Below are 115343 nucleotides of genomic sequence, written 5' to 3' on the forward strand. Positions count from 1 at the left end.
CTACAACCTGGCGCTGGCGCAGGGCCCCCTCTTGTCCGCACGGCGCCTCCGCCTGCGAGCCCAGGCGCCGGACCTGCTGCGCGTGCGCAAGGTGCTCCGGTGGCTCAAGTTCTGCCGCCTGGTGGCCGAGGTGTGGCGCGACGACGACAACTGGGCGCTCGACGTGGAGGGCCCCGGAGCCATGCTGGCGCTCCAGAAGAAGTACGGCCTGCAGCTGGCGACCTTCCTGTCCGTGGTGCCGGTGCTGGAGCGCTGGGAGCTGACCGCCACCGTGGAACCTTCCCGGCGGCAGGCCACGCTGATGCTCAGCCACAAGGACCCGCTGCGTTCGCCCCTACCCGCCGCACTGGGTCACATTCCTCCGGAAGTGGCCTCCCTCGCGGAGGGCTTCATGGATGACGCCTGGGAGCTGGACCTCACGCCCCTGCCCCGGCACGTGGGCGCCTCCGGACTGTGCGTGCCGGACCTCACCTTCCGCCACCGTGCGTCCAAGAGAGAAGTCGCGCTGGAGCTCTTCCACGCATGGCATGCGGCGCCCCTGGCCCGGAGGCTGACGGAGCTGCGCTCGCGGCCGGACGCGGGCCTGCTGCTGGGCGTGGACCGGGCGCTGGCCAAGGAGGCCGTCGAGCGAGAGACGCTGGAGGCCCACCCGCAGGTGGTGCTCTTCAACGGCTTTCCCTCCGCGCGCAAGCTGCGGGAGCGCCTGGCGAAACTGGAGCCCGGGCGGTGAGCGATGCGCTCGCCTGCCGCGGACGTGCGTCAGCCGCGCGACTTGAACTGCGCCGCGAGCACGCTGAGGATCCGGATGGACGTCCGGTCCAACTGCTTGGCCCGTCGCATGAGCCGCCGCAGCTCGGCGGACTCGCCGTAGTCACTGGGCGGCTCGGCGGCCCACTTCACCTCCTGCACCGGCTTGAGGCCCAACGCCTCGTCCGCGGAGATGGAGAGCACCGTGCACAGCCGGCGGAACGTCTGGATGCTCGGCAGCATGTGGCCGCGCTCGAGCCGGCCATAGACTTCGCTCGCGATGCCAATGCGCTCCGCCACGTCGGCCTGGGTCAGGTTCAGGCGGGTCCGAGCAAGGCGAGCCGCTCCGCCAAGGCGGGATGCGAGAGTCTTTTCCATGGGTCGTTAACCTAGCGGGTCCGCACATGTCGATATGACTTGAGAGGTTGGCATCCAAGAACTTCCTGAGTAGTCTTGTAGGTAGGCAACCTCGTGCGTTTGGCCAACCACACAGGTCTCACCCTGCTGGCGCGAAGAACATGCTGACCTTCTTGTTCGTGGACGAAGACCCACGTTCACTCGCGGCGCTGCGGCGTCTCGTGAGGGATTTGCCCGGCGGCAAGCGCTTCGCCCGTTGCGTGGAGGAGGCCCTCGCGCTCGTGAAGGAAGAAGCGCCGTCCGTGGTGGTGACGGGCGATCTGCTCCCGGACGGAGACGGGCTGGAGCTGCTGGAGCAGGTGCGCGCGCGCCACCCCCGCACCGCCTGCGCGCTGCATGCGGTGATGCCGCCCCTGGCGCGGGACATCACCTGGATGGACCGCGCCGCGCCGCCCTCGGAGGTGCATGCCCTGCTGCGGATGCTGGGCATCTGTGCGGCGTCAATGGGAAGCCCGCGTTAAGGTGCCCCCCTCGACGCGCCATGAAGCTCTACGCCATCAGCGACCTGCACTTGCGCCACAACGACAACCGCCTGGCGCTCCAGGCGCTTCCGGCCCATCCGGAGGACTGGCTCATCGTCGCGGGGGACGTGGGCGAGACGCTGGCGGAGATGGAGCTCATGCTGAGCACCCTCACCCAGCGCTTCCGCCAGGTCATCTGGGTGCCCGGCAACCATGAGCTGTGGACCATGCCGTCGGAGCAGCCGCAGCTGAAGGGGGAGGCGCGCTACCAGCGGCTGGTGAGCCTGTGCCGCAGCTACGGCGCCCTCACGCCGGAAGACCCCTACCCCCGCTGGCCCGGCCCTGGCCCCGAGCGCGTCATCGTCCCCATGTTCCTGGGCTACGACTACACGTTCCGCCCGGACCATGTGCCCGCGGACAAGGCGCTGGAGTGGGCCTGGGAGGATGACCTGCTGTGCACCGACGAGGTGCTGCTGCACCCCGAGCCCCACGCCAGCCGCTCCGCCTGGTGCGCCGCGCGCGTCGAGTCCACGCGGGCCCGGCTGGACGCCCTGCCCCCGGGCTGCGCCACCGTCCTCATCAACCACTACCCGCTGCGCTACGAGCACGTGCGGCTGCCGCGCATCCCCCGCTTCTCCATCTGGTGTGGGACGAAGCAGACGGAGGACTGGCACACCCGCTACCGCGCGGAGGTCGTCGTCACCGGCCACCTCCACATGCCCGCGACGCTGTGGCGTGACGGCGTGCGCTTCGAAGAGGTGTCGCTGGGCTACCCCGTGCAGTGGAAGTACCGGGGCGTGCACGCGTGGGAGAGCTGCCTGCGCGTCATCCTCCCCGGCCCCACGCCGTAGAAAACGCGAAGCCCCGGGCGCCGCGTGAAGCGGAGCACCCGGGGCCTCATCGGCGCGGACAAAGGCCGCGCCGTCACTTCAGACTAGCGAGGCAGCGGCTCGAGGAAGGAGCCGATGAGGACGATGCCCTCGAAGCCATCCTTCGCGCCGTAGACCTCGATGTAGTAGCGGCCGGCCGGAGCGTTGATGAGGTTGCACTTCTCCGACTGGTGGTCCTTCACGCTGCGGCAGTCGTAGTCCGCGTGCGTCGGGGCGCCACCACGCTTGACGTAGAGGTCGGGGTTGCCCTTGCCCTCGCCCGTCTGGATGTAGATGTTGTTCTTCCCCTGGCCCGGGCGACGCTCCGGCACGTCCAGGATGAACACCTGCGAGGAGCCCGCCGCGCCCGAGAGGTTCTCCACGGCGATGCCGCTCTCGATGGGGACGTAGCCACCCTCCCAGGTCACGGTCAGCGTGGCGTCGGAGTACGCACGGTAGCCGTTCAGCATCGCGTACCACTTGCCGTGCTGCGGAGCCGCGAAGGTGCAGACCTCGTTGTTGCCACCGGCGTACGGGCGGCAATCGTACAGCGCGGTGGTGGGCGCGCTGTTGTAGCGGACGTACAGGTCCGCGTCACCCGTGCCACCCGACAGGGTGAACCGCAGGTTGTAGGCACCTTCCGGCACCGTGACCTCGAAGTACTTCTTCTCGTTGGCGCCACCCGACACGACGACCGGCGTGTCCTTGCCGATGGGGTCCGTCGGCGGAGGCGGAACCGGGACGCTGACGCCAACGGCCTTCCACGCGTTCGACACCGACTCGATGGTGGCGGCGTCGTAGCCGAGCTGCGCCGCGGCCTGCTCCGAGATGGTCTTCGCGGCCTCGAAGTTGGACGTCGGCACCATCAACGTGTTGGCCTTGTAGAAGATCTGCGCGGCCTTCTCGATGCCGATGCCCGCCACCACGATGGTGCTCTTGCCACGCGGGTGCGTGCCACCCTGCGACAGGAGGTAGAACGCCAGGTTGGAGATACCGGAGCTGTAGTGCACGCCGGTACCGGGCACGTAGTTGTGGTAGTGGTCGAGCGAGTCGCCATCCAGCGCCGGGTCGTTCATGTAGCGCAGGGCGTCGTTCGGGATGGACGGGGTCCACACGTCGTCGCCAATCAGCCAGTGACGCGGGGAGACCTCGTCCGCGCCGTCGCCGTACCACTCGCACACCGCGCCGAACACGTCGGACATCGACTCGTTCAGGCCGCCGGACTCACCCGAGTAGATGAGGTCCGACTCGTTGTCCGTCACGGCGTGGGTCAGCTCGTGCGCCGTCACGTCCAGCGAGTTGGCCAGGTTGGTGGCCGTCACGCCGTCGCCATCGCCGTACACCATCTGGGTACCGTCCCAGAAGGCGTTCACGTAGTTGACGCGGTGGTGCACCGTGCTGATGAGCGTGCCACCCACGTTGTCGATGGAGTCACGGCCGAACAGGGTGTTGTAGCAGTCGTAGACGGTGCCCAGGTGGTCGTAGTTGGTGTTGACCACGGGGTCCGCCACCGGCACCGCGCCCTCGATGCGCACGACCGCGCCCGGCAGGATGCTGGTGTTGTTGCCGTTGTGGAGGCGGCGGTCGAGGGATTCCTTGATCTGCGGGATGCGCAGCATCACATCGGCGTTGCGCGCGTCCACCAGGACCCAGTCGCGAACAGGCGTGCCGTCCGCCTTGTTGCCGTGCTGGACGACCTTGTACATCAGGCGCAGCTCGTCATCGACGCGCCAGTACACCAGCTCCGGGTTCTTGTCGGTGACCCAGCCCTTGAGCGTCTCGCGGTCGGAGTCCACCGCGGACGTGGCAATCTCACCCGCGATGGTCGCCTTCAGTTCGGCGCGCAGGTCGCTGCGGACGTTGGTGTTCGCCGCGAACACCTTGCCGTTGCGCGCGTGCAGGATCAGCTCGCCGCCCAGCACCGGGAGGTTGTTGTGCTTCACCGCATAGCGGTAGTGGCTGTCACCCTGCTTGTCCGTGTGCGCCTTCTTGAAGACCAGGTTGCCCGGCTCCAGGCGGAACGTCGGCGCCACGGCGTCGACGACCGGGGCCAGCGCGGACGCGTTGAGCGCCTTGGGGCCAGCGGCCGGAATATCCGGCAGGGCAATCGACAGACCGGTGACGAACTGCGCCACCTTCTGGTCGTCCGTCAGGACGACCTTCGCGCCATTCTCCAGCGTCGCCGCCTTCGCGGCATCCGTAGGCTTGTCGGCCTCGGGGGCAGGGGTGGACTCGTTGCAACCGACAACGACAGACAGCGCCGCGATACCGAGCGCTCCGCGAACTCTCTTCTGCACCATGTAATCCTCCTAAGCGGAAAGATTAGGAAGCACGATGACACAGGGATGGCACGTATTTCAAGGTTGCGCGATTATTTCAGTTGTTATCCTCTTCTTAGATTTCAGGCTAATTACGATTAATCCTTTGCTTTCACGGACTTACGGAGTCCACTGCCAGTGCGGGCAACCTGTCACGTGACGTGACAGGTCGTCCAGGCGGGCCTCGGTTTTCCACAGGTTTTGTGAACTCCGTGCCGAACTCCGGGTCCGCCCGCGCGCGTGCGGCAACACTGGCATCGACGTGGCTGGCCATTACGCTTCCTGTCCGGGAGGCAACGATGCGCGCATTGCAGCTACAGCGGCTGGACGGCCCTGACGGGCTCCAACTGGTGGACGTGCCCGAGCCCGAGGCGGGGGACTCGGTGCTCATCGACGTGGTGGCGGCCGGGGTGAGCTTTCCGGACCTGCTGCTCACCCGGGGGCAGTACCAACTCAAGCCCGCCCTGCCCTTCATTCCAGGCGTGGAGGTGGCGGGCGTGGTGCGGCAGGCACCCGCGGGCGCGGCGGTGAAGCCCGGGCAGCGGGTGATGGCCTTCAGCTTCGGGTTGGGCGGCTTCGCCGAGGTGGCCGCGATTCAGCCGGAGATGGTGTTCCCCATTCCCGCGGACTGGAGCTTCGAGGCGGCCGCGGGCGTGGTGATGAACTACCACACGGCGCACTTCGCGCTGCACCGGCGAGGCCGGCTCAAGGCGGAGGAGCGTGTCGTGGTCCATGGCGCCGCGGGAGGCGTGGGCACGGCGGCGGTGCAGGTGGCGCGCGGCGCGAAGGCGCGCGTCATCGCCGTGGTGAGCGACGAGCGCAAGGCGGACGTCGCCCGGCGGGCCGGCGCGCATGAGGTGCTGCTGTCGACCGGAGACTGGGTCGCGCAGGTTCGGGAGAAGACGGGCGGCCTGGGTGCCAACGTGGTGGTGGACCCGGTGGGCGGCGACATCTTCGACAAGAGCCTCAAGTGCCTGGCGCCCGAAGGCCGGCTGCTGGTGGTGGGCTTCGCGAGCGGGCGCATCCCCGAGGTCCAGGTGAACCGGCTCCTGCTGCGCAACATCGACGTGGTCGGCGTGGCATGGGGCGGCTTCCTCCTGCACGAGCCATCCCTGACGCCCACCATCGCCAAGGACCTGGAGGCCATGGCGGACCGTGGTGTGCTCACGCCCGTCGTGGGCCCGGTGTTCCCGCTGGAGCAGGGCGCGCAGGCCCTGCGTGAGCTCGACGCCCGGCGCGCCACGGGCAAGGTGGTGCTGCGCATGCGCGAAGGCTGACATGGCCTGGAGGCACCGGCGCGGGAGTGCTCGCGCCCGGTGCCCGTTGATTGACCGCCGGGCATGCGACCTGCTGCGTGCGGCCACGCCCGGCGCTGCCTTCTTCGCGGGCGGACCCCACCTTGGTGCAGGAGGTGAAGGCACCATGGCGGATGACCCCTTGGAGCGGCAGCACCAGCGCGAGCGGGAACAGGAGCGCAAGCGCCTGCGCGAGGAGGAGCAGAAGGACCTGGACGTGGAGTCCCACCGGGGCCCCCGGCCCCTGGAAGGCTACGCGGGCGGCCACACCACATGGACGGGCCAGCAGGATGATGACTCCGCCCGCCGTGTCCATGCAGGCGATGCCCAGGCCTCCTGGGAAGCCAGCGAACGGCAGGCGCGACTGGAGCCGGAACCCGAGCCCGCCGGCAGTGAGGACGAACCGCCGCCGGGTGGCGAGCGCTCCCGATGAAGCGCGGCCCACAACGCGTGGGTCAACGAAGCTCGGGCACCTCGCGCTCCAGCGTCTCCGCCGCGCGCGCATCCTTGGGCAGGCCGAAGCGCTGGCGCGAGCACGCCAGCAACTGCCCCGCGTAGACGGTGTCCTCGAGCGCCTCCTGGAAGCGGCCCAGCTGCGCCAGCGTGCGTGCCCGCTCGTCCACCAGCCGGGCCAGGATGCGGGCCTGCTCCGCGTGTGAGAACAGGCGGACCACGGAGCGCGCGTCGAAGCACACCAGTGTGTCGAACTCCATGCCCAGCGTGGCCGTGCAGGCTTCGCGGATGTGCAGGAGGCTCGTGTCCAGGGCCGCCTCTGCCCGTGCCCGGGCGATGTCCGGAGCCAGGCGGCCGAGCTCACGCACGGCATTCAGGGTGAAGGCGTAACGCAGGACAGGCATGCGGATGGGAACTACACCCCAGCCGCGAGGATTCATCCACTCATTGCGTGTGTCGAGTGCCGCACCCAGGCCCGCCTCGGGGCGCTCCCGCGAAAGAACGCCACTGGCCGGGATGGAATGGCGCCGACTACAGTTTCTCGTCGCGTTCCAGTCACCCCCACCAAGGACGACGAGACATGAAGGACCTGGACGCCATCCTCCGCGCGCGGGCGCAAGCTCGCGGCCCCCTGGTCCTGGCCACGGTGGTCGAGGTATCGGGCTCCGCCTACCGGCGGCCGGGTGCGAGGATGTTGATGAGCGAGGACGGATGGCTCGCGGGCGGCATCAGCGGCGGATGTCTGGAGGCCGACGTCGTCCGCAAGGCCTTCTTCTGGACCACCACCGGGCCCCGCCTGCTGCGCTACGACTCCACCAGCGACACCTCGGAGGACGAAGGTGCCTTCTCCTTCGCGCTGGGCTGCAACGGCGTGGTGGACGTGCTGCTGGAGCGCTGGGAGGCGGGCGCGGGCGAGGCCCTCACCTTCGCCGCCGAGGCGCGGGAAGCGGGACGCCGGGCGGTGGTGGCGACGGTGTACCGGGGCCCCGCGAACGCCGTGGGTTCCCGGTTGAGGCTCCGCGATGACGGCACCGAAGCGAGCCAGCTGTCCGGCGCACTGGGAGACGCCGTGCGCGAAGCCGCACGCGAGGCGCTGGAGGCGGGCCGGACGTGGAGTGGCCCCTGCGGCGGCGCGGACGTGCTGGTGGAAGTCGTGGAGCCGCCCCATCCCCTGGTGCTCTTCGGCAGCGGCTTCGACGTGGCCCCGCTGGTGAACCAGGCCGCGGCCCTGGGCTGGCATGTCACGGTGGTGGCGGACCGGCCCGCGCAGGCCCTGCGGCGCCGCTTTCCCCAGGCCCATACGGTGGTGTCGGCGAAGGCCCCGGACGCGCCCGGTGCGGTGCCCCTGTCGCCCCGTACGCTGGCCGTGCTGATGACACACAGTCTGCCGCAGGACCGCGAGCTGCTGGCGCGGCTGCTCCCACGGCCCCTGCGCTATCTGGGCGTGTTGGGACCTCGCTCGCGCACGGACCGGTTGCTCGCGGAGCTGCCCTCCCCGCCCACCGACGCGCACCTGGAGAAGCTGCACGCGCCCGTGGGCCTGGACCTGGGCGCGGAAGGCGCGGAGGAAATCGCCCTGTCCATCATCGCCGAGCTTCAAGCGGTGGTCGCCGGACGCGCGGGCGGCAAGCTTCGCGAGCGGCGCGCGCCCATCCACACCGCCGCGCCCCCTCCGGTGCGGAGGCTCGCATGACGGTGGGCGTGGTGCTGCTGGCCGCGGGCGGCTCCTCGCGGCTGGGGCACCCCAAGCAGTTGGTGCGTTACCAGGGCACGACGCTGGTGCGGCGCGCCGCCGAGGCCGCGGCCTCCCTGCGGTGCGGCCCCGTGGTGGTGGTGCTGGGCGCGTCGCGGGATGCGGTTGCCGCGGAGCTCACGGGCCTCGCCGTGCGCACCGTGGACCATGCGGACTGGGCCACGGGCCCTGGAGGCTCACTGCGCGCGGGGCTCGGTGCGCTGCGGGAGACGGAGCCCCCGGCGCTGGACGCAGTGCTCGTGTTGCTGTGCGACCAGCTTCGCGTGGATGCCGCACACTTGCGGACGCTGCTGGATACGTTTGAACGGACTCGCGCGTCCGTGGTGGCCTCCGCCTACGAGGACACCCAGGGCGTGCCCGCCCTCTTCGCGCGTGACGTCTTCCCGGAGCTGGATGCGCTCAGCCCGGGCCAGGGCGCGCGCGGTGTGATTGCGCGCGTGGCCTCGCGCGTGGTGGGCGTCCCGCTGCCCGGCGGTGGCGACGACGTGGACACGCCCGAGGATGTCTCGCGGCTGACGTGAACCGAGCCCGCATCCGTCGCGCCGCGAATACGCGCATCGGCCCCGAGGCCGGCCCTCTGGTACGTCAGTGCGTATTGCCACCGCCGCGCACCGCTCCCCACCTTCTGCGCGCAGGACTTTCAGCAAAGGGGGGCTCATGTCCAGATTCAGGTTCCCGGCGGCGCTGGCCGCCTCGGCGGTGATGTGTTTCTCGGTCGGCTGCTCCAGGCACGCCAAGACAGCCCAGGGCGGGAGGCCACCCACGGCGCAGCAGATGCCACGGCAGGGCGAAGGCCTGCCGCCCAACGCGCAGGCGGAGATGAAGCGGGACTGCCCCATGGACGTGTCCGGCGCACAGGCACGCGCGGAGGACATCCCGGAGGGCGTGGCCCTCATCATCGTCACGCAGGAAACCGACAAGGTGGCGGACCTCCAGCAGCGCAGCCGGAGGATGATGCAGTTCCAGCAGCAGCACGGCACGGGCGGCAGCGGCATGGCCCAGCCACCGGGCGTCGACTACGACGAGATGGGCGGCCGCGAGGAGCCGGGCTCCGCGGGCGCACCGTCGGTGCCGTCCATCGCCAGCGTGCACGACTCTCCGGAGGGCGTCGTCATCGTCTACACCGCCGTCGACCCGGCCCGGCAGGACAAGCTGAGCTCCGAAATCCACCGGAACGCGAAGTACCTGGACACGGGGAAGTGCCCGGGGATGGCGGCGGACTGAGCCCGACATGAGGCCAGCGCCCGAGGCCCTGCCCCCCGCGTCGTCCAGGTGGGCCAGGCGCTGGCTTCATCCCCCGAAGACGCCAGCCGTCACGCCAGCGGCGGCAGGTGCGTCAGGAGCCGCTGCAGGTCCGGCTGCAGCTCATCCGGCGAGGCACTGGCGAGCACCTCCACCGGATGCGTGCCCCAGGTGACGGCGTAGGTCCGCAGCCCCGCCGCCTGTCCCGCGCGCAGGTCCAGCGCGGTGTCCCCCACCATCCACAACCCGCCCGTGCCCAGCGCCGCCAGCGCGTGGTGGATGACGTCGGGCGCGGGCTTGTGCGGAAAGCCATCCGTGCCCTGGACGTGGTGGAGCAACGGGCCCAGGCCCATGGCGTCCACGAACTTGCGCGCCATGTCGGGGCGCTTGGTGGTGGCCACCGCCAGCAGGTAGCCCCGCTCGCGCAGCGCGCGCAGCACCTCCACCACTCCCGGATAGGGCCGTGAGCGCCGGTGGAAGTTGAGCGGGTAGTGCTCACGGTAGGCCACGCACAACGCGGGGACGTGGTCCGGGGCGAACTGGCTGTACATCCAGTCCAGCGGATGGCCGATGAGCGCACGAACCTGCTCGTACGTCGGCGCCGGAAGCCCCAGGTGCCTGAAGGCATGGAGGAAGCTGTCGATGATGTCCGGCAGCGAGTCCACCAGCGTGCCGTCGAGGTCGAAGAGGATGCCGCGAGAAGTAGAAGCGCTCACGCACCTTCCATACCCCCTCTCGCGCCCCCTGTCCTCCCTCCGGACTCAGGGCGAGGCGTGCTCCGTCGGAGCAGCGGGCACCTGCTCCAGGACGCACATCCACAGCCGCTCCTCCGGCACACAGCGCGTACCGCGAATGGCGCGGAACTCATGGAGCCGCTGCGGAATGGAGAGGTAGAGGGTCTCCGGGTCGAGCTTGCCCGCCCGGATATCGTCGTCGAGTCCCAGGCAGTAGGGCTGCGCGCGCGAGTCGTCCAACCGCGCGACGTAGCCGCTGTTGAAGGTGAGCCCCAGCCGGTAGGCGCGGTAGGCCCAGCGGTGGAAGTCCATGGGCCCGGCGCGGCAGCCCCGCCCGGAGCCGTCATGCATCTGCGGCGGGTAGAGCACCAGGTGCTTGCGCCCCACGGCGGCCTCGCGCAGCGCCTCGGACGGCTGCGTGTTCCAGGCCGGCCCTTCCTTCGCCTGATGGCCTCGCCCCAGGTTCACATCGAAGGCCTGCAGCACCAGCGCCAGGGCCAGGAGCGACGGCGCCACCGTGGGCCGGGGCAGGCGGATGAGGGCGAGCGAGGAGCCCAGCGCCAGCAGGTAGTACAGCGGCCACACGAAGCGGCCGGAGGAACGGAAGGGCTCCACCCACCGCATCACCGGCGCGTAGAGGCCCGTCAGGTCCGCGATGAGTTCACCTTGCAGGGTGATGCGCGAGGACAGCGCGAAGAAGCCCAGGCCCAGCGTCACCAGCCCCACCGGCACCAGCCTGCGCCATTGCCGCGCGACGAGCGGCGCGTCCCGCACGAGCAGGATGAGCGCGGCCCAGAGCGCGAAGAGCACGCCCAGCCCCAGGTAGCCGAAGCCTTCGTACTGGGCGCCCTGCCTCGGCAGCGAACCCAGGAAGCGCGACCAGGAGTCCCGGTAGCCCATCGGATTGACGAACGCCAGGAGGTCCGCGGAGAACCCACCGAAGGCGCCGGCGCCCAGGGTGCGCACCGTGCCGAGGTAGCCCAGCACGTAGAACAGCACCAGCACCACGCCCACGTTCACCACGGCGCCCAGCAGGGGCCACCGCCAGGGCAGCTTGCGCTCCAACGCGGTCCGCACGCACAGCGCCAGCGCGAGCGGCAGCACCATGGCGGTAATCACGGGGTGCACGCCCGCGGCGAACACACACAGCGCCAGCGCGATGCCCAACGCCTGCTTCGCCTCGCGCGCGTCCCGCTGCGGAATCAGGTTCAGCCCCACCAGCAGCACGATGGTCCAGTGCGCGCACAACGCTTCGTGCGCCATGCTCATGCGCGCCAGCAGCGTGGGCGACAGCACGAGCAGCGCGCCCACCAGCCATTGCTGCGGCACCGTCGCGCCCATCCGCCGCGCCACCCACGCGGACGAAGCGCCCTGGAGCACCAGGCACATGCACATCCACGGGCCGATGTACTGGAAGTCGGCGGGCAGCAGGCTGGAGAACGGCCGCAGCAGCAACGCCACCCAGGGGATGGCGTCCATGTAGCCGAGCGTCGTCCCGAGCGGATGCAGGTAGCCGTCGATGGCGCCCAGCGGAAAGCGGAGCGGTTCGTTTCGGAAGAACAGCCAGCCCAGCAGGTGCTGGCTGAAGTCGTCACGGATGAGCCAGGCCAGGCGCGTGGGATTCAGCGCCGCCGGACCGTAGATGGCCAGGAACGCCAGCAGCCCCACCCCGGCGGCCCCCAGCGGGCCCGCGTTCGCCACGACGAACGATGCAACCGTGTCCAAGATGCGCCGCAGCCGCTCGGGCAGGGCGGGCCTCATGAGCGGCACTCACGCGGGGCGACAGAGACGAAGGTGACGCGCGCTTCGGGCATGGAAGCGCCGCTTGAAGCACAGCCGTTTCAGGGGCGTCAAGCAGCCCCGGCGCAGACAGGGGTGCCCCTGCCCTCCATCTCCACGGCCTCCACATCCTCGGGCTCCGAGGTGAGTCGCCACAGGGCGTCCTCCAGGAAGCCCAGCGCGCCACGCAGGTCCGACGAGGCGGCCTCGGGCGGAGCGCACCGGGCCCGCGCGATGCGCTGGCGCACCGACTCGAAAGCCCGCTGCGCCCGCGCGACGTCGTCCCGGGCCGCCCGTGCCTCCGCCAGGTCCACCGCCGCGCGGAGCAGCGCGGCCAGCTCGCGCAGCACCGGGTCGTCCCGCAGCTCCGACGCGCCCTCCAGCACGACGAAGCTCGCCTCCGCCGCCGCTGCGTCTCCCACGCACGCCTCCACCACGGCCCGGTACACCGCGAAGCGCAGCACCTGCCCGCGCGACACGCGCCCCAGGCCGGACACCGCCTCCGACAGCCGTGCCCAGGCTTCGCTCCACGCCCCCAGGGCCAGCTCCGCGCGCCCCAGCTCGCCCAGCGCGGTGCCCTCCAGCAGCCGCTGCCCCAGCTGCCGGCCAATGCGCACAGCGGCCAGCAGGTGCTCGCGCGCCTCCTGCGGGCGCCCTTCCTCCAGCAGGTAGCAGCCCAGGTTGAGGCGAGCCAGCGCATGCCCCGCCCGGTCTCCCACACTGGCCGAACGCGCCATCGCGTCCTCCAGCAGGCTCATCGCCTCGCGCGTGCGCCCCATCTCCCCGATGGCCACCGCGCAGTTGGACAGGAAGCCCACCTCGAACGTCACGTCGCCCACGCCGTGGAAGAGCGCCTGCGCCGCGCGCAGGTGGGGAATGGCCGCCTCCGCGCCGCAGCGCGCCTGCTCCACCAGCCCCAGGTTGCCCACTGTGTAGGCGTCCAGCCAGCGGTCGCCCTCCGACGACAGCAGCCGCGCCTCGCGCACCAGCTCCCAGGCTTGGGACAGCTCGCCTTCGTGACGGGCCACAATCGACAGGTCCACCAGCACGCGCTTCTCGCCCGCCACCGCGCCCAGCCTCCTCAGCGACGCGCGTGCGCACTCCAAATCCCTGCGGGCCGACACCAGGTCGCCCGCCTCCAGGAACACGCGGCCACGCACCGCCACGGCCTCGGCCACCAGCCTGGGCGCGCCCATCACCCGGTCCGTCAGCGCCAGCGCCGCGTCCAGCCGTTCGAGCAACAGGCGCACCGGGCCCCGCGTCACCACCTCCGGCTCCAGCGCCACCAACGCCTCCAACGCCCGCTCCACCGAGCGCGCCGTCGCGGGCGTCACTGCCAGGGCGTTGTCACACGCCGCCAGGAGGTTCTCCCGCTCCAGCGCCAGCCGCTGCAAGGCCTCCGCGCCGCCCTGGCTGCGCACCTGCGCGCGCAGGCCGTGGGCCAGCGACAGGTACCAATCCGCGTGCCGCTCCGCCAACGCGGCCGCATTGCCCACGCCCTCTTCGGCCAGCCGGGCCGCGGCGTACTGACGGATGCTCTCGTACTGGCCCAGCCGGGAGTCACCGCCGGGCAGCTCCGCCTCCAGCACGCGCAGCAACGACTTGGCGCGCAGCGACTGGAGCACGTCCAGCACGGCGGGCCCGTCCGGGGGCAGCCCCAACACCGCTTCCGCCGCCTCCAGCGTGAAGCCGCCACGGAACACCGAGCAGCGCGCCAGCGCGGCCCGCTCCTCCGGTTCCAGCAGGTTCCAGGACCAGTCGATGGCTCCTCGCAGCGTCGCCTGCCGCGCGCGGCCGTCACGCCGTCCCGTGCGCAGGAGTTCGAAGCGACGCGTGAGCCGCTCCCGAAGCTGGCTCACGCTCAACAGCGCCATGCGCGCGGCGGCCAGCTCGATGGCCAGGGCGATTCCATCCAGCTGCCGCACGATGTCCGCGACCTTCGGTGCCTCGCCGGCCGTCAGCTCGAAGTGGCCTCGGGCTTCGCGCGCCCGCTGCGCGAACAGCCGCACCGCGTCCGACCGGACCAACTCCTCCAGCCGTGACTCGCCCTCCTCCGGCACCGAGAGCGGCGCCAGGTCCAGCAGTCGCTCACCGGGAAGGCCCAGCGCCTCGCGCGACGTCGCCAGGAAGCGCGCGCGAGGCGCCAGTTGGAGCCAGCGCCCCAACGTGGCGGGCAGGTGCTGCACGGCCTGCTCCAGGTTGTCGAGGATGAGCAGCACGTCACCACAGTCGTTCAGCGCGCGCCCCAGCCGCTCCGCCGGCTCGGTCGGGTCGCCGTCCGCGCGCAGGGGGATTCCCAGCGCATGGCCCACCGACAGGCAGAGCGCCTCCGCTGTCTGGGCCTCGGCCAGCTCACACAGCCACACCCCGCCCTCCCATTCCCCCGACTCCAGCTCCAGCGCACCAAAGGACGTGGCCAGCCGGGTCTTGCCCATGCCGCCCGGCCCCAGCAGCGTGACGAGCCGCGTGCCGTCCACGAGCCAGCGGCGGAGCAACCCGAGTTCGATGCCTCGCCCCACCAGTCCTTCTTGGAGCACGGGCACGTTCCCCTGCCGATCTCTCGGCGCACGTGGAACTCCGAAGCGCCGCTCCGACAGGTGCGCGGGCAGCACCTCCACCAGGGCCACGGCATCATCGATGCCCTTCAATCGGAACGCGCCCAGGGGACGCACCGCGGGCCGGCCCAGCGGCTCCAACCCCTGCGCGGCCTGCGCCCAGGCGCCGCCACTCACCAGGACCTGACCTCCATGGCCCGCGGCCGCCACGCGCGCCGCCACGTTCACCATGCGGCCCAGGTAGTCCGTCCGGCCGGAGCGCGCGTCCACGCGGCACTCCGGCTCGCCCACGTGCACGCCCATGCGGACCCGCAGGCCCCGGAACAACAGGCCTCCGGGCCCCACCTCTTCGGCGGCCTCGGGCTGGGAGAGGATGTCCACCGGCCAGGGCGCGCGCAGCAGCACGTCCTGCGCCTCCAGGCACCACGTCAACGCCTCCAGCACCGAGGGGAACGCAATCATGAAGGAGTCCCCCTGCGTCTTCACCTCGTAGCCTGTGCTGCCGACCAGCAGGGAACGCAGGGCGCGGTCATGCACCTCCAGCGCGTCACGCATGCCCGCGCCACAACGCTCCCACAGCCGCGTGGAGCCCTGGACGTCGGTGAAGACCAGCGCCACGGAGCCCTCGGGAGGCGTCGCGGAGGCCGGCTGGGATTCCTGGCCGGGCAGTGCCCTCAGCATGCCCGCCGCGGAGCCTGCCAGCCTTCTGGAGGACACATCACCCATCGCACGCTCCTGCGATGCCAGTTCCCGATGAAGAGATGACACCACGCGGACCGAACACCGCCCATGCGCGACGGGCACATGCTCCGGGCCTCAACACAGACAGCATCCGGCACGAGACGCTCGCGCGCGGACGCGTCCACAACGCCACGGCCCACTCGTCCCGGGAGGCACCGCCGGTGTGAACCCCGTGCCCACCTTCAGCACGCCTCGACTGTCCGCGACTGCAAACATTGCCCGTGGGTACGGGTTGTCCGCATGCATCCCCGGTGCAAATTTTCGCGCCGGCCACCCTTCACCATGCCCGCACTCCTCGGGGTGGCCCCGCCCGGACACTTGCACCGCGAGCCGTCCGGCGACCTGGACCCACTGGGGAGTCGATGAAAAAGACACTGTTTCCGAAGACGTTTCCGATGCTCGCCCTGACGATGCTTGGCATTGCTGGCTGCGAGCCTCTGCCGCCAGACGCCGTGTCCCCGACCAGCGCGCGGACGCAGCCGCAGGAGTCGTTCAACGGGCTGTCCTTCAATGGCCTGTCCTTCAACGGGCTGTCTTTCAATGGCCTGTCGTTCAACGGGCTGTCCTTCAATGGCCTGTCGTCGGAAGCCTTCAACACCTGGTTCCAGGCCAATCCCTCACTGGCCGACATGGCGATGCGCTACGTGGTCCGCTGCGCCGTGCCCGCGGGGCAGACGCGCACCTACACGGCCCCCGCGACGGAGCAGTCGTACACCTGGGAAGGCGGCCTGGGGCTGGCGCCGGACTGGGCCAGGGGAAGCCCGGCCACGCTGGCCGAACAGCAGGTCGTCTCCGCGTGCCTGGCGGCCCACGCCAACCGGCTGGGGGAGGAGCTGCTCATCTCCGTCCTCGGCCTGGACGGCGCGGGCGCCGTCATTCCCTACACGGCGCAGGAGCTCGCCACGCACTCCCGGAAGGAGTCGTGTTTCTTCGGCAACCTCTTCAATTCAGAAGGCATCCACGTGGGGGCGGAGCGCGCTCCGCTGGGTCCCCAGGAGAGCACCTCGCGCGCCTGCGCGGGCCTGCTCCACGACGGCACGGAGACGCTCGTGCCCTGCGCACCCATGGTGTACGTGGGCGCCTGCACGTCCCACTGCACGCTGGACTCGAGCGGCCTCTACTACGAGACGTGCACGCTCGGCGGTGTCACCTACCGCCCCATCACCACGCGACTGTCCCCCACGAACGTGAATGTGTGCGGAGACACCCTATGTCAGGCCACGGAGCAATGTGGCACCTCCAACCGGTACGACAGCTGCGCACAGGATTGCGGCCCCTGCCCGTGAGGTGAGCCGCGCGAGCGTCTGCTGTTAGACGCTTTTCGCGTGCGCGCGGCGGAATGGATTGGAAGGCGCATGGGCGTGGCTACTTCCCTCTCTCATGCACCTCACCCCATCCCGCCCCATCCCCCTGGGCCTGCCCCGCGCGCTGCTCGTCGCGAGCGTGCTGCTGGCCTCGACGTCCCACGCCCAAACCACGCCGCTGGAAGACAACAACCGCATCACCGCGGGCTACATCGAACTGGCCTATGAAGTCGGCGGCCTGTTGGACCCCACCCTCACCCCGGGTGGCACCAGCGCCGTGCGGCCCAATTGGTTCGTCTTCGCGCCGCATGCCTCGCGCACCGGCGGCGAAGGCCTTCTCGGCGCGTCACTGGCCCGGAGCGTCATCCGCGCCGCCCGCGGTCAGCCGTCCCTGTCGCTTCAGCAGGCGCTGGGACGCGTGGGACTCACGGGCGCCCTGCATCTGTCCGTCCAGCAACTGGGCCTGCGGTTGGTGCTGTCGGGCCTGCCCTTCGACGTGGCGGCGTCCCTCGCCTCGCTCACCACGGCGCTGAATGGCGCGGCCCTGCTGGACCCGCGCACGCTGCTCACCACCACATCGCGCTTCGCCGCGCTCTACGCGAGCGCGCCCGGCGTGCTCCCGCTCGACAAGGCGGAGCGCATCGTGGACACGCTGGAGCGCACGCTCAACGAGAGCAACCTCGCCATCTTCACGGACATCGGCGGCTCGGGGCGCCTCTACATGGACTGGCGCGCGGGGGCCGGCGTGGTGACGCCCGAGCGCGTACTGACGGAGTTCACGCTGGTGGGCGCGGTGCCCGCCCAGTCCCGTCAGGCCTATGACTACGCGCTCGCGCACGCCTTCGACACGCCGCGCCCGTTCGAGTTCGACACCCTCTTCCACGGCATGCACTGGAAGAGCCTGCTGGTGGCGGCCTTCGCGCTGTACGAAGAGGCCCGTCTGGCGCCCACGCCGGCCGCGCGCGACGCGCTGATTGCCATGGGCAACAACTACATCGCCTGGCGCGAGCAGCACGACATGGCCCAGCCTGTCTTCTCCCCTGCCGTCCAGCGCCCGGACGAGGTGTCGCGCGTCGAGCTGCTGCGCGCCATCACCCCGCTGCTGTCCACGGACTTCGGGACGATGACGTGGACGTACGCGGACTTCGCCTACAGCCAGCCGGACCGCGACGGCAACCCGCTCACCTCGCCGCCCACTGAGTACAACTGGGCCATCTTCTGGGACCGCTGGACGGGCATTCTCTTCGCATTCGACGCGGCCTATCTTCAGCCCACGGCGCTCTGGGTCATGCCTGAACCCCTGGTGGACCCCACGGCGGCAGCGAACGGAGGCTGAGCGCGCATGGGCGAGTCGGGGCGGCCTGGGGGGGGCCGGAAACGGGGACGCAGGGACCGGCGCCGTGAGCCTCCTGACACACCAGGAGACCCTGCGAGCGCCGCGCCGGACGGCTTGACGCCTCCGGATGGCCGGGAGACCTTCCCGGCCCCCATGAGACTCGCTCCGTCTTCCGAGCCCAGTCGTCCCTCGGAGCCGCCCCCCGCAGTCACCACCACCGAGCTGCCTGCTCACGCCGCCGACGAGGTCAGCCTGTCCGCCGAGGCCCGGTTGTGTGTGCTGCAGGAGATGATGGGCGAGGCCTTCTTCACGCTCGACGCCCACGGCCGCGTCCGCGAGCTGAACACGCACGCCGCCGCCCTGCTGGGGGTGTCGGCCGAGCAGGTGCGCGGCCAGGAGCCCTGGCTTGCCCAGCCCGAGCTTTCGGGCACGGTGATGCACGAACGGCTGATGACGGCGCTGACCACACGCGAGGGCGGCCGCTTCCTGGCGGAGCTGCCGTCGCGGACCTGGCTGGAGGTGACGGTCCGCGTGGTGGGTGACGAGACGTGGGTGCTGGCCACGGACATCACCCAGCGCCAGCACGCGGAGAATGAAGTGGCGCGCACCGAGGAGCGCTTCCGCCAGCTGGGCGAGCGCTTCCAGGTGGCGCTCGACTCCGCGCAGATGGCCGTCTGGGAGACGAACCTCGTCACCGGCCAGGTGTTCCGCTCCGAGGCACATGACCGGCTCTACGGCTACGCACAGCCACAGGCGGAGTGGACGCACGAGAAGTTCCTCGCCTCCATCCACCCGGAGGACCGCGCGGAGGTGGAGGCCCAGGTCTCCGCGCTCTTCACCCGGCACGTGGACGCCTACACGTCCACCTTCCGCACCCGCTGGCCGGACGGGAGCTGGCACTGGCTCACCAGCCGGGCGTCGGTGATTCGCGACGCCACGGGCAACGTCGCGGTGGTGCGCGGGGCCATCCTGGACATCACCGCGCTGAAGGAGACGGAGGCCGCGCTGCAGGAGGCGGTGCGCACGCGGGACGACTTCCTCTCCATGGCCAGCCACGAGCTGCGCACGCCGCTGACGTCCCTGCGCCTCCAGTTGCAACTGCTGCGGCGCCTGGGCGCCTCCGCGCCGACCGCGACGCTCGGCTCGGACAAGGTCGCCGGGAAGCTGGACAACACGGAGCGCCAGCTGCGCAGGCTGGGCGCGCTGGTGGACAACCTGCTGGACGTCAGCCGCATCCAGACGGGGAAGCTGGACTTCCAGTTCGCTGACGGAGACCTGTCCGGCGTGGTGTCGGACGTCGTCTCCCGCTTCGCCGAGGAGGCCCGTCTGGCGGGCGTGCTCCTGGACTCGCACGTGGACGCGCCGGCCCCGTGCCGCTTCGACCGGCTGCGCATGGAGCAGGTGGTGAGCAACCTGCTCACCAACGCCTTCCGCTATGGCGCGGGCAAGCCGGTGAAGGTGTCGCTGACGCACGCTCCGGACAGGACGCGGCTGGTGGTGCAGGACAGCGGACCGGGCATCCCCGCCGCGGACAGGGATCGCGTCTTCGAGCGCTTCACCCAGGGCGACAACGCCCAGCGGCGCGGCGGCCTGGGGCTGGGGCTCCACATCGTCCGGCAAATCATCGAAGCGCACGGCGGCCGCGTTCACGTGGAGGAAGCGCCCGGAGGCGGCGCCGCCTTCGTGGTGGATTTGCCACGGTAGGGCAGGTGCCACCCAGTCCGGCGGGGCGAGTGTGGCATCCACTCCTGGACACATGTGGGGCGCCGCCCACGCGGTGACACCCGGCCCTTTCTCCGATTTCTTACACCCTGACGCCTTTCGAGAAGGACTTGGCGCCATCAGTGAATCGGGGTTCGCCGAACACGTGCATGATGCCGTCCCGGTTCGGCGTCAAGTGGGTGTGGGTTCGTTGCTCGTCATGGTCGCGACGGTCGTTTCGTCAGGAGGCGCTCCGATGTGGATTGAGAGCATCATCATGCCGCGCGAGGACGACTCGGAGCCCTACGTCCCGGCACCACAGCGGGACCGGCGCAGCGGGCTCGCGGCGGCGTTGGACGAGAGCCGCAAGCTGCGCGACAGGGTGCAACGCTTCGTGAGCGCCCACGACTTGTCGGACGGCGTGAGGTGGCTCAGCGAGCCTGGCCTCCTGCCCGTCATCACCATCCACTGCACGGACTTCGCGCTGGCGAAGCTGCGCGAAGCCGCGGATTTCGTGGTGGGCTGCGCGGCGCCCATCGACGTCTACCCCGCGCTGGTCGGCGCCCAGGGACAGGTGGCCCCCGAGGCCCTGCTCACCTCGGCGGTGTCACACCTGCAGCGCCGCGTGTAGGGCCGCCTCACGGCGTGGGGATGCGCCGGTAGCGCGAGGCGCAGAGCTGATAGACGGCGTAGGCCACCAGGCCCAACGCCACCAGGCCCAGCAGCCAGGGTCCGAAGGGCTGACGCGCCAACGAGCCCAGCGCTTCACCCAGGCCACCCGCCTCTCCCGGGTCCGCGCGCAGCGCCGCCTGGATGAAGAACCAACCCACCAGCAGGAACACCACGCCGCGCGCCGCGACACCGGCCCTGCAGATGCGCTCCACCCAGGTCCGCCGGCGCGCGGCCAGTCCGGACAGGGTCAGCTCCTCCAACATGCGTCCCTTCCAGGCCTGGTAGAGCTGGTACCCGGCGAACGCCATCACCGACAGGCCCACCATGACGACCAGCACCTGGCCAAAGGGCTGGGACAGCAGCCTGGCGGTGAGCCCCTGATTGCCGCCGCCACCACCACCACCCTGGCCGCGAAGAAGATTGAAGGCCGTGAGCGCGAGACTGGCGTGAATCACGCCGCTGCCCGCCATGCCCACGCGCGCCGCGATGCCCTTTCCGGAGCGGCCCTTGTCCTCCAGGTCCCAGGCGGCCTGGGCGAAGCGCCACAGCGCGAAGGCCACCAGTCCCACCCCCAGCATCACCAGCAACACCGAGCCGAAGGGCTGGCGGGCCACCTCCTCCACCGCGCCATGGGTGTCCGTCGCCTGACCTCCTTCGCCCGCGGCCAGCATCAACGCCAGCACCCCAATCACCGCGTAGACCGCCGCGCGCGCGGCGTAGCCCACGCGGGCCGCCCACTCCACGCCGCTCCGGCCCGCGCCCTGCCCCGCCCGAGCCATCCGCTGGAGGTCGGGCCGGCGCAATGTCCCCGTCGCCATGTGTCCTCGTTCCTTTCCAGTGCTCCCGCCACGTCCGCGAGGGAACGATGTACATGGACGCGTCGGAGCCCAACGACCGCTCGCCTGGCTGCCCGCCCAGGACACCGGCGCGCTTGTCTTGTCATTGGAGCGAGGACAGCTCAGCCGAAGCGCGCCTGGAACGCGCGCAGATTGGGTCCATCCCCACCGCGCTCGTAGACGGCGAAGACGACGTGGTCAAAGGCGCCCGGGAGCGAGGCCAACCCCAGCGCGAAGGCCTCCGCGACCTCCACGGGGTTGTTGCGGAACACGCCGCATCCCCAGGCGCCGAGCACCAGGGTGCGGTGCCCATGGTGCGCGGCGACACGGAGCACCTTCAGGGCCCGCGCCTCCAGCACCTTGCGGATGCGTCCTCCCATGTCCCGGTCACGCGACAGCGCCACGCCTGCGTTGGGCGCGGGCGCAGTGAGGATGGACACCTGGAAGGGCTGCTCCAGCAACGTCAGGCCCTCATCCCGGAAGAACGGCACGTCCGGCGAATAGATGAGGTGGTCCGTGTAAAGGGGCGACCGGTCCGCGCGGTTGACATCGTAGTACTCGCGCTGCGTGAGCAGGCACGGGTACAGCGCCGAGCAGCGCGCCAGGTCCTCTTCCTGTGCCTTCGCACCGCCCAGGAAACCACCTCCGGGGTTCTTCGCCGACGCGAAGTTGAGCGCGGCCACATGGGACGCGCCCGCCTCCACCAGCCGGCGCGCGGCGGCGCCTGTCTTCTCGGCGGTGACTTCGATTCGAGGCGCCGACGGGTTCGCCGCCGCGGGGAATGACAAGCGCGAGAAGTCACCCGGCCGGTACAGCTCCGTGCCGGAGACCGCGCGCTCCACGGCCTCACCCAATGGGACGCATCGGCCCGAGGGGGCCAGGTACTGACCCCGCTCGATGATGTCCACCGTCTCCTGTCCAATGCCCTTCAACGACATGTGCTGCGTCCTGTCTGTCCGCGCTCACGCGAAGGTGCGCGAGCATTAGTGTAAGAACAACACGAACAGGCCTCGGGCAACCTGACAGGAACCGCGCGCGATGCGGCTCAGTCGCAGCCGACGCGCTGCGTGCTCACCACGACGTTGTCAATCCACGTCTCGGAGCCGGACGCACCCAGCGGGTGGACGAAGCCGTAGCCCACGGAGAAGTTGTTGAAGGCGCGCATGCCGATGTTGGTGAAGTCGTGCGCCAGCGTGCCGTCCACGTAGACGCGGGTGTTGCCATGCGTGCTCGACGTGCTGTCGCGGCGGACCTCCCACTCCAGGCACACCCAACGCCCCGCCGACATGCCCAGTTGGACGGGCTCGGGCTGGCGGTTCCATCCCTGCCCTTCGCGGAAGGACCAGTCATCCAGCGCGAAGCCGCTGTCCTGCATGACCTGGAGCTCGAAGCCACCAAAGTCCGCGCCGAAGTTGGACAGCACGAAGAAGGTGCCCATCTGCCCGAACGCCCCTGGCAGCGAGCGCATGTAGACGTGCGCGCGCACGAAGAGCCGGGTCTCGAAAGCGGGGATGCGCTTCTCCCACTGCGCGATGGCCTTGCCGGCCCGCTGCCGCTCGTCGTGTCCATCCTCGGTGAGGACGTGCAGCGCGCCCGGGCCGTTGCGCGTCCGCGTGCTGTCCACCTGGACGGAGGCGTTCTCCGCGCTGGCCGTCCATCCGTTGGTGTCGTTGCCGCTGTCGAACAACTCGCAGAGAAGCGCGTTGGAAGGACAGGTGCCGGGCTCGGTGCTGGGCCCCGGGTTGTCGTCGCCCGCGTCGGTGCCGGAGTCCGTTCCCATATGGGTGCCCGCGTCGGTGCCCGCGTCATTGCCAGGAGGGTTCTCGTCACCATCATCCGAGCACGCCGGCAGCACACCCAGTGAAAGCACCGCGAGGGGAAGCAGGAAAGACTGCTTGAGACGCATAGGTTCAGGTATCCGGACAGGCCCGCGGGGCCGGGCATGCGCTGAGGGGACGCGGTCGGCCGGGCTCCCCGGACCGGTGCCGACCTTCACGAATCCCTATCACTCGCAGTGCCTGCGGGTCACCTGGGCAGGGCCGACCCAGGGGGCGGCTGGGGGAGCACGCCCGACCTTCTCCGACCTGCATCCGAATTCATGGCGAACGGCGCCGGAGTCGTGCAGGAATCCGCGCCATGAAACTCTTCTACTCCCCTGGCGCCTGTTCGCTGTCGCCCCACATCATCCTGCGTGAGGGCGGCTTCTCCTTCACCACCGAGAAGGTGGACATCCGCGCCAAGAAGACAGCGGCGGGCGAGGACTTCCTCGCCATCAACCCCAAGGGCTATGTCCCGGCGCTCCAGTTGGATGACGGCAGCCTGCTGACAGAGGGCCCCGCCATCGTCCAGTTCCTCGCCGACCAGGTCCCCGACAAGAAGCTGGCCCCGGCCAACGGCACGCTGGAGCGCTACCGCCTCCAGGAGATGCTCAACTTCATCTCCACCGAGATTCACAAGGGCTTCAGCCCCCTGTTCAACCCGGCGTTCCCGGATGAAGGCAAGCGACTGACGCGTGAGCGGCTCGCGCAGCGCCTGGGCGTGCTGGAGGCGGTGGTGGCCAAGCAGGCGTTCCTGCTGGGCGACCAGTTCACCGTGGCGGACGCGTACCTCTTCACGACGCTCAACTGGGCCGGGCACACGAAGGTGGACCTGGAGCCCTTCCCCGCGCTGCGCGCCTATCACGCCCGCGTGGCGGACCGGCCCTCCGTACAGGAGGCCCTGAAGGCGGAAGGCCTCGCGAAGTGACGGCGGCCTTCGTCAAGCTGCTCGTCACGGACAGCGCGCGCTCGGTAGCCTTCTATGAGGCGATGGGCTTCACGCGCGTGAGCGCCGAGCCCCCCTTCGTCCACCTCCGGTGGGCGGAGGCCCTGGACGTGTACCTGGTCACCCCGCCGCCGCAGCTGAAGCTGGAAGGCCGACGCGGCACGGGGGTGCTCGTCGGCCTCCGCGCCGAGGCGCCCCACAGCCTGGACGAGGTGCTCCTGCGGGCCCAGGCCCTGGGCGCCGCCGTGGACGGCCCCACGGTTCAGCCCTGGTACACCCGGGAGCTCATCGTCACCGACCCGGACGGCTACCGGCTGAACTTCATCGAGCCGGCGTAGCCGCGCTTCACCGCGGGCCAGGGCGCGCGGCCTTCACCCGAGGCCGCCGCCCTGTGTCCCAGCGCCACCGCTCGTCGAACCGCTTGCCCTCGAGAGGCGACGTCCGGCAGGCCCCCTCCCGAGCGGCTTCGACTCACAGGGGAGCCGGACAGGTCCGGGGCATGGAAGCGACGGCCCTCGCCAGTTACGGTGCGGGCCTCCGCTCCCGTCTCATGGAATCCCGCGTCGCCGCCCTCTTCGCCCACGTGCGCGAGCACGCCGAGAATCGCCCAGGCATCTACCGGATGCTGGGGCCTTCGGACGAAGTGCTCTACGTGGGCAAGTCCGTGCGGGTGCGCACGCGGCTCTTGTCGTACTTCCGCGCGCAAGCGCACGAGAAGGCGGCGGAAATCATCGCCCACGCGCACCGCATCGTCTGGGAGTACACGCCCAGCGAGTTCGCCGCGCTGTTGCGCGAGTTCCGCCTCATCAAGTCACAGCGCCCCCTCTACAACGTGGAGCACAAGCGAGACCGGGGCCACTGCTTCATCCACCTCACGCGTGAACCCGTCCCCCGGCTGCGCGTGGTGGGCCGCGCCAGCGGCGAGAGCGGCGACTACTACGGGCCGTTCCACGGCCGGAGCGCCGTGTCCGACGTGGTGCGCGCGGTGAGTGACTTGCTGGAGCTGCGCGACTGCGCGGCGGACACGCCCATGCGCCTGGCGGACCAGGGCCAGCTCTTCCCGCTGAAGCAGGAGCCGTTGTGCATGCGCGGGCAGCTCTCGCGCTGCCTGGCGCCCTGCGCCGGCGGCTGTACTCGCGCGGAGTACGACGCGCGCGTCGCCCAAGCCCGCGCCTTCCTCGAAGGGACGTCCGACACGCCGCTGACGCTGCTGCGTGAGCGCATGGCGCTGGCGGCCCGCAGGCTCCAGTTCGAATACGCCGCGGAGCTGCGGGACAGGGCGGAGCGGCTGGAACTGATGCGCGGCTGGGTGGTGGAGCTGAGCCGGATGCTCAAGCGCCTCTCTTTCGTCTACACGGTGCCCGGCCATGGCGGCGATGACCGCGTCTACGTGGTGCGCCGGGGCAGCGTGCGCGCGGAGCTGCCCGCGCCCGTCACGCTTGAGCAGCAGCAGGCGCTGGAGGCGAAGGCCCGTGAAATCCTCGAGCGGCCCGAGCCGGAGACGCTGGGCTTCCGTGCACACGAAGCGCAGGAGGTGATGCTCATCGCCCGCTGGTTCCGCCTGCACCCCGAGGAGCTGAACGAAGGGCCCTACCAACCGGTAGGGCCCTTTTTGTTTAACAAGGGCCTCGCGATGACATCGCGGGGCCTTCGTGCTTAAGCCGCTGAATCCCAAGGGATTCTGGCTCGCGGTGCTGAAGAGGGCGCTCTCGTCCCTCTACCCCGCAGAGCGAGATGCCCGCTCTTCTCCACCGCCGATTGGGCTCTCTGGACCGCTCTTTCACCCGTTTTGGGGAGAGAGAGGCCGAGAGCGGTTAACAGGTGCTGTTAACTTTTGGGGCGGCGGTTAACAACATTCCCCTGGAGCCCCGCTCTTTCCGTTCTGAGGTTTCTGGGAGGGCGTCTCTCTCTGGTTTTAGGTTGCGGCTCTCGCCTGCTTTGCTGGTCCCGGAGGGGGCAATGCAAGGCCAGCGGGGCCCCTCAAAACCAGCACTAGAAGTGAAGACGCCTTCAGCGGCCTCGGATCAGCCGTCTCCGCCACCGTTTCAGGGGCGCGCGCCCTCGCCACGCAAGGGCGGCTGGCGCTCCCGGCCAGAGCCTTCCGAGACTCCTCAAGAGCGCCAAGGCCCCGAAGAGTGCCCGTCCCCGCTCGATGTCGGGAAACGTGGCGGCCCACTGGCGCGTAGCGCCTCCAACGCCTCTCAGACCCAAGGAGCCCCGCGCCAGGCAGCCCCGGAGGAAGGGCCTCCACCGAGAAGCCTCGCGCCCACATGAGTGGGTAGACCGGCACGAGCCACCGTACCGTTTTCGAGCGAAGCACCAACTGCCACCTTCCTTGGACTCGCATTCTTCGGAGGGGAGGAACAGCTCGGACAGCAGCCTGCTGAACCTCATCACCCTCGGCTACGCCGGCCGGTATGAGGCAGCGGCCACCCGGGCGGAAGGCGCGGGCAGCGCGCTTCGTGCCCTTGAAGTCGAGACACAGGGCCAGGCCGATTACCTCTAGATGCTTCCGTCGCCAAACCTAGCCATCGCCATACCCTCCAACTTACCTTTCACCAAATCATACTTCGCATGCGTCAAATAGGCATGAACACCAACCCAAGGAATAACATTGAGGTGAATCACCTCCACGCCACTCTGCTCAATGAGACCGGCCAATACTCCAGCCATCGGCCGAGTAAGTTCGTCCGTCATATACAATCCAGTCAAACCAATCTCCTCAAGTACCACAGGCAGGAGTTCTCGCCGCATCCTCTCCTTGGCCTCGGCCTCTTCTCGCTCGAAATTTCTCACCGGGTTCCTCCGGAACAGAGCCTTGAGCGGCTCTGTTGATGGCCGCCCGGTAGACTCTAGCGCGACCCCAAATGCCGCCATCCAACCAGGCACGAAGGAGGGTGCAGCGAGGTATGCCCCACTGCTCCAGAGCCTTATCACCTACAACCTCTGGCCGCTTTCCCGTCTCTTTCCGTCAGGGCGGGTGTCGCTCCGCCTTGAAGTACTGCGTGAGCGAGTAGTTCGTAACAGCTCGCCGCGCCCCGTCTAGACGGGGCGAGGATAAGCCCGCCGGGCATTGAAGCACGGCGCGGTGGCGTCAGTCGGAGCTGGCCGGGAGCGCGACGGTACCGGGATTCTCGATGGCGGCAAGGGCGGCGCGCAGCAGGTAGCATCTCGGGTCTTCACCGCGCAGGCGAGCCGTTTCCCCCAAGCAGGGGCGAGGCCGGAGCCGGAGGAAGAGAGCCCGCCCTTTGCCGCGACGAGGCAGGAGCCGAAGAAGGAGCGCACACCACGATTGGACTCTCGCCAAGCTGCTACGCAGGACGGAAAGCGCTGGACGTGTTCGCTTGCTCGAAGTGTGGAAACAGGAGATGCGCTCATCCAGCGCGCCTTCGCCGCCCTTTCAAAATGTCTCGAGGAAGGTCTTCATCTCGCGCAGCACCTCGTCATGGCTGGTGAGCCAGACGTAGTGCCGCGCGTGCTTGAGCTTGATGCCCTTCCAGTTCGGCATGCTCATCACGCTCAGCATTTCGGCGTCCCGCTGGAGCGCCCTGGCGCTCAGGGTCCTCAACTTCTCCTGCACGGGAAGGTCCATTTGGGAGAAGCCTGGGAGGTCCTCCGCCCGCCCGGACCGAGGCTGATCCACGTAGAGGAAGAGCACGGCCGCCGTCACGGCCGCGAAGTCCACCTTCGAGAAACCCTTCATCACCCGCTCCTCCGCGTGCGGCCACTTGCGGTCGCGCAGGTAGTGCCCGGTCTTCGGATCGAACTCGTTCGACTCGTCGATCTCGTGCGCGGGGAACGCTCCTCCGACGTCACGCGCGACCGCGGCGGCGAGCGCGGCGCGTGAGGCCACGTCCTCGGGAGCGGGCTCGCTCGGAGGCGGCATGGGCAGGACCGAAAGGAACTCCGCCAGCAGGTCACCGTCGGTCCTCACGTCCAGGTAAACCACCTTCTCCACGCGCTCCGGGTGATGGGTTGCCACCCAGGTGAGCTCTGGCCCGGCGGCGGAGTGGCCCACGAGTGACGCCTTCGCGATTCCCAGCCCCTCCAGCACCCGGACGACGTCCTCGCCCAGGGTGGCGGTGTCGTAGCCCTGCTCGGGCCAGCTCGACGAGCCAAACCCCCGGCGGGTGACGGCGTAGACGTGATGGGCCGCGGTGAACTCCGGCGCGAAGGTGTCGAACACGTGGCCCGTGTTGCCCAGGCCCGACAGGAAGACGAGCGCGGGTCCCTGGCCTCCGAAGTCGATCAGCTCGAGCTCGACCCCCTCGGCCACCTTCACCCGCTTCACCTGATGCAACGCGCTGGAGTCGGCAGAAGCCGGGACCGGGACGGACTTCGTCGTCACACAGGCGAACAGCGGCAAGCAGAGGAGGAGGAGTTTTCGCATGGACTGACTCAACTACAGGAATGCGGAGACCACCAGGGAAGCCCATGGGTAACAGCTCGCCGCGCCCCATCTGGACGGGGCGTGGATGAGCCCCCGCCCGGCTTCGATGGGCGCGGTGGTGTCAGTCGGAGCTGGACGGGAGCGTGACGGTGCCGGGAGTCTCGATGGCGGCGAGCGCAGCGTGCAGCAGGTAGCGCCCCGGGTCCTCACCGCGCAGGCGGGCCGTCTCAATCAGCGAGTAGAAGAGGGCCGCCACCTCGGTGCCGCGCAGCGACTTGGAGCCGTAGTGATTCTTGCGGCCCACCACCATGTCGCGCAGCTGCCGCTCCACCAGGTTGTTGTCCAGCGGCACCCATGGGTTGGAGAGGAAGACGGTCAGCCCACTCCACAGCTCCAGCATGTACTCGAGCGCCTTGCGCAGAGCACTGCCTGGCAGCGAGCGCTGGGCCAGCGCCCACTCGCGGATGGCAGCCACCAGCGGAGCGGACTTCTCCTGTCGCACCGCGAGCCGTTGCGCGAGTGCCGCGGCCTGTTGCTCCCCCTGCAGTACGTGCGGTTGTGGTAGGTCGGCCTCAATGGCATACAGCTGGCCAATGAGCGACAGCACCTCGGCGCACACGGGGTGTGCCTACCCAAAACTCGGTCGCTGCGTCATGAGTGCGTCAAGGCTGCGTCAAAACGCGCGTCATGACGGTGAGCGAGGCGCGCAGGGTCATCGCGTGGCCTGGGCCAGCTGATGCAGCAGGTGGGGCTGCTGGCAAGGGGCCGAGCCCACGGGGGCCTTGGACCGCATCACCATGGCGGCACCATGCCCCCGGCTCCTCCGGCATCATGCAAGGCACCGACGCCCCCCGCTCCTGACGGCGCGAATCACCCCATGCACTCGAACTCCCAATGAAAGTGTGCCCGAAGCTTATCGACACACTCCTCCCATATAGCGGCTTCGCAGGAGGCTACAGTGCGTTCGAGCCAGCGCCAGAGGTCGTCAAGGTCGTACCGGTGCATGACCACCAGCTTCCGGCTGGACAGGAGGATGCCGTCCTTGGGCTCCAGCGTATTGAGCCCAGCTGGAGTCGCCACCATGATGGTGAACGTGTCCGACTTCTTGACCTGGTCCAGAGCCCCCTTCCCTCGGGTTCTGGGCCCGATTTCGATGAACATGAACGCGACAACCGCGTCGGGGTCGTCGGGCACCCAGTCCCGGATATTGGGACAGTTTGCAATCCCGACGGACTGGATTCCGGGCTTCACAGTGTCCCCTTGGCGAGTCGCGACATCGCGGACGATGGGATGCGCAGCGGGCTGACGGCCGCCGCGCCTCCACCATGCTGCTCAGAATGCGCCTTCGAGACTTCCTAAATCACGAGCGATGCCGCTCCGCCTCCCTGAAGAACTGGGTGAGCGAGTACTCCAACAGCGACTCGCGCGACTGCATGTACCGGCGCGCACGGAGGAAGGGCAGCCAGACGCGCTTCCCAACGCGCACCTGGGACTCCTCCATCTTCGCCCGCAGCACCCACGTTCCTCCCAACCGCCGCACCAGCACGTCCCCCAGGTAGACGCCCAACGCCGGTATCGTGTGTCCGTCGAGGACGTCGCGCGTGTAGCGCTCGGGGAAATTGGTCTTCCAGAAGTGGAAGTCGAGGTCCGTCAGAGACTCAGGCGTCTCCTTCATGATCGAGGGCACATCCGTGTGAAGCACAGCCACAAGCCCTTCGGACAAGTCTCCGTAGGATTCGAGGACGCGCTCCGGATTTGCCACGTCCGAGGGATGAGCGACAGGGAGCCACTCTTCCGGCACAGGAGGTTGGAAGGCGTTGAGTTCGGCAATCTTCCGCTGTCGAGTCGTGACACCGGACTCATCCGTAAGCCGAGTCAAGAGCGGCGCCACGTCCGGATGGAAGCGTGGCTCGACGGGAACGAATGCAGCACTGCGCTCCTTCAGCGTGCGCAGCACCGTGTCGAAGTCGAGGTCGGGCCGCAGGTGGACATGCGCGCGGGCCTGCACGACACGCGACTCCTCACTGTCAAAGTCGGCGGCAGTAGGCCGTAGCAACAAGAGGACGGAACCGTTGGGAAGTTCCTCCACGAGATGCGCAGGCGTCGAGAGCATCCGCTCTCGACCTACGGACGCCACCAGTTTTGGGCCGAAGATGTTCAACCAGAACAGCTCATAAATCTTGTCGAACCCATCCCGCATCCACGTGTCCCTCTCGCGACCGAATGAGGGGAACTTCGCGAGATGCATATCGGCATCGCTGTGTGCCACCGCATAGTCCATCGGATACTGGGAGGCCCATGCCCGAGCGGCCTGCACGAAGTTGCGACAGCGCTCCGCCTCACCGAAAAACGTGAGCGGCTGCACGCTAAGACTGGCCTTCAGCAGGGGCCGTTCCCGCGCAGGTCCGAGGTTGAGAACCAACGACACGGCGGGCTCCTCTGGGCGAACAAGCCCGATGATCGTCCCGTACTCCTGGCGCCGCTCTTCCAGCGCACGGACTACCGCCTCTCGGGAGTAATTGCGCGTCCGACTGGCCTTGACGAATGTCGGCATCCACCCGGCTGCATACGCCTCCAAGGATTCCAGAAATGGCACGACAGATTGTTCTAAGCCATTCCTTGGGTCATAGGTCCCGTCCATAGTGAATCGAAAATTGTTCTCCTTGTCCAAGTCATGCAAGGTCAGCGTTTTCATTGAAACAGTACCTCCACACCCTGAATCGAACTCTGCGCATCCATGGCCGCACTATCCAGCCCGCTTCGATTCTCGGGCAACAGCTCTCCGCCCTCATAGACAAGGCGCACTCGCTTCACATTCGCCTGCTGTCGCATACCGTCCCGAAGAATTTTCAGCGTTCCACCGTAGAACTTCATTGCGTTACTTGCGTCCGTATTTACCTGCACAGGCAGCGCATCTTCTCCGAGGGCGGCCAAGTTTCGACTCTTGAAGCTGAACGTCTCCACCCGGGGTGGCTGGCCCGGTGGGGGGCGCTCCTCGATGACGAGGACGTCGGCGTACCGGAAGTCCACCTTCGACACGCCCACGTGCGTCGCGATGCGCGGCTGCTCGAAGTCGCCGAGCCAGCGCCGCTGTGCGCGGGGCAACGCAGCGTCCGCCTCCAGGATGGCGATCATGGTCCTCTCGAAAGCCATGCCCCGAGCATAGTAGGCGCGCATCCCCCCGTAGCCCTCCCACTTCAGGGGGCCCTTGACGGCGTCACCGTTCCGAATCTCCTTCAGGCGCCTCTTACGGTAGGCAACGTACTCCCGCCAGAGCGGCGCCCCCTTCTCGACTCCCGGCGGCGGCTCATTCAGCTTGGGCGCCATCTCCTTCAGCAGCTTCACGTCCTTCGGGAGACGGGGCCCCGAGGACTCCAGCTCCGCCAGGAACAGCTTCGCCTTCGCGGCCTCCGCAGCACCTACCTTGGCGTCCTGTGCGAAGAGGTCCAGGTTGTCGAATTGCAGCCTTCTCGCCGAAGACCGGGCGGGCTCTGTTGATGGTCACCAGGAAGCGCGGATTTCTGGTCATGGACGGCGAGAAGTTCGAGAGCTCTGCTGCCAGGGGCAGCGCTGGGTGCCGCCGAAAAGTTGAGGAGAGGAGCGCGAGCCGGTGGAGTCCGGGGCTGCGCGCGTCCTGAAAAGTCAGAAGGCCCACCAGCGACACCTGGAGGGCCTTCCTGGGGGCGCGCCCTGGTGTGCGAGAGGGGCGAGCCGGTGAGGGAGGGGTAGCGCACTCCGCGGCGCGGCGCCAGAAGTCGGCGCGCACGGGAAGGTGTGCGTGGAGTCATTGCGTCTGGTGGTGTGCGGGCGGCCGGAGTGCCGGAGGCTGTTTCAGCTGTGCAGCCGGTGCGACAGGGGGCAGCGCTACTGCGAGCGCAGGTGCGGGGTGCTGGCGCGTGCGGAGTCGGTGCGCGCGGCCGGGCGGCGATACCAGCGCACCCGAGACGGACGGCATGCGCACGCCGAGCGCCAGGCCGCGTACCGAGGACGGCGGCGGAAAGTGACGCATCAGTCTCCCCCGCCAGGGGCCTTGGAGGTGACGGTGCCGCCCGCGCCGGCCCAGGCCACCACGCAGGTGTCCGCGGAGCCGAGCGCAGCGAGGCCACCTGCGTATGCACCACCGTCCATTCCGGCTTGCACGTCCTGCGGACGCGCCAATCCATTCCTCCGTCACACCACCCTGGCGCGCACCCGAATGGGCCCGCGCTGGCGGCGCTGCCCACCCTGAGGAGGTGGGAGGATGATTGGCCTCGAGGTACGCGCCCGGATTCGCCAGTTGCACTACGCGGAAGGCTGGCCGGTGGGCGCCATCGCCACGCAGTTGGGGCTGCACCACGACACCGTGGAGGCGGCCCTGGAGGACGTGCCGGTAGCCAGTGCTGACAGAACGGCGAAGCCCACGGTGCTGGGCCCGTACACGGACTTCATTGACGTCACCCTCAAGGCCCACCCGCGCCTGAGGGCCACGCGCCTCTTCCACATGGTGAAGGCCCGTGGCTACCTGGGCGGCTATGAGCAGGTGAAGCGCTACGTGCGGCGGGTGCGTCCGGGGCCCCAGGCCGAGGCCTTCTTGCGCCGCAATACCCTGCTGGGCGAAGAGGCCCAGGTGGACTGGGGCAGCTTCGGCAAGGTGCGGGTGGGGCGGGCCACCCGGACGCTCTCCTGCTTCGTCCTGGTGCTGGGCCACTCGCGCGCCATGTACGCGCGCTTCTTCCTGGGCCAAACCATGGAGTGCTTCCTCCAGGGCCACGTCCAAGCCTTCGAAGCGCTGGGCGGCGTGCCTCGCAACCTCCTCTACGACAACCTGAAGTCCGTCGTGCTGCAGAGGGCCGGAGACATCATTCACTTCCACCCGCGCATATTGGAAGCCGCCGGCCACTACCACTTCGTCCCCAAGCCCTGCGCCCCCTACCGCGGCAATGAGAAGGGAAAGGTGGAGCGCACCATCCGCTACCTGCGCGACTCCTTCTTCTCTGCGCGCACCTTCCACGGCCTCGACGACGTCAACCGCCAACTGCAGCGCTGGGTGGAGGAGGTGGCCCACCAGCGCCGGGTGCCCGGCGACGCCTCGGGCCGCACGGTGGCGCAGGCCTTGGAAGCCGAGCGCCCCCTGCTGCTGCCGCTGCCCGCGCACCCGCTGCCCACCGACGTGGTGCGCCCCGCCGCCTCCGGCAAGACGCCCTACGTGCGCTTCGACGGCAACGACTACTCCATTCCCGAGGGCCTGGTGCGCCGGCCCCTCACGCTGGTGGCCTCGTCCACCACGGTGCGCCTCCTCGACGGCGCCGTGGAAGTCGCCTCGCACGTGCGCAGCTGGGACAAGGGCGCCGTCGTCGAGGATGCCAGCCACCTGGCTGCCCTGGCCAGGCGCAAGGCCCACGCCCACGAGCTGCGTGGCAGGGACTTGCTGCGCGCACGCTGCCCGCACGCCGAGCAACTCCTCCAGGCGCTCACCAGCCGCGGCGACAACCTCGGCAACCACACCGTGAAGCTGCTGGCGCTGGCCGACAGGTACGGCTCCGCCGAAACCGACGCCGCCATCGCCGAGACGCTCGCTCGCGGCGCACTCGGCCCCGCCGCCGTTGCCCACGTCCTCGACCAACGCAGCCGCAAAAGGGGCGCCCCTCCGCCGCTGCCCCTGGTGCTGCCGGATGACCCGCGCGTGCGCGAGCAACGCGTCCCCCAGCACTCCCTCAACCCCTACGACGCCCTCCTCGGGCGCGACACGGAGCAAGTGTCATGAGCCCCTTGAAGGAACGCCTCAACACCCTGGGCCTGCATCACACCAGTGCCGCGCTCGATGACCTCATTGCCCTGGCCACCAAACGCAGGTGGGGCCCCACCGAGTTGCTGGAAGCCATCACCGAGGAAGAGACGAAGGACAGAGCCCGGCGCAGCGTGGAGCGGCGCCTGTCGCGCAGCAAGCTCGGCGCGCTCAGGACGATGGCCGACTTCGACTGGGGCTGGCCCAAGCGCATCGACAGGACGGCCGTCGAGGGCGCCCTGGCGCTGGACTTCATGGCCCGCCCCGCCAACGTCGTCCTCGTCGCGCCCCAGGGACTGGGCAAGACGATGATTGCTCAGAATATCGCCTACAACGCCGTGCAGGCTGGGCACTCCGTCCTCTTCACCACCGCCTCCCAGTTGCTGCTCGACTTGGGAAGCCAGGACTCCGCTCGCGCTCTCGACAGGCGCCTGAAGCACTACTGCACTCAGGCGGGGTTGCTCGTCATCGACGAGATTGGCTACCTCTCCTACGACGCCAGGAACGCCGACCTCCTCTTCCAGGTGGTGTCGCGCAGGTATGAGAAGAAGCCGATTGTCCTGACGACCAACCTCCCATTCTCCGAGTGGACCACCATCTTCCCCAACGCCGCATGCGCCATCGCCCTCATTGACCGCGTCATCCACCACGCGAGCATCATCAGCATCGAGGGCGACAGCTACCGCAGGCGTATGGCCGAGGAATCACGCGCGGAGCGCAAGGCAAGGAAGAGCTGAGCGTCCCCGCGACTCACCGATGCCCACCGGCCTCGCTCTGCGCCCCGCAATCGGAGCGCAGCGCGGGGCCGTCTTGCGTTGCCTCGACTCGATACCTGCGCTCGCCGATGACCCGATTTCCGCGCTCCGCGATGACCGCGTCGATGACCAGAATCCCGCGCTCTTTGATGACCGCCAACAACCCCAAGGATGCGCGCATCGCGGAATTGGAAGCGCAGGTGGCCGCGCGCGACGCGCTCATCGTCGAGTTGATTGCGAAGGTGGAAGCTCTCACGGCGCGCGTGGCGGAGTTGGAGGCGCGGCTGAGCCAGAATTCAAGCAACTCCTCGAAGCCGCCCTCCTCGGACGCCCTCGGCACGCCGCGCCCGCCGAAGAAGCCGACGGGGCGCCGACCCGGCGGCCAGCCCGGGCATAAGAAGCATGAGCGACGGTTGCTGCCGCCCGAGGCGGTGCAGCACTTCGTCGAGCTGGTACCCAAGGAGTGCAAGGGCTGCCGAGGTCGGCTGGTCGGCAGAGATTCCGAGCCGCGCCGCCATCAGGTGGTGGAAGTGCCGCCGCTTTCGGCCATTGTCACCGAGTACCGCAGCCACGCGTTGGAGTGCCGCGCGTGTGGCACGGTGACGCGGCAGCCGGTGCCCGCGTATGCCAGCAGCGCCTTCGGCGACCGGCTGGGCGCACTGGCCAGCCTCCTGGTGGGCAAGTACCGGCTGTCCAAGCGGCTGGTGAAGGACGCGCTCTCGGACATGGTGGGCGTGGAGGTGTCCGTGGGCAGCGTCGTGAATCTCGAAGGGGAGATGGCAGGCGCGCTCGCCCCCGCGGTGACCGAGGCCACCGAGTACGTGCAGGCTGCCGACAGGGCTCACGCGGACGAGACGGGCTGGGTGGAAGGGCGTGAGGACGGGCGAGGCAAGCGCGCCTGGCTGTGGATGGTGGCCACGGCGCTGGTGGCCATCTTTCGCATCGCCCAGAGTCGCGGTGGCAAGGTGGCGCGTGCCCTGCTGGGGGAGGACTTCGCCGGCTTCCTCGTGAGCGACAGGTGGAGCGGATACGAGTGGTGCGACGCGGGCCTGCGGCAGGTGTGTTGGGCCCACCTCACCCGGGACTTCCAGGGCTTCATCGACCGGGGTGGCAAAGGCGGCCGCCTCGGCAGGAAGTTGATGCGCCAGAGAAACCGCTTCTTCCACTGGTACCACTGGGTGCGCGACGGAACCATGACGCGCGAGGAGTTCGAGCAAAGGATGCCCGCTGTGGAGCGCGAGGTGGGCCGCCTGTTGCGCCGTGCCGAGATGCACGCCGAGAAGAAGACGGCCGGGATGGCCCGGGAGATTCTGCGCTTTGAAAAGTGTCTATGGACGTTTGTCGACGTGCCAGGCTTGGAGCCGACGAACAACTTCGGCGAGCGGTGCCTGCGTCACGCCGTCATGTACAGGAAGACATCCTTCGGCACGCAAGGCCCCGAGGGCAGTCGTTTCGTGGAGCGAATCCTCACGGCCGTCACCACGCTCAAGCTTCAACGGCGCGGCGCTCTGGACTTCCTGACGAACACCCTGCACGCGCATCGGAACGGCCTTCCAGCACCCTCGCTGCTGCCCACTCCGGAAACGCTTCAGCTCGCGAACGCGGCCTGAGCCGGTGAACGGTTACGGCGATTTTAGGGCTCATCTCTCCTCCAGCGCACAGTAGGCTTCCTGCCACCGCAGTCAGACACCCAATTCTACTACGTGTGTGCCCCCTGTCTATGATGCACTCGGCAGCACATATGAGATTCAGAGGGCCTTTGGCGGGGTGCGGCACAGGGAGTGGAGGAGAACCGTGCCAAGCCACACTCAAGCTGTTGGCCAGGCCAGTATTCCTTCAAAGTAGTTCCCGCACGCGCACCTCTCCCTGAAGCAGGAGACAGTCACCGGAGGGGATGCCTTGGCGCGGGTGACTGTGAACTCATCCCCCCGCGCGTTGGGGCGGCCTCCGAGCCAGGGCCCACCATCCGCTTCACCACCTGCGCCTTGAATGCATCCGTGCACGACACTGCGCCCTGCCTGCCCTCGCCCCCAAGACGTCGTCAGCTCGGCACGTCAGCCGAGGCGACTTCTTCCCTGACACAGGGGGGGGGGGCGGACATGCCGACTCGAGGGGCCGCGGTCCGTCCAGCTCTTCGCCATGAAGCGCACGTCGATGCCGCCGCGCTCCTCATCCACGAAGGCCCTTGCACTGCCCTCGAACTCCACCATGTGCGCCAACCCAGGGCGCCAAGTGCAATCGTCCGGGAGCACCACCCAGACGCGCTTGTCGAAGCCACGGGTGTCGGCCAGACACACCCTGCGCCCGCGCACCTCCACGACCTCACCCACCAGAATCATCTCCTGCGGCGGCAAGGCCATTCGCGCCATGGGCTGGACGTCGTCGGAGATGAGCTGGATGACCGACCGGATGGAGAAGTACTGCGGATTCTGCTTTCCAAGTCCCCGCTGCATGCGCCCTCCCTCGCATCGGGCACCATACCCGACCTGTGGGCAGAGGTGTGCCAAACAGGACTGACGCCACAGACCGGGTCAATACACACCCAGCCCAATCGGAGTCTTGGCGAGTCATGAAAACCGAAGCCCCTCCAATCGGATTAACCATATAGAATACTCACGGCAACAACATGGCACCTTAAGCATCACTGAAGCGAGAAAACTCCAACAGAGAAACAAGGGAGTTCATCAGCATGAAGAAGAACCTAGGATTTACTTCATACCTCTCCACCCAGAGCATCATAGGCAGCCCTATTCAAGCCTACAAACTTCGAGAATTCATAGGACAATTCTCCTGGGAAGAAACATTCACAAGACTCGCCATGCTCGCGGGCTCACTCGCCAACTTTCGCACCAACAACAAAAAACACTATCCCCAACACATCCACGAAGAACTAGCAAAACTGCGCTTCTCCCCAAGAGGAATAGACTGGCGCATCGGAACCCACGTATTTCAAAACAAAGAAAATCCAATCGCACACGAACAGGCAATATACTTCCTCCAGGCGCTCTCAATTCTGGACGGGAAGGACACCGGCCCGCCCCCCTCTGCACTAGACATTGGCCGATTACTGCTCGCGGCCAACGACCATCTAACCTCGTGGAAAGAGAAAGACACGCCACCACTTTCTCAACTCGAGCAACTCACAGCCGAATTCTGCCATCTCTCGCGATTCAATAAGCACCACGACTCGCTGAGAGGCATCGTCCGAACTGCATTGGTTTTTGAACGCCCCCCAAAAAAGGGAATTCTCTCAGACGCCGCCACATGGGCTAGCGTACAAAATCGCGCCTTCGGCAGTTCCTTTCTTGAATGGTTTGAATCATTCCTACTCCCTCTCTGTTACTTCTCGCAGACATGGGGAACTTACAAGGACGGGGATTGGATCGCGCCAATTATCGACCCGCGAACATGGTATTCAAAAACAGCGCTACATCCCACATGGGCAGACGGCCACTTCAGCAGTCTCACGACAACCAAAGACCAAGCTCGTTCAAAACTTGAGGCGTCACTTCGTAGTGATGGCCTCCCACACGCCCCAACTTTCTTCATCCAAACACCGTTTATAAAGCTCAGTTCCGGCAACCTAGTAGCGGCCTCTCCTTGGGCAGTGCGCGAGCAACTTCGTGGTGGAATTTGGATGCGGCACAGGGAGGCAACCCGCCCCCTATCAGATGGTATTAGACCTTGGACAAGCGCATTCGGGCAAATATTCGAAGCCGCATGCCGAAACATTGCCACTGAGAGCATTGGAGAATCCAATCCAACGATTCGACTCATTCTATCAAAGGACATCGGCTCATCTGACGAAATTGAGGACATCATCACCATCGAGTCCGACGGAATCATTCTTTTTTCCGTCAAATCACGACTGGTGATGGAACCGGTAGCTCGCCAAGCAGTGTCGCGCCGCAAGGTACTTGACTGGTATGAGGATTTCCTATTCGGCCACGGGAACAAAAAAAAAGAAACACCAACCCGGAGCGCTCCGCCTCCTTGACGCAAAAATCCACGCAATCCGGTCGGGGCAAACGGAAATCAAAGAGACTGCTGCTCCAATCTTCCCCGTTCTCGTCACCTTTGACGACCTATGCGAGAACGGCGCCCTCGACAGATGGATCGCCAAAAAGTACTCCGAACACAGTCTGCCGCGTCCCCCCCAAACGCACCCCCCGATCTTCCTGACAATCAATGACTTCGAAGCATTGATGTCTCTATCCGAAAACGGCCAGTCAATCACATCGGTCTTGCGCCGCAAACTCAGCGAAGAGTGGCGCGACGCAACCATGAGCGCCCTCCTACTAGACTACAGTCCCGACGGAAGTCTGTTGCGGTCAAAGTCTTTCCTGACGCGATTCGCCGAAATCGACGCACGAGCGTTTGCTCGATTCTTTCCAGAAACTGAGCACTCGCCGTAACCGCGCCCTCCATCTTGGGCCCGCCCAGAACCCCGTCGCCGTGGAATGCGTGCACCAGACCGGTCCCCGGAAGGCGTCAAGGCGAGCGAGCGGGGCGAGCGTGGTCATCATCTTGCCTGCCCCCCCAACTGCGCGAGACGAACAGCGGGCTTCATCCGCTTGGCCAGCAGCATGTCCAACCGCGGCATAATGGCAGCGTCGATCCAGGCGCCAAGAGCCTGCCGGTGATACCCACAGCCTCACGGCTGTGAACAATGTGCGTGGAGGCCCCATGACGGAGCCATTCAGTGACGGGGGAGTTCCGGCCGGTGCTGGGCGAACAAGGACCGAGCTGACGTCGAGTTTGACGCCAAACCAGGCACCGCCCTGGCGCCGTAGCTGACGCCTTACGCGTCTGCCTCGGGAGAGCGGAGCCGGGCATTCCAGGCCCGAACGGCATGCCCCAAGCGCTTCCGCTTCTTCTTCGGCTTCACGGAAAGCTCGGCCTCCACCACGGAGGGGGGAAGCGATAGCGGGCGGAGGTGACGTGACCTCCACGGGAGATGAGAGGACCACCGGAGCCCGTGCGCTCCACTGGCCACCGAATCCGGCTCGGAAGAGGCCCAGTACCCACTCCTTGAAACGCAGGCTCATCATGTCCAGGCTGCCTCCGAGGGAGTCTGGACGTTCCCCGCCAGCCTGGTCAACCATCCGCCATGTCTCCCCTAAATTCGGTCGCTGCATCACGAGCGCGTCAGCCGCATCACGCCGCTGGGCCGCGCGTGCGGCCCGGGCAGAAGTGATGCCGAATCGCTCCTTCAGGGACTGAACCAAGGGCCCCGTCGTGCGCGGCACCTCCGCCTCCACTCCGAGGACGATAGCGTGGAGGACGCCCTCCTCGTCCGTCACCTCGACGTAGGCGTCCCAGGCATGCCGGGCACTCGCGACGCTCCGCACTCAGGACAGCCCCGGCGCCATCCTCCGATGGGTCTACCCAAGATCGGTCGCTGCGCCATGAGCGAACCAAGGCCACATTAGGGCGCGTCACTGCGAGTGAGCGAGGCGCGCGGACGGCCCGGGCGGTGGTGGTGCTGAAGCGCCCCTCCAGGGACTAGAGCGTGGCCCCTCGTACATCGGACCTTCTTGCCCGCCAGGACGGTGGCGTGGCGGGCGCCATCTACCTCCGTCACCTCGACGTAGGCGTCCCAGGCACGCAGGCGCGCGAGACGCTCCGCACGCGGTACAGCTCCGATGCCGTCACCCGCCCCTTGTGCCCCCAGATTCCGTCGCGACGTCATGTGCGCATAGAGACCACTTTACCAGCGCCACAGAGAGAGCGGTGCACAAGGCCAGACACTTTCTGGCCCTGCCCATTCAGACTCACTTCCCCCATGTGTTCTTGAAGGCCAGCTTGGCTCTTTCTCCCTCAAGGACCGCTATCGCAGCTTGCCTTTTTCGGGCCTCTGCCCAGCGCTCTTTATACGGCTTCAATGCGATGCAAACTCTTTCCGGCATCGCCTTCAACGAACCGCCGTAAGCGAATGTAAAGTACCCCGGACAAGAGCTGTCGTGCGACCACAAATCATGATCCCCCTGTTCACGGCCGCCTACAAATCCGTGTTCGGCAAGTGGGCGGGCAATAAAACCATACGTTGTCCTTGCGACCGTCCACCACGTCCGAGAGGTCTCCTCGGCCACTGTCCACGGCAGGCCATTCAATGCCTCCTTGCTCGTGTGCGCCCATGAGCCAAGGCGATTCAACTCTTGCTCGACGAGCGAGGGCAGTCGCGCCAACGTAGCATCAACGGCCTGCTTCAACTTTGGCAACTTGGCCGCGAGTTCTGCATGCCGCTTCGGGTTGCTTGTGAAGTACCCCTCGGCAGCATTCTTTGCCGCCACCCCAGACCACTCCACGACCTCCGTAGAAACTGCTGCGACAATGCCAGGCACCAACGCCTCCATCTCCTTCATCAACTCCCGGAGACGCGCCTCCTCTGCCTCAATCTGTCGGCTCATTTGGTCGACGTCCATCGAACAACTCCTAGTCTTGCACAACTGGTCTATGACCTAGCCCTGAGCGTGTGACCAGTTAACATTCGCAGTTCCTCGTCAGGGTAGCTAACTGGGCGGAGCCTTCCCCATCTAGAGACCACCATGGATCACTGCCTCGCATCCATTGGGGCATCAATGGAGTAGCTGCGGGAGCGGGTCCATGGCGTCGCCCCTGCAAGACTGACATAGTCGGTGGGGCTAGCCTGTCACGCACGTGTTCTAGCGGCGCCTCTTCGTGCGGGGTTCAATCGACGCCTTCCACTCGCCTGTTACTCTGTCGAAGACGTGCTCGGTCGCAGCTTGTCCGACTCGCACCGGGCCGCGAATAGTTATGCTGGTCGCGTCCCCTAGCCGATCCGCGTAGATGTTCATATATCCTCTGAACCGGATCAACACCTCGTCAATGTTCGCGGCAGGTAGCGTCTTCCGAAGACTACCGCAGATACACTCGAAACGTTCGGTCATAGCGACTCCGGTGCAACAGGTAGCTCTGAGTTTCCGCAGTCCGGTGCAAACGCGGAGTTAAGTGTCCCCAGTTAGGTCGCGGCACCACGAGCGCATCGAAGCAGCAGTGAGCCGCCGTCATTGCCTGCGCTAAGGCGCACCCAGGGTCGTTGAATTGCTGCGGCGTCGACATAAAGTTAGTCAGCAGGATTCTCTCGCTCGAACGTATTCAGCACGCTTGTCTTCAAGCTGCCCGATGCATCCATCCGCCGCATGAGTTCTCCATACAGCAGACGCTCTTCACGCGTTGCTCCATATGGCATCGTGAATCTCTGCATGAAGAATCCGAGGTTCGAGTAGAATCGGCGACCAGGGCTGCTTTCCGGCGGTGCCTTATACACTAGCACAAGTGCATCGACTGCAGTCCGTGCAGCCGCTAGAGCCTCCTTAAACTCAATCCAGCACCTCGCTTCAGCCCGTTCGAATTCAGCCATCTTTTCGCGTCGCGACTTTGCCATACTGACTCTCCACACCACTTGACGCTTTTTGGAACGCTGCCCGCGCTATGCGGCCAGCTCAACACTGGTCAGCCGCCCCCAGAGGGACTCATAGTCCGCAGAGACGTATGCCCCTGGTGAGGCCCCCTTGATTCGCGCAATCTCGCCTGTGGTTGAGTCTAGCGTCCAGAGTTCAGCTCCCATCTTCGCAACGAACTCAGCGAAGGCAACAGGCGCTGCCAGCTCCCCGCGGGCGAGAGATGTGCGTGCGAGGCACTCGGGAGACATGATCACACGAACGGAATCTGCTGCGCGCCGATAGTCGGCCACCTGCCCTGCGAGGCGCTCGCATTCCTCTGGCGCGTTCTTCAGTTCGACGGCAATCAGGCAACGCTCGAAGACCCCCCTGCCATATCCCACGAGGTCTGCACGGCTACCGCGAACCACGACCTCGCGGGCGACTTGAAGCCCTTCTTTCCTGAGCTGTGCGTCCACAGGAGCCGTCAAGTCGCACTCCAGAGAGAAGCCTCCAAAAATGCGGTGGACCAGTGACGCATCCAGTTTCCCGCACTCCAGCACGGCCATCGCGACGACGTCGATGAGATGCGGCTTCTCCGTCTTCGACCACGTATCGACGAAGCAGCGCGCCACCAGGCGCACCTGCTTCTCCAAAGTGGCCAAAGGCTCCCGCTCGTAATCGGGAACATGCTGGTGGCCCAGATGGCCCATGACGGCGAGAAGCGCCTCTCTGGACTTCGCGACCCGCGCGGCCAACTGCTGGCGAGGCAGACCTCCGAGCCCCCGTCCCCCTCCCGATGCAGCATCAGTCAACGCACCCATCTTCAGCTCCCTTGAAGTACGTACAAGCGCTGAGCAACCTAGCGGGGCGGTCTGACATGCCCGCCCCACCAGGGGGCACAAAAGGTAATCAAAGGTAGGCCAAAGGCCTGGGGCCCCTGCACCTACCCGCAGACCGTCCACCGCGTTACGAACTCGTTGAGGCGCAAGCGGGGGGCCACCGGGTGCCTGTAGCGGTGAATGGAGAGCCAGGGCACCGGGGAGCGGCAGCGAGGCGTACCAAGAGGCTGCTGCTCGCGGATTGGCTCGACACCGACTGAGGAGGCCTGCCTGATCTGCCCCCGTTCTTCGGACCACGAGTTACGAGAGTCCTGCGGCGCTGCTGATGCCGTGCTCGGGGGATGATGCGACGGGGCCGGCATGGGCGCGGCGAGCTCCGACCTCCGCAGGTGTCTTGTAGCCCAAACTGCTGTGCGGACGCTTCTCGTTGTAGTCGCGCCGCCATGCCTCGATGAGGACGACGGCCTCCCTCCTGGTGGAAAACCACTCCGCTGACAGGCACTCGTCCCGGAAGCGGCCGTTGAAGCTTTCGTTGGTACCGTTCTGCCAGGGCTTGCCTGGGGCGATATAGGCCGTCTGAATGCCATTGCCCTCCAGCCACCTGCGCAGGGCCTTGGCGATGAACTCGGGGCCGTTGTCGCTCCTGAGGTACTCCGGCGGTCCGTGCACTGCTACCAGGCGCGAGAGCACCTCGATGACGCGCCTGGCACTGATTCGCCCGGCCACGTCGATGGCCAGGCACTCGCGACTGTGTTCGTCCACGACAGTGAGACACTTGAGCTTCTGCCCATTGGCGCACATGTCGTGCACGAAGTCCCAGGCCCACACCGAGTTGATGCCTTCCGGCTTGGGTTGGCGTTGCTGCCCCAGACGAAGCCGTTTCCTTGGCCGCCTCCGAGAGAGCGCCAGCCCCTCCTTCCTCCAGAGCCGATGCACTCGCTTTACGTTGACCGCGGGCCCCTCGTGCCGCAGCAGGGCCCAGGCTCGCCGGTAGCCGAACCGGGGGCGTACACGGGCGATGTCGCGCAACTGCGCCACCAAAGCCGCGTCCTTTGCTTCCTTGCGACTGGCGTAGCCCAGGCTACTGCGGGCCACCTTTAGTAGCGCGCACGCCCGGCGCTGCGACACGCCTTTTCCCATGGCGTACCGCACCTGCCGACGGCGGACGGGCGCGCTCACCATTTTTTTGTGGAGATTTCCTTCATGACCTCGATTTCGAGGTCCCTCTCGGCCAGCAGCTTCTTCAAACGCGCGTTCTCCTTCTCCAACTCCTTGAGCCGCGTCGCGTCGCCTGCCTCCATGCCGCCGAACTTCTGCCGCCACCGGTAGAGCGTCTGCTCGGCGACGCCGTGCTTCCGGGCCACCTCCACCACGCTGGTCCCAGGCGCCTCCGCCTCCCGCAGGACGCGGACCATCTACTCCTCGGTAAACCTGCTCTTCCTCACGACCGACCTACCTCCTGGCCGCGAGGACTCTCTCACGCTTCAACTGGTCCGAAAATCGGGGGGCAGACCACCCCTCCTGGCACGCGGTACGGTGCACCTGTGCCAGCCTGAGTTCGTTCGCAGCGTCCTGCGCCTAACGTCGATGGGAGAGCAGCCCAGTTCCCCACGGAACCGAGCTATACCCAAAACATCGGTCCAAAGAACCAACCAGGGCCGTCCCCATCTCTTGACCAGCTGAAGTAGCCAACGACCAGGCAGCCACTCCCTGGATCTGCGTTAAGGGTGGGGCGTTCCCGCCCTCTTCCGCCCATCTACCAGGCGCAGCATCCCGCCCCCGAAAGTGCGCGCACGGTAAACTGAGCGCGATACCCGCTACTCGCAGAACCCGAGCGTGCGTCCGGTTATAAGGCCCAGAGGCCCCGCTGCACCGCCTCAATGGCACATGCGCTGGTAGTTCCAGCCCGAGCTATCCTGCTCTGGTGCGCTGCAGGCCAGCCGAACAGAATGGCCGCGCCCATCTCGGACGCCATGAACGAGGTGACGAGAGTAGACTCTACATCCAGCGTCGAAGTCCTACTGGAGAAATTCTACGTGAAGAGAGCGAACCATCAACGCATCGCCAACAAGCACACTCAGACGATGCTGGCGTAACGGACACGCGCACCATCCCCACGGTCGAGATGTTCTTCAGGGGCGGCGAGCGAGCAGGCGTGCTCGTCTCTACGCAAGGGAGTCGCGAGAACTATGCTGCAGAAGACAGGGCTGCTTCGAAGTGAGAACTATGGGCGCCTATTTATCGCCACACGCGGCGCGGAGTTGATAGATGCTGGTGAGTATAACGGTGACGGCCCCATCCCGCTTCGGATTGAGTCAGGTGAGTACCCGCTTGGGGATGACCTGTTCGAAGTGCGCCGGAGCGGCACATCAGTAGCGCCCTCAAGGTAGCCTTCTACTAACTATGGACGCGGACACAACCGAAGAGACCGGTGGCCTGGCAGCCCTAAGAGGCTACGACTATCAGGAGGACGCGACCGTCTGGCTCGCGCTTCACCTCATCTTTGAACGTCGTGCCCCTCACGTCATCATTGAGCCCGCGCCACACGCAGACCTTGAGGCAACCCCCGCCGAGGATGCGTCCGCGGTAGTTCACTCCGGCTCTGCGCGCTTTCTGTTCCAAATTAAGTATCGCGGAAGTGCATGGACAGGCTTGCAGTCCTTCCGCAAAATCATCGAAGCCCCCAAGCCATCGGAGACAGCCGCAGGACATGTCCGAAAGAGGGCTGCTGTTCCGGTTGAGCAACTCGCTGTAGACCCTTCGCTGTACTACGTGTTGATAACTAATGGCCAGTTCTCATCTGGGGCAAGGGAGTTTGTCATCCCAGACTTGGAGCACCTTCCCAGGAATCTGTCGAAAACGAGCCTCATCGCCCCTGAGAGTGCATCTGCAGAGCAAATTGCCTCCCGTATTGGCATCATGGAGCAACTGATGCCCACAGAGCTAGAGGCTCGCGTGCGCCGGATATTCGTAAGCCCCGCAGCCGGACTGTTCGTACCGGCGACACGCATTGATGACGCCCTGAAGATTCTAAAGCAGGACGTGCACGAAAGACTCGTAGGCGACCAGCCATTGAAGTGGACGCGAGAGGACATCATCACGCGGCTGAGCGATCTAGGAGTGGCCCCAACGCAAACCGCAGACATGGCGACCTTCGAGCCGCCCAGGGACTACGAGGAGTTCGCGCAGCAGTTAGCTAAGTACAACTTGTTGCTGATCAAGGGCCCGCCGGGTGCGGGAAAGACGCTAGTCGCGGACATGCTTGCATTCAAGCTACAGACGGCCGAGCAGCCTTTCGAGATCGTCCGCGCGAATTCGCCAGGAGACATCCAGCAACGGCTTTACCAAGAAGGCCCGTTCCTGTTCCTCGTGGATGACCCCTGGGGACAGGACTCGCGACTTCCCGAGAAAGGCTGGGGCAGTCAATTACCCGAGCTATTCCGACGAGTTTCGGGACCTGGGGGCGCTGCCCACAAGATCCTCGTCACCACGCGTATGGGACTGCTGGGTGACGTGTACGGCCGGCGTATCCCGCCCGAAATTGAAAGGGCAAGCAAAACACTCGATTACGAGAGCTATGACAAACCAGCCCGGCTCCGCATCCTAGAACAAAAATTAAAAAACATCCACTCACTGACGCGACGACAGTTTATCCGGAAGCATCGGGAGGAGATTGTCGGGACATTGAAGGTCCCCTTATCCATTACCCATTTCGTTTCCGCAGTGGGTGCAGCCTCGTCAGATTCCGAGCTAAACCTCACGAAGCTCCTTCATGGTGCTGAAATTGAGGAGCTGTCCGAAACACTTGCGCGCGAACTCATGGGGATGGAGTGGGCTCACCTCCCGGCCATGTTCTTGTGGACCCAGCTCTGCGCAAGCGCGGCCTGTGACATCGACCACGCGCGGATTCGCGCACAACGCCTACAACGGCAACCCCAGAAGCCACTTCACATCCAGAAGCTAGTAGATTGGATGATTGAAGCAGGCTGGCTACGTCGGAATGGAAAGCGTCTGAGTGCGCATCCTACGACGATCACGGGCATGCAACGGCTCTTGGACATTTGGCCAGATGTAGCCGATGACCTCATGGGAGACCTACTCGAACAACTATGTACCTCGAGCGAGGTGCAGGCGGCGTATGAGCTAGCCGACCGCCTTCCTGTCGAGAGACGTGCCGCCCTCCCCCAGGTGGTTGCGGTAACCATCAAGCAGCTCCTTTGGAAGGAATTGCTACGGACCGAACCAGCGAGCTTCGTTGAGGTATTGCATACCGCGCGGCGATGGATGCCAGAAGACGCCCCGGTCGCTCGCATGATTGATGCACTCATTCACCCTCCCAGACAAGACAATGCCGCATGGTGGGAGCTCAACTGGGGACCTCCAGACTGGCCACTATCAGTCTACAACATCATCAACGCATCGCCCGAAGCCCAGCAGGTACTTGAGCAATACATCCGATTTTGGCCCATGACAGCAAGCCACATGCTGCACGACAGCGGGTTCGTGGATTGGACATCGCGCATTGGATGGGATTTAAGCCAAACATATCGGGAGAGCCTCGAAGAGGCTCTCGACTCCGGCGGCCATGCGGTAGGAGAGCTGGTCCAGGGAGCGCTGAGCGGACCGACACCTGACTATGAGGCACTATTGGATCGAATCCTCATGGCTGCGGCCCCACCTCAGCAAGAGGAAGAGCCCAGCGAGATGCAGGTGAAGGCCACTCAGGGAATCTTGGACAATGCGTACGCCGACTACCTTCTGACTAATGATGATACTTCCTCTGAAGTCGCCTTCACCGCAGTGAAGAGCTGGCTAGTGGCCAGGAGGAAGCGAGAGGGCTATGTGTGGATCCTATCGCACCCGGAGAGGGCTCGCCTGTATTGGAGCTGGGGTAAGGCCATGCTTAATGGGAATCCACCGCCCACCGAGGATGAGGTTGAGGCATTCCTCGGTATCGGGGAGGACGCCTATCCAGAAACGGCCTGGCGAATAATCGCGGAGCAGCGGTTCACACGCTTTGCCCCTCGCATGGTAAATGAGCTCGGTACCCTTTCTCAGGACAGCATGGGGCCTTGTCTTGAATCCCTATCGGCTATCGTCTCTGCGCCTGAACTGGGTGCCGCCCTCCATGAGCGAAGTAATGACTGGTCCGAGGAACAGAAGGCCATTATCGTCCTGGCCGCCCAAAGCCGCATGGAGTTGTCCAGCGAAGATAAAAAACCATACCGCGATAATGTGAGTGCAGCCATGGGCGCCGCTCTCTCCCGCCTCGTGGAGTTTTGCGCGCATAGGGCCAAGGGCGGACTCGAGATGACTGTCCGGCTCTCGGTTGAAGACAGAGAGAGGCTGCGACGATGGGCGCGGCAGCCTGCGGAGCAGCTCGGCATGGCTAGCCTACTCACCCTGGCCGCGGAGGGGGATTCTGTGATTATAGAGGCCGCGAATGCCCTAAGACACGAGGACTTCAAGGCACGTACGACTGCCGTAGAGGCTCTTTCGTTGGACACTTCGCCGGATGCACGTAGTCTCCTTCTCCAGGCGCTGTCCGATGATGAGGCTCGGGTTCGGGTTGCTGCAGTCCGAGCTCTCGCCCCCGGAGCTTCTCCAGAAGAGCAGCAAGCTATCTTCCAGCGGGCGCGTGATAAGAGTTCCTACGTTCGAAATGCCTGTACCCAGGCGATAGCCAATGAGCATTGGGACGGCGGGCAAGAAGTCCTAGTCGAATTGCTCCGCGACGCGCACGACCAAGGCCCCGGCGATGAGGCGCATGTCGAACATGGTATTGCGCGGGCCGCAGCAAAAGCGCTCTCCAAATGGAGGCCCCATGCGCCAGCGGTGGTCGATGCACTCCTGCACTTCGTGGCCGATGGGCTGGAGGCCAGTATGGACCCGGATGTCCACGCAGCGGTATTGAGACTCCTCGTTGCTCATGATGACCTTCGCGTTGCAGCTACGATTTCATCTGCCGTTGGCAATGTCACAGGCCTGACACGTCCATCCGCCGCTCGAATCTGCTCGCACCTCCTACAGGCTATCATTCTGCACTTGAATCGATATCCAAGGCACTCCCCGAACGTCTCAGTTCTTCCCATCGCACGAGAGGCCATGAGCACCGACGCGCGCTCCGCAGGACTCGCCATGCTTGTGCTCGGGATGGTCGGTGGGCACGCGGAAATTATCCGGCTACTTGACCACGACAAGCATCGTCAGGAACGGGCACTCCTCGCAGTTCTAGGCGCGGCGGTGACGAAGACTGTCCCAAATGACGCGGCCGAGCAGGTACTCCGTCATAGCACAGACGCAGGGCAGTTCATGGAATGGACTCGTAGAAGAGATAGGGCCCCCGCAGAGGTGTGGACCAGCCGCTGGCGCGCTCACGCAAGCCTGCATACTTGGCTTGCCGAACTATGGGAAGAGACGACAGGCTGGGTCGAAGTTGCCTTCTGGGTCGGGAAAATATGTCTTGGCCCAGAGTTCCTGGAAAGCGTCAGGGCTCACCCTCGATTGCAGGGCTAACCTAACAGCTTCTAACAAATGTCAGGACAGAGGCGACGCAGGAGCATGAAGCAGCAGCCGAGGGCAAGGAAGCCGAAGTGGACGTCGTCCCTGCGCTCTTAGCGGACGCGAAGTCGGCGAAGCTGATTCTTCCAAGCCAGTGTGCGCTCCACCACTCAGCGGTAGCGCCGCAGTCGTTCCATGGACTCAATGCCCCGGACGCGCTTTTCGAAGGGAGATGCCGCGAAGGCGGAGCCCCTCCGGTTCTTCCTGGGGGCGTAGTCCTTGTCGCCGTGCAGCTTTCTGGGGCGGTGTCGTCGCTGGCCCGAAGGCATCCTCACCGCGGGCACGGAGTCGACCAGCGGGAAGAACTCATGCGTGTACGTTGGCCGCCGTCACGGACTCGGTGAGCGGCAGGCCGTGGGCGGCTACGAGAAGATGATGGTTGCTTACCCGCCTTCGCTCTATCCGTCGGGCTGGGGCCCGGGAGGGCCCCTTTTTGACGCCCGGACGGACGAGGAGTCGATGGAGGCCCGAGAGAAGTCCACCTTGCCCCGCAGGCCTAACTCGTCGAGCAGCCGTTCCTGCAACTTCTCCCCCCTGCCCGAGTCCATTCCTCCAATCGGTGCCAGGCCGTCATGCCCGACAGGCCGAACTGCTTGCGAGGTAGCATCTCCCAGGGCCAGGGGATGCCACTTCGGAGTACGAAGACGATGGCTTCCAGGGCTGCCCTGTCGTTCGCTCAAGGGCGCCCCAGCTTCTTCTTGGGGCGCGGAGGAGGAAGCAAGGGAGCCACTCGCTGCCAGAAGGCGTCAAGGACGAGTTCGCGGACCATGCCCTTCAACCTGGAGATGGTCCTTCCCTCGACCAGTCCATCCCTGACTTTCGTTAGGAACTGTTATCCTGCAGTCGGCCGCACAGCTCAAGTCCTTGATTTCGTTGAGGGCAGGCACCAGGGTGTTGTTGTAGGATAGCGCACCATGTCCTCCGTCCCTCCGTCGTCCCGAAGCGAGCCCCGCGAAAGCCTGCTGACGCTGATCAAGGCGCAGGTCTCGAAGTACAAATCGATCGAGGACTCGACGGCCGTTGAGGTCGCTGCGGACGTCACCGTGCTCGTGGGGAAGAACGAATCCGGCAAGACAGCGTTCCTGGAGGCGCTGCACAAGTCGCTGCCACTCGACGCCGCGACGTTCAACTTCGTCGCCGACTATCCGCGCAAGGACTACGTGCGGTACAGGTCACAGCACGAGGCGAAGCAGTACGACCGCGTCGTGCAGTTAACTTTCCGCATCGAGAAGACCCTTTCCGATAAAATCAACGCAGAGGTCTTCGGTGGAGCGGAGATCATCTCCGCTGGCGACACGTTCCGGCGCAACTCCACCATCGGCAACACCCATAGCATCGACTTTTCGATTGACGAGCAGGCAGCCCTGAACGCACTGCGATGCCCTTTCGCGGATCTCGATCACGTGGACGAGGTCTTCGATAAGTCCGCTACGCTCAGCGACGTACTCGCCAATATTGAGAAACTGAAACTCCCCGCCGACCATAAGCTCACGACGTTCGTGGCACTGTGGCGCGGGCGGCAACAGCAAGACACTAACGGGGAGTTGGTAACGGAGCACATCTGGAGGACGTACCTGTCTCCGTCTCTCCCCAAGTTTTTGTACTTTGACGACTACAAGCTCCTCGAAGGCAAGATCAATCTCCCCGCTCTGCAGCAACGTCAGGGAAAGAAGCAACTGACAGACGCCGACGAAACCGCGTTGGGCCTTTTTGAGCTTGCCGGCACGAGCCTCAAGGAGCTGAGCAGCGATGAGGGGTACGAAACCGCCAAGGCGAAGCTCGAGGCGATTAGTGCAAGCATCACGGAGAAGATCTTCGAGTTCTGGAAGCAGAATCAGGAACTGGACGTCGAGTTCGACCTCAAGACCGATTCCAAGGACACGCCGCCGTACAACGTGGGGCCCAACCTCTACGTCCGCATCAAGAACCAACGGCACAAAGTAACGGTGCCGTTCAACCAGCGTAGTAAGGGCTTTATTTGGTTCTTCAGCTTCCTGGTCTGGTTTGAAGCCGTACAGTCGCACACCGAGACGAAGGACGCCCTGATCCTTCTCTTGGACGAGCCGGGTCTCAATCTGCACGGCCTCGCGCAGGCTGACTTCCTCACGTACATCCGTGACCTTTCCGCGAAGCACCAAATTATCTACACGACACACTCGCCGTTCATGGTCGACACCGCGCGACTCAGCGACGTGCGCGTGGTGGAGGACCGCTTGAAGGAAGGCACTAAGGTCACGAGCGAGTTGGCGGGCTCGTCGAACGAGAGCATCTTCCCGCTGCAAGCCGCGCTCGGCTACTCGATCGCGCAGAACCTTTTCATCGCCAAGAAGAACATCTTGGTCGAGGGTCCCGCCGATCTCGTCCTACTGCAGCACGTATCGGCTCTGCTCGAAACGAACGGCAAAAAGGGACTCGGTGACGCAATCCTCGTTCCGGTGGGCGGTCTCGATAAGCTAGCCACGTTCGTCGCGCTGCTCGGGTCCCAGAAGCTGAAGCTCGTCGTGCTGCATGACCGCGCGAGCTCTCCACACCAGAAGCTTGAGGACCTCGTCCGTCAAATGCTTATCGAGCGAAAGCGTGTGCTCGACTTCTCGATGTTCATCGAGCCTTCTCCCAATGAGGCAGACATCGAGGACCTGCTCCCCCAAGATGCGTACATTACGGCCTTCAACACTACGTACGCCAAGGAACTGAATGGTGTCACGCTCAAGGTCAAGGATCTAGGGAAAGAGCCTCGGATTGTCGCGCGTATCAACAAGTGGCTTTCTGCGAAGGGCATCAATCTACTCGCTGGCGGCGGATTCAACCACTACCGCGTCGCGCAGGCGCTCCTAGAGACACTCAAGCCCGATGCTTTCACACTAGACGAACTGGCGCGCTTTGAACGGCTCTTCGCCCGCACCGCGGAAGCTCTGTGAGAGAGTAGACCAAAGGCATGAACACTTCACCGCAGCAGTGCCAACTAGGTAACATGATTGCACCGATCCGCTCGGTGCGTATCCAGAACTTCCGCAGCGTTCGTGACCTCACGATCGACCTTGCGCCCGACGTGACCGTCTTCTTCGGCGTGAACGCCGCTGGAAAAACGACATTGCTCGATGCAGTCGCCATTGGGCTCGGTGCCATAGTGGCGCGCGTACCGAAGGCGACGGGACTCTCGTTCGCTAACCACGGGGACATCCGCGTGCCTTGGAAGGACCGGCCGGACGTCTACGAGAAAAAGGGCGTTGAGTGTCCTTTCGCGCGAGTGACCATATCCGCTGCGAATAACCTCACCTGGGACGTCACGAAGCATCGTTGGGCCGGGGACAAGGCGAGGACGCCGTCCGCCATCGGCATCAAACCGCTGCACGAAGCACTCGATCCAATCGTGGAAGAAGCGCTCGAAGGCGGTCAACAACAGGCGACATCTCAGCGCCCCATCCCGCTCGTAGCGGCCTATGGCACTGAGCGTGCAATGGTCGACGTTCCGCTGCGACAGCGTGACTTCAAGAAAGAATTTCACCGCCTCGGCGCGCTCGACAATTCGCTGCGAACAAACACCCGATTCAAGACGGTCTTCGAATGGTTCGTTGTCGCAGAGGACGAGGAACGCCGCGAGCAGGGGCGCCGCAAAGACTTCAACTATCGCAACCCAACGCTCGAGTGGATTCGCGGCACTGTCGCGCGTGCGGGGCTGAACTGCAAGAACCCCCGTATCGAGACCCAGCCACTACGAATGGTCGTCGACTTTAAGCATTCCGACGGCTCCCTCGAAGTGCTGGACATCGCAGCCCTGTCTGATGGCTATCGAACCCACTTCTCGCTCATCGTGGATGTAGCGCGCCGAATGGTGCAGCTCAACCCTAGCGACGACCTGAGCGCCAAGAACCGAGGGACAAACAGCGAGGCGGTCATCCTCATCGACGAAATCGACCTGCATCTCGATCCGACTTGGCAGGCCACGGTCGTGAAGGGGTTGCGCGATGCATTCCCGCGCGCCCAACTCGTATTGACGACGCACTCTGAGCAGGTCATTGGCTCGGTGCCCGCGAGTTCCGTGCGCAAGCTCGTGGCCGGCGACGGCGAGGTACTGGTTGAGAACGTGCCCTTCGCAGAGGGCGCCACCAGTGAGCGTATCCTCATCGACCTGATGGGCGCTAAGGAGCGCGCCGGGCAGGTCGCCGACGGAGTGAACACGAAGCGTCTCGCCGAATACATGGCGATGGTTACGCGCGGCGACGGCGAGACTAATGCGGCCAAAGAGCTCCGCGCCAAGCTCGACGAGGCCTTGCCGGGTGACGAGCGGCTTCACCAAGCCGACCTCGAGATGCAGAAACGTTCGCTCCTTCGCCAGCTCAAGGGAGGCGCTCAATGAAGCACGTTCGAGCGCTCGCCGCCGAGCCGCCGCTGCTCGCACAGTACCGAGCCAGTTCCCCCGGCGAAGAGAAGCGCCCCGCCAGCGAGGCGACGGCAACTTGGGACAGCTTCAAAGACGATCGACCTGCGTACGCAGAACTGCGGGCCAAGCTAGCCAAGGCGCAGCAGGGGCTCTGCATCTACTGCGAGCAGCGCCTTGTTGATGGCAACGGCAAGCTCGTTCCCAACGACTACCAAGTCGAGCATGTGCAGCCGAAATCAGGCGCCGTCGGCCGAGTGCTCGACTGGCAAAACCTAGCGCTCGCGTGCGGCGGAGGGACCTACACGCACCACTCAGATTCGTCCCGCGTATACACGACGGCGATGAACACTTCGTGCGGGCAGACCAAAGATGCCCTTGATTTGCCGCAAGGTTGCGATCCGAGGTTACTCCCCTTAGTCGACCCGATCATAGAGGTCGGCATCGATGGCAAGCTCTTGGTGCACGAGCAGCACTGCGTACCAGTTGGCGTGGCGTCGCAGAATGCCAAGGATGCGATCGAGCTCCTGAATCTCGACTGCGAGCGCCTACGGAAGGCGAGGCAGGACATCGGAGACAATACCCGCAGCTGGTTTGTCTTTATGCTCGAAGAGCTACTCTCGCCACAACTTACCGTCGCGCAAAAACAGAACATCGTCGACCTTCTCGTCGCACGACGCCTCCAACCAGACTCACAAGGGTTCTTGTCGCGATTTTGGTCAACAGAGAGGAGTGCCATCGGGGCTCCCGCTGAGTCCTGGCTCGCAAGTAACCAGACTCAGTTCGCATAATTTTTGAAGGCGGCGTCCCTGTGCCTACCCAAAATTCGGTCGCTGCGTCATGAGCGCGGTCAACACCATGTCGACCCTGTAGACAGAAAGCCGACGGCGCCACTTCGCCATGATATGCGGACACACAAGACGTAAAGTTCGCGGAGATTCAATCGGCTCCCGATTGAGGGGCGATACCAGCGCATTTTTCGAAACTACTGAATGTTACTCGATTTTCTACCCACCAGTGAGTTTGAGCACGCTGAGAGAAAGCGGAGAACGGGTTCGCAGAAGGCTTCATTCGGGGAGCTGAACGAAGGGCCCTACCAACCGGTAGGGCCCTTTTGTTTTTCACGGGTCTCGCGATGAAAATCGCTAGGCCTTCGCGCTTAAACCCCTGAATCACAAGGGATTTTGGCTCGCGGTGGTGAAAAGGGCGTTCTCGGCTCTCCAACCTGCAGAGCGAGATGCCCCCTCTTTTCCGCCGCCGGTTGGGCTCTCTGGAGCGCTCTTTCGCCCATTTTGGGGAGAGAGAGGCCGAGAGTGGTTAACAGAACTGTTAACCACTGGGTCGGCCTCATTCTGAGAATCCGGGGATTTCGATGTCGCACCTTCCAGGGTTGCATCGTTTCCCGGTCTCCAGGCCGGCTCGGAGCCTTTTGAGGCCGGCTCGGACCCTCGTGGCTGTTAACCAAGAGAGCGAATCGCTGCTGGTATTTACCAGGTACTCACGATTTCGTCGGGCGGCGCGGATTTTCCTCGGGCGTCCACTGCTCTAGACAAACGAGCCCTCGGATGCTGGCGACGGCGGGAGACGCCGCCAGTGGGGGTAATTGTGCCCTGAGCCGCCGAGGTCCCTGGAGGATGTACGTCATCGACTGGCTTGCTTCGCCCGGCTGGAAAGCATGCGCGACGATGAACCGTCGCGCTTGCTCATTTGAAAGCGAACTTCGAGAGATGGGGCGTTGGAGCTAGGTTGGCCGTGTCCTCACGTCATCCACAGAGGCCGTCACAGCGAAATTGATAGAAAGCCCCGCACCCACTGGTCTGCATCGTGCATGAGTAGGCTCGGCAAGTGTTGCTCCCACAGTATTGACTAACCCTGCTGCACTGGCACAGCGGCGCCAATGCTGGCGGAGCATCCGCGGGTGCTTCCACGGGCCCCAGCGTGGCCACGATGGCGATGGCTTCCTCTGCTCCAAAGGCATCCCGGATCTGCGCTCCAATGAGGGCGAGGCTAGGATGTTCCTCCTGGGTGAAGAGCTCGGGAGTGAGCAGCGCGAGCGCCGACTTCAAGGCCGCGACTTGCGGCTTGGAGAGGTCCGGATGGGAGGCGGCGTACTGGCTGAGATGCTCACGCCACAGCGACGCCTTTTGGACAGGCGAGAGCTCCGCGACGACGGCCTTTCGATAGGCCATTGGAAGGTGTCTCAGGTCCTTCAACTCTGTCGGAAGATTTCCTGCATGGGCATTGACCCAGTCTTGAACCTGCTTCTGGGCTGCCTCGCACGAGTCTTCCGCGGACGCCGACGTCGGCGCCAGCAGCGTTGCAGTAGCCAGAAGCGCGAATCCGAGAGACAGTAGTGTGGCTTTCACGGTGTGTCTTCCTTTCCGTACATGAGTCACCCCATCGGGAATTCCGCTGGGAGCTCGGACGAGAAGAGGGACTGCGCCGTCACGCGTCCCAAAAAATCTCTCGGTCGTTCGTGTTCGTGTTCCCACGCGTCATGCATTCCCTGCGGGGGCAGTGGAGGCAATTCCTCCCAATGCGCGGTCGCTGGTTCATCGGAGTGTCCACGATTGGTCAAAACGTGCGTCGCGGACACTGCCGCCGCCGCGAGCGAGTTGGACGTGATTCGTGTCAGTGGACACAGGAGAGGTGGCAGGTCTGGTGTCCGACATGACGGACGCTCCGCGTTGCCTCTCATTCATGCGTCGGCTGATAGGGTCAGAGTCCAGGACGAACCGAGAAGATGGAGTACGGCCTGGGGCCGCGCGCCTGAAGCATCCCCTCACTTTCGATTTTCCTCGGAGCTGGCTCGTTCGGCTGTCCATGCGTTGTCCGAGGAGAATCTTCAACTGAGAGGATAGCTCAGCCTTCCTGCGGCGAGGGAAGGCTGAGTGGGCTCAGCCCGGGGCGCGGTCTGTAGGCATGAGGGAAGCAGGCGCCCAGCTCGGCCTGGCGCTCACCTCCGCCATCTACCTGCGGCCAGGGGAGTTCGAGTGGGTGGACCTTGGGACGGTATCCCAGCAGCTCCCTCTGCATCGCCGGCCCAAGAAATCGACGACCTCGCGCGCTTTGCTCACTCGCCTTGACGCACTGCCGGGGGGCCTTGGCGCACCCATGACGCAGTGACCGAATTTTGGGATAGGTACGCGGGTAGGAGAAGAAGCGGATGCAGCACCGCGAACTGCGCGCCAGCCAGCGCCACCTGGCGCGCGAGGAGCACCAGCTCCAAGTCAGGGCCGGTACCGCTCTGCCTCATGGAAAAACTGGGTGAGCGAGTACTCCAGCAGTGACTGGCGCGACTGCATGTACCGACGGGCCCGGAGGAAGGGCAGCCAAATGCGCTTCCCAACGCGCACCTGGGACTCCTCCATCTTCTGCCGCAGCACCCACGTTCCTCCCAACCGCCGCACCAGCACGTCCCCTAGGAAGGCGCCTAACGCCGGTATCGTGTGTCCGTCGAGGACGTCGCGCGTGTAGCGCTCGGGGAAGTGAGTCTTCCAGAAGTGGAAGTCGAGGTCCGTCAGAGACTCAGGCGTCTCCTCCATGATGGATGGCACATCCGTGTGAAGCACAGCCACGAGCCCTTCGGACAAGTCTCCGTAGGATTCGAGGACGTGCTCCGGATTCTCCACGTCCGAGGGATGAGCGACAGGGAGCCACTCCTCCGGCACCGGCGGCCGGAAGGCGTTGAGTTCGGCAATCTTCCGTTGCCGCTCGCTGAGGGAGAACTCGTCCGGCAGCCGAGAGAGGAACGGCGCCACGTCCGGGTGGAAGCGCGGCTCGACGGGTGCGAGTGCGGCGCTGCGCTCCCTCAGCGTGCTCAGCACCGTGTCAAAGTCGAGGTCCGGCCGGAGGTGGACATGGGCGCGGGCCTGCGCGACGCGCGCCTCCTCACTGTCGAAATCGGCGGCAGTAGGCCGCAGCACCAGGAGGACGGAACCATTGGGGAGTTCCTCCACGAGGTGCGCAGGCGTCGTGAGCATCCGCTCCCGGCCTACGGACTCCACCAACTTCGGGCCGAAGATGTTCAGCCAGAACAACTCATAAATCTTGTCGAACCCATCCCGCTTCCATGTCGCATCGTCACGACCGAAGGCGGGAGAATCCGTGAGCTGCCGATCTGCCGAACTGTGCGCTGACGCATGATGAGCGGGATATCGGGAAGCCCAGGCTCGGGCAGTTGCTACAATGCCGAGACAAGCCTTCTCCTCCGAAAAGAAAGAGAGCGGCTGCACACTGAGCCTGGCACGTAAATCGGGATCTTCCTGCGTAAGGCCAAGCGTGAGCGCCAGCGAAACGCCGGGATTTTCTGAGCGGAACAACCCGATGTTCGAGCCGTAATCATCGCGCCGCTCCTCAATCGCTCGCCACACAGCATCTCGGGAGTACTTCCGCATCCTGCTCGTCTTGACAAACGTTGGCATCCAGCCGCCAGCATATTTCTCAAGAGCATCAAAGAACGGGGCCAATTCGGGCTCGATGCCATTCCCAGAATTAAAAGCCCCATCGAACAAGAAGCGCAGGCAATCCACCTTGTTCAAGTCGTGGAGCGTCAGCGTCGTCATCTTCATTGAAACAGTACCTCCACGCCCTTGTTCCGAATCTGCGCGTCCTTCACTGCATCTATTAGCATGTTGCCATCTGTGGACAGCAGCTCCTTTGGAGTTGCCCCCGTCAAATCGGACAGCTCAGGGATGAGAGTTAGCAGTACGGAACTCGTGGGGTGACTTCATCTTCAGCCCGCGGTGCGGGTGGCAGCGGTTGTAGTCGTCGAACCAGAGGGGCAATTGGGCGAGGACGTGTGAGGCCGAGGGCAGTTCGTTGACGTAGATGTAGTCGCGCTTGAAGGTCTTCACGAGGGACTCGGCCATGCCGTTGCTCTGGGGGGAGTAGGCGGGCGTGGTGCACACCCGCAGGCCGAGGCTGAGGCCGAAGTCACGGGTGTCCTTGGCGGTCCGGGTGGGGCGCCTTTGAGATGCCCGGGCCGAAGCGGGCTTCGAGCGTCTCGGCCATGAGGTCCTGGATGGTGAGCGAGGTGGGAGGCTGGGCGGCGGCCTGGAAGGCGATGGCCTCCCTGTCGCAGCAGTCGAGGCTGAAGGCGACGTGAACGACTTCGCCATTCCAGCAACGCACCTCGAAGCCGTCGCTGCACCACCGCAGGTTGGACTTGAGGGTGACGACCTGGCCCTCATGAGTACGCGTCGGCTTGCCGGTATGCCGTTGCAGCAGCAGGCGGCCTTGGCGCATGAGACGGTAGACGCGCTTGTGGTTGAGGGCGGGCCTGCCCTCCTGGCGGCGCTGCCGGTTGAGGACGGCGCCGGCTCGGCGGTACCCGTAGGTGACGCGTTGGCCGACAACGGCCTTGAGTTCCTCCAGCGCCTGGTGGTCGGCATCGGTGTCGGTCGCCCGGGGCCGCCGAGGTCCCGGAGTGCGCATCAGGTTGGAGCGAGAGACGCCCAGCACCCGAGACACCGCACTCACAGCATGCCCTCCAGCTTCGACAAGGCCGCGGGCGACAGCAGTTTTTTTTCGCGCGCCAGGGCAATCGCGTCCCGCAGGATTTCCACCTCCTGCGTCTTCTTGCCCAACATCCGCTGCAACTCGCGCACCTGCGCCTTGAGTTGCTGCATCTCGGACTCGGGCACCACGGCCTCGCCGGCCTTCAGCCCCGACACGCTGCCGGCCTCCTTCAGCTGCCTCCAGCGGAACAACTGGCTGGGGTTGACGCCGTACTTGCGCGCCACCAGCGACACACTGCTGCCGGGCGACTCTGCCTCGGAGAGCATCCTCAGCTTCTCCTCTGCCGAGTAACGGCGCCGCCGTCCTCCTGGCTCGGCACCATCCGCCTCCGGGGCGTCCTCTGTCGTCTTCTTCTCCATCATCAGACTCGCTTTCTAGCCGAACGAGCCTGTCCGACTCTTCAGGGGGCTACACCACCTGCTCTCGCCGTTGCTGCTTGGGGCGCCACTGCAGCTCTCCTCCAACTGCTTCTTCCAGTTGCGAATGCTCTGCTCGGTGCAACCGAACTCTCTTGCGAGACTCTTGCCGGACCGGCCGGCCTTCAGCAGCTCGACGACCCGCTCACGGAACTCCGGCGGGTATGGGGGGCGTGACTTCGGCATCGTGGGACCCTTTTCGCACAGCGGGTGGGGCTCCACGAAACCGGGGCAACTTCAGACATCGCTCTGCCTGGGCCAGTTGATGCATCAGCCGGGGCTGCTGGCAAGGAACCGGGCCCTCCGGGTGCTGGGGCCCACGACGGCACGATTACCATCGACAAGCCCAACGTCATGTGGGGCACCGAAGCCATCTGCACCGTGACGACGCAGGAAGGCCAGGCCACCGTCTTCATTGCCGTCGACCACGGCACCTCCGCGCGCGTGGGCAGCCACGCCGCTCGGGTGGGAAATCGCGTCGAGGCCCTCGAGCCCCTGCCAGGGCATCCAGGCCCGCTCCGGCGCGTACGACCGTGGCGTGGCCACAGGGCTGGCCATCCGCCACGACAACGACCGCCAGTACGCCTCGGAAGCCTTCCAGGACAAGCTGCGCTTTCTGGGAGCCGAGTCCCGCCCGTCCTTCGTCCGCAGCCCCGAAGGCAATGGCTGCGCCGAGCGCTTCATCCGCACGCTCAAAAAGCAACTGCTCCGGGTACGCACCTTCGCCACCGAGGAAGAACTCCGGCTGGCCCTGCTGCAGTGGGCCTACCGGTACAACGAGCACTGGCTGCTGGAGTGTCACAACTATCACTCTCCGAGTCAGGCCCGGCGGGAGCTGATGCAGTCGAAACAGGCGGCCTGATTACAACCAACCTGGTGTCTCAACAATCCGGCGCGGTACAATGGCTCAATGAGATTCCTTCGACAGGTGAGGCTCGCGCAGGTGGCTGTGGCGGCGATTGGCTTCTCAAGCTTCGGCTCGGCCGTGGCCGAACCCGAGGTGAAGACAGTGCCCGACGTTCTGGAGGTAGGGGCACTCACCTCGACGTTCGAGGAATTCCAACGAACGTGTGACGCCGCGGGACGGCGACTGTGGGGACACTCGCTGTGTGCCCCTCTCCTCGTCGTCCATCCCGTCACGCGCGTCTTCGTCGCGAGCACCTGGCCGAGTGGATCGGGAACAGGGCCCTGGGTGGGAATGTTCCCCTCGGAACTCACCATCGCCAACACTGCGCTGACTTGGGCGGGAACCACCTGGGTCCAGCTCCAAGGTCCGTTGCCCGATGCCCCCGCGCGTCGCCGTGCCCTGCTTGCCCACGAGGCCTTTCATCGGCTCCGCACCACCTTGGGCCACCCAGGGCGGGAGAAGGACAATGCCCACCTCGATGGCATCGAGGGCCGCACGCTGCTGCAACTCGAGTGGCGTGCCCTCGCGGCCGCCCTGCGCGCGACGACCCCCTCGGTCCGCACCCGCGCCGTCGAGGACGCTCTCGTGTTCCGTCGCGAGCGCCGAACGCGCTTCCCTGAAGCGGCGGTCGCGGAAGGGCTCCTCGAGGAGCACGAAGGCCTCGCCGAATACACGGGTGTGGCGCTGGCGGTGGCCGACGCACGTGGCAGGCGGGCCCTGGCGCTGGAGAACCTCGACGATGCCGTCAAGCGAAGCTCCTTCGTGCGCTCCTTCGCATATGCATCAGGCCCCGCCTATGGCCTCCTGCTGGACGAGGCGGGCCCCCGCGCCCTGGGATGGCGTGCCCGAGCGCTCGCCGGGGCGGACCTGGGAACGCTGCTCCAGGACGCACTGCGGCTGGGCAAGCCCGAGCCCTCACCCGAGCGCGAAGCGCGCTACGGAGGCGCCGCTCTGCGAGAGACCGAACGCGAGCGGGCCCGCCTCGCCCAGGCCCGGGCCGAGGCGCTGCGCAAGAAGTTGGTGGAGGGCCCCGTGCTACACCTCCCCCTGGTGCGCATGCGTATCCAATTCAACCCCGGTGAGCTCATCCCGCTCGCCGAGCACGGCACGGTGTATCCCGGCGCCCGCATCGCCGATGCGTGGGGCTCGCTCACTGCGACCTCCGACGTGCTCCTCTCCTCGGACTGGAAGACGGCCACGGTGAACGCCCCCCCCGTCGGGCCCCCGAGATGCACGCTGGGAAGGCGAGGGCTGGGTGTTGGAGCTGGCCCCCGGCTGGCGCGCCAACAAGGGGCCCCGACCAGGAGACCTGGTTCTCCAGGCTCCCGAGGCTCGCTCACCGGCGCCTCAACCCTAATGAGCCTCAGGGAGTAAGGTTAAGAGCGAGGCTGTTGCGTTCGTGAGGAGGTGCACTTCTCATGGCTTGGCAGCCTCGCCGGCTCTCCGCCGAGCAACAGCAGGAGCGACGCTGGTGTAGACCCGCGCGTGCTGCACCAGCCCACCTGCGTTCGCAGGAAGGGCGGGGAGTGTCCACACGCAGGCAGAGAGGTGTTGAGGCGTCTGAGACGGGCGTAATTCCGACCTCTGTCAAACGGAAGGGAGGACCCACGGCTCGCCATGCGAATCGCTCACGTCATGACGCGCGTTTTGACGCAGCCTTGACGCACTCATGACGCAGCGACTGAATTTTGGGTAGGCACAACTCGAGAGTGGCCCTTCCGCCCCATCCGCCTCGCCCAAGCCAGCGCCCCGCCACCCATCTTCCTTCTGGGGATGGATGGGAGGCGCGGGCGCCTGGCTGGGAGCCTGGCTCTGGCGGAGGCGACAGAGGTCGCCGAGCGCCTAGCGGCAACTCCTGTCGAGGACGTAGCCGACGTACATGGAGGTGTTCGCGCTATCCACCGCGAGCCCGCGGAGATAGCCATCTGCACCACAGCCGAAGGAGTAGTCGGCGTTGCCCACCTTGCAGTTAGTGCCCCCCCCGCCTACCTTGGGCATCACCGTGATTTTCCCCGTCTGGAGATTCCTGCACGACAGCACAATCGTCGAGAGGTTGAGTTCGCTGCACCATGCTTGATTTTGCGCGTCCTTTGCCCAGCCGTTGATTCCGGTGACCCTCTGGACGACTTCTCCCGCCGCGCAGTCCTGGGTGAAGAGGTTGCCGCCCATGCCACCAATCGAGGGAGCGCTCGTGGTGCCACCGATGATTCCTCCGGAGTCAAAGCGGGCGCAGCGCATCCCGAGCGCATCCAACCATTCGCCTGCCCGCCCGTGGATTCCGACCGCCACCTCGTCGTCCCCGCACGTGAGGACCTGGACGGTGTCGTTCTTCTCGCATTTCGTCCCCGTGGCGTCGCGCAGATACCCGGCTTTGCAGGTCCAGGGACAGTCCTTCTTGGCAGCGGTTGGACTCGTATACACCGCATTCACGGGTGCGTTCGTGCAGGCATTACGGGCATTGGAGCTCGCGGGCGACCAATACCCGATTCCCACGTCCACACAGACTCCACTGGAGAGGTACTGGCCCGCAGCGCAGAGGAACGACACACAGAGGCGGGGAATGGCCGACGTATCACACTCCAGACCCGCGGCGCAGTCACTCTGCTGGTAACACTTCTTTCCCTCAGAACAAGGTGCGCAGGGCCCCCCGCAGTCCACGTCGGTCTCGTTCAAATCCTTCTTCCCATTATCGCACCATGAGGGCTGGCATAATCCATCGTCTGAGCCGTATTTCTCACAATACAGGGGACGCCTCTCCGCCCCCCCCCGCAGCATACAGTCGGAGTTCTGCTTGCACTCCATTCTGATATCGCAGCGTGCACAGACGGAACCGCCGCAATCCACGTCCGTCTCGTCACCGGACTTCTTGTCGTCCTGGCAGGAGCTCAGGACACAGAAGGTGCCGTTGCTCACCCCGGACGCACAATCTGCCCCCACCGCGCATCGCGCTTTCACCTTGCATTTCGCACAGTCCTTCCCACCGCAGTCGATGCCGCTCTCGTCCGCGTCCTGGACACCCGTGTTGCAGTGGTTCTGCACACATACTCCCAAATTCACTCCAGAAACCTCGGACTTCTTGCAGTACCCGGATGCGCAATCCTTGGGGCGGATACAGCCCTGCTTATTGCCGCAGGGCTTGCACTTCGAACCGCCGCAGTCGATGCCCGTTTCGTCTCCGTCCACGACGCCATCGGCGCAGTGGTCCTTGGCCGAGCACTTACCCGCATTGCAATACCCATGTGCGCAGTCCGAGTTGACTAAGCAGCGCTTGCCCGCAGCACAAGCGCCGCAGGAACCACCGCCACAGTCAATGCCCGTCTCACGTCCATCCCGCTTCCCATTGCTACACGTGTTCGCGCAAAAGCCCAGGCCATCCTTCAGGCTGAACGTCTCGGGCCCCCAGAGTGGAATCGGAATGGTGTGGACTTCGAGGGGACCAATGTCCCATCCAAGCCCCGCCCCGGAGGAGCCCAAGTAGCTGGTTCCCGGGGGCTGGACCCGCCCGCCCACCTGGACACCGAGGCTGGCGTCGAGCCCCAGGGTGATGTCCGCCGTCGCCTTCTTCCCTTCGCAGCGTGACGCATACTTCGCACTGGCCACCAGTGACGCGCGGACACCGGCATTCACACCGAGGGCGTCGTACACGTACACGTTCAGGCGGGGGATGAGCCCGCAGACGACCACCAGGCTGCCTTCGCCAGTCACCGTGGCGGAGGTGTTCTTCGCAGTGGTGTGCACGGGCTGCGTGTTCGTCAACGCTCCGTTCTCGTATTTCGCCGTGAACTTGAAGGTCGCGTTCTGCTCATACTCCACCTTCGCCTTGATGCCCGCCTTCGCCTCGAATCCACACTCGAGGTCCAGCTGGAGGGTCTGGGTAAACACGACCGGCACGGGCCCGACGAGGACCGTCTGCACGGCTGGCTTCGTGACGAGGATGTTGCGCTTCCAGCCTCCCGCGGGCCGCATGTCCGGATTGCCCAGGTACTTCTGCTTTGCGTCGGCAAGGGTGTCCTCGGCGAACTTCGTTCTCTCCGCGAGCTTCTTCGCGAGTTCGGGGCCCTTCAGCGTGCCCACGGATGCTATCGTGGCATTCAGAATGGCCTCGAGGTCGAGCTTGAACCGGGCCTTGCTATCCACGTTCAGCGTCATTCTTGTCGAGTCGCGGCCCGCCAAAAGGCCGGGCACGTGCAACTCCACCTGCGCGCCTGGGTTGAAGGTGTACTCCACCGCCGCGCGTCCACTGCCCGAAATGGAGAGCGTGTACGGAGTCTTGCCTGTCTCGTTGAAGGTCTTCTTGTATTCCTTGAGCGTGAACAAGGGGCTGGCGTAGTTGTTCTTGATTTCGGGCTTGATATCCAAGCCCTTGGTGATCCCCTCGACCGTCACGGCCTTCCAGATGTCCACCGCCGCTTCAGCCACCGCCCTGGCCGCTCCGCCTATGGCCTCGCCCACCGCCTTGATTGCGTTCCAGATGGAGCCCAGGAAGGGGTCTCCCGGCTGATTCGGGTCAAGCTCCTCTCCAACTTCGGGCAAGGGCTCATCGTCGGGATTGCCCTCGGCGCTGGGGGACATCACATTCGCATCGACGTACAGGTGGCTGGCGGCCCATTCAAGGTCGAGCTTTGAGATGTCCACGGTCTCCATGTTCGAGTAGTCGAACGTAAGCCGCATCTCCCCCTTGACGATGTCCTCGAGCGCCGCGGCTTCCGTTGCCACGACGAGGGTGTCATCCACCTCGGTGACGGAGACAACCCTCCGGGCGAAGCCCAGGGGATTCGCGCCCGGGCCGTCACTCGGTGCGGACACCACAATTTTGCCAGCTTCCCACTCCAGCACCTCGGGGTGCTCCGCCCTGGGGAAGATGAGCGAGTCTGGCCGGACGACGACGGTGCGCGCCTGGGTCTCCGTGACGACCTCCACCCAGGGCTGGGGTTGAAGGTTGTTGTAGTCGGGCTCGAACTGGGGCTCCCACACGACGCTGTCGAGGTCCTCGTGGGGGCTCTTCACGGTGAATTCCGTTGGGGTATCGTCCTCGGGGAGCGTCTCCGCGCACGAGCCAGTCAACAGGAGACAGGCGAGAATCGCCAGCACAGGGGGGCGGCTGCCACCCATCCAGCGGCGCCGGGAACATCTTTTCTTGGACATGGGGATTCCGGGGGTAGGGATTCTCGGGACTTAGCAAGTGCCGTTCCACGGACAATCCCCGCGCGCGCCCTCCACAGAGGGGACGTGGTGAGGAGGGTTGACGTGTCATTGAGGCAGCGTTGACGTGTCAATGGCGCTGTACCTACCGGACGCACGTCGAGACCTGGGTAAGCCTGAAGGCGTTCCGCCCCAAGGACGAGAAGGCGCAGGGCGACAAGGGCAACCCGACGATTGACTTCCACGGCCACAAGCGCAGCAACGCGAGTATGAGTCGAAGATTGCCCCGGAGGCGAAGCTGGTGCGCAAGGGGAAGGGCAATGAAGCGAAGCCAAGCTACTTGTGCCTACCCAAAACTCGGTCACTGCGCCCTGGGTGCGCCGGAGTCCACATCTGACAGTGCGTCAATGCGAGCGAGGCGCGCACGGGGCAGGTGCGCGTGCGGCTGTGATGCGGGGCTGTCACCGAGGGGTGTCCGGACTTCCGACACCTCCCCCTTCTCGGCAGGCCTGAACTTCCAAGACCGCTGGGGATGACGGAGGAATCGCCATGCTGGACTCGGTACCCCTCCGGTAGTTCCCATCTTTGGCCCCGGTCACCGCCAAGGCATGGAGCTGGCTGTGCCGCCCAGGCCCCTCTCGCGAAGTTCCGCTGGCCGTAGCTGATGCGCGGCGAGGCAGGGCTGCCGGTCCCGAACCAAGCTGCGCCTCCTCAAGCCTCGGGCGCAGCATCAGTCCCCCGTTGAACCGTGCGTCAGTGCAAGTGAGAGAGGCCCGCACGGCAGAGGCGACATCTGGCGGCTGTGTGGACAGCTCCGCAAGCAGAGGTCGGCCCTCTTCGAGGCGCCGACTCTCCAGGCCTCCAGGAGGGGCTGCGGCGTCAGGTGCCCGAGGGGCGATGCAGCGCCTGCGGCAGGGCTTCGCCACCGCCACCTGCTTCTTCTCCTTCCCCACGGCCACGGAAGCACCTGCGCAGCACCAACGGCATGGAGCGCCTCCGCGGCGAGGTGAAGCGCGGCATCCGTGGTGTCGGGGCGTTCCCAGACCGCGACAGCGCTCTGCGCCTATTCACCGCCGTCGCTCTTGAAGTCACCGGTGTCTGGGATGACCGCAGATACCTTGACGTGGCCTAGCTGAAGTCAACCCAGACGCCTCTGCATCATGCCGCCAAGGAGCCTTCCTCCCCAATCCCCTCCTGGCCAACTACACAAGGTTCGGGACATGACCGTCTGTTCTGCCCTTGTTCCTTGACTTGCGGACTGCGAGGATGCCCTGCCAAAGCAGGCGGCGTATCGACGTCGCTGGCAGGTTTGAGCCTGGGGCTGTCGGCAACAGCCCCCCACCCCTCCACTGCGAGTCCAAACTACCGTGACACCTCTGCACCCCAAAGAAGCCCAGGCGATTGCGTACCAAGCCTTCATGTACGGTTACCCGCTGGCCGAGAACTACTCCATCCTGTGGCAGAGCACTCTCGCCGTCCAACAGCAATTCAATACATTCTACGGCAAGGCGCAGCTCTACGGTCCCAGCGATACCACCGTCATCACTCCCAACAACGACACGGCGTACTCTCAGGGATGGCTCGACCTGGGCGCCGAGCCAATAGTGCTACAGGTGCCGGCGGTCCCCCAAAATCCACCGCGATATTACAGTTTCCAGATCATCGATGCGTGCACCAACAACGTTGACTATGTTGGCTCGTTGACAACCGGCACGGCGGCGGGCAACTACGTCCTTGCGCCCCCCGGCATGGTGCCCAGCAACGTCCCGAACGCGACGGTGATCGCCGTCCCGGGTCGCTACATCTTCCTGCTCGGGCGCACGCAAATCCTGGGGCCCAGCGACATCCCGGCAGCTCAGGCAATCATGGACCAGTACGCGCTGGTCCCGCTGTCCCAGTTCCTCGGCCAGCCCGCGCCCGCGCCTGCGCCCGCAACTCCATTCCTGCCGGCCGCCTCCTCATTCGTCACAACGCTGGCGTTCTTCGAGTACCTCAACCTGGCGCTGACCTTCCAGACCCCGCCCGCCGGAGATGCACCGCTCCTCGAGCGCTTCGCACGGATTGGCGTGGGGCCCGGCCTGCCCTTCAATCCCTCTACGCTTGATCCGGAGTTGGCCGGTGCGCTCCAGCGCGGCATCCTCGAGGCCAGCAATGCCATCACACACAAGACCAAGGAGGGCGCCGTCGAGAATGGCTGGAACATGCCGGAGGTGAACCTCCCCTACTTCGGCACGGACTGGTGGACCGACTACGACTTCCGTTCGATGATCGCACGTGCAGGGATCTACGCGAACTCGCCCTCAGAGGCGCTCTATTACCGCGCCTACCAGGACACCCACTCGAAGCCCCTCGACGGCGCCAATCGGTACACGGTGACTTTCCCCGCGGGCCAGCTTCCCCCTGCCTCGGCCTTCTGGTCGTTGACCATGTACGGGGCGAATCAATTCCTGGTCCCCAACAGCATTGATCGCTACTCCCTCGGGACTCAGTCGAACCTGACCGTCGCAGCCGACGGCTCCGTGACGATCTACGTCCAGGCCAACGCCCCCGCCGGCCCCAAGATGCCAAACTGGTTGCCCTCGCCGCCCAGTGGCTCGTTCTATATCGTGCTTCGTATCTACGGCCCGGAGACTACGTCCTACATTCCGCCCGGTCTGGTGCAGGTCGACAGCTCCAACTCGTGACGGTCGTCCTCCCGAGCGCCCATCGAGGGCTGTGCCTACCCGAAATTCAGTGGCTGCGCGAAGTTCGCGGCGAACCAATCGGGCCACGATTGGCAGTCGCTGCCTGGACCATGCCAATAAGCCCCTGTTGTGACTCGTTATTTTCTCGAAGATCGGTTCGAGATTCTCTGCCGCAGCGCAGAGAACGAGTTCGCGCAGGGCTTCATTCGGGGAGCTGAACGAAGGGCCCTGCCAACCGGCAGGGCCCTTTTGTTTAACACGGGCCTCGCGATGAATATCGCGGGGCCTTCGTGCTTAAGCCCCTGAATCCCAAGAGATTTTGCTTCGCGGTACAGCAGAGGGCTACACCACAGACGCGGGAAGCGATGCTTCGAGAAATCTTCCCGCTGTTCCACGCGGAGAAGATTCGCAAGCCCCTGCTCGTCATCCAAGGCGTCAACGATCCGCGCGTTCCCAAGGACAGAACGGACGCGCTCGTCGAGACGGTCCGGAAGAACGGCGTGCCCATCGACTCCTTCGTCAGTACGAAGAGCGAAAAGGAGCCCCCGTGAGAATCCTCTCCTTCCTGGACCAGCACCTGCGACGACGGCAGTGAGCCCCGCGCCGCTGCGTTTCAGCGGCGCATGCGCGCTTGCAGGAGAAACCGCGCTCCCACCGGGCCCGATGGCGTCTCGATCTTCAGGAGGCCACGATGAACGCCTCGACGTCCGGCCTCAATCCGGAAGCGAAAGGTATCGGCCCTCGCGGAGGTGGACTCTCCCGCCTGCCTCGGGCTGGAACGCGAGCACGAGCGCATCGCCCACCCGCGCCATGCCGAGTCCTCCACCGGGCGCGCCATGGGCCCCGAGGATGGGCGACTGCGGACTCCAACCCGCCTGTGCAAGGGTGCCAAAACCATCGTTGAAGGACGCAACGTCCTTCGTGCCGTAGGCCACGGGCTTGGCAGGCGTCATGAGGCCACTGATAGAAAAGGTCTCCGTCATGAGCGGAAGTTGAGAGCCCACCGGGTGCACCAGGTGGAGCACTCCCGCGAGTTCCGCCGTGGCGAGGGGACTCCCCGCCGTGTAGGGCCTGTTCCAGGGCTCTGGCTCTCCATCACTGTCCGCGAGGGGTTGACGGGTGAAGGCGGCGACCGGGAACTGACTGGGAGACCACGTGTCTCGCGTCGTGATTCCATCCCCCACGGAAAGCTTGCTGTCGGCAGGCGGGATGACCACGTTGAACGGAGCGGTGTTGTACGAGACCACGGACATATGGGTGCCGCCCGTCGGCCTGTAGATGAGGTAGAGCGAGGCCCCCAGCGAGCCCAACGTCATGGGCCCCTCGGTGAAGGCGCCTGGGACCTGCGCCTCCCCTTCCCACGCCCCGCGCTGGTGGATGCGCGACTGGATCGCGCCCTCCTCCGTCCGATAGGCCAGCATGAGGCGCTGCCCGTCCGCGAAGGCGACGAGGGACAGCGCACCGCGCGCGCCGGTGGCGACCTGAGTGGGCGCGGAGGACCACCCGTTGCCAACCGCATACGAAAGAGCGTTGAGCGTGCCATCACGCGTCTCGTAGACGAGCACCAATTGGTCCGTCGTGGCCGAGAGGGCCATGGGCCCACTCCCCGAAACTCCGAGCGAGCGCTCCTCCGACCAGACCGAGGACTCCAACGTGCGAACGCGGAGTTCACCTTGCCTCGTCGCGTACACGAGATGGAGCGCCCCCGCGAACTCCGCGAGCACGAAGTTCGCCGCCTCGGAGACCGGAGTGGGCGGCACATCCTCCCACCGGAACTGCCTGCCCCAGAGGAACTGGAACCAGTTGGAAGAGGCGTCATTCTTTCCCAGCGAGCCCAACTGGAAGTTCTCCTCAATGGTACGCAGCAGGCTGTAGTGGTTGTAGCCCTCGGCCTGCTCGCCGGGTTGAATCATGTCGCCCAGCAGCACGGTGTAGATCTGGTTGGGCCCGTCATAAGTCATGAGTTCCGAGCCCCCCACGTAGGACTTCTTGAAGTCCGCCTCGTCGAAGGTAATCACCACGAGCGTTCGTGGCGGCAGAAGTGAGTCCGGTCCCGGGAAGCCCAGCTTCCCCAGGAACGACTCGAGCCACTCCGCGGCCTGGTCGACGAGCGTGGGCGCACGCTCCTCCGGCTCATGGAACTTACCGGTGAGATAGTGGCCGTCATTCCAAATGTTGGGAGTGAACCAGGCGTAGTTCGGCAGAGTGCCGTTCTTGATATCCATCCAGAATGCATCCTCATCCTGGATTCGCTCCCAGCGGGCGCTGCTCTCTTGGATGTTCTTGAAGGATGAGAACGGGTTGTGCCTGATGACGTAGGGGCGCTGATCCTTCGGCTTGAGCGTGGGCGACCAGGGCGTTTTCTGCGGGTCGTAGCTCTGCATGTACGCCTTCCACGTCAGTCCCCGCGGTGACTCCTCGATGAGGTCGACGATGGTCCGCTGAGGAAGTGGCTCGGGCTGGTCATCGTCTGCGACGTTGCAGAGCTCCCCGGCAATCGACGTGATGTAGTTGGTCTGCGAGGGATGCATGACGCCAAAGGAATTGCGCAGGCAGATGCCCTGCCGTGCCAGCTTCTTGAAGTAGGGGTTCTGCATCACGTAACTGCGGTACTGGTTTTCGAGCATGATGATGAGGACGTGCTCGAAAGCGCGGTAGTGCTGGATGTTCATGATGGAGCTCCTGGGTGAGGTGGTCCCTCCAGCATTGCAAGCCGCGCACCGCGCGCACTCCAGAGGAGAGGCGACACGCAAGTGGCCTGGCCCTTCGCGGTGACGTGTCCGTCGCGTCCGTTGACACGTCAGCCACGTCAATTGACACACCTGAAATGCGGGCATGGTGGCGTTGATTCGTGTGCCTGTGCCTACCCAAACTTCAGGCGTTGCGTCACGGGTGCGCCGCCGTCGCATTCGGTAGGGCGTCACTCCCGTGAGCGAGGCGCGCGAGGCAGTAATCGTTCGCCGTGCCCCGTCTCTTCCCCCTGGGGCACAGCCCTGGCTTCATCAAAACCCGAACGGCTCCGCGCCCTTGCCCCTTCCTCTGCGCGCAGGCGTAAGACAACCGGCCGCAGCGGCCAGAGATATTGCGCGGCGTCCGGCCCCAGGTCCTTGGCAATCTGCTGCTGATGACGGCCTCGGGCCGTTATCAGCACCGCCTGGCACCGGTCGCGCAGGCGCCGACGCTCCGTCATGCGGAAGCACGCCCTGAGCCGCCCCTCTGGTCCCCGCTCAACTCCAGCCAACGCACGCAGGGTAAATCCGAGAAGGACTCGCCGAGTCGTGAATCAGGGAGTGACCCTGCACATCAGGGATTCTTCTCGCTTGAGAGGGACCTTGACATCACGACATCATGATGTCGTGATGTCATGATGGGTGCCACGCGTGAATCCAACCCGCTTTATGCGAAAGTCGAATTGACGCTTGCTTCTGAAATCGCAGCTGGGGTCCTCCCTCCTCGCAGCCAACTTCCCACGGAAGACCGCTTGATTGAGCGGTTCGGCGTTAGCCGAACGACAGTCCGAAAAGCGATAGAGAACCTCGTGGCTCGTGGCTTGGTAGAGATCCGGCGCGGCATCGGTACCTTCGTCGCGCAGCCCAAGATCATCCAAGAACTGACCGAGCTGACTGGCTTCGTCGAGGACATGCAGGCACTCGGCCGCACCCCGACCGCTCGGCTCCTGGATAGTCAGCTCGTCCCAGCCGATGCTGACGTTGCCCGGCAACTCGTCGTGTCGCCCGGCAGCCTCGTCATGCGCATCCAACGCGTGCGGCTCGCCGACGGCATGGCCATGTCCTTCGATGAAACCTACCTGCCGCGCGAGATAGGGGAGAAGATCGTCACCCACGATCTAGAAACCGAGCCAATATTCGCACTGCTCGAAGAACGATACCACCTGCCACTGATTGAGGCCGAATACCGGCTAGAAGCCATCACAGCCACACCGACCGTTGCGCAGGCCCTCGCCGTGGAGCCCGGTAACCCGGTCTTCCTGATCGAGCGCACGTCATATAGCGAAGGGTCTCGCCCCATCGACTACGAAAGGCTCCACTATCGCGGCGACCTCATCAGGTTCATCACTCGCTTGTCCCGGCGTCCACGCGCGCGGTCATGAGCCGGAGACACGTCAATGAACCCCACGATGGTCTTCTGGCTGTTCGCGGCCGCCTTTGGCGCGAGTGCCCTCGGCGGCGTGCTTGGCATGGCCAGCGGCATCTTCATCGTGCCAATCCTCACGCTGTTCTTCAACATAGACATTCACGTAGCGATCGGCGCGAGCATCATCTCGGTGATTGCCTGTTCGTGCGGCAGCGCTGCGCCGCTCCTGAAGAGGCGCCTGACCAATATCCGGCTTGCGATCGTCCTTGAGACAGCCACCACACTCGGCGCGCTGACAGGCGTGTTCCTGATCGGCATCGTCTCGAATTCGTTTCTGTACGGCCTGTTTGCTTTTATTTTGACGCTATCCGCAAAGCAGATGCTAGCGCGGCGGCGCGAAGTGGAAGCGGCCGACACCAGCGGGCCAAACGTGAAGAGTCTGGCCACGGTGCTACGCCTGCATTCGAGCTTTCCCGACCATGCATCGGGCCGCGACGTGCCTTATCAGGTTGGTCACGTGCCGATCAGCCTGGCTCTGATGTACGGGGCTGGCGTGATCTCGGCGCTGCTCGGTATCGGCTCCGGCGTGCTCAAGATCCCTGCCATGGATACCGCCTTGCGGCTGCCCATCAAGGTCTCGTCTGCCACATCGAACTTCATGATCGGCGTGACGGCCGCAGCGAGCGCTGGCGCCTACTTCGTGCGAGGCGATATCGACATCGGCATTGCGGGGCCTGTCGCACTTGGCTCAGTCGTCGGGGCGCTCGTCGGGGCGCGTTTGCTGATGAGGCTGCCCGCTGAGAAACTTCGCATCTCCTTCGTGGTGATCCTCACCCTGCTTGCGGTTCAAATGCTCCTGAGCGCCCTTGGTGTTCAGTTCCTCGGAGGGTCGGCATGAAGCCTACGACCAATCGCCTTGGTCGGTGCGAGCAGAGCATCGCCGGACTGCTTTGGAACGGCACTTGGCTTGCGTCAGCGCTCGTTACCGCCGGGATAGCCTTGGGCGCGACACATGACTTCTGGAGTTTTCTCGCCCCCAGCCTCAGCGGCTACGACGTGATGAAAACCGGTGTGGCCTTGTTCATCATCTTGCCCATCGCGCGTGTGGCGCTGATGCTGGTCATGTCCCTGCGCGAGCGCGACTACATCTATACCGCGATTTCGGTGTTCGTCCTGGCTGTCATCGCGGCCGGGGTCATGGTCGAGCTGTGAGCCTGTGACATGCTCCCGAAAACTGGACCGGATTTCGCGTGGGCCCTCCACTGGGGGAACGTACGGGACGCAAGCAGGTAAACGGAAGAGCAGCGCATGTGGATGCTGTAGAAGGTCGATGCCGGAGCCGAGGCGAAGGCGGTCTGCCGGCGGCATGGGGTGACCGAGCAGAGCTTCTACCTGTGCCGCCCCCAAGACGGGTTGCTGCGTCATGGATGCTTCAACGCGACGCTCGGCAGTGCGTCACCGCCAGTGAGCGAGGCGCGCACGAAGGCGAGGGGCGAACACTTCCGCCTGGTTGTGAGCGCGGCGGGCGAGCACGGCCTGGCCGCCCGCAGGCTTCTCACCACGCCCAACGCAAAGTTGGCGGACACGTCAGCCTCCGTCACTGACGTGTCAGTGACACGGGATTCCCCTGGCACCCGGAGCCTGGCATCACCGCAAGGAGTTGAAATGACTGGAGCCGTTCTTCCGCAAGCCCTGGCGCGAACATTGCTCTTGTCGCCGGCACATCCATCCACGGCGCCTCGCATCAACCTCAGAGTTCTCCATGCAAAACAAAACCTGGACCGACGCGGCCCTCCTCGAGCATCTCCAGAAAGCCGTCTACTTGGAGCTGTGGACCATCCCCCTCTATCTGACGGCCGCCTATTCCTTGCAGGTTCCCGGCACGAACGCTCAGCTCCCACCCCAGCAGGTGACCGTTCGCGGAAAGAAGAACCCCAATCGAAGCCGGGAGCAGCTCGCCTTCAACAACATCTACTCGGTCGTCGTGCAGGAGATGCTACACCTTGAGCTGGCCAGCAACCTCTTCAATGCGCTGTTCGCCCCCAAGGGATACTCGCCGAAGTTCATGGGCGAATGGGCGCCGCGGTACGACAGGTTCCCGTCCTGGATCGCGGTCAACAAGCCCGTGAAGCTCGGGCCGGTGGACCCTGAGCAAATGTCCCTCCTGGCCGCCATCGAGACCCCCGAGCCCAAGAGCGATGGCGCGCCGAACGGGCCGCAAGATGCCTACGATTCCATCGGTCAGTTCTACAAGGCCATCGAGCAGGGCATCAATCAGCGCTGGAACGAACTCTACCAGCCCGACGCGGACCACCGGCAGAAGAGCGAATTCGCCAACCCGCAATATAAAAGCGACGACTACACCAGGTTCAGCAGCACCATCGGCGGTGACAGCCGCACCGCGCTGAAACAGGCGAATGAGGTGCTCCAGGCCATCGTCGGGCAGGGCGAGGGCAACCTGGGACCCGTCATCGACTCAGAGCTCCGCCCCGAGGATGCCAACGACCTAGAGGATCAGTTCAGCCATTTCGCGCGATTCCGGATGGTGCAGGCAATGCTGAAGTTCGGCGGCCCGCTGAAGACCTATCCCACCACGGAGAGCAGTGGGCTCGCGGCCGCGCAGCAGCAGCTCACCACCGGATTCACGAGCCTCTTGACCGCGTTGGAGAAGGGCTATGCCGGGGACGACGAACTCGACCTCGGTAGCATGTGGGCTCTTCCCAAGCAAATCGTGTCCGTGTGGTCTGCGGGCGGAGTGCCGCAGTTCTAAGAGTCCCTGACAAAGTCAGGGCTGGGCGGGTCGTTGGAAAGGGCCGTGGCGGAGTCAGCCTGTCCACGCAGTTGGGGACTCGGCGCCCGCCAATGCCTGAGGAGGTGCTCGCGCTGGGCGCGCTGCCCGGACTCCTCCCGAACACGGCCTTGAGCGCGAATCACTCAAGGTCGTCACCGCCGACGCCTCATCAGATGCTTCACCTCTCAAGGACCAGGCCATGTCGCTCGCTCACGTCGCGTCCACCGCCTACTCATCTGGCCCCCTCCTCCTGATGCCTCCTGTTCGACAGCCCCTGCTCTGGCTGAATTGCGTCGCGCTGGCGCTCGCCATCGCCGGCTGCGGCTCAACCAACCCGCCTGACAAGCCAACGGACTACGTCCATCCGTTGGCCGAGGGCTCGCCCATCTGCGGGCGGGCGGACTTCGACGAGATGTTCCCCTATTCCATCCGCTCGGAGACGCTGCCAGTCATTGTCCACTACTACAGGGAGGTGGAGCGAGAGACGGCACAGCAGGTCCTAACGTACGTCGAGAAGGGCTGGGACTACCATGTCAACCGACTCGGCATGCGTCCCGCCATCACGGATCAGGGCGAGTGCGGCCCTGATGAAGCGTTCGACGTCTTCGTGTGGAAGGGCCACCGAAGCTGTCTGGTCAACGTCCTCTCGGGTGACCCCTCCACCCCATGGGACGACCGGCGCGGCTTCATGGTCGTCGACCCGTGGGGCCCCTACGGCGGCCCGGAGCTCGAAGAGACCGTCGTCCATGAAATGGCGCATGCCTCGCAGGCCGCGGATGACTGGTACGAATCCCCCATCACCTTCGAAATGTCCGCCGTGTTCACGGACCAGGTGTATGCGAACCGCTACATCAAGACCTATTTCGATGACTTCCAGGCCCATCCGGATTGGGCCCTTGACCGCGATGACAAGTATGAGACCTGGTACATGTACGGGGCCTCCCTGTACCTGCTCTACTTGAAGGACCGCTTCTTCGACGGCGACCCCGGGTTCTTGTCGCGCATGTGGCTCGCGTCCCGCAATCCACCAGGGGCAGAGAACGACCCAACGCTCAACGAGCCAGATTTCGCCGATGCGCTCGACGCAATGCTTGCGGACAAGGGCTTCAGCTATGTCGAGACCGTCCCTGAATTCTCACGCTGGCGCTGGTACACGGGAGACCACGTCGATGACCGCCACTTCCACCACTTCCAGGGGGGCTTGGACAACCTGAAGGCCGCGAAGCTCGCGCTGGCTGCGGACCAGGAGGCATCCCCTGGCACCCTTCGTGTCACGGAGGATGCGCCAATGATGCTGGGCACCAGCTACTTGTCGCTGCGGACCGGAGCCAGCACTCCGAACGCCCTCTACGTGTCTCTGGAGGCCCCAGCCGACGCACGCCGTCGCTTTGTCGTTCAAGCAGTGCCTGGATTGACGCCCGACTCTGATGGCGAGACGCTGGACCTCTCGTCGGGTCCGAAGCCCCTGCACTTCACTGCGGACTCGACGCGGACGCTCATCGTCACCGTCCTGCCCACGGGCCCCTATGACCCGGACCTCCGAGACGAGGACCGGTATCCGTTCTCGATTGTCCTCTCGACTCATCCCTAACAGCACCCCACCCCACCACTGCAAGTCCAAGATACCATGACACCTCTGCCCCCCGACGAAGCACAGAAGATCGCGTACCACGCCTTCATGTACGGTTACCCGCTGGTCGAGAACTACTCCATCCTGTGGCAGAGCACTCTCGCCATCCAACAGCAATTCAATACATTCTACGGCAAGGCGCGGCTCACCACGCCTAACGACACCACCGTCATCACTCCCAACAACGACACGGCGTACTCGCAAGGATGGCTCGACCTGGGCGCCGAGCCGATCGTCCTGCAAGTGCCGGCGGTGCCCCAAAATCCACCGCGGTACTATAGTTTCACGATCATCGATGCGTGCACCAACAACGTTGGCTTCGTTGGCTCGTTGACAACCGGCACGGCGGCGGGCAACTACGTGCTTGCGCCCCCCGGTATGGTGCCAGGCAGCGTCCCGAACGCGACGGTGATCCCCGTCCCGAGTCGCTACATCTTCCTGCTCGGACGCACCCAGCTCCTGGGTACCAACGACATCCCGGCGACCCAGGCGCTCATGGACCAATACACGCTGGTCCCGCTGTCCCAGTTCCTCGGCCAGCCCGCGCCCGCGCCCGCGCCCGCGACTCCCTTCCTGCCGATTGCCCCCTCGTTCATCACGACGCTGGCGTTCTTCCAGTACCTCAACCTGGCGCTGACCTTCCAGACCCCGCCGGCCGGGGATGCGCCGCTCCTCGAGAGCTTCGCACAGATCGGCGTGGGGCCCGGCCTGCCCTTCAATCCGTCCACACTCGATCCGGAACTAGCCGGTGCACTCCAGCGCGGAATCCTCGAGGCCAGCAATGCCATCAAGGAAATGACCCACCATGGCATCGTCAAGAACGGCTGGAACCTCCCGGAGGTGAACCGTCCCTACTTCGGCACGAAGTGGTGGACCGACTACCGCTTCCGGTCGAGAACCGCACAGGCGGGGATCTACCCGGTCTCGCCCTCGGAGGCGATCTACTACCGCGCCTACCAGGACGAGAGCTCGAAGCCCCTCGCCGGCACCAACCAGTACACGGTGACTTTCCCCGCCGGCCAGCTTCCCCCTGCTGCATCCTTCTGGTCGTTGACCATGTACGGGGAGAATCAACTCCTGGTCCCCAACAGCATTAATCGTTACTCGCTCGGGACCCAGTCGAACCTGAGCATCGCCGCCGACGGCTCCGTGACGATCTACATCCAGGCCAACGCCCCATCGGCCGCTGAGATGCCGAATTGGTTGCCCTCGCCCGCGAGTGGCTCGTTCTACATCGTGCTTCGCATCTACGGCCCGGAGAACACTTCCTACATCGCGCCGGGACTGGTGCAGGTCGGCAGTTCCGGTTCGTGACGGTCGGCCTCCCGAGCGCCCATCGAGGGCGCTCGGGCTGGACCACCAAGGGCATCGCTTGCAGTGAGCCCTGCGCTACTCAAGCACCACCAGTTGGCGCTCCCCGTCCCGGAGGACGCGCACCGGTCGCTGCATCCCGGCCTGGAAGAGCGACGCCTCCATGGGCCGCACGAGGCGGTCCGCCGTGGCCTGGAACTCAGGACCCTCGGATTGGATAGAGCGTCACAGCGAGTGAGAGAGGTGCGCAGCGCAGAACGTCTCGGCCCTGGTGGCCTTTGGCGAGGGCAAGGATGGGCACCGACACCTGCTGGCAATCATATTGGGCAGCCAGTCGGTGGACTCGTGGCTGGAGCTGCTTCGCCAACCGTTTGAGCGAGACTTGAGGGGCATGCGCCTCGTCATCGCCGACGGGCATGCGGGCTTGGCTGCCGCGGTCTGGCAGCAACTGCCCGAGGCCCAGCTCCAGCGTTGCACGGTGCACTCTACCCGGAACGTCTTCGCCAAGGCGCCGTGGAGGCTGCGTGGCCGGCTTGGCAAGGACACCACGGACGTCGTCGAAGCCCCCTCTCCCCTGGACGCCAGGAAGCACCTGGAGGCGCTCCAGGCCGGCCTGGAGCGACAGGTCCCCGAGGCCATGGAGTGTCACGCGAAGGCTTCGCCGCGGCCACCCGCTCCTTCTCCTTCCCCTGGGCCCACTGCAAGCGCCTGCGCAGCACCAAGGGCCTTGATCTCCTCCTCGGAAAGGTGGAACGCCGCATCCGCGCTGCCGGCGCCGTCCCGGACCGCGTGAGTGCGCTGCGCCTCGTCACCTCCGTCGCCCGCCAAGTCACCCGAGTCTGGGACGACCGCCGCTACCACGACAGGCCCCTGCTGAGGTCAAACACAGACACCCATTCATGATACCGCCAAAGAACCTTCCTCCCCGCCCCTCCTGAGCAATTATACAAGATTCGGGACTTGACCCTCGCGGGCTGGGCCGTGAGGCTCCCTTTTTTGACTCCCGCACGAACGAGGAGTCGACAAAGTCACGGGAAAAGCCTACCCCTCGACCCACATGACAATGGCCATGCCTCCCCCGTGCGCAGCCTCCGGGAGATGATGCGGGTAGAAAAACCTCTCTCCTGGACTCAGGACCCGGCTTGCGCCCGGAGCCCCTTCCGAGATAGGCGCTATCCCTACTGCCGCGCGTTCGACGGTTCCGAACACATGAGGTCCGTTGCACTCGATTGAAGGAGCCCGATGCCTGACAAGACACCCGATATCTCAGCAGCAGAACCCATGTCCTTGGACCAGTTTCTCGCGGCGCCAATCGAGCAAGTGCGTCGGATAGCGCCCGCCACGCTCATCTGGGTAGTGGAAGGCACTCGCCGCAGTGCCGCCCTGGCCGGCATCGACGTGAGTTCCGAGGACTATGCCCACTGGTCCATCGCCCAGATGAAAGCCTGCGTGGAGCTGTTCTTCCACCACGGGGTGCGCCACGTCATCACCCCCTTGCTCACACCGAGTCAGTTCGCTGAGGTCACCCCGCACTACCGCGAGCGCCTGTTCGACTGGGTGGCACTGTTCGTGAAAGAATTCTCGCTGCTCACCACCTCCCAGCACCAGGACTGGCGCCTGCGGTTGCTGGGCGCCGAGAGTCTGCCGGATGAGCTACGGCCTCTTTCCGAGAAGGTCGCGGCAGCCACCCCTCGGGGCAAGCACACACTGTGGTGCTCGGTGGTGGCGCAGTCGGGGGCCCCCTGGAACGAGTTGCTCCAGGCCGTGATTCGCACCGGAGCCCGCACCCGCGAGGATGCCATCCGTGCACTCTACGGCGAGGACATCCCTCTCGCCCAGTTGATGATTGCTTTTGGCAAGCCCATGGTGTCCCCGGAGCAGGTCCCTCCCCTGCTGCAAGGCCCAATGGACTGTTACTTCACCCAGCGGCCCGGCTACCGGCTTACCGAGCGGGAACTGCGCACGGTGCTCTACGACCATGCCTACCTGCGGCGCACCTGGCGCGCCGACAAGACGGGGCGGGCGGAAGAGGCCATCAGCCACCGCCGCGCGTGGGAGGAAGGACCCATGGTGGGGCTGGGTATCCGCCTGGGCCCATTCTGGTACCCCGCCCCCATGACGGTCCCTCCCCTGGAGGACACACATTGAAGTGACGTGCTCTTGGACTGCGCCCGCTCATTCCCGCGGTCCAACACCTCTTGTCACCCCACCCGTCGACAAGGCCGGTGGCCTCGTAGAAAGACGACATGAGGGAAGTTGGGGCGACGGCCGGCGCACGCCCCATCAAGTCGTACGGACCTCGCTTCCAAGGAAGTGCTGGCGCTCCCAACGGCTCCAACTCGGGGTGTGTACCGATTGGGTATGGCCAGTTTCATCAGATGAACGCGATGTTCACTTCGAGGAGGAAACGTCCATGGCAGACCGCTCTCACGTTGAGCAGATTGGTGACGGGGGCCCCACCGCCCGCAGCATGTGGAACCAATGGAGAAAGGACAACCCAGACATAAGGCCTGACCTCACCGGCGTCAGATTCGACGGATTCGACCTCTCGCGATTCGACTTCAGCGGCGCTGATTTCAGCAGAGCCTCGCTCCTCGACACCAATCTCCGTGACGCCAGACTCACCGGCGCCGACCTCACCGGCGCCGACCTCACCGGCGCCGACCTCACCGGCGCCGACCTCACCGGCGCCGACCTCGCCGACGTCACCGGAAACATCAAGGCTCACGGGAAGAGTGCCGAGGCACAAACAGGCGCGGTCATGCCAGACGGGGCCCGTCACGCAGAGGAGAGCCCCTGTCCGAAGAATGAAGGCCTTCAACACCACGTGCGGCGTGTGCTGCGCCGCGCCTGTGCACATCTGGCCCAAGCCCAGTCAGCGGATGGTGCGTGGCGGGTCCCCCCCTCGCCAAGGTTCCTTGAGAATGCCCTGGCGTGCTTGATCGCGGATGCATTCGTGCCCGAATTGCGACCGCACCTGCGCGCGACACGTCGCTGGGTCCAGGCCGCACCGGTCCAGAAACACCACGAAGTGCCTCGTCTGATAGAGAGCTGGCTCCAAGGGTGGGTGGGCAGCACGGCCCCCACGGCCACCCTTGACGTGTCCCATCCGCTCTTCTCCGAACCGGTCTTCTGCGACCGCCGGAACTTCTTCCTCGCGCTCGCGCTCGCGGTGGGCGCACCCGTGCGTGGAGGGCCGTCTCGCGAGGAACTCCAGGCCCAGCTGCTGGAGCGGCTCCGCGCCCGTCAGACCGTGCGACTCAAGCGTTGGTCAGGAGCGGAGCTGGCCGCGCTGTTCCTCTTGCTGGCTGATGAAGCGCCGTCAGCGGACACCGTAGAGGCGCTGAAGGCGCTGCGCGAGGCCCAATCGACCTCGGGCTCCTTCGGTGAGCAGATGGGGGCAACCCTCGTGGCGCTCGCGGCGCTGCGCCGGTGGGACCCCACCTCGGAGGCCTTCGCCCGCGCGCTCGACTTCCTTCTTCACGAGCGCACGACAGAGGGGGTGTGGTGCTTCAGCCCCGCGGAGGTATGGGATACGGCTCTGTTGTGCCGAGCGCTGGAGGGGTGTGAAGACCTGGAGCCCGCGATGTTCGAGCGTGCCTGGTCCTTCCTCCTTCGCTCTCAGAATGAGGACGGTGGCTGGTCCTACCGGGAAGGGGTCGAGTCGGATACTGACACCACCTCGATGGCGATGCTTGCCCTACCTCGCACGGACGCCGGGACGTCCGCGTCGGGCCTGGGGCGAGCGTACCTGGAGCGGATGCAGACCCCAGCGGGGCTGTGGCTGACGTGGCAGTCCCGGGACGACCCACCCGCCGAGGACGTGGTCGCACATGCCATCATGGCGTTGCGAAAATGGGGCACGGTCCCTGCGTTCTGGGCCCCCGCAGGGGAGTGGCTTGCACTGCGCGCGCGGCAGGAAGGCGGCTGTCGTGCGCACTGGTACAACATCGACTCTTATGCCTCTCACGAGGTGGGGCTGGCGCTTGGCCCCACCCATGACTCGACACGGCATCTTGCACGGGAGCTCGTTGAGCGGCAGAACCCGGATGGGGGTTGGCCTCCCACCCAAGGGGCGGCGAGTTCGGCAGCTGCCACGGGTATGGCGCTAGCGTTACTGACCTTCTACCTGCCCAATGAGCACCTGTGCGTGACTCGCGCCATCCACTACCTGGCAGAACTCCAAGAGCCGGGGGGCTCTTGGCCTGGGCCGCTGCAGATGTACGGTCCAAGGCCCTTCGCTATTGACTACCCCATGCAGATCCACGCCCTCTCCGTTCATGGACTGGCCGCTGTGGCAAGGGCCTCCCGTACTCCGCCGCGGCCCCTCACGGAACTCTGAGCTTGCCCGACGGAAGCGGGTGAAGGTCACAGCGCCTCCGGCAGTCGTGGGCCGGGCCCTGCGCGCCACCAACTTCGGAGTGCAATGAAGGCTGAGCCTACCCAAACCCCGGTCGCTGCATCATCGGAGCAACAAGACCACCTTGGACAGTGCGTCGAGGCGAGTGCGGCGCTGCTTCCCGTCCATCCTTCTTCCTGGGGCGAAAGTTCATAACCCCCAGTCAGTTTCCCAATATCTAAAAAACAAACATACTTGCAAAGGCAGATTTTCGAGTGTACTCCATATCAAGCGATGGCTTGGCTTTCTTGAGGCCGCGCGTCCACGGCCCTGGATGCCCATGTCCCTGAAGCTGTCTGGCGAAAGCCGCCTCACCTTCATCAATGACGTCACCGCGGCCACGCGAGTCTTCTTGAGGGAAGCAGGATTCCCGGACGCGACCGCCGAGCACGTGGAGTTGGCCGTGGCGGAGGCCGTGGCCAATGCCATCCAACACGGGAACCAAGGCGTCGAGAGCCGACGCGTGGACGTGATGCTCGTCTCGCTGGCGGACCGGGTGACAGTCTCCGTCCGAGACGAAGGAGCCGGCTTCGACGTCGCCGCGATTCCAGACGCGCTCGCGCCAGCCCACCGCCTCAAACCCTCGGGCCGGGGCGTGCTGCTCATGCGCGCACTCATGGATGCGGTCGAGCTCTCGCCCCATCCCGAGGGAGGCACCGTCGTTCGCCTGTCGAAGCAGCATCCCCGCAGTGCCCACCACACCCCAGGAGAAAGAACCATGTCTGAGTTGAACATCAGGGAGCGGCAGTCCGGCGACGTGACCCTCTTCGAACTCGCCGGGAGGATCACCATCGGAGCCGGAGACACCGTCCTGCGCGAGACCGTTCGCACCGCGATACAAGACGGCAGGAAGAACCTGGTGCTCAACCTCGCCGAGGTGACCTATCTGGACAGCGCTGGACTGGGTGAGTTGGTCAGCTCCTATACAACCACGAGCCGTGAGGGCGGCAGGCTCAAGCTGCTGAGCCCCTCTCGGAAGGTCCAGGATCTACTAATGATCACCAAGCTCATCACCGTCTTTGATGTCTACGACACCGAGCAGGCGGCGGTGAACAGCTTCAAGTAGCCCTGGATCGACCGTCAGCGGGGGAGCCCTGGCGTCCAGGGCCCCTGTGCCTACCCAAAATTCGGTCGCTGCGTCATGCGTGCGTCAAAGCTGCGTCAAAACGCACGTCATGACGTGAGCGATGCGCGTGACGAGCCGCTGGGTCCTCTCTTCCATTTGATTGAGGTCGAAATTACGCCCGGCTCAGACGCCTCAACACCTTTCTGCCTGCGTGTGGACACTCCCCTTCCGTCCTGCGAACGCAGGTAGGCTGGTGCAGCACGCGCGCGTCTACGAGGGTGTTGTTGGAAGGAGCGAGACTCTACGCAGCGCGGCGCGCGTACCGGTGGTGGAGCCCGAAGACTTCACGTAGCTCTATCACCTCGGCTCCGTGCTCCGGGCCCTCCACCTCACGCGTCTCGGGCGCATCTTTCCCGAGCGACAGGTGCGTCCGGCTCGCGTTGTAGTAGCGCTGGTACTCGCGCAGCAGGCGCCGAGCGCGGGCTTCGTTCAGGACGACGACATGGTCCTGCAGTTCCCTACGTATCGAGCCGATGACTCTCTCCGCATAGGAATTCTGCCACGGACACCGTGCAGCACTCGGCACCTCGCGAATCCCCAAATGGGCAAGCGTGGCTCGAACGCCCTCGGAATAGAGATTGTCCCTATCTCGGTGCAAGTACCTCGGAGCGCTGGCCCAGGGAAAGGCCTCTCGCAACTGCTGCTTCGTCCATTCCTCCGTCGGGTGCGCTGTCACATTGAGGTGAAGGATTCGCCTGTCCGGTGACTCACAACCACAAATCCCAACAGCACTCCAAACGTCGCAGTGGGCATGACAAAGAAGTCCATCCCCGCAGACTCCGCCAGATGTAAGCGCAAGAAGCTCTGCCATGAGGGCGCTGGCTTCGGCGCTCCCCTTCCCGGACTGGGGCATGTACCGAGCGACCGTTTTCTGGCCTACCCCATCCCCAGCTTCAGCAACTCCCCGTGAATGCGTGGGGCACCCCATGTCGGGTTGGCTTCGGCCATGCGCCGAATCAACACGCGCAGTTCCGGAGTTGCCCGAGGCCACCCTGCCCGACGCCGGGACTTCCAGCGCCAGAAGAGCCGAAAGCCCATCCGATGCCACTTCACCACCGTCGCTGGCTGCACCAAGCACAGTGGCCTTCACCACCCCTGCCAGAGGCGATGGAGAACAACCCAGAAAAGGCGTTCGCCTCGGGGACGGGCGCGTCTCACGGAAGACTGCGAGTTGCTGGCGAAGAGCCAGGTTCTCCAGCGCCAGCTCCGAACGGCTCCGCAGGGCCGAGAGCATCGTCTCGACCAGCGCCTTCACGAAGCCCCGCATCGTGCCATTCTTGCCGACCGTAGCAGGCAGGCCAGAAGTCTGGCGCGCTCTGTCATGAGCCGCCTGACGCCCCAGAGACAGTCGCGCACACTCGCCGCCCCTTCTGGCCCCAGCATGCAGTGGGGTCCCTGCGCTATTCAGAACCCCATTCGCAGTTCCGTGCATGCAATGACGCGTTCGCTGACGCACGCGGGCACTGGACCCGAATTTCTGGTAGCCACAGGCTTTACGCCGGGAAGAACCCTTCGGCCCCCACTGCCGTATCTGTGAGCGACTTCGTTCTTCCCGCGTGGAAGACGAAAAAAGAGGACCGGATTATCGACGAAGGCGTCATCACGCCGCACTGCCGAGGGTGCCGCATGACGAGCACGTCGACCGCCTACGACTTCGATAGTCCAGCCGACCTGGCCCCCTCCTACCTCCACACAGTCCCCTGCCAGACAGGCCACCGGATGCCACACGCAGAGCAGACGCTCCGAAACTTCCGGAATAGCGGCGCGCGCGCATTCCTGGCGCAGCGCTACGACCTCGCGAACCTCTGCTCGCCGTGAGCTGACGAGCGCGATTTCGACTCCGTGCAGTTCGGGTCGCAGAGGACTGAGGAAGGTACATGAAGAGAGCGGGACCGGGTGTGGATCTGGCACTGAGCAGCGAGCGAGCTGACAGGCAAGGGGACCACCGGAGGCCTGATGGTCGGCAGCATGCGAGGCCACTGGTGGGTTGTGCCACTGGAGGACATCCAACGATGCCAAAGGTGACCATCGAAGTGCCGGAAGGATTCGAGGACAGCGTCAAGGCGCTGGAGGAGACGCTGAAGCGCGCCCACCGAGGGGTGGAGGGAGCGAGCAGAGGGGACCTGGCCGCGTTCGACGCCGCATGGCAGGAGGTGAATGCCGGAGCGGAACAAACGGAGCGGTTGATGAAGCGGAGGTTGCTTCGAGGGCTCGACCTCGACGCGGCGCGAGTCCTCATCGAAGGCCAGTCCTACGTGCGAGTCGGACGGTACCCGGCAACGTACAAGACGCGGCAAGGGCCCGTCGAAATAGAGAGAAGCCTCTACCGGCGGGTGGGCGAGCGCAATGGCCCCACGGTGGACACCGTCAGCGTCCAAGCCGGGTGCGTGGCTGACGGCTGGTTACCGGAGGCGGCGGTGCCCATGGCGTACCTGCTGGCGCGAGGCACTTCGCGGGAGGCAGAAGCGACGGCGCGTCAGGTGGGTGTGCTGCCGTATTGCCGAGCCTCCTTCGAGCGGGTGGGGCATGCGGTGGGAGCGCTGTATGGCGGCCAGCGGCCTCGGGTGGAGGCTGCGCTGGCCCGGGAGCTGAGAGTGCCCCGAGGCACTCGCGGCGTGAGCGTCAGCATGGACAGGGTGGCCGTGCCGATGGAGGAGCCGAAGCGGCGGCCAGTGGGCCACCCTCGCAAGGGCGCCCCCACGCGCCCGGTGGACGTCGTCTGGCGCATGGCCTACGCGGCCTGCCTCACCTTCCACGACGCCCACGGCGAAGCGCTGGGCACCCTGCGCTACGGGCGGATGCCGCGGGGCGAGGCCCGCGAGGTGACCGAGCGCCTGGCCCGCGACGTCCAGGCCCTGGTTTCCAGACGGCGCGGCCTGTCCGTCGTCGTCCTCACCGATGGCGCTCCTGAGTTGCACGCCCTGCTGGACGAGGCGCTGGCCACCCACGCCCCCGCGGCCAAGAAGCCGGCGCGCTTGGTGGACTTCTGGCACCTGATGGAGAAGCTTGGGAGTGCGGCGCGCGTGGTGGCTGGGGAGGAGAAGGCCTCCGCGCTGCGTGAGAAGTGGAAGCTGTCCCTGCTCAACACGCCCGGAGCGTCGTGGACCATTGCCATGACGTTGCACGCCAGCGGCAAGCGGCATGTCGTCCTCGGTGACTGCCAGCCGGTGCACGAGGCCCTCACCTACCTGGAGAACCACGGCGAGCGAATGCACTATGCCGAGGCACGCGCACGGGGACTTCCCATTGGCAGCGGCAACGTGGAGGCCACCTGCAAGTCTCTCGTCTCCCTGCGCATGAAGCGCCCCGGCGCCCGCTGGAAGGAGGCGTCCGGCCAGCACATCCTGGACTTGCGCGCCCTGGTGCTCTCCGAACGGTGGGACGCAGCCATGCACCTCACGCTTGCACCGCAGAGGGCCGAGGTGCGGCGCGCAGCTTGATCAGGATGGGAGCCACACCCGCGGGACCACCCTCTTGCCTCCAGCCGGACGCTCACGTCGTCAATGGGCCTGACTTCTGTTGGAGCCCCTGGATGCGAAGTGCCGCCTGCTCCTGGCTACGGCGCAGGCATCCAGGCCAGACCCAAGTTCCTGCTGCTGCCCGAGTTTACGTCCTGGATATCGCTGCCGTCGGCCAGATTGGCGCCCCGGAGCACTCCACCCAGCCAATCCACCCAATACAGCCGCCCGGCCGTGGCATCGATGGCAATCCCGTGCACTGTGGTCTGGTTGGTCACCAGGGTGGTGGCGTTGGAGCCGTCCAGATCGGAGACATAGATACTGTTGCCGCGGGTCGAGTAGTACACCTTCCCGCCGCTCGGGTCGACCGCCAGGCCCACCCCCAGGCCGCCCAGGCCTGAAGCGAGGGTCTCCAGGTTGGTACCATCGAGATTGAATCGCACGAGACTGGTGTTGTTATAGGTAATTACATACATCTTTTCATTCGGGATATCGAACGCGATGGCAGACGGGCTATTGATGCCCCCGACGACCTGCGTTGGATTGCTGCCGTCTAGCTCGGCGCGCATGATCCGTTCTCCGTTGAAATCGGACCAGTACAGCCTGCGGTTCGTCGAATCGACTGCCAGCGCGCTGGGGTAGCCTCCGTCCGCCACGACATCGACCGGATTCGCCCCATCACTGGCCGCTCGGACGATGGCGCTGTCGCGCGTGTAGAAGATGGTACGGGTGACCGGGTCGGTGGCGACGAAACCGGCCCCGCTGATGCCAGTCTTGAGCTCAATGGCATTCGTGCCGTTCACGTCAACCCTCCACAGCGAGCCGGCGGTCGTGATCCAGTAGAGACTCGCAAGACCGGTGACGTCGACCGTGAAGGTGGTGGAGGTGGTAGCGGCGCCGTCACTCACGGAGAGGGTGATGGTGGTGGAGCCGCTGGCGCTGGCGACAGGGACGACGTTGAGGATGCGGCTGGAGCCGGAGCCGCCAAGGATGAGATGGCTGGGGTCATTGGGCACCAGGTCTGTATTGGAGGACGTGGCGGTGACCGTGAGGCTGTCGGCGGCGGTCTCCACGTCGCCCACGGTGAAGGCCAGGTCGCCGGTCGAGCTGCCAGCAGTGATGCTCTGGTTGGCCACGGGGGAAATGGTAGGGAGGTCATTCACCGCGGTGACGTCGACCGTGAAGGTGGTGGAGGCGGTGGCGGAGCCGTCGCTCACCGAGAGGGTGACGGTGGTGGTACCGCTGGCGTTGGCGACGGGAAACACCTTGAGGGTGCGACTGGTGCTGGAGCCTCCGAAGACCAGGTTTGTGGGGGCGTCGGGCACCAGGGCGGTGTTGGAGGACGTCGCGGTGACCGTGAGGCCGTCGGCGGTGGTCTCCACGTCACCCAGGGCGAAGGCCAGGTCACCAGTCGAGCTGTCCTCGGCGATGGTCTGGTTGGCCAACGAGGATAGCGTGGGCGTGTCGTTCACTGGGGTGATGGTGATGGTCACCGTGCCCTGGGCGCTTTGGCCCTGGCGGTTGGTGGCACGAAAGATGAGCGCATCTTCGCCATTGTAATCGGCGCCGGGGGTGAAGGTGACGGAGCCACTGGCGCTGATATCACTCAATGTGCCGTGGTCCGGTGCGTCGACGATGGTGAAAGTGAGTGCCTCGTTGCCGGTAGCCGGCAGGCGCAGATTGAGGGGCGTGTCTTCCACCGTCTCAAGCGTGATGTTGCGGGTCACCGGCGGGATGTTGGGCGGCTCGTTGTCGCGACAAGCGGCGAGGGTGCTGGCGGCCAGTCCAAGCACCAATCCAGCGCGCAATGCGGCGACTGGCGCTGCGAGCCATCTCGAAAGCAAATATGACATGACGTTTCCTCGTGGGGGTGCCCGATATGGGCAGCGTAAACGCGGAGCGCCGGGTTCTCCGCTGACGCTGGCCGCGCTGTCAATCCTCATTTGTCGACTTGTTCGCGCTCATATTAGTGCGAATAGTGGACCCCAAACCGCAGCACCTGTGCCTATCCAAATCCGGTCGCTGCGTCATGGGTGCGTCAAGGCCACATTCGGCAGTGCGTCAAGGCGAGTGAGCGAGACGCGCACGGTGCCGAGTGAAGTTGCCCCGGTTTCGTGGAGTCCCCCCCGCTGTGCGAAAAGGGTTCCACGATGCCGAAGTCACGCCCCCCATACCCGCCGGAGTTCCGTGAGCGGGTCGTCGAGCTGCTGAAGGCCGGCCGGTCCGGCAAGAGTCTCGCAAGAGAATTCGGTTGCACCGAGCAGAGCATCCGCAACTGGAAGAAGCAGTTGGAGGAGAGCTGCAGTGGCGCCCCCAGCAGCAACGGCGAGAGCAGGCCAGCACCCAGGGCGAGCAGTGCCGCCTCGGAGGAGCGAGCCGAACTCGAGCGGCTGCGGCGCGAGGTGCGGGTGCTGCGCGAGGAGCGCGACATCCTAAAAAAGCTGCGGCCTGGTTCGCGCAGGAGTCCGTGGCGACGCCCAGGCGGCGTACCGACTCGTGAAGGCAAACCAGGCCGTCCACTGCATCACGACGCTCTGCCGTGTCTTGGAGGTGTCCGAGAGCGGCTACCACGCGTGGCGGACGCGCCTGCCCTCGAAGCGCGCGGTCGCTGACGCGGGCCTCAGCGAGCGCATTCGCGCCATCCACGCGATGAGCGACGGCACCTACGGCGTGCCGCGCATCCACGCCGAGCTCGCGGCGGAGGGCGTGCACATCGGCCGTAAGCGTGTCGCCCGTCTCATGCGGGCAGCTCGCCTCGAAGGCGTCAGTCGCCGCAGGTGGTGTGTCACAACGACGCGCGACGAGCGCGTACGCCCTGCTCCCGACCTGGTCGACCGCAAATTCGTGGCCCCTGGACCCGACCAGCTCTGGGTTGCTGACATCACGTACATCCCGACGCACGCCGGCTTCCTCTACCTCGCCGTTGTGCTCGACGCCTGGAGCCGCAAAGTCGTCGGCTGGGCAATGGCTGGCCACCTCAAAACGCAGCTCGTCGTGCAGGCACTCGACATGGCTGTGGAGCAGCGTCAGCCCCAGAGCGTCGTGCACCACAGCGACCAAGGGACGCAGTACACCTCGATTGGCTTCGGGCTTCGGTGCAAGGAAGCCGGCGTGCGGCCCTCCATGGGCAGCGTTGGCGACGCGTACGACAACGCGATGTGTGAGAGCTTCTTCGCCACACTCGAGTGCGAACTGCTCGCACGCCGCCGTTTCACGTCTCACGCCGAGGCGCGGATGGCCGTCTTCCGCTTCATCGAAGGCTGGTATAACCCGCTCAGGCGCCACTCCGCGCTCGACTACGAGTCACCCGCTGGTTACGAGAAGAAGCACCGCGCTGCCGCTTGAGGGCGAAAGCGCGAAACGCTCTGAGGAACCGGGGCAACTTCACGAATGTCTCTACCCTGGTGGCTTACGGCGAGGACGAGGACAGGCACCGACACCTGCTGGACATCCACTGGGGCAGCGAGTCGGTGGAGTTCCTGTCTGGGACTGCTGCACCTGCTGCTCAAGCGGGACTGACGGGCATCCGACTCGTCATCGCCGATGAGCACGCGGGGCTGGCCGCTGTGGCACGACGGATGTTAATCAGAAGCTCAGTTGCTGCGCTTCACGGCGCACCTCACCGGAACGCCCTCGCCAAAGCCCCCTGGCGGCTGCGGGGCCGGCTCGGTACGGAGACGTCAGCCCCCCTTCGGACTCCCAGCCTCCAGGAGGCTCAAAAGCACCAGGAGGCGTTCCAAACCGGCCTGGGCCGCCAGGTGTCGAGGCCATGGAGTGTCTGCGTGAGGGCTTCGCCGCCGTCACTTACTTCTTTGCCTTCCCCAGCCCCCCTGGAAGCGCCTTCACAAATCCATGGCCTGGAGCAACTCCACGGCGAGGTGAAGCGTCGCATCCGCGCTGTCGGCGCCGTACCGGACCGCGCCAGTGCGCTGCGCCTCATCACCGCCATCGTCATTGAAGTCACCAGCGTCTGGAATGATCGCCGCTACCGCGACATGTCCCTGATGAGCTCAGCCCCAGATACCACTGCTGCTGGATACCTCCGCAGTGCCTTCCTCCCTGGGCCCCTCCGAACCAACTACACAGGATTCGGAATTGCCCCGGCCTCTATCCGAGTGACGCAGCGCCGGCGCAGGGCGCCCCAACAGCGCCATGTTCTGGGCGACTCCCAAACGCGTGATGCCCCACCTTCGTGCTGGCTGGAATCTGGAGGTGTGCGCCGAAGGCACTGGAGCACGGTGCACGTCGTGTCATGCCCCCACAGCCAGGTTCACGGGAGGAGGAGCTTGTCGCCCCCCTCGGCTTCGAGTTGCAGTACGCGCGCAAGAGCCGGCGACGCCTCATCCGGTCTCCTGGGTACTGGCTGGTTCGCTCACCCACTCCCCGAAAGGATTGAGCAGTTCGGCCAGCTTCTTCTCGTACCCGGCCACATCGACAAATGGCTGGAGGGACTTGACGTGCGAGTAGCTGTTGAACTTCTGGAGTAGCGCATTCGCGGTGGAGAGAGAGTCGTTGTCCACGCCCGACAGCAGCATCAGGCTGGGATACAACTTCTGGAAGCGTGTCGTGTTCCAGGTGATGGCTTTGTCCAGCGAGTCGTTCCACGCATTGTAGTCGGCACTCGTCCCCGCCTTTCCTCCAATCTGGAGGATGACCGTGCTCCCCTGTGCCTACCCCAAATTCGGTCGCTGCGTCATGAGCGCGTCGAGGATCCGGGGGCCCAGCCTGAGGACATGTATACGGATGACGAGACGAACCCGGAAGACATGTACCCGGACGACGAGGAGGAGCCCAAGCCGCGCGGCCGTTGAGGTATAGCTGCCGCATGACGTCCTCTCCTCCCCCGGGCGCGGTCGCATTCGTGAACCGCTGGCGCGAGCTGTTCGATGCCTGTGACTGGTCCGGCCTGCGGGCGCACGAGCATCCCGACTTTCCCGAGGCCGGCCCTCCCCGCCAGAACGACAGCTTCATCCGGGGACTCGGCAAGAGCGGCTTTCAAGTCACGAGCGCGACGCTGAAGCCCTTCGTGCAGCCCCGGTGGTCCATCTTCCGCACGCAGCGCCTGCACCCGCAACCGACGTATTGGTGTGACCTGGTGTTGAAGAACGCGAAGGGCCACGAGACCGAGGCCTTCATCGCCCTGGCTCCGTGGGAGGGCACCGAGGGTGCCTTCCGCGCCTCGTATTATGTCGAGATTCCCCCGAAGAAGAAGGTCGCCCCGTTGGACTTGGGCAAGGAGCGCCAGCGCGTCGCGAAGTTCCTCGCCAAGGCAGTAAAGGACTTCGCCCGGGTCCAGGACGCACGGCCGCTCCAGCGACTGGAACTCCAGTACTCCACCGACAACGGGACGCTGAACGTGAGCTTCGACCTCGACCCGGCGGCCGAGCCGGGACGTGGCGACGCGATGACCCATTTCGGCTTCGCGGAGCTCCTCGTCCCGCGCTGGGCCGACGTGAAGGAGCACAGGCCGTCCCTGGTGGGCCTCGATGGCGCGAAACTCGCGGCCCGCGAGGATGGGACCTGGGGCACGCCCGAGGCGCACGCGCAACTCGAGGAGCACTTGGGGAAGATGCTCGTCGCGACGCTGCTCGAGATGCGGGACAGCGGCCAGTTCGAGGCCCTGCGCGCCTCGGCCACCGCGGAGCTGGGTGTCGAGGAGCACGAAGGCCACTTCGGCTGGCCCGACTACGAGGAGCGCAGGCGCGAGAACAGGATTGCGTCGTCCCCGTAGCGCCGCGCGTGGAGGCACGGCTCGGAGGCCCCCGCCCTCTGGGCGATGAAGGGGGACTCCACGCCGCCGGTCCGTGGCCCGAGTTCGCTGGGCCACGCAACATGCAGCCGCGAGTTGGGGCAGCGGCAACCTGGCGCGGCCGGCTCGACACCGCCCGGGGAGGCCGTGGACGCTGGCCGGACCGGCCGCGATGGGCCACGGGGCCACCTGGACGTGGTTAACAGCTTTGTTAACCATCAAGGGCATCCGATTCTGACAATCCCGGGCTTTCGATGTCACACCTTCCAGGGTTGCGTCGTTTCCCTCTTTCAGAATGACGAATCGGGCGACCTGTTAACCGAGAGAGCGAAGCGCGGTTAGCCTTTACTGGGTACTCACGATTTCGTTGCGCGGCACAGACTCTCAGAGACGGCTCTCAGACTGTCTCGGCCGCGCTTCTCGACCGGCACAGCGCTACCCCCGCCGCGCTGCTCTTCTCCACACGGGGCCAGTGCCCTCGAATTGGATTCCGGACCGAGAAGACAGTCCGAGGACACGCCCGCGCTGACAGCCAACATGAGGAGCGAGTGCACTGCTCATCGCATCTTGAGCACCACTCGGAAGCGGGCGTGGTTGCTCATCATTCGCTCGAAGGCCTCGCCAGCGCGCTCCAGGGGAAACACCTCATTCTGGGAGCGCACACCCGTGAGCGCGCTGAAGTCCATGGTGTCCTGCGAGTCCTGGGGAATGCCGCTGGGCCAGCCCTGGACGCGCTGGCGCTTCATGATGAGTTGCTGGCTGGTGACGGGAATAGGCTCCGCGCCCGCGCCCAGTAAGAGCAGGACGCCGTCGCGGCCCAGGCCGCCAATCATGTCCGCCACCAGGCTGTTGCTCGACGCGGTCATCATGATGACGCGCGCGCCGCCCAGGGCCTGGAGCGCCTTGCCCACCTCGCCCTTCTCCGTGTCGATGTATTCATGGGCGCCCAGCTCCGTCGCCAGCTTCCGCTTGTCCGCCCCGCGCGAGATGGCCACGGTGCGGTAGCCCAACTTGCGCGCGAACTGGATGGCCAGGTGCCCCAGGCCGCCAATGCCTTGCACCGCCACCAGGGAGCCCGGCTTCGCGCCCATGTTCCGCAGGGAGTTGAACGTCGTCACGCCCGCGCACAAGAGCGGCGCGGCGTCCTCGGACTTCATACCGTCCGGGACTCGGGCCAGGGCCTCCTGGGGCGCGAGCATGTATTCGGCGTAGCCGCCGTCGTAGCTGATGCCGCAGATCTGCTGGAAGTCACAGGTGACGAAGTCGCCCACGCGGCACGCGGGGCACTGGCCGCAGTGGCCCCCGTGCCAGCCCACGCCCACGTGCTGGCCCGCCTTCCACGCCGTCACCCCGGGCCCCACATTATCGATACGGCCCACCACTTCATGGCCGGGCACCCGCGGGTACTGAACGGGCATCCACCCCTCCTTGGTAATCGCATCGCTGTGGCAGACGCCACACGCGTCCACGGCGATGAGCACCTGTCCGGAGCCAGGCTCGAGGACATCCCGCCCCACGACTTCGAGCGGGCCCTTCGCCTGCTTCACCTGCACCGCCTTCATCTTCCTGGCCATCGCGCCCTCCCCCATGGGTGTGAAGAACGCAGGTGAATATGGGCAGGCCCCGAAGTGAAGACGACAGGCCAGATGGAGTTGAGGCGGCGGCCGTGCGGGCGGCCGCCTCCATGCCGGTGTTGCTCCGTGGCGGGTGAGGGTGGCAGGGACCGGCCACGGCGAATGGGCCGTCGCCCCTCAGACGGCAGAGAGTCGAGCGCTCCCGCGACCTCCGTGCCCTGTGCCTACCCAGAATTCGGTCGCTGCGGCATACGTGCGTCAAAGCCCTATTCGGCAGCGCGTCAATGCGAGTGAGCGACATCCTGGCGCGACTATCGCCAGTCGCCTTGTCAATCACAAATCAAGACATGAGAGACGAGACAAACAGAGAACCTATTGCACATCCCGCCGAGCAATCTCCAAGAAGTTATGAACAAGGGCCGAACGGCTGGATTTTGGGTAAACAAGAGCAAGTCGTGCAACCGGCCGTGCGTCGCTGATATCTCGGTAGCTGACGCCCTCCAGGGCAAGTTGACGCATTGACGCCGGGACGATTGAAACCCCCTGGCCAGTTGCGACGAGCGAAAGGACCGATGCGATTTGCGGTGCGGATTGTCCCACGCGCAGCTCGAAGCCAGCCGCAGCGCAAGCCCTCACTGCGGCGTCAAACAAATCTGGGCCGTTCATTCTCGGCGTGAGGATGAATAGCTCCTCACGCAAGCTTGCGAGGGCCACAGGGCCCGAGGCCGCCATGGGCAACGCGGGGTGTCCAGCCGGAAGCGCAACAACCATCGGCTCATCGGGCCATGAAACTACGTTCATCTCAACCGTGTCGATTCCAGAGGGGCGCATAAACGCGAGTTCGAGACTCCCCTCGTGTAGTGAGGCCCCAAGAGACGCGCTTTTATTCTCATTAAGGGTCAGCTCGACCTCGGGATAACGGTGGCGAAATGCCCGAATTGCTCCTGGAACGACAGGATTAATCGCCGCTGAACTCGTGAAGCCAATGCGGAGCACCCCTGTTTCGCCACGTCCAGCACGTTGTGCCTCCCGGATAGCCACGGCCACCTGCACGGGAAGGGAGCGCACTGCCGCATGAAAGGCCCTGCCCGCCTCGGTCAACTCCGCACCATGCGACATTCGGCGAAAAAGCGGGGTACCCACTTCTTCTTCAAGGTCACGAATCTGCTGGCTGAGCGGCGGCTGACCGATCCCCACGCGAGCGGCCGCTCGCGTGAAGTTTCGCTCCTCTGCGACCGCCAAGAAATATCGGATATGCCTTAATTCCATGGTAGATCCAGAACAGATAGCCCTAGACCCTACAATATATTGGACAGATGACCCGTCAAGAGACACGTTCACCCCAGTGACTGCTCTTCTTCATCAGCGAGTAGAGACAAATCTCCGCCCCCTTTCAGCTCAAGACTTCCCCTGCTACTTGGACGCGGGTTCGCGCTCGAAGTCTCGTCTGCCCCGGCAGTACTCACAGTGCCGCCCGCCTTGACCGCAAGGACGTTGGCAACCATGCGCATTGCCAGCACAGCACTTTCGCCCCTCTGCATCCATCCAGACTGACGCCTATCTCCTCTAGAGGGGAGGTAGCCGCCAACCGCCCCTACAGAACGCCCCAGGCTCTAGAAGTCACTGTTCGCGACTCACACCCAAGAACAACGACTGCAGGACCCAGCGTCTGCAGCAGTGACAGTCTGCTTGGCCGAAGAATTCATTCAAGCACTGGGGAGTGCTTCGAGGCTCTAGCCAGAACAGCCCTTGGCAAACTCGCGAGCCACGTCAACTCGAGAGCCGCAGCGGACGGGACCGCGCGGAACACAGCGCCGCCACGTCCACATCAACAACTGGCACCACTCCAGCCCCTATCACATCCAAAACACAGAGCCATCCAAGCATATCAACCACCAAGAAAACACCATGCAGAAACCCCACACCAACCATCACCACGGGCTCCTTCAAATCCACATTGCCGTATTACTCGCGGGCGGCGCGGGCCTCTTTGCCAAACTCCTCACAATCAGTCCCATGGCACTCGTCTCAGGCCGCACAACATTCGGATGCCTGGCGCTCCTGATTGCTGCCATACTGACCCAAACAAACCTCCGCCTACATGGATTCAAGGACCTGGGAGCCCTAGCCCTTTCAGGTGCAATCCTAGCCGCCCACTGGTTTACATTTTTTCTCTCAATCCAAGTATCCACCGTAGCCATCGGCCTACTGGCGTTCTCAACATTCCCTCTATTCACCACCATCCTCGAACCCATCATCTTCAGCGAACGTCTACACCGTCGCGACGTCGTCACGGCAACTACCGTGACAGTGGGCTTGGTGCTCGTGACGCCGAGCTTCGATTTCAGCAACCATCTGACTCAGGGACTGCTGTGGGGAATTCTCTCCGCATTCACCTTTGCCGTACTGTCGCTCCTAAGTCGCTCCTATACCCATAAATACTCCACCATCAGCATCTCTCTCTATCAGCAGGGCTTTGCCGCACTATGCTCGCTGCCCCTCGCCCTGCAGTGGGAAGGTACGCTTACAGGTCGCGACCTGATACTGCTCTCCATCCTGGGAGTGGTGTTTACCGCGCTAGGACAAGGCCTTGTGGTGGCAAGCCTACGACATCTACGAGCAAGGACGACTAGCGTGGTGTTCAGCCTGGAGTCGGTCTACGGAATCTTGCTCGCGTGGCTCATACTCAGAGAAGTGCCTAGCACACGGACGCTACTAGGCGGTGCTCTCATTTGCGGCGCCGTCGTGTGGGCCTCACTCAACCAAGGCAAACCCAATGCGCACGCCTAATTGGTGATTCCGAGTGGTCTGCTCCCCAATTTTCGGACCAGTTGAAGCGTGAGAGAGTCCTCGCGGCCAGGAGGTAGGTCGGTCGTGAGGAAGAGCAGGTTTACCGAGGAGCAGATGGTCCGCATCCTGAGGGAGGCGGAGGCGCCAGGGGCCAGCGTGGTGGAGGTGGCCCGGAAGCACGGCGTCGCCGAGCAGACGCTCTACCGGTGGCGGCAGAAGTTCGGCGGCATGGAGGCAGGCGACGCGACGCGGCTCAAGGAGTTGGAGAAGGAGAACGCGCGGCTGAAGAAATCGTCGCTCCTGCTTCTGCTCGGTGGAGAGATGGCGAGGCTGCCATGCCATGAGAAGTCCTGCTCACGAACTCAACAGCCTCGCCCTTAACGTCACTCCCTGAAGCTCATTAGGAGTTGGACAGACTGTGCCATCAACCAGGCATACGTCGGAGGATGGTCCATGAGAGACTGCTCATCGCGCCTTCATCATCGTGAAGGAGTCGATGAACGACGCACCAGCACATACGCTGCCGGCAGCCCCACCAGCACCAGGACGGTGGAGAGGGACAATCCTCCCAGCACGGTGATGGCCAGCGGGCGTTGCAACTCGCCCCCTTCACCCAACCCGAGTGCGAGTGGAACAAGCCCCAGCAACGTCGCCAGCGTCGTCATGAGAATGGGACGCAGGCGCACGGCGGTGGCGCTCATGATGGCCTCGCGAGTGGGCAGTCCCTCGGCGCGGCCCTCCTCCGCCCGGTCGAGCAGGAGGATGCCGTTCTTCACCACGAGCCCCACGAGCAGGATGCATCCCATCAACGAGGAGATGTTGAGCGGCGTGCCCGTGAGCCGCAGGCACGCGACGCCCGCGGAGAGGGCCATGGGGACCGCGCCCAGGATGAGCAGCGGGAGCACGACGCCACGGAAGTGGAAGGTCAGCACCAGGAAGACGCCCAGCGTCGCCAGCAACAAGACGAGCACCATGGCTCGGAAGGACTCGCGCTGACTCTCGCGCTGGCCCCCCAGCCGCACCTCCACGCCCACGGGCGGCGTCAATGTCGCGAGCCGCGCCTGGACATCCGCGGTGACACCGCCCAGGTCTCGAGATGCCAGGCGCCCTGTCACGGCCACCAATGGACGCAAGTTGTCGGACAACAGCTCCGCCGGCTCACACCGCTGATGCAGTCGCACCACCTGCATCAATGGAACAACCAGCCCTGAAGCGGTCCGCAACCGCAGATGCTGGAGCACCTGGGGGTCCAGGCGGTCGGCGTCGTGCAGCCGCACGCGCACGTCCACCTGCCGCCCCTCGCGTGGGATGGCTCCCACGACTTCCCCCAGCAACGCGGTGCGGACCTGTGTCGCCACGTCCCGCGCCGTGAAGCCCAAGCGGCCCGCTTGGACGAGGTCCACTTCCAGGTGGGCCTCGGGCGTGCATCCCGCGACACCGTCGAACAGGTCCGTGAGGCCGCGGATGCCTTGGAGCCGCTCGGCCACGCGCGGCCCGAAGTCCCGCAGCACCTGGACATCCTGTCCCAGCAGCATCACCTCGACGGGGTCCGGCGCGCCCTCCAGGTCGGAGAGCACGTCCTGCAGCAGCTCGACGAACTCCAGGCGGACACCCGGGAGGGCGGATTCCGCACGAAGGCGCGTCTCTTCGATGATGTCCGGCCCAGGGCGCTTCCGATGGGGAGCCAGCGACACGGTCAAGTCACCGCGTGACGATTCCGTGGCCGCCGGAGGCCCCAGCTCCGCGCCCAGACGCCGGCTGGTGCCCACGACTTCGGGAATCGCGGCCACCACTTCTTCCAGCGTCCGACCCAGCCGGTCTGCCTCCGCGACCGAGGTACCCGTCGGCGTGAAGTAGTCCACGACGAAAGCGCCCTCATCCAGCTCCGGGAGGAAGCCGGTCCCCACGCCCCGGCCCACCATCGCCAGCAGCAGGGTGATGAGCCCCACCCCGGCGACGAGCAGCCCCGGACGCTGGCTCCACTGCTCGCGCAGGCGCTTCGGGACGGAGGGCGCCGGCGCGTGCGAGGCGCCTCGCGCGACGAGCAACCAGCCGCACAGCAGCGGGGTCAACGTGACGGCCAGCAACAGGGAGAACAGCACCGCGGCGCATAGCGTGAACGCGAGCGCGGAGAAGAACTGGCCGGACACGCCGGGCAACAACGACAGCGGCGCGAAGACGACGACCGTGGTGAGCGTGGAGTTGGTGACGGGCCAGGCGATTTCGCGCAGCGCCTCCGCGGTCGCCGTCCACCGCTCCGTCCCCGCCGACACCCGGCGGTACACCGCTTCCACCACGACCACGGCGTCGTCCACCACCAACCCGATGGCGACCGCCAGTCCGCCCAGCGACATGAGGTTCAGCGTCCCCCCCACGAGCCAGAGCGCGCCGATGGTCATCGCCAGGGTGGCGGGGAGCACCACGGCCGTGGCCGCCATGGCCCGCCAGGAGCGCAGGAAGAGCCCGACCACCGTGAGCGTGAGCAGCCCCCCCAGGATGACCTCGTCACGCACGTGGGACACGGACCGGGCGATGAACCCCGCTTGGTCATAGGAGAGCGCGACATCGATGCCCGGGGGCAACCGGGTCCTCACCTCCTCCACCCGCGCGTGAATCTCCCGCGCCAGGGTGACGGCATCCGCGCGCGGACTGCGGCCCACGTTGACGAGCACCGCGGGTTGGCCGTTCGCATAGGTCCGTGTGAGCCGGTCCGCATGCCCCTCCTCGACTCGCGCGACATCTCCCAGGCGCACCGGCGCCTCGGGCGTGCCCCCCACCACGAGCGTCGACAGCAGGTCCGGGGACTCCACCGGTCCCTCCAGCACCACCAACGCCTGCTGGTAACGGACGTCCACCCGGCCCACCGGTTCGAGCATGAGCGCGCTGCCGACGCTGGTCGACAGCGCGGGCAGATCCATCTTCTCCTGCTCCAGTTGCCGCGCGTCGACGGCGATGGTCAGCTCGCGCACGTCGCCCCCGAGCACGTCCACACGTCCCACGCCCGCGAGGCCCGCCAGTCCAGGGCTCAGCGTCCGCAGGGCGAAGTCGCGCAGCCGGGCCGGGTCCGCTGTTCCCGTGACGGCAAGGGTCTGGATGGGGAAGGAGGATGGCGTCAGCCGCTCGGCGGCAAGCGTCACGTCGGGCGGCAGCGAGGCCCGCACCTCCGCGAGCCGGGCGTTGACGAGCCCCAAGGCCCGGTCCATGTCCGTGCGCGAGTCGAACCAGAGGGAGGTCTCAGAAGCCGCGCGGATGGCCCGGGAACGAACCCGCCGCACGCCAAGGACCGTGGACAGTCCCTCCTCCACCGGGCGCGTCACGGAGAGCTGCATCGTCTGCGCGCTGGCTCCGTTCAACGTCGCCGCGACGACGATGCGAGGGAAGGACACCTCCGGGTAGAGCCCGCCAGGGAGCCGGGTTGCGCCGAGCGCGCCCGCGAGCGTCAGGGCCGACAGCAACACCACCACTCCAGGCGCGTTGCGGCGAAGCAGCGCCAGCCACGTCACCGGACGACCTCCACGCCAGCATCATCCGGCAGGGAATAGCCTCCCTCCACGACTACGGATTCCCCCACCGTGAGCGGTCCCGCGATGATGGCCCGTCCTTCGTCCTCGGACGCCACGCGGACGGGCACCGTGTGGACCCGCCCTTCCTCGACCCGGGCGACGCCAACACCGCCATCCCCAAGGGGAAGCAGCGCGGAGGACGGCACACTCAGCGCCGGGCCCAGGTCCTCCAGGACGATGTGGGCTCGCGCGGCCGCGCCCAGGCGCAGGTCCCCGCTCGGGTTGGCGAAACGCAGACGGACCAGCACATTGCCACTCTGCGAGTCGACGGAGGGCGCCACCGCGGCGACCTCACCTTCACGAACTCCGGCAAGCCCGTCGACGAAGAGACGTGCGCGTTGGCCGGGCGCGACCGACGCGGCTTGCGACTGGGTGACGAACACGCGCAACTCCAGCGGGTCCGTCGCCGAAATCTGGACCACGGCGGGCGTCGAGCCATCCACCATCTCGCCCTGTCTCACCCATACCGTCGTCACGACCCCGTCGAAGGGAGCCTGGAGCGACGTGCGCCCCACGCCGCGCCGGGCCAACTCCAAGGCACTCCGGGCGCGCACCTCGGCGGCACGTGCGGCGGCCTCCGCGCTCTGGTCCTGCTCCGCGTCCTGACGGGCCGCGACCCCACGCTCGACCAGGAAAAGGGTACGCGAACGCTTCTCCTGCGCGGCCTCGAGCGCCGAAGTGGCTTCGCGCAGCGCGGCCTCCGCCTGCTGGAGTTCGGCGATGGCGGGCCCCGTGTCCACCTGGGCGAGGACATCCCCCGCCCGCACCCGGTCACCCTCCGACACACGCAGCAACGACAACCGGCCGGGCACCGGGGGCGCAAGCCGGACTTCACGCCCTGGCGGAGCGGACAGTACACCCGTGCCCCAGAGACCACGCACGTCCTGCCCCAAGGCCACGGGAGCAACGCGGACACGCGGCAACGGCGGAGGGCGCTCCTCCGAGGGCGGCCGCCGGCAGCCCGTTCCGAACGCAAGGAGGCAGGCGAGTAGCGCGAATCTAAGGCGCATCGAGCGGAAACCCGACAGCGAGTTCGAGGTCAGCAAAGGCGGACTGGGCGGCGAAGGTGGCCTCGATGGCCTGGGTCCGCATGTCCGTTGCCGCCTGGAGCGCCACATTGAGCGCCACCCGGGGGCTTCGGCCCGCCAGATACGCCTCCAAGGCCATGCGCTCCGTCTTCTCCACGGCGGGCAGAATCTCCTCCGCGTAGCGCGCCATGCCCGCGAGTGCGGCGGCCAACCGCGCGTGGGTGGAAACAAGCTCCGTCCGCCGGGAGCGCTGGTCCTCGTTCTGACGAGCACGCGCGGACTCCAGGGCGGCCGCGGCGCGAGCCGTTTCGCCCCGGCCCAGTCCGGGGAGGGAAAGGTCCAGGTCGAGCGCACCGCGAAGGAAGGCATTCCGCCCTCGCGGGCCATCCGCCTCCACGGAGACTCCCACCGTCGGGACGGGCCAACGTTCACGCCGTGCCGCCCGCAGCGTCGCTTCGGCCGCCGCCACCTCTGCCTGGCGCGCCTCGCCGGCAGGAGACACCGCACCGAGAGCGAGCACCGAGTCCAGTTCCACCAAGGGCGGCGGCCGCGCATCCACGGGCGCCAGCACCACGCTGGGCTCCCTGCCCAACAACAAGGCCAGTGCCGCCGACGCGGCGACCAGGTCTCCCCGCAGGGTCAACAGTTGGACTTCCGCGGCGCCACGCGCGATGCGGGCCTGGATGAGATCCAACTCTGGAGCCGCCCCGCTTTCGAAGAGCAACGCGGCGGCGGACTCCGACTCACGCGCGAGCGAAAGCGCCCGGGCGGACGCCTCCACGAGCTGGTGGGCGCGCAGGAGCGAGAAGTAGTGACGCCGGGTATCCGCCCGGACCGCGGCCTCACTCGCGCGGCGGTCGTCCGTGACGCTTCGCGTCGTCAACTCCGCGGCGAGAATGCGTGCCGCACGCGCCCCTGGAGGCGGAAGCTTCTGCGTCAAGCCCACCGCCCATCGCGGGTCATTGCCGCCGCCCCACAGCGACAGGGTCAACGGAGCGAAGGTCCGCGCAAGGGCCTCGTCCCCCTGGGCAACAGCCTCCTGCGCACGGGCCTGAGCAAGCGCGGGGGCCCGTCCTCGGGCCGCGAGGAACGCTTCGCGCAGCGTGAGCGGCTCCCCCAAAGGGGCGAGGCCACAGACCAGCAGCACGGTAGCGACGGTGGGAGACATTCCTCTCTCTGGCGAGACGAACGCCAGAGAATATGGCACCCTCATTCACCGCCATCCCCCACATGCACGTACTATCCAGCAGCATGTGATGCACTGCCCTGAAGTGTGGGAGGGAGTGTCTGGTCGGTGATGCTGACGCAACTCCGGCGGGGTGTTCGCGATAATCCCCACGAGTTCGTCCATTTCAATTTCGAGAGGCCCACCATGGGTTTCGATATCCGCAAGACCCTCAACTCTGCCCGCGCCAACGTCCAGAAGGTAGCCAAGGACGTCCAGAAGACCGTCGAGGACAACAAGGGGCTCATCAAGGGCGCCACGGCGGTTGCCACCCAGAGCGCGAAGGCCTTCGGGTACGGCAAGGATGCCTTCCAGCAGATCAAGAACATCAAGAACGGCGCCGAAGGACTGCTGACCGGCAACAACCGGGCGTTCGTCAGCAACCCCACCTACGCTGCGGGCGAGTTCAAGGGCCTGACCAAGTTGGGCGCCGGAATGAAGGCCGCCGCGCGCTACGCGGGCATCCCTGGCGCGGTGATGTCGGGCGCCACGGCCGTCAAGGACATCCGCCAGGCCATCCGCACCGGTAGCAAGGACGACATCATCACCGCCACGCGCTCGACGCTCGACGCGACCAAGGCGGGCCTGTCCGCCGCGACGGGCGGCATCGTCGGCGGCAAGGTGATGGGCGGCGTGCTCGGCGGCACCGTCTTCAAGGAGAAGCTGGAGGCCGGCAAGAAGGCCGTCGACGCCTTCAAGAAGACGCTCCCCAACGCCAGCGACGACGTGCTCAAGGCCGTCAAGTCCGCCGCCACCAAGGGCATCTTCGAGAGCGGCACCGCGAAGGGCGTGGGCCAGGCCGTCAAGTCCGCTGCAGCCGAGACGGCGAAGGCAACCAGCACCCTGGCCCAGGGCCTGACTGGCAGCGGCACGCGCCAGGCCGCCAAGGCCGCGCTGAAGACGGCGGGCAAGGAGGCCGGTGAGGCCGCCCTCAAGCAGGGCGCGAAGGCCGCCGCCGGCACCGCCGCCAAGGCGCTGGGCCGGTTCGCCCCGGGCGTCAACGTGGCCATCGCCGCGGTCGACGTGGCCAACGCTGGCGCGACGCTGATGGACAAGAACGCGAGCACGGGCAAGAAGGTGACGTCCGTCATCACCGCGGTGGGCTCGGTCGCCGCGGCCACCAACATCCCGATTGTCAGCCAGGTGGGCGCCGCGGTCTCCACGGTGTCCAGCATCGTGGGCGCCTTCTTCTAGAGCAGCGCCCCACCCTTCGGGGTTTGTCAGAGCGGCTCGGCTGGACTATGCCCTGGTCCATGCCGAGCCGTCGCTTTTCCCCCCATTGGCGCGGGCGCTGGCAAGCCTATCTCCCGGGAGCATTCGTGAGCCGCAAGCAAGGGACGCAAGGACCAGGTCATGGAGTCGAGCGCCTCCTGAAGATGAGCCCGGTGGCGAGCCTCGTCTCCGGCAAGGCCCTTGAGCTCCCCACCGTGCAGGCGCCCTCCCTGGAGGGAATCTCGGTGCGGGTCCCCACCCCGGACGACCTGACCGAGGAGGACCTGCTACGCGCCTTCCACGAGAAGCGCCGCGCCCTGGCGACCTCGCGCGAGCGTCAACCCGGCGAGTCGCTGGAGCTGGGCGACGAGGTGCGGCTCAACATCGTGGGCTACTCCGACGGTAAGCTCATCCCCTTCTCCGCGCGCTTCGGCATGACGACGGAGCTGGCCCCCATCGAAGCCCTGCCTGGATTCAGCGAGGCCGTGGCCGAGGGTGCCAAGGTGGGCCAGTCCCTGCAGATTGCCCTGGAGCTGCCGGACACGTACCCCGTGGAGGCGCTCCAGGGGAAGCCCGCGCGCTTCCTGGTGGACGTCCTCGCCGCCCACGAGGTGACGCTGCCCCCGGAGAGCGCCCCCGCGTTCCTTGAGAAGCTCGGGCTGGGCGGCACGCTGGGCGAGGTGATGACCCACCTGCGCGACGAGTTGGAGGACGCGGCGGCGTCACAGCTCTGGGTCCAGGCGCGGGACATGGTGCTGGACGAGTTGGCCCGGCGTGCTCCGGTGGAGCTGCCTCGCGCGCTGGTGGACGAAGAGCTGCGCCGCCGCTGGGTCCAGGCCGAGGGCCAGGGCATGCTCGAGCACCAGTTCGACGTCGACGAGCAGAGAGAAGCGCTCGAGGGCTGGCTCACGGACCCCACCACGCGCGCGGACGCCGAGCGCCGGCTGCACATCGGTATCGTGCTGAAGGCCGTCACCGAGGAGCACAAGCTTCAGCTCACCCCGGAGAAGCTCGAGCAGTTGGTGCGCGACCAGGTGGAGCCCTTCGGGCTCACCGCTGCGGATGCGCATGCCGCCCTGCGCGAGTCGCCCGAGACGACGAAGCGACTCACCGAGATGGGCTGGTACCTGCTCGCAGTGGAGCACGTCATGAACAAGGCGAAAGTCACCTTCGAGGGCTCCGAACAGGAGGGCTGAGGGCGCCCTCGCGAGGAGCGCGAGCTCAGCCCTCGCTGAACCACAGACCCGCGCCACCCGCGAGGCCCATGCCCAGGAACAGCGCGGCAAGCCCCCACGTCTGGGCGCGCGACCACCGGAGTGACTCACCATACCGGTAGCCGCACACCAGGATGAGCAGGGCGAACCCCAGGCAGATCGACGCGGGCCCCAGCGCGACCAGCACCTTGCGCGGCGTCCCGCTCACGTCGAGGACAGCCAGCAGCAACAGCGGCCAGAAGCCGATGACGAGCAGGCCGAGCACGAGCCCTAGCCCCCAGCGCCCTTCGGGAGAGGACAGCTCCATGAAGTCCAGGAAGCGCGTCCACCAGGAGCGGGGCGGCTCTCGATGACGTCGGGGGGCTGAGGGCTGCACGTGGGGCGGCTCCAGGGACGGGGTGCGGTGCACCTGGCAGCCTCTTCTAGTGCAGCCCAGGGCGGTTCGCGGCTACTTTCCTTCCGTCCAGTCGGACACCATCCCTGCCCCTTCCAGGGTGTCCACTGAAGCGGAGAGCAGCCTGGCTCCTCAAGCCTTCTTCACGAACTCCGACTTGAGCCCCATCGCACCGATGCCGTCGATCTTGCAGTCGATGTCGTGGTCACCGTCGACGAGGCGGATGCTCCGGACCTTGGTGCCGACCTTGACCACCGTCGACGAGCCTTTGACCTTCAAGTCCTTGATGACGGTGACGCTGTCGCCGTCCTGGAGCAGGTTGCCGTAGGCGTCGCGCACCTCGCGCTTCTCTTCCCCCGACTCTGCGGCAGCGGCTGTCGACCACTCATGCGCGCACTCCGGGCAGACGTAGAGGCTGCCGTCTTCGTACGTGTAGGCGGAGTTGCACTTCGGGCAGGAGGGCAGGGCGCTCATATCGATTCCAGAGAAGGGAAGCGCGGATGCATATACACGAGCGCGAGCCGAAGGGCTCCCGTTCCATCAACAGCCCTCCTGATGGAACGGAAGACCTGCGTTGGCACACGGAAAACAGCCGGGCGATGCAGCCCATCGCCAGTGGGCTTGCCCCGATTTCGTGGGACAGACTCAGACTCGTTACATTTTCCGTGGTGTTGAGTCCCAAGCACGGGCACATCTTCTCCACCCTCGACCGCATCCAGCTCGCGGAGCCCGGGGTGGTGGGCATGTGACTGGCCGCCGCGCGGGTGCCTGGGAATTTCCACGGCACGAGTGAGTCGCCGCGCATCCCGAGCGGGGCGATGGCGCATGTGCCACCGCCCCGCTTCACTGCCTCAAGGCAACGTCAGGACGGCGTCAGTCCTCGCGCCGCCTCCACGCGAGGAGCGAGAGCAACGCCATCGCCAGCGGGAGCGCGGCAGTCGTCCCGGTGGACGAGCAACCGCTGGACTCCTTCGGCGCCGGGGGCGCCGGGCTCACCGTCACCGTGACCCGGTCCTCGGCGGACAGGCCACTCTCCGAGGAGACCTTCACCACGAAGACGAACTCCGTGGCGGCCGAGACCTCGGGCGCGGTGAACTGGACACGCGCCTGCGTCGCATTCTGGAGCGTCACGGCGGGGCCCTCGCTCTGGCTCCACGCGTAGGTCAGCGTCCCCTGCTCAGGGTCCGTGGCCGTGGCCGTCAGCGTGACGGACTTCGCCGAGAAGGTGGACACATCATCCCCCGCGCTCACGGTGGGCGCGAGCGGCACGTGGTGCACCGTCACACTCACCTTCGCGGCCTCGCCACTCAGCTGCCCGTCACTCACCACGAGCTGGAAGACGAGCTCCGCGCTCCCCTTGGCGACCGCGGGCGCGGTGAAGCTCGGGGTCAGCGTATCAGCGCCCGTCAGCGTGACAGGCAGACCGGAGACCTGCGTCCACTGCTGGCTGACCACCGCGTCGCCGTCCGGGTCCTCCGCGCTTCCCTGGAGCGTCACCGTGCTCCCTTCGTCCACCGTCTGCGCGGTGCCCGCGGACGCCACCGGCGCCTTGTTCAACTGGCGCACGAGCACCTGGATCGTGTCCCTGTCCCGCAGACCGCCGTCCAGCACCGTCAGGCGGAAGGTCAGCATGGTATCGGCCAGCACCTCCGGCGCGGTGAAGCTGGGTGTGGCCGTGTCCGCGCCACTCATCGCGGCGAAGGGACCCGCCACCTGCTCCCAGCGGTACGTGAGCGCACCACCCGCCAGGCTGCTGCCGCTGCCCTGCAGCTGCACCACGGACAGCTCATCGACCGCCAGGTCTTCGCCCGCCTGCGCATCCACCTGGCCCGTCGTGCAGACCCCCTGCTCGTCCACCAGCGCCGTGAAGGGCGTGTTCGCCAACCCCGTGAAGGCGATGTCATCGATGAACCAGCCAGAGCCCCCGGCCGCCTCATCCGTGCCAATGCGGAAGCGGATGCGAACCACCTTCTCCGCGAAGGCGGTGCCCAGGTTCACGCTCGACGTCACCATCTGCCTCTGCGTGAACGCGAAGCTCGCACCGCCAAAGGCTCGGCGCCCGGTGAGCGGATTGACGTTCCCTTCGTAGTTCGTGAGCGTGACGTTGTACCCGTTGGAGGTGATGCGGTTTCCGATATCGGTCCACGTCTGGCCGTCATCCTCCGACAGCTCGAGGACACCGCCGTCGAAGTACTCTCCGCTTGACGCCTCGAAGGCGTAGCGGTGGCGGAAGGTGAACGACAAGCCCGCCTTGCCCACATGGAGCGGCGGCGAGACGAGCGCGAAGTCCGCGGCGCGCCCCACATCCTCTCCATGGAAGAAGCGCGCAGTCCCGGCATCCTCGTTCACGGTGAAGGAGACGCCGCCCACCGCGGACGTCATCGTCCAGGGCAGCAGCCGCGCATCCACACTCTCGGTCGTCGAGGCCCCAGGGAGCTCGTCCTGCTCCACCTTGGCGCTCAGCGTCGCCTTCTTGTCACCGGCAGCCACCCCGTTGGCGTCGCGGTAGGCGATGTTGAAGTGGACCGCCGAGCGAGGCGCCGCGCCCCAGAGCCGCACCGGCACCTCCACCGTGGCCGTCTCGTACAGCCCCACGGTGGGGAAGCTCGCCGCCCCACCATTGGCCAGCTGCACGGCCTCGCTGTCCGACGAGACTGAGATGCTCGTCGCCTGGAGCGGGGCGGTGCCCGTGGCGCGCAGCGTGACGCGCAGCACGCCGCTCTCGCCGTTGTCCAGATACCCGTCCGCGTCGCAGGTGTTCTCGCTGCCGTCCTCGGTGAGCTCCGCCGAGACGAACACCACATCCGCGCCCGTGCGGAAGCTCTCCACCACGCCCGCATGGTTCGTGGAGGCCCGGTCCGGCGCCACCGCGCCGATTCCCGCGCCACGCCGAGCGAACGCCTCCGCGAAGATTTGGTAGTCCGCCGGGTCTCCCGCATAGGCCGCCGCGAGCAGCGCGTCGCGAGCCTCCAGGAACGTCGGCGAGGCCGGGGTCAGCGTGTACGCGGTGACGAGGTAGCTCTTCATCCGCCGCTGGGCTTCGTTGAACGAGAGCCGCGAGGAGTCACGCAGCAGCCCGACGTAGCACTCCCACAGCATGGTCGCCCAGACTTCGCCGGAATTGTGGTACTGGGCGTTGCTGCTCCCATCCGCTCCGAAGGCATAGGGCGCGCCGCTGGGAAGACGGACTCCGTTGGAGATGTGCTTGAAGGTCAGCGGGTTCTTGCGGAAGTCCACCGAGTAGGGCACGCGGCGAATCCCGAAGTAGGCGGCGTCCGCGCTCATGTGCCGCGTCGCGAAGTCGCCCACCGGGAAGACGCCCGTCCAGTTCGGATTCGAGGCGACCTGCGCATCCTCCTCGCGCACCGTGAGCAGCAGGGCGTGGAAGTCCGCCCACCCCTCTCCCATGCTGCGCGCCTGGTTGGTGCCCAGGCCCGCTCCGTCATGGACGAGCCGGTTGCTGATGTAGTGCCCCCACTCGTGCGCCACGATGCTCGTGTCGATGGTGCCGTCCAGGTCACCCTCGGGGCGCTGAATCATCGAGAGCTGCACCCCCTCCGTGAGCTTCCCTCGGATGCGGTCCGCGTCCCCCTTCGGAATCAGCACCGCGCCAATGCGCGACGGCGAGAGCCCGCTGTCGATGGCCATCCCCTCGGGCATGTCCATGCCATCGATATTGGCGATGACGACCCCGATGGCCCCAGCGGCCTGGGCCGTGAGTGCCTTCCGATGGAAGCCGCAGGTGCCTCGGTCGAAGAGGGCGATGTTCCCCTCCACCTCCGCGGCGTTGGTGAGCGCCGTGCAGCCATCCGTCGTGGAAGGCCCGTCGGCGTTCTCCGCATCAAACCCTTCGACCACGCGGCCGGACACCGAGAACACGCGGGGGGCGAACTGCGCGGAGACGAACGTATACGGTCCCGCGATGCTCGCGGGCGCCGTCACTTCGACGGAGTTCTGTGCGGTGCCTCCGGGAAAGATGAACATCTGCATCCGCGGGCGGGCACCGTCGGCCGGGGTGGACATGTTGGCGTTGTTCACGCCACCGAAGTCCTGCGCCTCCGCCTTGATGCTGTCACCCCCAAGCCCTCCACGCCCGTAGTTGTCATGCTGGGCGTTGCCCGCCGCTTCGTTGAAGCCCGCGTCGTAGTACGCGTCGTGCAGCCAGTTGTTCACATAGAACAGCTGCGTGACGGAGGACTGGATCTGCTGGGGTGTCTCGTACGGCAGCAAGTTGAAGCTGTGCGGATAGTCGAACGTCGCGGGCCCCGTGATGGCCGCGCGCATGTCCCCCGCGCCGAACCCGTCCGGCGAGGCCAGGTCCGCGTACGCGTCCACGTTGTTGCCCACCGACTCCGTGGCGTCCACGGGCAGCCACGGGTCATTGCGGCTGAAGGGCGCGTTGTCGAGCGTCACCAGGTTGCGCTCGACGAAGAGCGGCACGTCGCCATCCGGCGTCCCCGTCGGGTGCGGGATGTGCGAGTTGCCCGACGGTCCGGCGAACGGAGTGAACGGAGACGTGGCATCCGCCCAGACGCGGTAGCTGTGCGCCGCGTCCGCCGTGAGGTTCTTGCGGAACAGCACCCGGCCGTCCTCCGCGGCGATGACGTACGAGTAGTAGTCCGAGGCAGAGGAGCCCGCGGCGCCCGTGTTCAGCTCCACGTAGTAGGCGGGGAGCAGTCCCTCGGGAAGCTGGAAGAGCACCGGCTTGCTTCGAGCGGGGATGCGCAACCCGACCGGGAGCGGCCGGGCATAGGGGACCAGCTCATGATGCGAGTAGCGGCCCGAGGCCCCGCCCGTGAGCCGCAACAGGCCGGCATCGAGCGACTGCCCCGTCAGGTCCGCGAACGCCGCGGCCACGGCCTGGGGAGCCCCCATCCGGAAGGAGCGCGCGGGGCTCTTGTTGCCCTGCCCCACGTCCGGCGAGAGGTGACCTGAGGCGGCCACCAGCACGTTCTCCTTGTCGAGGAGCAGGTTGACGGTGCCACGGAACACCTCGACCCCCCCCACCTCCTGCCGCAGCGTCACCACCGATGAGCCCAGCGGGCTCCGGCGAACGCTGGCGACCGAAGTCCCCACCTGCGAGAGCGACCGGCCGCCATGGAACGGAGCCAGCGCATCGAGCTGGAGCCGGGCTGCGGTCACCGGAGACATCCGCGCGTAGTCGCTGGCCGCGCGAAGCGACGGGGGAAACGCCGTACCTTGCGCGGGCCGCGAGGCCCAGACGAAGGTCGGCACGCCGAGCCGGTGCTCGCGGTGCAGCACCTGTCCGCCCAGACTCTCACTGTCCTCCAGGAGCGAGCGGGTTCCGGGAGCGGGCGAGCGCTCCAGCAGTGCATCGTAGTTGGGAAGGGAGTCGGCACCAGCCTGCGTGCCCGCGAACGCCAGCGCGACACCGGCGAGGTTCTTGAGGATCGATTTCACGAGATGGACCTCGAAAGAGGGATGGGTGTGCTCGGCACGCGCGCTAGCGAGCCCAGAAGATGCGCCGCACGAAGTAGGCCGGAGGGTTCCCCATGGAGACGGCTTCCGAGCCGTCGGGGTTGGACACCATGATGGTGTTGATCCCCGTCACCGGGTCCCGCTCGGTGTAGGCGACCTTCGTGCCATCGGGAGAGAGTGTGAAGAGGGACTGGAGGAGCTCGCTGCTGCTGCCGAGCATGACGGGCCGCACGATTTCGCGGCCCGTGCCGTCAGGCCGGATGCGCTCCAGCCACGTGTCCGACTTCACGTCCGCGCTCCAGTAGTGGTACAGCAGGTCGCCGTTGGGCAGTTCCATCGGGAACCGCACGATGGAGGCCCTCTCCTGCCCCGGGACGGAGAAGTTGATGATGGAGCGCGCGCTCCCATCCTCCAGCGAGAAGGCCCAGAGCTGGACGCCCGCCATCGCGTACTGCACCGTGTAGAGCGTCTTGCTGTCGCGCGAGAAGGAGGAGAAGACCAGCGGCGAGATGGGGGAGGGCTGCGGCATGTCGTTGATGCCGCTGATGAGGACGCGCCGCTCGTCCGTCCCGTCAGCGCGGATGATGTAGGTGAACTCGACGCCATCACGTCCCGGGTACGGGTCGCGCATGCACGACCTCATGAATGAAATCCACTGCCCATCCGGCGAGAACTCCGGCATGCGCTCTCCGCACAGCAACGAGCTCGCCTGGGTGAGGCGCCGCACCCGGCCGCCATCCGCGTCCGCGATGTAGAGGAGCCCCTGGAAGTAGATGCCCCCGAACTTGTCTCGCCCGTCCACCCAGACCACCGACTTGCGGTCCGGCGAACGAATCACTTCCGAGTGGACGTCTCGCGGAGAGAAGAACGGCGTGGGCGCATGGGTGATTTGACGGAACTGGGAGCCATCCGGGCGCACGGCGAACGCCTGCGGGAAGGCCTCCTCCTCCGTCTGGGCCTCCGCCGAGGGAGAAGCGGTGAAGAACAGCAGCTCGGAGGCATCCGTCGCGCGCATCGTCCCCACGGTGGCGCTCAGCTCCGTGGCGTCGCCGATTCGAGCCAGCCCGCCCGCGGCGCCGACCTCGAACAGCTCGACGTTGAACCTGTAGTCGCCCTTGATGGCGAACCGCGTGCGGAAGGAGTACGTGTGACCCTCGGTGCCCTGAAGCCCGGTCGAGACCACCTCGAAGCCCGCCTCCTGCCCCACGTAGGCCGCGCCGCTCGGGTCGGTCTCCGAGCCGCCCGTCCACGTCTCCGGCCGGTCGGCCACCTCACCCGCGGCGCCCGAGAAGTAGCGCACCGGCTGGCCCACCACGGGGCTGTCGGTGGGAGGCAGGTGGAGATCGGCCGGAGGGTTGTGACGAATCACCGACACGCGCCACCGCAGCCGCGCGGAGGGCGGCAGGGCCTTGGTGAGCCGCGCCGTGAAGGAGACCACTCCATCCTCCATCGTCTGGAACGTCGGGACGACGCTGGTGATGCTCAGCTTCGACACGCTCACCTGGCCGGTACCGCGAAGTCCGTTGAAGGTCGCGGTGATGGTGGCGGAGCCCTGCCCCACCGGCGTCACCTGCCCACGCGTGGACGCAGTCATCGAGACCACGGCCACTTCCGTCGTATTGCTCGTCCAGGCGGCGCTCGCGGTGACATCCTGGGTACGGCCGTTGGACAGCGTGGCCTCGGCGTGGAGCTGGCTCGGGTGGCCTTCAATCAGCATGCTCGCCGCCGGCGTGACGGCGAGCGCGGCGGCCTCGGAGACCGTCACCTCGGTGCCGCCGCTCATGCCCGCGAAGGTCGCGGTGATTCGGGCACCGCCCAGCGCGACGCCGCTCGCGACGCGCTTGTTCAGCGACACGACGTTCACGTCACTGGAGCTCCAGGTGGCCTCGTTGGAGACGTCCACCGTCGTGCCATCCGAGCGCGTCGCCATGGCGGTCAGCATCAGCGTGCTGCCACGGGCCATCGAGGCGTCACCCGGAGTCACCGCCACCGACGTCACGACGGCCGCGGTGACGGTCGCCTTGACGGTGGCCTCCAGCGTGCCGAACCGGGCCTTGAGGGTGGCCTCTCCGGGCGAACCGGCGCGAACCTGGCCGCTCGCGTTGACCTCGGCAATCGCCTCGTTGGAGGAGGACCAGATGATGTCGCTGGTGAGCCCGTGCGACGTGCCATCCGAGAAGGAGGCCGTGGCGGCAAGCTGCCCCGAGAGGCCCGCGGCGAGCGACAGCTCCTTCGGTTCGATGGACAGCGAGACAGCCGTGGCGTCCGTCACGTCGAGCCGCGCCTGCGCGGAGACGTCGGAGTAGGTCGCGCGCAGCGTCGTCTGCCCCTTGGCCAGCGCGCGCACCTGGGGCGCGGCGCCCGCCTCGGAGGACACCGCGCCGATGGCGGCATCCGTCGAGGACCACGAAGCCTCCCGCGTGACGTCCCGCGTGCTGCCATCGGAGAAGGTGGCGGTCGCGGTGACGTCCGCGCCGATGCCCACGGCGAGCGAGAAGCTCTCGGGCGTAATCCGCAGGGACTTCACGGTGGGGGAGGACTTCTCGCTGCCGCAGCCGACAAGGACTGCCGCCGCGACCAGCCCCAGCAACACGGGGTGAAGCAGACGACAACGGGAACGCACTGACATGGATGGACCTCTCTGCAGCAAACCGCCGCGCGTGCGACGAACAGCAACCATGGAGTTGGAAACGAAACGGTACGGATTCGGGCGGCGCGCACCATCGGGGGCGCCCCTGGAAGTCCCTCAGGAATCCCCTAGGGGCGCTGATGCCGCGCGCTTCACGACTCAGGGCAGCGGGCTGGCGCTCACGCCCCGGAAGCTGGTGTTGGCCGGCGCCGTGGCCACGACATGCACGGACGGCGTGAACGAGCTTCCATCATCCAGGAAGGACACCAGGAGGTTGCCCGCGCCACCACCACTCGGCTGGTACGTGGTGACATAGACGCGAACTCCTCGGGGAGTCCGCACCGCCGAGACGCCATGGGTGGCGATAGGCACGATGGTGGTCCCCGCGACGGCGAAGGTGGGCACGAAGCTGGACACCCGGCTCCAGCTCACCCCGTCGAAGGTCCACTTCTCCAGGCGCAACATGTCCGGAGTCTCGCCCTGGCCCACACCCCGGCCGAGGTTGATGGACACGTAAGCGGTGTCCACACCGGCCACCTCGGGACGTTCATCGAGCAGCGCGAAGCCGGACGAGTTGAACACCGTCGAGAGCGAGGGGAGTTGGTTCGGCGCGACCGCCGCGGTGGGCTGCTCGGTGGGGAACGTCAGGATGCCCTGGTTGTAGCCCTGGGGATTCGGGTTCGGAGCGGTTCCGAGCGAGAAGTAGACGCGGCCGTCGAACAGGCTCACGAAGCGGGTGTCCATCACGCCCGTGGAGATGGCTGTCGACACCGTGGTGTTCTCGGCAGGCAGCGCATGGCGGATGCCGCCGCCTCGACCCGACAGCCAGTAGCCGGTGCCGTCCACCGTCGAGGCCGCGCGCACCTGGTCTCGGTCATAGGCATCGCTCAGACGCACAGGGAGGGTGAAGGTCCCCGCGAGGTCCAGTTGCCCGATGACCCGAGGTGTCTCCGATGCGGTCGTGGCCGAGACGTTCGC

79 protein-coding genes and 8 pseudogenes (2 of these 87 running past the window's edge) are annotated in these 115343 nt (G+C 65.8%); 48 read left to right on the plus strand and 39 right to left on the minus strand.

Annotated features, from left to right (window positions below; all coding sequences use genetic code 11):
* On the plus strand, positions 1-730 hold the 3' portion of the coding sequence (locus OZ403_RS32050; RefSeq protein WP_268782527.1) for a DUF790 family protein. The gene continues 476 nt to the left of window position 1, outside the view; only the last 730 of its 1206 coding nucleotides appear in the window; its start codon lies beyond the left edge, outside the window; it ends in the stop codon at positions 728-730.
* A 29-nt stretch (positions 731-759) separates the two neighbouring features.
* Here the strand turns inward: OZ403_RS32050 and OZ403_RS32055 are convergent, their stop codons facing one another.
* On the minus strand, positions 760-1125 hold the full coding sequence (locus OZ403_RS32055) for a helix-turn-helix transcriptional regulator (RefSeq protein ID WP_140795076.1): 366 nt from the start codon (positions 1123-1125) through the stop codon (positions 760-762).
* Positions 1126-1265: 140 nt separating this feature from the next.
* Between OZ403_RS32055 and OZ403_RS32060 the strand changes: the two genes are divergently transcribed.
* On the plus strand, positions 1266-1625 hold the full coding sequence (locus OZ403_RS32060; protein ID WP_237077610.1) for a response regulator: 360 nt from the start codon (positions 1266-1268) through the stop codon (positions 1623-1625).
* Between the two features lie 20 nt (positions 1626-1645).
* Positions 1646-2476, plus strand: coding sequence for a metallophosphoesterase family protein (locus OZ403_RS32065; protein WP_140799847.1), 831 nt, complete (start codon positions 1646-1648; stop codon positions 2474-2476).
* 83 nt (positions 2477-2559) lie between these two features.
* Here OZ403_RS32065 and OZ403_RS32070 read toward each other — a convergent pair whose 3' ends face one another.
* Positions 2560-4794, minus strand: coding sequence for a M4 family metallopeptidase (locus tag OZ403_RS32070; RefSeq protein ID WP_140799848.1), 2235 nt, complete (start codon positions 4792-4794; stop codon positions 2560-2562).
* Between the two features lie 317 nt (positions 4795-5111).
* On the opposite strand from OZ403_RS32070, the gene OZ403_RS32075 reads away from it, so the two are divergent.
* Both OZ403_RS32075 and OZ403_RS32080 read left to right on the plus strand, forming a co-directional pair.
* Positions 5112-6089, plus strand: a complete 978-nt coding sequence (locus OZ403_RS32075) for an NADPH:quinone oxidoreductase family protein (RefSeq protein WP_140795080.1) — start codon at positions 5112-5114, stop codon at positions 6087-6089.
* Positions 6090-6234: 145 nt separating this feature from the next.
* Complete coding sequence (locus tag OZ403_RS32080) at positions 6235-6540, plus strand: hypothetical protein (RefSeq protein WP_140799849.1); 306 nt, start codon at positions 6235-6237, stop codon at positions 6538-6540.
* A gap of 22 nt (positions 6541-6562) precedes the next feature.
* On the opposite strand, the gene OZ403_RS32085 is transcribed toward OZ403_RS32080, so the two are convergent.
* A complete protein-coding gene (locus OZ403_RS32085) occupies positions 6563-6964 on the minus strand; it encodes a hypothetical protein (protein ID WP_140795082.1) in 402 nt (133 codons plus the stop codon).
* A gap of 176 nt (positions 6965-7140) precedes the next feature.
* Between OZ403_RS32085 and OZ403_RS32090 the strand changes: the two genes are divergently transcribed.
* The 3 genes from OZ403_RS32090 to OZ403_RS32100 all read left to right on the plus strand — a co-directional run bounded on the left by OZ403_RS32090 (position 7141) and on the right by OZ403_RS32100 (position 9537).
* The gene (locus OZ403_RS32090; protein WP_268782528.1) at positions 7141-8253 is read left to right on the plus strand and encodes an XdhC family protein; all 1113 of its coding nucleotides are present in this window, start codon (positions 7141-7143) and stop codon (positions 8251-8253) included.
* Complete coding sequence (locus OZ403_RS32095; protein ID WP_268782529.1) at positions 8250-8834, plus strand: nucleotidyltransferase family protein; 585 nt, start codon at positions 8250-8252, stop codon at positions 8832-8834. Before OZ403_RS32090 ends, OZ403_RS32095 begins: the two co-directional genes overlap by 4 nt.
* Positions 8835-8970: 136 nt before the next feature.
* Complete coding sequence (locus tag OZ403_RS32100) at positions 8971-9537, plus strand: hypothetical protein (protein WP_237077611.1); 567 nt, start codon at positions 8971-8973, stop codon at positions 9535-9537.
* A gap of 89 nt (positions 9538-9626) precedes the next feature.
* On the opposite strand, the gene OZ403_RS32105 is transcribed toward OZ403_RS32100, so the two are convergent.
* The 3 genes from OZ403_RS32105 to OZ403_RS32115 form a co-directional block, all read right to left on the minus strand.
* Positions 9627-10271 (minus strand): HAD family hydrolase, encoded by a 645-nt coding sequence (locus tag OZ403_RS32105; protein ID WP_140799854.1) that lies wholly within the window; start codon positions 10269-10271, stop codon positions 9627-9629.
* Positions 10272-10316: 45 nt separating this feature from the next.
* On the minus strand, positions 10317-12050 hold the full coding sequence (locus OZ403_RS32110) for a DUF6311 domain-containing protein (protein WP_268782530.1): 1734 nt from the start codon (positions 12048-12050) through the stop codon (positions 10317-10319).
* An 89-nt stretch (positions 12051-12139) separates the two neighbouring features.
* The gene (locus tag OZ403_RS32115) at positions 12140-15427 is read right to left on the minus strand and encodes an ATP-binding protein (protein ID WP_268782531.1); all 3288 of its coding nucleotides are present in this window, start codon (positions 15425-15427) and stop codon (positions 12140-12142) included.
* Positions 15428-15579: 152 nt separating this feature from the next.
* On the opposite strand from OZ403_RS32115, the gene OZ403_RS32120 reads away from it, so the two are divergent.
* The 4 genes from OZ403_RS32120 (at position 15580) to OZ403_RS32135 (ending at position 20336) form a co-directional block, all read left to right on the plus strand.
* Entirely contained in the window at positions 15580-16650 is a 1071-nt protein-coding gene (locus tag OZ403_RS32120) for a hypothetical protein (RefSeq protein WP_442929652.1), read from the plus strand.
* A gap of 94 nt (positions 16651-16744) precedes the next feature.
* Positions 16745-18004, plus strand: coding sequence for a hypothetical protein (locus tag OZ403_RS32125; protein WP_268782533.1), 1260 nt, complete (start codon positions 16745-16747; stop codon positions 18002-18004).
* Between the two features lie 6 nt (positions 18005-18010).
* The gene (locus tag OZ403_RS32130; RefSeq protein WP_268782534.1) at positions 18011-19708 is read left to right on the plus strand and encodes a sensor histidine kinase; all 1698 of its coding nucleotides are present in this window, start codon (positions 18011-18013) and stop codon (positions 19706-19708) included.
* A 253-nt stretch (positions 19709-19961) separates the two neighbouring features.
* On the plus strand, positions 19962-20336 hold the full coding sequence (locus OZ403_RS32135; protein ID WP_140795092.1) for a hypothetical protein: 375 nt from the start codon (positions 19962-19964) through the stop codon (positions 20334-20336).
* Between the two features lie 7 nt (positions 20337-20343).
* Here OZ403_RS32135 and OZ403_RS32140 read toward each other — a convergent pair whose 3' ends face one another.
* The 3 genes from OZ403_RS32140 to OZ403_RS32150 form a co-directional block, all read right to left on the minus strand.
* Entirely contained in the window at positions 20344-21195 is an 852-nt protein-coding gene (locus OZ403_RS32140; protein WP_268782535.1) for a DUF1206 domain-containing protein, read from the minus strand.
* Positions 21196-21335: 140 nt separating this feature from the next.
* Positions 21336-22151 carry a TIGR02452 family protein gene (locus OZ403_RS32145; protein ID WP_268782536.1) on the minus strand — a complete coding sequence of 272 codons (816 nt, stop codon included), beginning with the start codon at positions 22149-22151 and terminating at the stop codon, positions 21336-21338.
* Positions 22152-22258: 107 nt separating this feature from the next.
* The gene (locus OZ403_RS32150; protein WP_140795095.1) at positions 22259-23119 is read right to left on the minus strand and encodes a hypothetical protein; all 861 of its coding nucleotides are present in this window, start codon (positions 23117-23119) and stop codon (positions 22259-22261) included.
* A gap of 230 nt (positions 23120-23349) precedes the next feature.
* Here OZ403_RS32150 and gstA point away from each other — a divergent pair, with 230 nt between their 5' ends.
* From gstA to OZ403_RS32165, 3 genes are all read left to right on the plus strand, one after another.
* Complete coding sequence (gene gstA / locus OZ403_RS32155; RefSeq protein ID WP_140795096.1) at positions 23350-23958, plus strand: glutathione transferase GstA; 609 nt, start codon at positions 23350-23352, stop codon at positions 23956-23958.
* Positions 23955-24314 carry a VOC family protein gene (locus tag OZ403_RS32160; protein WP_140856964.1) on the plus strand — a complete coding sequence of 120 codons (360 nt, stop codon included), beginning with the start codon at positions 23955-23957 and terminating at the stop codon, positions 24312-24314. Before gstA ends, OZ403_RS32160 begins: the two co-directional genes overlap by 4 nt.
* 212 nt (positions 24315-24526) lie before the next feature.
* Positions 24527-25636 carry a GIY-YIG nuclease family protein gene (locus OZ403_RS32165; protein ID WP_268782537.1) on the plus strand — a complete coding sequence of 370 codons (1110 nt, stop codon included), beginning with the start codon at positions 24527-24529 and terminating at the stop codon, positions 25634-25636.
* An 842-nt stretch (positions 25637-26478) separates the two neighbouring features.
* Here OZ403_RS32165 and OZ403_RS32170 read toward each other — a convergent pair.
* The 6 genes and pseudogenes from OZ403_RS32170 to OZ403_RS32195 all read right to left on the minus strand — a co-directional run.
* On the minus strand, positions 26479-26772 hold the full coding sequence (locus OZ403_RS32170; RefSeq protein WP_268782538.1) for a hypothetical protein: 294 nt from the start codon (positions 26770-26772) through the stop codon (positions 26479-26481).
* 604 nt (positions 26773-27376) lie between these two features.
* Positions 27377-28366 carry an alpha/beta fold hydrolase gene (locus OZ403_RS32175; RefSeq protein WP_268782539.1) on the minus strand — a complete coding sequence of 330 codons (990 nt, stop codon included), beginning with the start codon at positions 28364-28366 and terminating at the stop codon, positions 27377-27379.
* Between the two features lie 121 nt (positions 28367-28487).
* Positions 28488-28985, minus strand: a complete 498-nt coding sequence (locus OZ403_RS32180) for an IS66 family transposase (RefSeq protein WP_268782540.1) — start codon at positions 28983-28985, stop codon at positions 28488-28490.
* 251 nt (positions 28986-29236) lie between these two features.
* Entirely contained in the window at positions 29237-29617 is a 381-nt protein-coding gene (locus OZ403_RS32185) for an Imm8 family immunity protein (RefSeq protein WP_268782541.1), read from the minus strand.
* 109 nt (positions 29618-29726) lie between these two features.
* On the minus strand, positions 29727-31061 hold the full coding sequence (locus tag OZ403_RS32190) for a hypothetical protein (protein WP_268782542.1): 1335 nt from the start codon (positions 31059-31061) through the stop codon (positions 29727-29729).
* Positions 31058-31858 (minus strand): annotated as a pseudogene (locus OZ403_RS32195) (hypothetical protein); the annotation flags it as partial. The pseudogene OZ403_RS32195 and the gene OZ403_RS32190, both read right to left, overlap by 4 nt.
* A 748-nt stretch (positions 31859-32606) precedes the next feature.
* On the opposite strand from OZ403_RS32195, the gene istA reads away from it, so the two are divergent.
* The 3 genes from istA to tnpC all read left to right on the plus strand — a co-directional run bounded on the left by istA (position 32607) and on the right by tnpC (position 36495).
* On the plus strand, positions 32607-34109 hold the full coding sequence (gene istA / locus OZ403_RS32200) for an IS21 family transposase (protein ID WP_268782543.1): 1503 nt from the start codon (positions 32607-32609) through the stop codon (positions 34107-34109).
* Entirely contained in the window at positions 34106-34867 is a 762-nt protein-coding gene (gene istB, locus OZ403_RS32205) for an IS21-like element helper ATPase IstB (RefSeq protein ID WP_140876531.1), read from the plus strand. The genes istA and istB overlap by 4 nt, the downstream gene beginning before the upstream one ends.
* A gap of 167 nt (positions 34868-35034) precedes the next feature.
* The gene (gene tnpC / locus OZ403_RS32210) at positions 35035-36495 is read left to right on the plus strand and encodes an IS66 family transposase (protein ID WP_268782544.1); all 1461 of its coding nucleotides are present in this window, start codon (positions 35035-35037) and stop codon (positions 36493-36495) included.
* A gap of 444 nt (positions 36496-36939) precedes the next feature.
* On the opposite strand, the gene OZ403_RS32215 is transcribed toward tnpC, so the two are convergent.
* Positions 36940-37338 (minus strand): hypothetical protein, encoded by a 399-nt coding sequence (locus OZ403_RS32215; RefSeq protein WP_268782545.1) that lies wholly within the window; start codon positions 37336-37338, stop codon positions 36940-36942.
* 236 nt (positions 37339-37574) lie between these two features.
* Between OZ403_RS32215 and OZ403_RS32220 the strand changes: the two genes are divergently transcribed.
* A complete protein-coding gene (locus tag OZ403_RS32220) occupies positions 37575-38882 on the plus strand; it encodes a hypothetical protein (protein ID WP_268782546.1) in 1308 nt (435 codons plus the stop codon).
* Positions 38883-40659: 1777 nt separating this feature from the next.
* On the opposite strand, the gene OZ403_RS32225 is transcribed toward OZ403_RS32220, so the two are convergent.
* The 3 genes from OZ403_RS32225 to OZ403_RS32235 all read right to left on the minus strand — a co-directional run bounded on the left by OZ403_RS32225 (position 40660) and on the right by OZ403_RS32235 (position 44545).
* A complete protein-coding gene (locus OZ403_RS32225; RefSeq protein ID WP_268782547.1) occupies positions 40660-41310 on the minus strand; it encodes a hypothetical protein in 651 nt (216 codons plus the stop codon).
* A gap of 1028 nt (positions 41311-42338) precedes the next feature.
* A complete protein-coding gene (locus tag OZ403_RS32230) occupies positions 42339-43112 on the minus strand; it encodes a hypothetical protein (protein WP_268782548.1) in 774 nt (257 codons plus the stop codon).
* 318 nt (positions 43113-43430) lie between these two features.
* Positions 43431-44545, minus strand: a protein-coding gene (locus OZ403_RS32235) for an IS3 family transposase (protein WP_268782549.1) whose coding sequence is annotated in 2 segments (ribosomal slippage) — positions 43431-44320 and positions 44320-44545 — 1116 coding nt in all. Because the reading frame shifts where the segments join, the coding sequence is not laid out codon by codon here.
* 988 nt (positions 44546-45533) lie between these two features.
* On the opposite strand from OZ403_RS32235, the gene OZ403_RS32240 reads away from it, so the two are divergent.
* Positions 45534-49646 carry a HEAT repeat domain-containing protein gene (locus tag OZ403_RS32240; RefSeq protein WP_268782550.1) on the plus strand — a complete coding sequence of 1371 codons (4113 nt, stop codon included), beginning with the start codon at positions 45534-45536 and terminating at the stop codon, positions 49644-49646.
* Between the two features lie 101 nt (positions 49647-49747).
* Here the strand turns inward: OZ403_RS32240 and OZ403_RS39840 are convergent.
* Positions 49748-50460, minus strand: a pseudogene (locus OZ403_RS39840) (IS5 family transposase); the annotation flags it as partial.
* 145 nt (positions 50461-50605) lie between these two features.
* On the opposite strand from OZ403_RS39840, the gene OZ403_RS32245 reads away from it, so the two are divergent.
* The 3 genes from OZ403_RS32245 to OZ403_RS32255 are packed head-to-tail and all read left to right on the plus strand — an operon-like array spanning position 50606 to position 54860.
* Positions 50606-52609 carry an AAA family ATPase gene (locus OZ403_RS32245; protein ID WP_268782551.1) on the plus strand — a complete coding sequence of 668 codons (2004 nt, stop codon included), beginning with the start codon at positions 50606-50608 and terminating at the stop codon, positions 52607-52609.
* Between the two features lie 53 nt (positions 52610-52662).
* A complete protein-coding gene (locus tag OZ403_RS32250; protein WP_268782552.1) occupies positions 52663-54048 on the plus strand; it encodes an AAA family ATPase in 1386 nt (461 codons plus the stop codon).
* A complete protein-coding gene (locus tag OZ403_RS32255; protein WP_268782553.1) occupies positions 54045-54860 on the plus strand; it encodes a retron system putative HNH endonuclease in 816 nt (271 codons plus the stop codon). The genes OZ403_RS32250 and OZ403_RS32255 overlap by 4 nt, the downstream gene beginning before the upstream one ends.
* Positions 54861-55832: 972 nt before the next feature.
* On the opposite strand, the gene OZ403_RS32260 is transcribed toward OZ403_RS32255, so the two are convergent.
* The 4 genes and pseudogenes from OZ403_RS32260 to OZ403_RS32275 form a co-directional block, all read right to left on the minus strand.
* Entirely contained in the window at positions 55833-56435 is a 603-nt protein-coding gene (locus OZ403_RS32260; RefSeq protein ID WP_237080707.1) for a bacteriocin fulvocin C-related protein, read from the minus strand.
* Positions 56436-57299: 864 nt separating this feature from the next.
* A complete protein-coding gene (locus OZ403_RS32265) occupies positions 57300-58634 on the minus strand; it encodes a hypothetical protein (protein WP_268784919.1) in 1335 nt (444 codons plus the stop codon).
* A gap of 123 nt (positions 58635-58757) precedes the next feature.
* Positions 58758-59948, minus strand: a pseudogene (locus OZ403_RS32270) (IS3 family transposase).
* A gap of 57 nt (positions 59949-60005) precedes the next feature.
* A pseudogene (locus OZ403_RS32275) lies at positions 60006-60191 on the minus strand (transposase); the annotation flags it as partial.
* 352 nt (positions 60192-60543) lie between these two features.
* On the opposite strand from OZ403_RS32275, the gene OZ403_RS32280 reads away from it, so the two are divergent.
* Complete coding sequence (locus OZ403_RS32280; protein WP_237079927.1) at positions 60544-60867, plus strand: integrase core domain-containing protein; 324 nt, start codon at positions 60544-60546, stop codon at positions 60865-60867.
* Between the two features lie 48 nt (positions 60868-60915).
* Complete coding sequence (locus OZ403_RS32285; RefSeq protein WP_268782554.1) at positions 60916-62286, plus strand: hypothetical protein; 1371 nt, start codon at positions 60916-60918, stop codon at positions 62284-62286.
* 468 nt (positions 62287-62754) lie between these two features.
* Here the strand turns inward: OZ403_RS32285 and OZ403_RS32290 are convergent, their stop codons facing one another.
* Positions 62755-66003 carry a hypothetical protein gene (locus tag OZ403_RS32290; protein ID WP_268782555.1) on the minus strand — a complete coding sequence of 1083 codons (3249 nt, stop codon included), beginning with the start codon at positions 66001-66003 and terminating at the stop codon, positions 62755-62757.
* 1036 nt (positions 66004-67039) lie between these two features.
* On the opposite strand from OZ403_RS32290, the gene OZ403_RS32295 reads away from it, so the two are divergent.
* From OZ403_RS32295 to OZ403_RS32305, 3 genes are all read left to right on the plus strand, one after another.
* Positions 67040-67186 (plus strand): transposase, encoded by a 147-nt coding sequence (locus tag OZ403_RS32295; RefSeq protein WP_442929653.1) that lies wholly within the window; start codon positions 67040-67042, stop codon positions 67184-67186.
* Positions 67187-67421: 235 nt separating this feature from the next.
* Positions 67422-68738, plus strand: a complete 1317-nt coding sequence (locus OZ403_RS32300) for a DUF1254 domain-containing protein (protein WP_237081537.1) — start codon at positions 67422-67424, stop codon at positions 68736-68738.
* Between the two features lie 365 nt (positions 68739-69103).
* Positions 69104-69289: an alpha/beta hydrolase family protein gene (locus OZ403_RS32305; protein WP_140795103.1), complete on the plus strand. Its 186-nt coding sequence runs from the start codon at positions 69104-69106 to the stop codon at positions 69287-69289.
* 162 nt (positions 69290-69451) lie between these two features.
* Here the strand turns inward: OZ403_RS32305 and OZ403_RS32310 are convergent, their stop codons facing one another.
* Complete coding sequence (locus OZ403_RS32310) at positions 69452-71410, minus strand: alkaline phosphatase family protein (RefSeq protein WP_268782556.1); 1959 nt, start codon at positions 71408-71410, stop codon at positions 69452-69454.
* 692 nt (positions 71411-72102) lie between these two features.
* Between OZ403_RS32310 and OZ403_RS32315 the strand changes: the two genes are divergently transcribed.
* From OZ403_RS32315 to OZ403_RS32365, 11 genes and pseudogenes are all read left to right on the plus strand, one after another.
* Entirely contained in the window at positions 72103-72849 is a 747-nt protein-coding gene (locus tag OZ403_RS32315; RefSeq protein WP_237077620.1) for a GntR family transcriptional regulator, read from the plus strand.
* Between the two features lie 15 nt (positions 72850-72864).
* Complete coding sequence (locus tag OZ403_RS32320; RefSeq protein ID WP_268782557.1) at positions 72865-73731, plus strand: sulfite exporter TauE/SafE family protein; 867 nt, start codon at positions 72865-72867, stop codon at positions 73729-73731.
* The gene (locus OZ403_RS32325; RefSeq protein WP_140799859.1) at positions 73728-74045 is read left to right on the plus strand and encodes a DUF1634 domain-containing protein; all 318 of its coding nucleotides are present in this window, start codon (positions 73728-73730) and stop codon (positions 74043-74045) included. The genes OZ403_RS32320 and OZ403_RS32325 overlap by 4 nt, the downstream gene beginning before the upstream one ends.
* Before the next feature lie 550 nt (positions 74046-74595).
* Positions 74596-75603 carry a ferritin-like domain-containing protein gene (locus OZ403_RS32330; protein ID WP_268782558.1) on the plus strand — a complete coding sequence of 336 codons (1008 nt, stop codon included), beginning with the start codon at positions 74596-74598 and terminating at the stop codon, positions 75601-75603.
* A gap of 220 nt (positions 75604-75823) precedes the next feature.
* Complete coding sequence (locus OZ403_RS32335; RefSeq protein ID WP_328285475.1) at positions 75824-77215, plus strand: hypothetical protein; 1392 nt, start codon at positions 75824-75826, stop codon at positions 77213-77215.
* 36 nt (positions 77216-77251) lie between these two features.
* Positions 77252-78568 carry a DUF1254 domain-containing protein gene (locus tag OZ403_RS32340; protein WP_140799861.1) on the plus strand — a complete coding sequence of 439 codons (1317 nt, stop codon included), beginning with the start codon at positions 77252-77254 and terminating at the stop codon, positions 78566-78568.
* Between the two features lie 250 nt (positions 78569-78818).
* A pseudogene (locus tag OZ403_RS32345) lies at positions 78819-79468 on the plus strand (transposase); the annotation flags it as partial.
* Between the two features lie 378 nt (positions 79469-79846).
* Positions 79847-80713 (plus strand): hypothetical protein, encoded by an 867-nt coding sequence (locus OZ403_RS32350; protein ID WP_268782559.1) that lies wholly within the window; start codon positions 79847-79849, stop codon positions 80711-80713.
* Between the two features lie 322 nt (positions 80714-81035).
* Positions 81036-81218, plus strand: a pseudogene (locus OZ403_RS39845) (pentapeptide repeat-containing protein); the annotation flags it as partial.
* Between the two features lie 303 nt (positions 81219-81521).
* The gene (locus tag OZ403_RS32360; RefSeq protein ID WP_268784921.1) at positions 81522-82907 is read left to right on the plus strand and encodes a prenyltransferase/squalene oxidase repeat-containing protein; all 1386 of its coding nucleotides are present in this window, start codon (positions 81522-81524) and stop codon (positions 82905-82907) included.
* Positions 82908-83244: 337 nt separating this feature from the next.
* Positions 83245-84030 carry an anti-sigma factor antagonist gene (locus tag OZ403_RS32365; RefSeq protein ID WP_268782560.1) on the plus strand — a complete coding sequence of 262 codons (786 nt, stop codon included), beginning with the start codon at positions 83245-83247 and terminating at the stop codon, positions 84028-84030.
* Between the two features lie 301 nt (positions 84031-84331).
* On the opposite strand, the gene OZ403_RS32370 is transcribed toward OZ403_RS32365, so the two are convergent.
* A complete protein-coding gene (locus OZ403_RS32370) occupies positions 84332-84616 on the minus strand; it encodes an integrase core domain-containing protein (protein WP_268782561.1) in 285 nt (94 codons plus the stop codon).
* A gap of 1486 nt (positions 84617-86102) precedes the next feature.
* Here OZ403_RS32370 and OZ403_RS32375 point away from each other — a divergent pair.
* A complete protein-coding gene (locus OZ403_RS32375) occupies positions 86103-87530 on the plus strand; it encodes an ISKra4 family transposase (protein ID WP_140795588.1) in 1428 nt (475 codons plus the stop codon).
* Positions 87531-87646: 116 nt separating this feature from the next.
* Here the strand turns inward: OZ403_RS32375 and OZ403_RS32380 are convergent, their stop codons facing one another.
* Positions 87647-89401 carry an Ig-like domain-containing protein gene (locus OZ403_RS32380; protein WP_268782562.1) on the minus strand — a complete coding sequence of 585 codons (1755 nt, stop codon included), beginning with the start codon at positions 89399-89401 and terminating at the stop codon, positions 87647-87649.
* Between the two features lie 297 nt (positions 89402-89698).
* Here OZ403_RS32380 and OZ403_RS32385 point away from each other — a divergent pair.
* A protein-coding gene (locus OZ403_RS32385; protein ID WP_268782563.1) for an IS3 family transposase occupies positions 89699-90893 on the plus strand; the annotation gives its coding sequence in 2 pieces (ribosomal slippage) (positions 89699-89991 and positions 89990-90893; 1197 coding nt in all).
* Positions 90894-90952: 59 nt separating this feature from the next.
* A pseudogene (locus tag OZ403_RS39850) lies at positions 90953-91465 on the plus strand (transposase); the annotation flags it as partial.
* A gap of 423 nt (positions 91466-91888) precedes the next feature.
* On the opposite strand, the gene OZ403_RS32390 reads toward OZ403_RS39850, so the two are convergent.
* Complete coding sequence (locus OZ403_RS32390) at positions 91889-92083, minus strand: hypothetical protein (RefSeq protein ID WP_237080712.1); 195 nt, start codon at positions 92081-92083, stop codon at positions 91889-91891.
* A 290-nt stretch (positions 92084-92373) separates the two neighbouring features.
* Between OZ403_RS32390 and OZ403_RS32395 the strand changes: the two genes are divergently transcribed.
* Positions 92374-93279, plus strand: coding sequence for a hypothetical protein (locus tag OZ403_RS32395; protein WP_140856990.1), 906 nt, complete (start codon positions 92374-92376; stop codon positions 93277-93279).
* Positions 93280-93854: 575 nt separating this feature from the next.
* Here OZ403_RS32395 and OZ403_RS32400 read toward each other — a convergent pair.
* A complete protein-coding gene (locus OZ403_RS32400) occupies positions 93855-94871 on the minus strand; it encodes an alcohol dehydrogenase (RefSeq protein ID WP_140795115.1) in 1017 nt (338 codons plus the stop codon).
* Positions 94872-95243: 372 nt separating this feature from the next.
* Positions 95244-96140 carry a LysR family transcriptional regulator gene (locus OZ403_RS32405; RefSeq protein ID WP_268782564.1) on the minus strand — a complete coding sequence of 299 codons (897 nt, stop codon included), beginning with the start codon at positions 96138-96140 and terminating at the stop codon, positions 95244-95246.
* A gap of 639 nt (positions 96141-96779) precedes the next feature.
* Between OZ403_RS32405 and OZ403_RS32410 the strand changes: the two genes are divergently transcribed.
* Both OZ403_RS32410 and OZ403_RS32415 read left to right on the plus strand, forming a co-directional pair.
* Positions 96780-97661: a DMT family transporter gene (locus OZ403_RS32410; protein WP_268782565.1), complete on the plus strand. Its 882-nt coding sequence runs from the start codon at positions 96780-96782 to the stop codon at positions 97659-97661.
* Positions 97662-97745: 84 nt separating this feature from the next.
* Positions 97746-97952 (plus strand): annotated as a pseudogene (locus OZ403_RS32415) (transposase); the annotation flags it as partial.
* A gap of 188 nt (positions 97953-98140) precedes the next feature.
* On the opposite strand, the gene OZ403_RS32420 reads toward OZ403_RS32415, so the two are convergent.
* The 3 genes from OZ403_RS32420 to OZ403_RS32430 all read right to left on the minus strand — a co-directional run bounded on the left by OZ403_RS32420 (position 98141) and on the right by OZ403_RS32430 (position 103420).
* Positions 98141-101164: an efflux RND transporter permease subunit gene (locus tag OZ403_RS32420; RefSeq protein WP_268782566.1), complete on the minus strand. Its 3024-nt coding sequence runs from the start codon at positions 101162-101164 to the stop codon at positions 98141-98143.
* The gene (locus OZ403_RS32425) at positions 101161-102105 is read right to left on the minus strand and encodes an efflux RND transporter periplasmic adaptor subunit (protein WP_268782567.1); all 945 of its coding nucleotides are present in this window, start codon (positions 102103-102105) and stop codon (positions 101161-101163) included. Before OZ403_RS32425 ends, OZ403_RS32420 begins: the two co-directional genes overlap by 4 nt.
* Before the next feature lie 118 nt (positions 102106-102223).
* A complete protein-coding gene (locus OZ403_RS32430) occupies positions 102224-103420 on the minus strand; it encodes a TolC family protein (RefSeq protein WP_268782568.1) in 1197 nt (398 codons plus the stop codon).
* 204 nt (positions 103421-103624) lie between these two features.
* Here OZ403_RS32430 and OZ403_RS32435 point away from each other — a divergent pair, with 204 nt between their 5' ends.
* Entirely contained in the window at positions 103625-104671 is a 1047-nt protein-coding gene (locus OZ403_RS32435; RefSeq protein WP_140795121.1) for a hypothetical protein, read from the plus strand.
* A gap of 182 nt (positions 104672-104853) precedes the next feature.
* The gene (locus OZ403_RS32440; protein WP_268782569.1) at positions 104854-105885 is read left to right on the plus strand and encodes a peptidylprolyl isomerase; all 1032 of its coding nucleotides are present in this window, start codon (positions 104854-104856) and stop codon (positions 105883-105885) included.
* Positions 105886-105910: 25 nt separating this feature from the next.
* Here OZ403_RS32440 and OZ403_RS32445 read toward each other — a convergent pair whose 3' ends face one another.
* On the minus strand, positions 105911-106279 hold the full coding sequence (locus tag OZ403_RS32445; protein ID WP_237077622.1) for a hypothetical protein: 369 nt from the start codon (positions 106277-106279) through the stop codon (positions 105911-105913).
* 150 nt (positions 106280-106429) lie between these two features.
* Positions 106430-106771, minus strand: coding sequence for a zinc ribbon domain-containing protein YjdM (locus OZ403_RS32450; RefSeq protein WP_140795124.1), 342 nt, complete (start codon positions 106769-106771; stop codon positions 106430-106432).
* Between the two features lie 26 nt (positions 106772-106797).
* Between OZ403_RS32450 and OZ403_RS32455 the strand changes: the two genes are divergently transcribed.
* Complete coding sequence (locus OZ403_RS32455; RefSeq protein ID WP_268782570.1) at positions 106798-107046, plus strand: hypothetical protein; 249 nt, start codon at positions 106798-106800, stop codon at positions 107044-107046.
* A 124-nt stretch (positions 107047-107170) separates the two neighbouring features.
* Here OZ403_RS32455 and OZ403_RS32465 read toward each other — a convergent pair whose 3' ends face one another.
* From OZ403_RS32465 to OZ403_RS32475, 3 genes are all read right to left on the minus strand, one after another.
* Positions 107171-111718, minus strand: coding sequence for a myxosortase-dependent M36 family metallopeptidase (locus OZ403_RS32465; protein ID WP_328285477.1), 4548 nt, complete (start codon positions 111716-111718; stop codon positions 107171-107173).
* Positions 111719-111761: 43 nt separating this feature from the next.
* On the minus strand, positions 111762-114365 hold the full coding sequence (locus OZ403_RS32470; RefSeq protein WP_268782571.1) for an Ig-like domain-containing protein: 2604 nt from the start codon (positions 114363-114365) through the stop codon (positions 111762-111764).
* 159 nt (positions 114366-114524) lie between these two features.
* Positions 114525-115343: the 3' end of a hypothetical protein gene (locus tag OZ403_RS32475; protein ID WP_268782572.1), read on the minus strand. The gene runs 2610 nt beyond the window's last position; 819 of the gene's 3429 nt are visible here — the last part of the coding sequence; its start codon lies beyond the right edge, outside the window; it ends in the stop codon at positions 114525-114527.

The sequence above is a fragment of the Myxococcus sp. NMCA1 genome, from assembly GCF_026810205.1.
In the GTDB taxonomy this organism is placed as follows: domain Bacteria; phylum Myxococcota; class Myxococcia; order Myxococcales; family Myxococcaceae; genus Myxococcus; species Myxococcus xanthus_A.

Bases quoted from the DNA above. Each gene is read 5' to 3' on its own strand.
- OZ403_RS32430 (WP_268782568.1), bottom strand. From the start codon at position 103,420: ATGTCTCCCACCGTCGCTACCGTGCTGCTGGTCTGTGGCCTCGCCCCT.
- OZ403_RS32080 (WP_140799849.1), top strand. From the start codon at position 6,235: ATGGCGGATGACCCCTTGGAGCGGCAGCACCAGCGCGAGCGGGAACAG.
- OZ403_RS32190 (WP_268782542.1), bottom strand. From the start codon at position 31,061: ATGAAAACGCTGACCTTGCATGACTTGGACAAGGAGAACAATTTTCGA.
- tnpC (WP_268782544.1), top strand. From the start codon at position 35,035: ATGACCGCCAACAACCCCAAGGATGCGCGCATCGCGGAATTGGAAGCG.
- OZ403_RS32095 (WP_268782529.1), top strand. From the start codon at position 8,250: ATGACGGTGGGCGTGGTGCTGCTGGCCGCGGGCGGCTCCTCGCGGCTG.
- OZ403_RS32055 (WP_140795076.1), bottom strand. From the start codon at position 1,125: ATGGAAAAGACTCTCGCATCCCGCCTTGGCGGAGCGGCTCGCCTTGCT.
- OZ403_RS32350 (WP_268782559.1), top strand. From the start codon at position 79,847: ATGTCCTTGGACCAGTTTCTCGCGGCGCCAATCGAGCAAGTGCGTCGG.
- OZ403_RS32435 (WP_140795121.1), top strand. From the start codon at position 103,625: ATGGGTTTCGATATCCGCAAGACCCTCAACTCTGCCCGCGCCAACGTC.
- OZ403_RS32305 (WP_140795103.1), top strand. From the start codon at position 69,104: ATGCTTCGAGAAATCTTCCCGCTGTTCCACGCGGAGAAGATTCGCAAG.
- OZ403_RS32310 (WP_268782556.1), bottom strand. From the start codon at position 71,410: ATGAACATCCAGCACTACCGCGCTTTCGAGCACGTCCTCATCATCATG.
- OZ403_RS32315 (WP_237077620.1), top strand. From the start codon at position 72,103: ATGATGGGTGCCACGCGTGAATCCAACCCGCTTTATGCGAAAGTCGAA.
- OZ403_RS32125 (WP_268782533.1), top strand. From the start codon at position 16,745: ATGCACCTCACCCCATCCCGCCCCATCCCCCTGGGCCTGCCCCGCGCG.
- istA (WP_268782543.1), top strand. From the start codon at position 32,607: ATGATTGGCCTCGAGGTACGCGCCCGGATTCGCCAGTTGCACTACGCG.
- OZ403_RS32410 (WP_268782565.1), top strand. From the start codon at position 96,780: ATGCAGAAACCCCACACCAACCATCACCACGGGCTCCTTCAAATCCAC.
- OZ403_RS32470 (WP_268782571.1), bottom strand. From the start codon at position 114,365: ATGTCAGTGCGTTCCCGTTGTCGTCTGCTTCACCCCGTGTTGCTGGGG.
- OZ403_RS32395 (WP_140856990.1), top strand. From the start codon at position 92,374: ATGACGTCCTCTCCTCCCCCGGGCGCGGTCGCATTCGTGAACCGCTGG.
- OZ403_RS32455 (WP_268782570.1), top strand. From the start codon at position 106,798: ATGCATATACACGAGCGCGAGCCGAAGGGCTCCCGTTCCATCAACAGC.
- OZ403_RS32110 (WP_268782530.1), bottom strand. From the start codon at position 12,050: ATGAGGCCCGCCCTGCCCGAGCGGCTGCGGCGCATCTTGGACACGGTT.
- OZ403_RS32330 (WP_268782558.1), top strand. From the start codon at position 74,596: ATGCAAAACAAAACCTGGACCGACGCGGCCCTCCTCGAGCATCTCCAG.
- OZ403_RS32320 (WP_268782557.1), top strand. From the start codon at position 72,865: ATGAACCCCACGATGGTCTTCTGGCTGTTCGCGGCCGCCTTTGGCGCG.
- istB (WP_140876531.1), top strand. From the start codon at position 34,106: ATGAGCCCCTTGAAGGAACGCCTCAACACCCTGGGCCTGCATCACACC.
- OZ403_RS32090 (WP_268782528.1), top strand. From the start codon at position 7,141: ATGAAGGACCTGGACGCCATCCTCCGCGCGCGGGCGCAAGCTCGCGGC.
- OZ403_RS32175 (WP_268782539.1), bottom strand. From the start codon at position 28,366: ATGCGAAAACTCCTCCTCCTCTGCTTGCCGCTGTTCGCCTGTGTGACG.
- OZ403_RS32265 (WP_268784919.1), bottom strand. From the start codon at position 58,634: ATGACGACGCTGACGCTCCACGACTTGAACAAGGTGGATTGCCTGCGC.
- OZ403_RS32335 (WP_328285475.1), top strand. From the start codon at position 75,824: ATGTCGCTCGCTCACGTCGCGTCCACCGCCTACTCATCTGGCCCCCTC.
- OZ403_RS32405 (WP_268782564.1), bottom strand. From the start codon at position 96,140: ATGGAATTAAGGCATATCCGATATTTCTTGGCGGTCGCAGAGGAGCGA.
- OZ403_RS32230 (WP_268782548.1), bottom strand. From the start codon at position 43,112: ATGGGTGCGTTGACTGATGCTGCATCGGGAGGGGGACGGGGGCTCGGA.
- OZ403_RS32075 (WP_140795080.1), top strand. From the start codon at position 5,112: ATGCGCGCATTGCAGCTACAGCGGCTGGACGGCCCTGACGGGCTCCAA.
- OZ403_RS32140 (WP_268782535.1), bottom strand. From the start codon at position 21,195: ATGGCGACGGGGACATTGCGCCGGCCCGACCTCCAGCGGATGGCTCGG.
- OZ403_RS32400 (WP_140795115.1), bottom strand. From the start codon at position 94,871: ATGGCCAGGAAGATGAAGGCGGTGCAGGTGAAGCAGGCGAAGGGCCCG.
- OZ403_RS32380 (WP_268782562.1), bottom strand. From the start codon at position 89,401: ATGTCATATTTGCTTTCGAGATGGCTCGCAGCGCCAGTCGCCGCATTG.
- OZ403_RS32375 (WP_140795588.1), top strand. From the start codon at position 86,103: ATGCCAAAGGTGACCATCGAAGTGCCGGAAGGATTCGAGGACAGCGTC.
- OZ403_RS32295 (WP_442929653.1), top strand. From the start codon at position 67,040: ATGGAGCGCCTCCGCGGCGAGGTGAAGCGCGGCATCCGTGGTGTCGGG.
- OZ403_RS32060 (WP_237077610.1), top strand. From the start codon at position 1,266: ATGCTGACCTTCTTGTTCGTGGACGAAGACCCACGTTCACTCGCGGCG.
- OZ403_RS32085 (WP_140795082.1), bottom strand. From the start codon at position 6,964: ATGCCTGTCCTGCGTTACGCCTTCACCCTGAATGCCGTGCGTGAGCTC.
- OZ403_RS32065 (WP_140799847.1), top strand. From the start codon at position 1,646: ATGAAGCTCTACGCCATCAGCGACCTGCACTTGCGCCACAACGACAAC.
- OZ403_RS32250 (WP_268782552.1), top strand. From the start codon at position 52,663: ATGATTGCACCGATCCGCTCGGTGCGTATCCAGAACTTCCGCAGCGTT.
- OZ403_RS32150 (WP_140795095.1), bottom strand. From the start codon at position 23,119: ATGCGTCTCAAGCAGTCTTTCCTGCTTCCCCTCGCGGTGCTTTCACTG.
- OZ403_RS32220 (WP_268782546.1), top strand. From the start codon at position 37,575: ATGAAGAAGAACCTAGGATTTACTTCATACCTCTCCACCCAGAGCATC.
- OZ403_RS32450 (WP_140795124.1), bottom strand. From the start codon at position 106,771: ATGAGCGCCCTGCCCTCCTGCCCGAAGTGCAACTCCGCCTACACGTAC.
- OZ403_RS32100 (WP_237077611.1), top strand. From the start codon at position 8,971: ATGTCCAGATTCAGGTTCCCGGCGGCGCTGGCCGCCTCGGCGGTGATG.
- OZ403_RS32240 (WP_268782550.1), top strand. From the start codon at position 45,534: ATGGACGCGGACACAACCGAAGAGACCGGTGGCCTGGCAGCCCTAAGA.
- OZ403_RS32135 (WP_140795092.1), top strand. From the start codon at position 19,962: ATGTGGATTGAGAGCATCATCATGCCGCGCGAGGACGACTCGGAGCCC.
- OZ403_RS32365 (WP_268782560.1), top strand. From the start codon at position 83,245: ATGTCCCTGAAGCTGTCTGGCGAAAGCCGCCTCACCTTCATCAATGAC.
- OZ403_RS32130 (WP_268782534.1), top strand. From the start codon at position 18,011: ATGGGCGAGTCGGGGCGGCCTGGGGGGGGCCGGAAACGGGGACGCAGG.
- OZ403_RS32255 (WP_268782553.1), top strand. From the start codon at position 54,045: ATGAAGCACGTTCGAGCGCTCGCCGCCGAGCCGCCGCTGCTCGCACAG.
- OZ403_RS32285 (WP_268782554.1), top strand. From the start codon at position 60,916: ATGAGATTCCTTCGACAGGTGAGGCTCGCGCAGGTGGCTGTGGCGGCG.
- OZ403_RS32440 (WP_268782569.1), top strand. From the start codon at position 104,854: ATGAGCCCGGTGGCGAGCCTCGTCTCCGGCAAGGCCCTTGAGCTCCCC.
- OZ403_RS32340 (WP_140799861.1), top strand. From the start codon at position 77,252: ATGACACCTCTGCCCCCCGACGAAGCACAGAAGATCGCGTACCACGCC.
- OZ403_RS32325 (WP_140799859.1), top strand. From the start codon at position 73,728: ATGAAGCCTACGACCAATCGCCTTGGTCGGTGCGAGCAGAGCATCGCC.
- OZ403_RS32070 (WP_140799848.1), bottom strand. From the start codon at position 4,794: ATGGTGCAGAAGAGAGTTCGCGGAGCGCTCGGTATCGCGGCGCTGTCT.
- OZ403_RS32165 (WP_268782537.1), top strand. From the start codon at position 24,527: ATGGAATCCCGCGTCGCCGCCCTCTTCGCCCACGTGCGCGAGCACGCC.
- OZ403_RS32225 (WP_268782547.1), bottom strand. From the start codon at position 41,310: ATGGACGTCGACCAAATGAGCCGACAGATTGAGGCAGAGGAGGCGCGT.
- OZ403_RS32245 (WP_268782551.1), top strand. From the start codon at position 50,606: ATGTCCTCCGTCCCTCCGTCGTCCCGAAGCGAGCCCCGCGAAAGCCTG.
- OZ403_RS32390 (WP_237080712.1), bottom strand. From the start codon at position 92,083: ATGCTGCTGTCGGGCGTGGACAACGACTCTCTCTCCACCGCGAATGCG.
- OZ403_RS32215 (WP_268782545.1), bottom strand. From the start codon at position 37,338: ATGCAGCGGGGACTTGGAAAGCAGAATCCGCAGTACTTCTCCATCCGG.
- gstA (WP_140795096.1), top strand. From the start codon at position 23,350: ATGAAACTCTTCTACTCCCCTGGCGCCTGTTCGCTGTCGCCCCACATC.
- OZ403_RS32145 (WP_268782536.1), bottom strand. From the start codon at position 22,151: ATGTCGTTGAAGGGCATTGGACAGGAGACGGTGGACATCATCGAGCGG.